At 67.8% G+C, this 111,247-nt stretch carries 102 protein-coding genes and 1 tRNA gene (1 of these 103 cut by a window edge); 48 read left to right on the top strand and 55 right to left on the bottom strand.

Annotated features, from left to right (window positions below):
* From OM513_RS09490 to OM513_RS09480, 3 genes are all read left to right on the top strand, one after another.
* Positions 1-194 (top strand): UDP binding domain-containing protein (locus OM513_RS09490; RefSeq protein ID WP_264943936.1); only part of this gene is annotated, 194 nt, incomplete at its 5' end.
* Positions 195-571: 377 nt separating this feature from the next.
* Positions 572-1,717 (top strand): SET domain-containing protein, encoded by a 1,146-nt coding sequence (locus tag OM513_RS09485; RefSeq protein WP_264943935.1) that lies wholly within the window; start codon positions 572-574, stop codon positions 1,715-1,717.
* 35 nt (positions 1,718-1,752) lie between these two features.
* Positions 1,753-2,697: a Gfo/Idh/MocA family oxidoreductase gene (locus OM513_RS09480; RefSeq protein WP_264943934.1), complete on the top strand. Its 945-nt coding sequence runs from the start codon at positions 1,753-1,755 to the stop codon at positions 2,695-2,697.
* Here the strand turns inward: OM513_RS09480 and OM513_RS09475 are convergent, their stop codons facing one another.
* Together OM513_RS09475 and OM513_RS09470 are read right to left on the bottom strand one after the other, a co-directional pair.
* A complete protein-coding gene (locus OM513_RS09475; RefSeq protein WP_264943933.1) occupies positions 2,698-4,566 on the bottom strand; it encodes a CHASE4 domain-containing protein in 1,869 nt (622 codons plus the stop codon).
* Positions 4,566-6,482: a putative bifunctional diguanylate cyclase/phosphodiesterase gene (locus tag OM513_RS09470; protein WP_264943932.1), complete on the bottom strand. Its 1,917-nt coding sequence runs from the start codon at positions 6,480-6,482 to the stop codon at positions 4,566-4,568. Before OM513_RS09470 ends, OM513_RS09475 begins: the two co-directional genes overlap by 1 nt.
* 315 nt (positions 6,483-6,797) lie before the next feature.
* Here OM513_RS09470 and OM513_RS09465 point away from each other — a divergent pair, with 315 nt between their 5' ends.
* Genes OM513_RS09465 through OM513_RS09455 form a run of 3 tightly spaced genes read left to right on the top strand, consistent with a single transcriptional unit; the run spans position 6,798 to position 10,298 of the window.
* The gene (locus tag OM513_RS09465; protein WP_264943931.1) at positions 6,798-7,718 is read left to right on the top strand and encodes an alpha/beta hydrolase family protein; all 921 of its coding nucleotides are present in this window, start codon (positions 6,798-6,800) and stop codon (positions 7,716-7,718) included.
* 55 nt (positions 7,719-7,773) lie between these two features.
* On the top strand, positions 7,774-9,948 hold the full coding sequence (locus OM513_RS09460) for a PAS domain-containing sensor histidine kinase (RefSeq protein ID WP_264943930.1): 2,175 nt from the start codon (positions 7,774-7,776) through the stop codon (positions 9,946-9,948).
* Positions 9,945-10,298: a response regulator gene (locus OM513_RS09455; RefSeq protein ID WP_264943929.1), complete on the top strand. Its 354-nt coding sequence runs from the start codon at positions 9,945-9,947 to the stop codon at positions 10,296-10,298. Before OM513_RS09460 ends, OM513_RS09455 begins: the two co-directional genes overlap by 4 nt.
* Positions 10,299-10,314: 16 nt before the next feature.
* On the opposite strand, the gene hemN is transcribed toward OM513_RS09455, so the two are convergent.
* The 5 genes from hemN to glmU form a co-directional block, all read right to left on the bottom strand.
* Positions 10,315-11,637 carry an oxygen-independent coproporphyrinogen III oxidase gene (gene hemN, locus OM513_RS09450; protein ID WP_264943928.1) on the bottom strand — a complete coding sequence of 441 codons (1,323 nt, stop codon included), beginning with the start codon at positions 11,635-11,637 and terminating at the stop codon, positions 10,315-10,317.
* Between the two features lie 205 nt (positions 11,638-11,842).
* A complete protein-coding gene (gene glmS, locus OM513_RS09445) occupies positions 11,843-13,666 on the bottom strand; it encodes a glutamine--fructose-6-phosphate transaminase (isomerizing) (RefSeq protein ID WP_264943927.1) in 1,824 nt (607 codons plus the stop codon).
* A gap of 9 nt (positions 13,667-13,675) precedes the next feature.
* The gene (locus tag OM513_RS09440) at positions 13,676-14,044 is read right to left on the bottom strand and encodes a type II toxin-antitoxin system VapC family toxin (protein WP_264943926.1); all 369 of its coding nucleotides are present in this window, start codon (positions 14,042-14,044) and stop codon (positions 13,676-13,678) included.
* Positions 14,041-14,235 (bottom strand): ribbon-helix-helix domain-containing protein, encoded by a 195-nt coding sequence (locus tag OM513_RS09435; protein ID WP_264943925.1) that lies wholly within the window; start codon positions 14,233-14,235, stop codon positions 14,041-14,043. The genes OM513_RS09440 and OM513_RS09435 overlap by 4 nt, the downstream gene beginning before the upstream one ends.
* Positions 14,236-14,331: 96 nt before the next feature.
* Positions 14,332-15,684, bottom strand: a complete 1,353-nt coding sequence (glmU, locus tag OM513_RS09430) for a bifunctional UDP-N-acetylglucosamine diphosphorylase/glucosamine-1-phosphate N-acetyltransferase GlmU (protein ID WP_264943924.1) — start codon at positions 15,682-15,684, stop codon at positions 14,332-14,334.
* A 74-nt stretch (positions 15,685-15,758) separates the two neighbouring features.
* On the opposite strand from glmU, the gene OM513_RS09425 reads away from it, so the two are divergent.
* The gene (locus OM513_RS09425) at positions 15,759-16,439 is read left to right on the top strand and encodes an HAD hydrolase-like protein (RefSeq protein ID WP_264943923.1); all 681 of its coding nucleotides are present in this window, start codon (positions 15,759-15,761) and stop codon (positions 16,437-16,439) included.
* 13 nt (positions 16,440-16,452) lie between these two features.
* Here OM513_RS09425 and OM513_RS09420 read toward each other — a convergent pair whose 3' ends face one another.
* The 5 genes from OM513_RS09420 to OM513_RS09400 all read right to left on the bottom strand — a co-directional run bounded on the left by OM513_RS09420 (position 16,453) and on the right by OM513_RS09400 (position 19,507).
* Complete coding sequence (locus OM513_RS09420; protein WP_264943922.1) at positions 16,453-16,854, bottom strand: hypothetical protein; 402 nt, start codon at positions 16,852-16,854, stop codon at positions 16,453-16,455.
* 63 nt (positions 16,855-16,917) lie between these two features.
* Positions 16,918-17,925 (bottom strand): nucleotidyltransferase domain-containing protein, encoded by a 1,008-nt coding sequence (locus OM513_RS09415; RefSeq protein WP_264943921.1) that lies wholly within the window; start codon positions 17,923-17,925, stop codon positions 16,918-16,920.
* Positions 17,922-18,782, bottom strand: coding sequence for an HprK-related kinase A (locus OM513_RS09410; protein ID WP_264943920.1), 861 nt, complete (start codon positions 18,780-18,782; stop codon positions 17,922-17,924). Before OM513_RS09410 ends, OM513_RS09415 begins: the two co-directional genes overlap by 4 nt.
* Entirely contained in the window at positions 18,779-19,048 is a 270-nt protein-coding gene (locus OM513_RS09405) for an HPr-rel-A system PqqD family peptide chaperone (RefSeq protein ID WP_264943919.1), read from the bottom strand. Before OM513_RS09405 ends, OM513_RS09410 begins: the two co-directional genes overlap by 4 nt.
* Before the next feature lie 54 nt (positions 19,049-19,102).
* Positions 19,103-19,507, bottom strand: a complete 405-nt coding sequence (locus tag OM513_RS09400; RefSeq protein ID WP_264943918.1) for a hypothetical protein — start codon at positions 19,505-19,507, stop codon at positions 19,103-19,105.
* A 61-nt stretch (positions 19,508-19,568) separates the two neighbouring features.
* Here OM513_RS09400 and OM513_RS09395 point away from each other — a divergent pair, with 61 nt between their 5' ends.
* From OM513_RS09395 to OM513_RS09355, 9 genes are all read left to right on the top strand, one after another.
* Positions 19,569-20,783: an ATP-binding protein gene (locus OM513_RS09395; protein WP_264943917.1), complete on the top strand. Its 1,215-nt coding sequence runs from the start codon at positions 19,569-19,571 to the stop codon at positions 20,781-20,783.
* A gap of 99 nt (positions 20,784-20,882) precedes the next feature.
* Positions 20,883-21,899, top strand: a complete 1,017-nt coding sequence (locus OM513_RS09390) for a substrate-binding domain-containing protein (protein WP_264943916.1) — start codon at positions 20,883-20,885, stop codon at positions 21,897-21,899.
* An 11-nt stretch (positions 21,900-21,910) separates the two neighbouring features.
* A complete protein-coding gene (gene pstC / locus OM513_RS09385; protein WP_264943915.1) occupies positions 21,911-23,287 on the top strand; it encodes a phosphate ABC transporter permease subunit PstC in 1,377 nt (458 codons plus the stop codon).
* Positions 23,280-24,575, top strand: coding sequence for a phosphate ABC transporter permease PstA (gene pstA, locus OM513_RS09380; RefSeq protein WP_264943914.1), 1,296 nt, complete (start codon positions 23,280-23,282; stop codon positions 24,573-24,575). Before pstC ends, pstA begins: the two co-directional genes overlap by 8 nt.
* Positions 24,575-25,366 (top strand): phosphate ABC transporter ATP-binding protein PstB, encoded by a 792-nt coding sequence (gene pstB, locus OM513_RS09375; protein ID WP_264943913.1) that lies wholly within the window; start codon positions 24,575-24,577, stop codon positions 25,364-25,366. Before pstA ends, pstB begins: the two co-directional genes overlap by 1 nt.
* Entirely contained in the window at positions 25,366-26,061 is a 696-nt protein-coding gene (gene phoU / locus OM513_RS09370) for a phosphate signaling complex protein PhoU (protein WP_264943912.1), read from the top strand. Before pstB ends, phoU begins: the two co-directional genes overlap by 1 nt.
* A 13-nt stretch (positions 26,062-26,074) precedes the next feature.
* Positions 26,075-26,767 carry a phosphate regulon transcriptional regulator PhoB gene (gene phoB, locus OM513_RS09365; protein ID WP_264943911.1) on the top strand — a complete coding sequence of 231 codons (693 nt, stop codon included), beginning with the start codon at positions 26,075-26,077 and terminating at the stop codon, positions 26,765-26,767.
* 101 nt (positions 26,768-26,868) lie between these two features.
* The gene (locus OM513_RS09360; RefSeq protein ID WP_264943910.1) at positions 26,869-27,882 is read left to right on the top strand and encodes a LacI family DNA-binding transcriptional regulator; all 1,014 of its coding nucleotides are present in this window, start codon (positions 26,869-26,871) and stop codon (positions 27,880-27,882) included.
* A gap of 111 nt (positions 27,883-27,993) precedes the next feature.
* A complete protein-coding gene (locus tag OM513_RS09355) occupies positions 27,994-28,164 on the top strand; it encodes a hypothetical protein (RefSeq protein WP_264943909.1) in 171 nt (56 codons plus the stop codon).
* A 34-nt stretch (positions 28,165-28,198) separates the two neighbouring features.
* Here the strand turns inward: OM513_RS09355 and OM513_RS09350 are convergent, their stop codons facing one another.
* Positions 28,199-29,512 carry an MFS transporter gene (locus OM513_RS09350; RefSeq protein WP_264943908.1) on the bottom strand — a complete coding sequence of 438 codons (1,314 nt, stop codon included), beginning with the start codon at positions 29,510-29,512 and terminating at the stop codon, positions 28,199-28,201.
* A 162-nt stretch (positions 29,513-29,674) separates the two neighbouring features.
* Here OM513_RS09350 and pgsA point away from each other — a divergent pair, with 162 nt between their 5' ends.
* Genes pgsA through OM513_RS09325 form a run of 5 tightly spaced genes read left to right on the top strand, consistent with a single transcriptional unit; the run spans position 29,675 to position 31,564 of the window.
* Positions 29,675-30,229 (top strand): CDP-diacylglycerol--glycerol-3-phosphate 3-phosphatidyltransferase, encoded by a 555-nt coding sequence (gene pgsA / locus OM513_RS09345; RefSeq protein WP_264943907.1) that lies wholly within the window; start codon positions 29,675-29,677, stop codon positions 30,227-30,229.
* A gap of 13 nt (positions 30,230-30,242) precedes the next feature.
* On the top strand, positions 30,243-30,494 hold the full coding sequence (gene moaD, locus OM513_RS09340) for a molybdopterin converting factor subunit 1 (RefSeq protein ID WP_264943906.1): 252 nt from the start codon (positions 30,243-30,245) through the stop codon (positions 30,492-30,494).
* A complete protein-coding gene (locus OM513_RS09335) occupies positions 30,491-30,928 on the top strand; it encodes a molybdenum cofactor biosynthesis protein MoaE (protein WP_264943905.1) in 438 nt (145 codons plus the stop codon). Before moaD ends, OM513_RS09335 begins: the two co-directional genes overlap by 4 nt.
* A 52-nt stretch (positions 30,929-30,980) precedes the next feature.
* Positions 30,981-31,241 carry a ribbon-helix-helix domain-containing protein gene (locus OM513_RS09330; RefSeq protein ID WP_264943904.1) on the top strand — a complete coding sequence of 87 codons (261 nt, stop codon included), beginning with the start codon at positions 30,981-30,983 and terminating at the stop codon, positions 31,239-31,241.
* Positions 31,238-31,564: a type II toxin-antitoxin system RelE/ParE family toxin gene (locus OM513_RS09325; protein ID WP_264943903.1), complete on the top strand. Its 327-nt coding sequence runs from the start codon at positions 31,238-31,240 to the stop codon at positions 31,562-31,564. The genes OM513_RS09330 and OM513_RS09325 overlap by 4 nt, the downstream gene beginning before the upstream one ends.
* Here the strand turns inward: OM513_RS09325 and OM513_RS09320 are convergent.
* From OM513_RS09320 to ahpC, 3 genes are all read right to left on the bottom strand, one after another.
* Positions 31,561-32,463 (bottom strand): hydrogen peroxide-inducible genes activator, encoded by a 903-nt coding sequence (locus OM513_RS09320; RefSeq protein ID WP_264943902.1) that lies wholly within the window; start codon positions 32,461-32,463, stop codon positions 31,561-31,563. The genes OM513_RS09325 and OM513_RS09320 overlap by 4 nt on opposite strands.
* A 102-nt stretch (positions 32,464-32,565) precedes the next feature.
* Positions 32,566-34,146 carry an alkyl hydroperoxide reductase subunit F gene (ahpF, locus tag OM513_RS09315; RefSeq protein WP_264943901.1) on the bottom strand — a complete coding sequence of 527 codons (1,581 nt, stop codon included), beginning with the start codon at positions 34,144-34,146 and terminating at the stop codon, positions 32,566-32,568.
* 123 nt (positions 34,147-34,269) lie between these two features.
* Complete coding sequence (gene ahpC / locus OM513_RS09310; protein ID WP_264943900.1) at positions 34,270-34,833, bottom strand: alkyl hydroperoxide reductase subunit C; 564 nt, start codon at positions 34,831-34,833, stop codon at positions 34,270-34,272.
* A gap of 267 nt (positions 34,834-35,100) precedes the next feature.
* On the opposite strand from ahpC, the gene epsC reads away from it, so the two are divergent.
* Positions 35,101-35,817, top strand: a complete 717-nt coding sequence (gene epsC, locus OM513_RS09305; protein WP_264943899.1) for a serine O-acetyltransferase EpsC — start codon at positions 35,101-35,103, stop codon at positions 35,815-35,817.
* 52 nt (positions 35,818-35,869) lie between these two features.
* Positions 35,870-36,208 (top strand): DUF2794 domain-containing protein, encoded by a 339-nt coding sequence (locus OM513_RS09300; protein WP_264943898.1) that lies wholly within the window; start codon positions 35,870-35,872, stop codon positions 36,206-36,208.
* Positions 36,209-36,299: 91 nt separating this feature from the next.
* Here OM513_RS09300 and OM513_RS09295 read toward each other — a convergent pair whose 3' ends face one another.
* The 23 genes from OM513_RS09295 to OM513_RS09185 all read right to left on the bottom strand — a co-directional run bounded on the left by OM513_RS09295 (position 36,300) and on the right by OM513_RS09185 (position 67,805).
* Positions 36,300-37,424, bottom strand: a complete 1,125-nt coding sequence (locus OM513_RS09295) for a hypothetical protein (protein ID WP_264943897.1) — start codon at positions 37,422-37,424, stop codon at positions 36,300-36,302.
* Between the two features lie 85 nt (positions 37,425-37,509).
* Positions 37,510-38,400 carry an SDR family NAD(P)-dependent oxidoreductase gene (locus OM513_RS09290; RefSeq protein ID WP_264943896.1) on the bottom strand — a complete coding sequence of 297 codons (891 nt, stop codon included), beginning with the start codon at positions 38,398-38,400 and terminating at the stop codon, positions 37,510-37,512.
* Between the two features lie 60 nt (positions 38,401-38,460).
* Positions 38,461-38,754: a hypothetical protein gene (locus OM513_RS09285; RefSeq protein ID WP_264943895.1), complete on the bottom strand. Its 294-nt coding sequence runs from the start codon at positions 38,752-38,754 to the stop codon at positions 38,461-38,463.
* A gap of 88 nt (positions 38,755-38,842) precedes the next feature.
* On the bottom strand, positions 38,843-39,490 hold the full coding sequence (locus OM513_RS09280; protein WP_264943894.1) for a 3-oxoacid CoA-transferase subunit B: 648 nt from the start codon (positions 39,488-39,490) through the stop codon (positions 38,843-38,845).
* Positions 39,490-40,206 carry a CoA transferase subunit A gene (locus OM513_RS09275; RefSeq protein ID WP_264943893.1) on the bottom strand — a complete coding sequence of 239 codons (717 nt, stop codon included), beginning with the start codon at positions 40,204-40,206 and terminating at the stop codon, positions 39,490-39,492. The genes OM513_RS09280 and OM513_RS09275 overlap by 1 nt, the downstream gene beginning before the upstream one ends.
* 2 nt (positions 40,207-40,208) lie before the next feature.
* A complete protein-coding gene (locus OM513_RS09270) occupies positions 40,209-41,672 on the bottom strand; it encodes an amidohydrolase (protein ID WP_264943892.1) in 1,464 nt (487 codons plus the stop codon).
* A complete protein-coding gene (locus OM513_RS09265; protein ID WP_264943891.1) occupies positions 41,662-42,906 on the bottom strand; it encodes a dicarboxylate/amino acid:cation symporter in 1,245 nt (414 codons plus the stop codon). The genes OM513_RS09270 and OM513_RS09265 overlap by 11 nt, the downstream gene beginning before the upstream one ends.
* Complete coding sequence (locus tag OM513_RS09260) at positions 42,903-44,942, bottom strand: S9 family peptidase (RefSeq protein ID WP_264943890.1); 2,040 nt, start codon at positions 44,940-44,942, stop codon at positions 42,903-42,905. The genes OM513_RS09265 and OM513_RS09260 overlap by 4 nt, the downstream gene beginning before the upstream one ends.
* Positions 44,942-45,931, bottom strand: a complete 990-nt coding sequence (locus OM513_RS09255; RefSeq protein WP_264943889.1) for an ABC transporter ATP-binding protein — start codon at positions 45,929-45,931, stop codon at positions 44,942-44,944. Before OM513_RS09255 ends, OM513_RS09260 begins: the two co-directional genes overlap by 1 nt.
* Positions 45,928-46,878: an ABC transporter ATP-binding protein gene (locus tag OM513_RS09250; protein WP_264943888.1), complete on the bottom strand. Its 951-nt coding sequence runs from the start codon at positions 46,876-46,878 to the stop codon at positions 45,928-45,930. Before OM513_RS09250 ends, OM513_RS09255 begins: the two co-directional genes overlap by 4 nt.
* The gene (locus OM513_RS09245; RefSeq protein WP_264943887.1) at positions 46,878-47,723 is read right to left on the bottom strand and encodes an ABC transporter permease; all 846 of its coding nucleotides are present in this window, start codon (positions 47,721-47,723) and stop codon (positions 46,878-46,880) included. Before OM513_RS09245 ends, OM513_RS09250 begins: the two co-directional genes overlap by 1 nt.
* Positions 47,720-48,661 carry an ABC transporter permease gene (locus OM513_RS09240; protein WP_264943886.1) on the bottom strand — a complete coding sequence of 314 codons (942 nt, stop codon included), beginning with the start codon at positions 48,659-48,661 and terminating at the stop codon, positions 47,720-47,722. Before OM513_RS09240 ends, OM513_RS09245 begins: the two co-directional genes overlap by 4 nt.
* Complete coding sequence (locus tag OM513_RS09235) at positions 48,661-50,160, bottom strand: M81 family metallopeptidase (RefSeq protein ID WP_264943885.1); 1,500 nt, start codon at positions 50,158-50,160, stop codon at positions 48,661-48,663. The genes OM513_RS09240 and OM513_RS09235 overlap by 1 nt, the downstream gene beginning before the upstream one ends.
* Positions 50,153-51,748 (bottom strand): ABC transporter substrate-binding protein, encoded by a 1,596-nt coding sequence (locus tag OM513_RS09230; protein WP_264943884.1) that lies wholly within the window; start codon positions 51,746-51,748, stop codon positions 50,153-50,155. Before OM513_RS09230 ends, OM513_RS09235 begins: the two co-directional genes overlap by 8 nt.
* A complete protein-coding gene (locus OM513_RS09225) occupies positions 51,742-53,100 on the bottom strand; it encodes an aspartate aminotransferase family protein (protein WP_264943883.1) in 1,359 nt (452 codons plus the stop codon). Before OM513_RS09225 ends, OM513_RS09230 begins: the two co-directional genes overlap by 7 nt.
* Positions 53,100-54,038, bottom strand: coding sequence for a MurR/RpiR family transcriptional regulator (locus tag OM513_RS09220; protein ID WP_264943882.1), 939 nt, complete (start codon positions 54,036-54,038; stop codon positions 53,100-53,102). The genes OM513_RS09225 and OM513_RS09220 overlap by 1 nt, the downstream gene beginning before the upstream one ends.
* Before the next feature lie 196 nt (positions 54,039-54,234).
* Entirely contained in the window at positions 54,235-57,246 is a 3,012-nt protein-coding gene (locus OM513_RS09215; RefSeq protein WP_264943881.1) for a TonB-dependent receptor plug domain-containing protein, read from the bottom strand.
* 292 nt (positions 57,247-57,538) lie between these two features.
* Positions 57,539-59,068, bottom strand: a complete 1,530-nt coding sequence (locus tag OM513_RS09210) for a LamG domain-containing protein (RefSeq protein WP_264943880.1) — start codon at positions 59,066-59,068, stop codon at positions 57,539-57,541.
* 62 nt (positions 59,069-59,130) lie between these two features.
* Positions 59,131-61,347: a CehA/McbA family metallohydrolase domain-containing protein gene (locus tag OM513_RS09205; RefSeq protein WP_264943879.1), complete on the bottom strand. Its 2,217-nt coding sequence runs from the start codon at positions 61,345-61,347 to the stop codon at positions 59,131-59,133.
* On the bottom strand, positions 61,347-62,639 hold the full coding sequence (locus tag OM513_RS09200; protein ID WP_264943878.1) for a dicarboxylate/amino acid:cation symporter: 1,293 nt from the start codon (positions 62,637-62,639) through the stop codon (positions 61,347-61,349). The genes OM513_RS09205 and OM513_RS09200 overlap by 1 nt, the downstream gene beginning before the upstream one ends.
* 129 nt (positions 62,640-62,768) lie before the next feature.
* Positions 62,769-65,474: a TonB-dependent receptor domain-containing protein gene (locus OM513_RS09195; protein WP_264943877.1), complete on the bottom strand. Its 2,706-nt coding sequence runs from the start codon at positions 65,472-65,474 to the stop codon at positions 62,769-62,771.
* Positions 65,475-65,641: 167 nt separating this feature from the next.
* Positions 65,642-66,661 carry an MBL fold metallo-hydrolase gene (locus tag OM513_RS09190; RefSeq protein WP_264943876.1) on the bottom strand — a complete coding sequence of 340 codons (1,020 nt, stop codon included), beginning with the start codon at positions 66,659-66,661 and terminating at the stop codon, positions 65,642-65,644.
* Between the two features lie 31 nt (positions 66,662-66,692).
* On the bottom strand, positions 66,693-67,805 hold the full coding sequence (locus OM513_RS09185; protein ID WP_264943875.1) for a tartrate dehydrogenase: 1,113 nt from the start codon (positions 67,803-67,805) through the stop codon (positions 66,693-66,695).
* 161 nt (positions 67,806-67,966) lie between these two features.
* Between OM513_RS09185 and OM513_RS09180 the strand changes: the two genes are divergently transcribed.
* Complete coding sequence (locus OM513_RS09180) at positions 67,967-68,890, top strand: LysR substrate-binding domain-containing protein (protein WP_264943874.1); 924 nt, start codon at positions 67,967-67,969, stop codon at positions 68,888-68,890.
* 115 nt (positions 68,891-69,005) lie between these two features.
* On the opposite strand, the gene OM513_RS09175 is transcribed toward OM513_RS09180, so the two are convergent.
* The 3 genes from OM513_RS09175 to OM513_RS09165 are packed head-to-tail and all read right to left on the bottom strand — an operon-like array spanning position 69,006 to position 72,577.
* Positions 69,006-70,463, bottom strand: a complete 1,458-nt coding sequence (locus OM513_RS09175; RefSeq protein ID WP_264943873.1) for a sulfatase family protein — start codon at positions 70,461-70,463, stop codon at positions 69,006-69,008.
* A gap of 27 nt (positions 70,464-70,490) precedes the next feature.
* Positions 70,491-70,706 (bottom strand): 4Fe-4S dicluster domain-containing protein, encoded by a 216-nt coding sequence (locus OM513_RS09170; RefSeq protein WP_264943872.1) that lies wholly within the window; start codon positions 70,704-70,706, stop codon positions 70,491-70,493.
* Positions 70,706-72,577, bottom strand: a complete 1,872-nt coding sequence (locus OM513_RS09165; protein WP_264943871.1) for an FAD-dependent oxidoreductase — start codon at positions 72,575-72,577, stop codon at positions 70,706-70,708. Before OM513_RS09165 ends, OM513_RS09170 begins: the two co-directional genes overlap by 1 nt.
* A 103-nt stretch (positions 72,578-72,680) precedes the next feature.
* On the opposite strand from OM513_RS09165, the gene OM513_RS09160 reads away from it, so the two are divergent.
* Positions 72,681-73,319: a TetR/AcrR family transcriptional regulator gene (locus OM513_RS09160; RefSeq protein WP_264943870.1), complete on the top strand. Its 639-nt coding sequence runs from the start codon at positions 72,681-72,683 to the stop codon at positions 73,317-73,319.
* Here the strand turns inward: OM513_RS09160 and OM513_RS09155 are convergent.
* The 3 genes from OM513_RS09155 to OM513_RS09145 all read right to left on the bottom strand — a co-directional run bounded on the left by OM513_RS09155 (position 73,316) and on the right by OM513_RS09145 (position 78,055).
* Positions 73,316-74,701, bottom strand: coding sequence for a ferredoxin reductase family protein (locus OM513_RS09155; protein WP_264943869.1), 1,386 nt, complete (start codon positions 74,699-74,701; stop codon positions 73,316-73,318). The genes OM513_RS09160 and OM513_RS09155 overlap by 4 nt on opposite strands.
* Before the next feature lie 66 nt (positions 74,702-74,767).
* A complete protein-coding gene (locus OM513_RS09150; RefSeq protein WP_264943868.1) occupies positions 74,768-77,038 on the bottom strand; it encodes a TonB-dependent receptor in 2,271 nt (756 codons plus the stop codon).
* A 282-nt stretch (positions 77,039-77,320) separates the two neighbouring features.
* Positions 77,321-78,055, bottom strand: coding sequence for an IclR family transcriptional regulator (locus OM513_RS09145; protein WP_264943867.1), 735 nt, complete (start codon positions 78,053-78,055; stop codon positions 77,321-77,323).
* Positions 78,056-78,243: 188 nt separating this feature from the next.
* Between OM513_RS09145 and OM513_RS09140 the strand changes: the two genes are divergently transcribed.
* The 8 genes from OM513_RS09140 (at position 78,244) to OM513_RS09105 (ending at position 85,917) form a co-directional block, all read left to right on the top strand.
* Entirely contained in the window at positions 78,244-79,113 is an 870-nt protein-coding gene (locus tag OM513_RS09140; protein WP_264943866.1) for a cyclase family protein, read from the top strand.
* Between the two features lie 24 nt (positions 79,114-79,137).
* Positions 79,138-79,488, top strand: a complete 351-nt coding sequence (locus OM513_RS09135) for a cupin domain-containing protein (protein WP_264943865.1) — start codon at positions 79,138-79,140, stop codon at positions 79,486-79,488.
* Positions 79,485-80,285: an SDR family NAD(P)-dependent oxidoreductase gene (locus OM513_RS09130; protein WP_264943864.1), complete on the top strand. Its 801-nt coding sequence runs from the start codon at positions 79,485-79,487 to the stop codon at positions 80,283-80,285. Before OM513_RS09135 ends, OM513_RS09130 begins: the two co-directional genes overlap by 4 nt.
* 5 nt (positions 80,286-80,290) lie before the next feature.
* Positions 80,291-81,205 carry a 3-hydroxyacyl-CoA dehydrogenase family protein gene (locus tag OM513_RS09125; RefSeq protein ID WP_264943863.1) on the top strand — a complete coding sequence of 305 codons (915 nt, stop codon included), beginning with the start codon at positions 80,291-80,293 and terminating at the stop codon, positions 81,203-81,205.
* Positions 81,202-82,404 (top strand): MFS transporter, encoded by a 1,203-nt coding sequence (locus OM513_RS09120; RefSeq protein ID WP_264943862.1) that lies wholly within the window; start codon positions 81,202-81,204, stop codon positions 82,402-82,404. Before OM513_RS09125 ends, OM513_RS09120 begins: the two co-directional genes overlap by 4 nt.
* The gene (locus OM513_RS09115; RefSeq protein WP_264943861.1) at positions 82,401-83,327 is read left to right on the top strand and encodes a BKACE family enzyme; all 927 of its coding nucleotides are present in this window, start codon (positions 82,401-82,403) and stop codon (positions 83,325-83,327) included. Before OM513_RS09120 ends, OM513_RS09115 begins: the two co-directional genes overlap by 4 nt.
* A gap of 64 nt (positions 83,328-83,391) precedes the next feature.
* A complete protein-coding gene (locus tag OM513_RS09110) occupies positions 83,392-84,300 on the top strand; it encodes an MBL fold metallo-hydrolase (RefSeq protein ID WP_264943860.1) in 909 nt (302 codons plus the stop codon).
* Positions 84,301-84,567: 267 nt separating this feature from the next.
* The gene (locus OM513_RS09105; protein ID WP_264943859.1) at positions 84,568-85,917 is read left to right on the top strand and encodes a UbiD family decarboxylase; all 1,350 of its coding nucleotides are present in this window, start codon (positions 84,568-84,570) and stop codon (positions 85,915-85,917) included.
* Positions 85,918-85,948: 31 nt separating this feature from the next.
* Here OM513_RS09105 and OM513_RS09100 read toward each other — a convergent pair whose 3' ends face one another.
* The 3 genes from OM513_RS09100 to OM513_RS09090 are packed head-to-tail and all read right to left on the bottom strand — an operon-like array spanning position 85,949 to position 90,071.
* Positions 85,949-86,371 carry a Rid family hydrolase gene (locus OM513_RS09100; RefSeq protein ID WP_264943858.1) on the bottom strand — a complete coding sequence of 141 codons (423 nt, stop codon included), beginning with the start codon at positions 86,369-86,371 and terminating at the stop codon, positions 85,949-85,951.
* Positions 86,372-86,380: 9 nt separating this feature from the next.
* A complete protein-coding gene (locus tag OM513_RS09095) occupies positions 86,381-87,805 on the bottom strand; it encodes a sulfatase family protein (protein WP_264943857.1) in 1,425 nt (474 codons plus the stop codon).
* A gap of 10 nt (positions 87,806-87,815) precedes the next feature.
* Positions 87,816-90,071, bottom strand: a complete 2,256-nt coding sequence (locus OM513_RS09090; RefSeq protein WP_264943856.1) for a TonB-dependent receptor — start codon at positions 90,069-90,071, stop codon at positions 87,816-87,818.
* Between the two features lie 416 nt (positions 90,072-90,487).
* On the opposite strand from OM513_RS09090, the gene OM513_RS09085 reads away from it, so the two are divergent.
* On the top strand, positions 90,488-91,858 hold the full coding sequence (locus OM513_RS09085) for a sodium-dependent transporter (RefSeq protein WP_264943855.1): 1,371 nt from the start codon (positions 90,488-90,490) through the stop codon (positions 91,856-91,858).
* On the top strand, positions 91,855-92,352 hold the full coding sequence (locus OM513_RS09080) for a pyridoxamine 5'-phosphate oxidase family protein (protein WP_264943854.1): 498 nt from the start codon (positions 91,855-91,857) through the stop codon (positions 92,350-92,352). The genes OM513_RS09085 and OM513_RS09080 overlap by 4 nt, the downstream gene beginning before the upstream one ends.
* Here the strand turns inward: OM513_RS09080 and OM513_RS09075 are convergent.
* The 3 genes from OM513_RS09075 to OM513_RS09065 are packed head-to-tail and all read right to left on the bottom strand — an operon-like array spanning position 92,349 to position 95,689.
* Positions 92,349-93,668 (bottom strand): protoporphyrinogen/coproporphyrinogen oxidase, encoded by a 1,320-nt coding sequence (locus OM513_RS09075; protein ID WP_264943853.1) that lies wholly within the window; start codon positions 93,666-93,668, stop codon positions 92,349-92,351. The genes OM513_RS09080 and OM513_RS09075 overlap by 4 nt on opposite strands.
* The gene (locus OM513_RS09070; protein WP_264943852.1) at positions 93,658-95,094 is read right to left on the bottom strand and encodes an aldehyde dehydrogenase family protein; all 1,437 of its coding nucleotides are present in this window, start codon (positions 95,092-95,094) and stop codon (positions 93,658-93,660) included. The genes OM513_RS09075 and OM513_RS09070 overlap by 11 nt, the downstream gene beginning before the upstream one ends.
* Positions 95,045-95,689, bottom strand: a complete 645-nt coding sequence (locus OM513_RS09065; RefSeq protein ID WP_264943851.1) for a UbiX family flavin prenyltransferase — start codon at positions 95,687-95,689, stop codon at positions 95,045-95,047. Before OM513_RS09065 ends, OM513_RS09070 begins: the two co-directional genes overlap by 50 nt.
* 279 nt (positions 95,690-95,968) lie before the next feature.
* Between OM513_RS09065 and OM513_RS09060 the strand changes: the two genes are divergently transcribed.
* The 8 genes from OM513_RS09060 to OM513_RS09025 all read left to right on the top strand — a co-directional run bounded on the left by OM513_RS09060 (position 95,969) and on the right by OM513_RS09025 (position 103,901).
* The gene (locus OM513_RS09060) at positions 95,969-97,057 is read left to right on the top strand and encodes a helix-turn-helix transcriptional regulator (protein WP_264943850.1); all 1,089 of its coding nucleotides are present in this window, start codon (positions 95,969-95,971) and stop codon (positions 97,055-97,057) included.
* 206 nt (positions 97,058-97,263) lie between these two features.
* A complete protein-coding gene (locus OM513_RS09055; RefSeq protein WP_264943849.1) occupies positions 97,264-98,184 on the top strand; it encodes a tryptophan 2,3-dioxygenase in 921 nt (306 codons plus the stop codon).
* A complete protein-coding gene (kynB, locus tag OM513_RS09050) occupies positions 98,181-98,810 on the top strand; it encodes an arylformamidase (protein WP_264943848.1) in 630 nt (209 codons plus the stop codon). The genes OM513_RS09055 and kynB overlap by 4 nt, the downstream gene beginning before the upstream one ends.
* On the top strand, positions 98,807-100,042 hold the full coding sequence (kynU, locus tag OM513_RS09045) for a kynureninase (protein ID WP_264943847.1): 1,236 nt from the start codon (positions 98,807-98,809) through the stop codon (positions 100,040-100,042). Before kynB ends, kynU begins: the two co-directional genes overlap by 4 nt.
* A gap of 2 nt (positions 100,043-100,044) precedes the next feature.
* Positions 100,045-101,076, top strand: a complete 1,032-nt coding sequence (locus OM513_RS09040) for a carbon-nitrogen hydrolase family protein (protein WP_264943846.1) — start codon at positions 100,045-100,047, stop codon at positions 101,074-101,076.
* A gap of 9 nt (positions 101,077-101,085) precedes the next feature.
* The gene (locus OM513_RS09035) at positions 101,086-102,210 is read left to right on the top strand and encodes a cupin domain-containing protein (protein ID WP_264943845.1); all 1,125 of its coding nucleotides are present in this window, start codon (positions 101,086-101,088) and stop codon (positions 102,208-102,210) included.
* A gap of 15 nt (positions 102,211-102,225) precedes the next feature.
* Positions 102,226-103,152 carry a fumarylacetoacetate hydrolase family protein gene (locus OM513_RS09030; RefSeq protein ID WP_264943844.1) on the top strand — a complete coding sequence of 309 codons (927 nt, stop codon included), beginning with the start codon at positions 102,226-102,228 and terminating at the stop codon, positions 103,150-103,152.
* Positions 103,149-103,901 (top strand): maleate cis-trans isomerase family protein, encoded by a 753-nt coding sequence (locus OM513_RS09025; protein ID WP_319951609.1) that lies wholly within the window; start codon positions 103,149-103,151, stop codon positions 103,899-103,901. The genes OM513_RS09030 and OM513_RS09025 overlap by 4 nt, the downstream gene beginning before the upstream one ends.
* A 575-nt stretch (positions 103,902-104,476) precedes the next feature.
* Here the strand turns inward: OM513_RS09025 and OM513_RS09020 are convergent.
* Positions 104,477-104,552: transfer RNA gene (locus tag OM513_RS09020), tRNA-Ala, on the bottom strand.
* A gap of 109 nt (positions 104,553-104,661) precedes the next feature.
* Positions 104,662-104,988: a TIGR02300 family protein gene (locus OM513_RS09015; protein ID WP_264943843.1), complete on the bottom strand. Its 327-nt coding sequence runs from the start codon at positions 104,986-104,988 to the stop codon at positions 104,662-104,664.
* 102 nt (positions 104,989-105,090) lie between these two features.
* Between OM513_RS09015 and aroA the strand changes: the two genes are divergently transcribed.
* From aroA to OM513_RS09000, 3 genes are read left to right on the top strand one after another with little or no spacing between them, the layout of a single operon-like run.
* Positions 105,091-106,437 carry a 3-phosphoshikimate 1-carboxyvinyltransferase gene (gene aroA / locus OM513_RS09010; protein ID WP_264943842.1) on the top strand — a complete coding sequence of 449 codons (1,347 nt, stop codon included), beginning with the start codon at positions 105,091-105,093 and terminating at the stop codon, positions 106,435-106,437.
* Complete coding sequence (cmk, locus tag OM513_RS09005; RefSeq protein ID WP_264943841.1) at positions 106,434-107,072, top strand: (d)CMP kinase; 639 nt, start codon at positions 106,434-106,436, stop codon at positions 107,070-107,072. The genes aroA and cmk overlap by 4 nt, the downstream gene beginning before the upstream one ends.
* Positions 107,073-107,080: 8 nt before the next feature.
* Positions 107,081-107,734, top strand: coding sequence for a peptidylprolyl isomerase (locus OM513_RS09000; RefSeq protein WP_264943840.1), 654 nt, complete (start codon positions 107,081-107,083; stop codon positions 107,732-107,734).
* A gap of 46 nt (positions 107,735-107,780) precedes the next feature.
* Here OM513_RS09000 and OM513_RS08995 read toward each other — a convergent pair whose 3' ends face one another.
* Together OM513_RS08995 and OM513_RS08990 are read right to left on the bottom strand one after the other, a co-directional pair.
* On the bottom strand, positions 107,781-107,990 hold the full coding sequence (locus OM513_RS08995) for a helix-turn-helix domain-containing protein (RefSeq protein ID WP_264943839.1): 210 nt from the start codon (positions 107,988-107,990) through the stop codon (positions 107,781-107,783).
* Between the two features lie 8 nt (positions 107,991-107,998).
* The gene (locus OM513_RS08990) at positions 107,999-108,493 is read right to left on the bottom strand and encodes a DUF2975 domain-containing protein (RefSeq protein ID WP_264943838.1); all 495 of its coding nucleotides are present in this window, start codon (positions 108,491-108,493) and stop codon (positions 107,999-108,001) included.
* Between the two features lie 86 nt (positions 108,494-108,579).
* Here OM513_RS08990 and OM513_RS08985 point away from each other — a divergent pair, with 86 nt between their 5' ends.
* Positions 108,580-109,890, top strand: a complete 1,311-nt coding sequence (locus OM513_RS08985; RefSeq protein ID WP_264943837.1) for a pepsin/retropepsin-like aspartic protease family protein — start codon at positions 108,580-108,582, stop codon at positions 109,888-109,890.
* A 102-nt stretch (positions 109,891-109,992) separates the two neighbouring features.
* On the top strand, positions 109,993-111,247 hold the 5' portion of the coding sequence (locus OM513_RS08980; RefSeq protein WP_264943836.1) for an HAD family hydrolase. The gene runs 1,127 nt beyond the window's last position; only the first 1,255 of its 2,382 coding nucleotides appear in the window; its start codon is at positions 109,993-109,995; the stop codon falls past the right edge of the window.

Here is a 111,247-nt window from a genome sequence, read left to right as displayed (position 1 = left end):
GCGCCTATGACGCCGCCGACGGCGCCGACGCGCTCGTCATCGTCACCGAATGGGATGCGTTCCGCGCGCTCGACCTCTCCCGCCTCAAGGAGCTCCTCAACGCTCCCCTCCTGGTCGACCTCAGGAACATCTATCCCCCGGCCGACGCAAAACGCGCAGGCCTCAACCTCGTCTCCATCGGCAAACCAAACTGAACGACGCGCGCCGCGGCCCGATTCGAATCGGGCCGCGGCGTGCCTCTTGCCCGCTGTCGCTTCGCGTCCCGCCGCCCTGCACGGGCGCGGATCGCGGGCCTTTGCCGCGCCGGCATTTCGCATCGGCCGCCGCCTCGCCCGCACGGGCCTGCAGGCCCGCGCCGCGTGACCGAAGCCACAAGCCCTAGGTACCCGCGAGACCGGCGCATACCATTAGCGCGAAACCATCGCCTAACCGGCTTGACTCTTAACCAGTTCCGAGTCCGCAAAACGAGCCATAAATCCCTCAGATTCCCCGCGACTCGTGGATTCACCGCGAGTCGCGAGTAGACGGATTCGCCCGGACATGGTAAACAACACTGTTCGGGAGTGGGACTTTGACCTTCGACCTGTGGTTCCTTCTGGCAGTCGGATTCAGCTTTTCCGGCTATGCCGTCTATCTCGCCGGGCTGCGCCGCCAGCTCGTGCGGCCGAACCGCGCGTCGTGGCTGATCTGGAGCGCCGCGACCGGGCTGGAGGCGCTCACCTATGCCGCGGTCAATCCCGGCGCGCCCCAGGGATGGGTGTTCGCGGTTTCCGCCGTCGCCTGCATCGCCGTCACCATCGGTATCTGGCGCCGCTCGTCCTGGGCGCCACCCAGCCATGCCGAGACGCTGTGCATCGGCGCGTGCATGGCCGCGCTGGTGGTGTGGCTGGCCTTCCGCGATGCATTCTGGGCGCACATGCTGGTGGTCGCCGCGGTGCCGGTCAGCTTCTGGCCGACCTGGGCGAGCGCCTGGCGCGATCGCAACAACGAACGTTCGCCGGCCTGGGGCCTGTGGACCTTCGGCGATCTGGCGACGCTGCTGATCACGGTGCGCGGCGTGCGGCCGGAGTTTTCCGAGCTCGCCTATGTCGTCGTCGAATTCCTGTGCCACGCCAGCGTGTGGTTCATCATCGGGCTCGCCACGATCAACCCGATCCGCTCGTTCGGCGTGCGGCGCGGACGGCTGTTCGTGCTCGATCGCTACAAGCCATCGGGCAATCTGTTCCGCGTCGGCGAGAACCATCTGGGCAAAGCCGTGTTCGCCGCCGCCCATTTCGACGAGGGCGACGTGCTGATCGAATTCACCGGCCGCCGCTTCCGCGCCGATCAGGTGCCCAGCCTGATGCGCGGCGAGAGCGATCGTTTCGTCCAGGTGACCCCCGATCACTACATGGGGCCGTCCGGCCGGATCGACGATCTGGTGAACCATAGCTGCGCGCCCAACGCGGGCCTGCGCTTCACCGACGACGGGGTCCATCTGGTAGCGGTGCGCGCGATCGTTCCGGGCGAGGAAGTGACCTGGGACTATTCGACCACGCTGAAGGAATCGAACTGGCACATGATCTGCCAGTGCCGCGCGACCGATTGCCGGCGGGTGATCGGCAATTTCGATTCGCTCGACGCCGACCGTCAGGAGTTCTTCCGCGCGCGCAACCTAGTGGCCCCCTATCTGCGCCGCAAGGACGACCTGGCCCATCCGCGCCGCCGCGCGGGATAGTTGCGCAAAGCGGGCCGCCGCCGTAGCGAGCGCGCATGAAGAATTTCGCGCTCATCGGTGCCGCCGGTTATATCGCCCCGCGCCACATGAAGGCGGTCCGGGAGACCGGCAACCGCGTCACCGTCGCCTATGACGTGAACGACAGCGTCGGCATCATCGACAGCTTCTTCCCCGATGCGGAATTCTTCACTGAGTTCGAGCGGTTCGACCGGCACGTCTACAATGTCGCACGCCACGATCCGGCGCGATCGCTGGATTATGTCGCGGTCTGCTCGCCAAACTATCTCCACGACGCGCACTGCCGCTTCGCGATGCGCAGCGGCGCCGATGCGATCTGCGAAAAGCCGATCGTGCTCAACCCGCGCAACCTGGACGGGCTGCTGGAGATGGAGCAGGCGACCGGCCGGCGCGTCCACACCATCCTGCAACTGCGCCTGCACCCGGAAATCATCGCGCTACGCGAGGCGGTGCGCGCCGGCGCGGCCGGGGCCAAGCATGAGGTGGAGCTGACCTACATCACCTCGCGCGGCAAATGGTACATGCAGTCGTGGAAGGCGGACACCGCCAAGTCCGGCGGCATCGCCACCAACATCGGCGTCCATTTCTTCGACATGCTCCACTATATCTTCGGCGCCCTGCAGGAGAACCGCGTCCACCTGCACGCGCCGGAGCGCGCGGCCGGATATCTGGAGTTCGAACATGCGCGGGTGCGCTGGTTCCTCTCGATCGATTCGGGCGACCTGCCGGCGGAAGCAGCGGCGCGCGCGCAGCGGACGTGGCGATCGATCACCGTCGACGGCAAGGAGATCGAATTCTCCGGCGGCTTCGAAAACCTCCACACGCGATCCTATGAGGAGATCCTCGCAGGCCGCGGCTTCGGGCTGGACGAGAACCGCACCGCGATCGAGGCCGTATCGCAGATCCGCGAGGCCGCGATCAGCAGCGATGCCAGCCTGCGCCACCCGCTGGCGGCGCGCTGATCAGGCGGCAAGCTCCTCCGCGGCAGCGGGCGCGGCCTTGAGCGTCAGCACGGCGCGCGCGCCGGTGCCCTTGCCCTCGCTCAGCAACTGCAGCGAGCCTTCCATCGCCACCATCGAGTTGGCGCACCAATGGAGCCCCAGCCCGCCCGACTTGTGCTCGCGCGTCGAAAAGCCGCGCTGGAACAGCGTGGGCGCGCTTTCCGGATCGAATCCTTCGCCATCGTCGCGGATCACCAGCTCGACGCGGTCCCCCAGCTCATGGACCGAAACGGTGATCGTGCCGGTGCCGCGCCCCGCCGCGGCGATCGCCTCGGCGGCGTTGGAGAAGAGGTTGCCGATCACCTGGCTCAGGATGATGCGGTTGGCCAGCGCCCAATGCGGCCGCGACGGGAAGCTGACGCCGATCGAGCATTCGCCCGAATAGCGGGCGATCGTGGCGTTGCGCGCGACCAGTTCGGAGATATCGCAGCTTTCGAGCTGCGGCCGCTCGTGCGCGGCCTCCTGCTGCTTGCCGATGATCTCCAGAACATTGTGCAGCGCCTCGCGGCCGATCTCCATCTGGCGGCGGCGCTCCTCGCGCTCCTCCCCGATCGCCTGGGTGGCTGCGGCGGCGAAGGCGACCAGCTTCTGGCGCCGCACCAAGGGCACATCGTCGCGCAGCAGTTCGCCGAACGCGCGGTCGAGCATCGCCTGATCGAGCACCGGCGGCGTGGCCAGCCCCTGGCTCAGCACCGTGCTGATCGGATTGAGCGCGTTGCGGACATTGTGCATCACCGCCACCGCGCTCTCGCTGCGGCCCAGCGTGAAGCTCTGCACCTCAAGCTGCTCGCGCAGGTCCTTTAGCTGGCGGAGCATCGAGTTGAAGCTGGTCACCAGGCTGCCGATCTCGTCGCGGCGCGGCTCCTCGGTCAACAGGCCCAGCCCGCCCGACTGGCGCACCACGCCCATATGCTTCTCCACCCGGTGCAGCGGGCGGATCACCATGCGGGAGATCACCAGCCGCAGCACCCACAGCACCAGGGCCAGCAGCACCACCGATCCCACCACCGCCAGGCCCAGCATCCGCGTGCCCAGCAGCGAAAGATCGCGCGCGACGCTATAGTCCGCGGTCGCCACCGGCCGGTTGTCCGGCCCGCGGATCGGCACGGCGATGTCGATCGTGCGATCGTGCCGCGTCACGGTGACGTCGGCGAGCGGGTTCGACAGATCGATGCGCGACTTGAGCTGGAGGAGCGTGCTGAGCTGCTCCGATCCGATCGTGCGCGCCATCACCACATAGCCGCGCGGATCGCCCGTGCCGTCGCTGCGGCGCACCTGCGCCACGCCCACGGCGGCAAGCTGATCGCCCAGGCGGAGATAGAAGGAAGCCGAGCTCTCGCCCTTCTTCAGCGTGCGCGCCAGATCGATCCCGCCGATCGCCTGGGTCAGCCTCTCGCGCAGCGGAGCGATATCGGCCTGGGTATCCAGATCGATCCAGCGCGCGATCACGATCTTCCGGTCGTTCCCGACATAGGCCATGCCGTTCACGCCCAGGTTCACCATCGCCAGCGTGGAGAAGCTGTCCTCCTCGAACGCCTTGGTCTGGTGCGCCATATATTCGTAGCTGTCGTTCCAGTCGCCATAGTCGCGCACCGTCTGCTCGACCTTGGTGGCGAACTCGCCCAGCACGGCGTGGGTGCGATCGACATGCCCCGTCACCGCGCCCTGCTCCAACTGGTTGAAGCTGGGCGTGATGACGAGGAACAGGAAGCCGGTGAGCGCGATCGCGCCCATCAGCCCCACCCCGGTAAGGATCAGCACCAGCTTCGCCCCCAGCGTGCGGGGGGAGAGCCGGCGTCCGCGCCGTGGCGCGGCGGCTTCGTCCGGCATCAGCCGTAGGTCCCGTTGCGCGGCTCGAACTCGCCTTCCTCCTCGACGTCCGCCTCATCGTCGATCATGTAGCGCGCCTTGGCCAGGAACAGCGCGTCCTCCTCCGGCATCGGCCGGGCGAGGTAATAGCCCTGCAGGTGGCTGCATCCCGCGACGCGCAGCGCCTGGAGCTGGGTCTCGGTCTCGACGCCCTCGGCAACCACCTCCAGCCCCAGCGCGCGGCCGAGGTGGATGATCGAATGCACGATGGCGGCGCTCTCGCGCTCCTTGCCCATGCCGTCCACGAAGCTGCGGTCGATCTTCAGGCTGTCGAGCGCGAACTTGCGGATATTGTAGAGCGAGGAATAGCCGGTGCCGAAATCGTCCAGCGCGATGCGGAAGCCCATCTGGCGCAGGCGATAGAGCGTATCGGCCGCGCGCTCGGCGTCGTCGAAGATCGCGGTCTCGGTAATTTCGATCTGGAAGCGCTGGGGCGATACGCCGCGATGCTGCACCCGTTCGACGATGTGGCCGACGAAATTGCTGCGGCGGAACTGGCGCGGGCTGAAGTTGACCGAGACATATTGCCCCGGCCAGGTCTGGAGCACGCGCACCGCCTCGTCGATCACCCAGTCGCCCAGCTCGTGGATCAGGTTCGATTCCTCGGCGATCGGGATGAACATGCCGGGCGAGATCATGCCATATTCGGGGCTGTGCCAGCGCAGCAGCGCCTCGAACCCGGTCACCTCCAGCTTCTCGCGCGCGACGATCGGCTGGAACACCAGCTTGAGCTCGCCGTTCCTGATCGCCTGGCTCAGCCCGCTTTCGATCAGGCGGCGGAAGCGGATCGATTCGTCCATGCTCTCGTCGAACACGCGGACGATGCCGCGGCCGGCGCGCTTGGCCTCGTTCAACGCCAGATCGGATCGGCGCATCACGTCCACCGGATCGCCCTCGGCCCCCGCCTCGACCACCACGACGCCCACGGAGGCGCCGCACTGGACCGAATGGCCGAACACCTTGAAGCTGGTCGAACAGGCGCGGATCAGCCGCTCGCAACGCATCACCGCCTCGTCCTCGCCGCTGACCTTCATCAGCATCGCGAACTCGTCGCCGCCCAGGCGCGCCATGAAGCCGCCGTCGGACATCTCCGCGTGCAGGATCTCGCAGACCATGCGGATCAGTTCGTCTCCGGCCAGGTGGCCGAAGGTGTCGTTGACCGTCTTGAACCGGTCGAGGTCCATCATCACCATCGCGAACGTCTCGCGATCACGGACATGCTCGGCCAGCGCGCGGGTGAAGGCCAGCCGGTTGGGCGCGTCGGTCAGCGAATCATGGTTGGCCATGTGGACGGCCTTGGATTCGTTGGCGGCCAGCTCCAGCTTCTGCTCTTCGAGCAGGTCGATCTTCTCGGCCAGCGCGACGCGGGCGGCGCGCAGCTCGTGATCCGCCTTCCAGCGGCCGGTCAGCGCGCGCGCGGTCTGCATCACCTCTTCGGCCTGGAACGGCTTGGCGATGTAGAAGATCTTGTCGGCGGGGCCGGCTGCGCGGCTGATCTCGATCGGCGAGAAGTCAGAATAGCCGGTGACGATCACGATGTTGATATCGGGATCCATCGCGCGGATGCGCCGCGCGGTCTCCTTGCCGTCGATGCCCGGCGGCATGCGCACGTCGATGAAGGCAACCGCGAAGCGATCCCCGCTGTCCAGCGATGCGCGCACCTCTTCCACGGCGTCGAGGCCCTGGCTGGCGTGCGTGCATGCGAAATCGGCATCGCCTTCCGCCGGCGGCGCGGCGGCATCGCCGTCTTCATCGCCGAAAAGCTCCGCAGCCATTGCCGAGAGCGCGGCGCCCTGCCCGCCCTTTCGCGAGGCCCCGAAGACCTGGCGATAGGAATCGTGCATCGCCGGTTCATCGTCAACGATCAGTATCCGCACCGTACGCTACCCCCCTTAGAGTATTTCCACGGAGTATCGGGATGCCGTTAAATGCGGGTAAAGGCTGTCGCGCGGTTCGGTTCTTCCCTCCGGGCTGCGTGTAGCGCGTAACCCTGGTTTGCGTTTACATGGCGCCTTTCTCCCCCTCTGAGGCGCCGCGCTGGGAGCAAGCCGAAGCCGCACCGGATCCCCGCGGCTTCGGCTTGAAGCGCCCGGCATCCTCCTTCGGATACAATCTGTTACACTTGATCGCTGGCCCGCACGGTCCCGCGGGCGCATAGCTGCGCGAGCCCAGAAACGAGCCGGAGTGTCGTGATGCTGCTCGCCCTTGCGCTCGCCGCCGTGCCGGTGGCCGTCCCTGCCATCACCGCTGAAGCGCCCGGCCCCGTTTGCGACGCGAAGTGGCACGACGCCGCGCGCGACCGCGATATGCCGGTGCGCATCCGCATGCCCGCGGGCACCGGCAAGGCCCCGGTGATCCTGTTCAGCCACGGGCTGGGCGGATCGGTGGAGGCCGGGCGCGTGTGGGCGGAGGTATGGGCGCAGGCCGGCTTCGTGGTGATCCACCTCCAACACCCCGGCAGCGATCGTGAGGCGGTGCGCAGCCAGGGCCTGCGCGGATCGATGGCCCCGGCGCAGTTGGTCGCCCGCGCAGGCGACGTCCGCTTCGCGATCGACCAGGTCGCGCGCCATGGGAAGACGGGCGACTGCGACCTCGCCCGTGCCGACGAGCGTCATGTGGGCGTCGCCGGCCACAGCTTCGGCGCGCACACCGCCCAGGCGGCGGCGGGGCAGAGCTTCCTGCGCACCGCCGACCTGGCCGACGGCCGTGTGCGCGCCGCGATCGCGTTCAGCCCGGCGCCGCCGATGAACGGCCGCCGCAGCGATGCCGACGCCTTTTCCAGCATCGCCATCCCCTTCCTGTCGGTCACCGGCAGCGAGGATGCGGTGCCCCAGCTTACCCCGGTGAAGCCCGAGGACCGGCAGCGCCCGTTCCGCGCGATGGCGCCGGGGGGCAAGTATCTGCTGTGGCTGGACGGCGCGAACCATGGCGCGTTCGGCGGGCAGGATCGCGGTTCGCACGGCAGCGCGCCGGACGCGCACGTCCGCCCCATCGTGATCCGCGCGACGACCGCCTTCTGGCGCTGGACGCTGATGGAGGACCCGGCCGCGCGCGCCGAGCTGGAGGGCACCAGCGCCATGCTCGGCCCCCGCGACAAGCTTGAAAAACGTTAAGCATCAATAATTTCGCCGTTGCTTCCTGGTTCGCAACGGCTAGGTTCGGCACCCAATGCCGTCCCGCTCCCCAGAAGACGGCCGCAGCGGCGGCGTCCCCGCCACCGCGCCATGGCCGCCGGGGCCGGACGAATTCCGCGCCATCGCTGACAGCGCTCCCGTGGCGGTTTGGGTCACGCAGCTCGACCGGCGGCGCAGCTTCGTCAACCGCGCCTATGTCGAGTTCCTGGGCGTAAGCTATCAGGAGGCGCTGGATTTCGACTGGCGCGAGATCATCCATCCCGGCGATGTGGCGCGCATCGTCGCCGAATCGATCGCGGGCGAGACGAGCCTGCGCGGTTTCGAGCTGATCGGCCGCTACCGGCGCAAGGACGGCGCGTGGCGCTGGCTGCATTCCACGTCGCAGCCGCGCTGGGACACCGCCGGCAACCACATCGGCTTCATCGGCGTGGCGCACGACATCACCGAAGCCAAGGAGGCCGAGCTGGCGCTGCGCGAGCGCGAGGCACAGCTTTCCGCCTTCATCAACCAATCCACCGCAGGCTTCGGCCAGGTCGATCTCGAAGGCCGCTTCACGCTGGTCAACGACCGTTTCTGCGCGATCGCGGGATGGAGCCGCGCGGAGCTGCTCGGCCGGACGATGCAATCGATCACCCACCCCGACGATCTGGTTCGCAACGTGCCGCTGTTCGAACGCGCGGTGCGCGACGGCACGCCCTACACCCATGAGAAACGCTACATCCGCAAGGACGGCGGCATCGTGTGGGTGAACAACTCCGTATCGGTGATGCGGCGCCCGGACGGGGAGCCGTTCGGCGTGCTGGCGGTGACGCTGGACATCACCAATCGCCGGATATCCGAACAGGCGCTGCGCCAGAGCGAGGAGACGCTGCGCCTGGCCATCGAGGGCGCCGGCATGGCGACCTGGGAGCTGGACCTGGCGACGATGGAGGGCGCGTGGTCGCCCAACCGCTTCGACCTGCTCGGCATGCCGCGCGAGCCGGGACTGCGCGGCACGGTGGAGCAGTGGTTCGCCCGCATCCGCCCCGAAGACCGCGAGCGCGTGCGGATCACCACCCAGCGCTGTTTCGAGGCGGGCGAGCCCTATGCCATCGAATATCGCATCCGCCGCGCCGACACCGGGGAGGAACGCTGGCTGCAAAGCCACGGCGTCCGCATCGATTACGGCGACGACCGGCCGAGCCGCTTCGTCGGCGTCTCGTTCGACGTAACCGAGCGCAAGCGGGCCGAGGAGGAGCTGCGCGCGAGCGAGGCGCGGTTCCGGACCATCTTCGAACAGACCAACGACTTCCTGGTCACCACCACGCTGGACCAGCGGCTGACCTCGGTGAATCCCGCGGTGCTCGCGGCGCTCGGCTATACCGAGGATGAGGTGATCGGCCATTCGATCGCCGAGTTCATGGAGCCAGACCATTTCGTGCGATCGCGCGCCGCGCTGGAGCAAAAGCTGCGCGAGGGCGGATCGACCCGCCTGACCGTGACGGTGCATGCGAAGGACGGCAGCGAGCTGATCTGGGAGACCAATTCGCACCTCGTCTACGACGAATCAGGGAACCCAATCGGGCTCCACGCGATTGGACGCGACATGACCGAGGCGAAACGCGCCGAGAGCCACCTGAGGCTGCTGATCGACGAGCTGAACCATCGCGTGAAGAACACGCTCGCGATCGTGCAGGGCATCGCCCAGCAGACCTTCAAGGGCGGCAGCGATCCGGTGGCGGCACGCCGGGCGTTCGAGGGGCGGCTCGCCGCGCTCTCCGAAGCGCACAACCTGCTCACCCGCGAGCTGTGGGCGCCCGTACCGATGTCGCGGATCATCGGCGATGCGGTGGCGCCCCATGGCGGCGGCGCGGGCCGTTTCGTGATCGAGGGGCCGGACCTGATCCTGGCTCCCAAGACCGCGATCAGCCTGGCGCTCGCGATCCATGAGCTGGCGACCAACGCGGTCAAGCATGGCGCGCTGTCGCAGCCGCAGGGCCATGTCGCGATCCGCTGGGAACGCATCGACGCCCGGGGCGGGCCGCGCCTGCACCTGACCTGGAGCGAGCATGGCGGCCCGCCCGTCGCGCCGCCGTCGCGCCGCGGCTTCGGCACGCGGATGATCGAGCGCGGCCTTTCCGCCGAACTGGGCGGCAGCGTGAAGATCGATTTCGTGCCCGAAGGGCTGGTGTGTACCGTGGACGCGCCGCTGCCCGAGGTTCCCGAATGAGCGCGCGCCGCCGCATCCTGGTGGTCGAGGACGAGCCGGTGGTGGCGATGTGCCTGGAGGATCTGCTCGAATCGCTCGGCTATGAGCCCGTGGGGCCGGCCAGCCGGCTGGCCGAGGGGCTGGAGCTGGCGCGCACCGAGGCGCTGGACGCCGCGATCCTGGACATCAACCTGGGCGGCGAGCGCAGCACCGCGGTGGCGGAGACGCTGGCCGCGCGCGGCGTGCCCTTCGCCTTCGCCAGCGGCTATGGATCGCCGCCCGAGGGCATGGGCGACCGCAGCCGCCTGATCGGCAAGCCCTATCGCGAGGCCGAGGTGGCGGCGATGCTGGAGCGGATGCTGGCGGGCTAATCCGGGTTCGGCCCGCCTACACCGCCCGGCTGTGACGCGCCTGGCCACGCCCCAGATATTCGTCGAACGCCGCCGCCACCACGCGAACCAGCGGCCGCGCATCATCGGGAATCGCGACCACATTGCCCTCGCGCCGCACCAGCCCGTCGGATTCCAGCTCCGCCAGTTCCTCGGGCGGCTTCAGCCCGTCCATGTCGGCGCGATAGTCGCACATCAGCCGCTCGATGATCGCCGCGCGGGTCAGGTCCTCGCCCTGGAAGCGGCAGCCGCGCACCACCGCGGAACCCTGCTCGGCCACGCGCGCCTGATAGTCGGGCACGCGCGGCGCATTCTGGAGGTAGCCCTGCGGCAGCCGCCCGATCGAGGAGGCGCCGAAGCCGATCAGCGTGGCGCAGGCATCGGTGGTATAGCCCTGGAAATTGCGGTGCATCCGCCCCTCGGCAAAGGCGCGCGCCAGCGCATCCTCCGGCCGGGCGAAGTGATCGAGCCCGATGCGCACATAGCCCGCGTCCGCCAGCACCTCGGCGATCGCCTCGGCCTGCTCGAAGCGCTCGCGCGCGCCGGGCAGCGCGGCCTCGTCGATCCGGCGCTGGTGCTGCTTGAAGCCGGGGACATGGGCATAGCCGAACACCGACAGGCGATCCGGCCCCAGCGCCGCCGCCGCCAGCGCGGTCTCGCGGCACGAACCGGTGGTCTGGTGCGGCAGGCCATAGATCAGGTCGAAGCTCAGCCCGTTGATGCCGGCCGCGCGCAGCCGCGTGACGGCCTCATGCGTCTGGCCCAGGCTCTGCACGCGGTTGATCGCGCGCTGCACGGCGGGATCGAAGCTCTGCACGCCCAGGCTGGCGCGGTTCACCCCGCCTTCGGCCAGCGCGGCCACCATCGCCTCGTCCAGCGTGCGCGGGTCGATCTCGATCGCCACCTCGGCGTCGCCGGTCAGGCGGAAGCGATCGCGCAGCAGGCGCATCAGCGCCACGAAGCGGTCCGGCGGGATCAGGCTGGGCGTGCCGCCGCCGAAATGGACATGCGCCGCCGGCAGCCCGGCCGGCGCGGCATCGGCGACCCAGGCGATCTCACGCTCCAGGCTGTCGAGGTAGCGCAGCACCGGTTCCTCGCGCGTGGTGACGCTGGTGTTGCAGCCGCAATACCAGCACATCGCCCGGCAGAAGGGCAGATGGAGGTATAGCGACACCGGATCGTCCGCGGGCAGCGCCGCCAGCCAGGCGCGATGCGTCGCCGCATCTATTTCCGCGGTGAAATGCGGTGCGGTGGGATAGCTGGTGTAGCGCGGAAGCTGGCGATCGGCGTAGCGCGCGAGAATCTCGGCCTTCAAACTCATGTCCCCCGGGTCGGTCGGCCGAACCTAGGAAAGACACGGCCCCGCCGCGCCTAGGAAACTTCCGTATCGCCAGCGGCTGATTCAGCGGTCTGACACGAGCGCCGCACCGGCCCGCTCCTTCGCCCGGCCACCCATAAGATACTGAGGTTGGGTGGCCGGGTGGGGGAGCGGGCCGGCTCGGCTTTACGCGAAGCCGAAGACGCCCCTATTCCACCGTCACCGATTTCGCGAGGTTGCGCGGCTGGTCCACGTCCGTGCCCTTCGCCACCGCGACATGATAGGCCAGAAGCTGCACCGGCACCGCATAGACCAGCGGCGCGATCAACGGATGGACCTTGGGCATCTCGATCGTCGCCAGACAGCCTTCGCCCGCCTGGGCGATTCCCTCCGCGTCGCTGATCAGCACAACCTTGCCGCCGCGCGCCTGGACCTCCTGCATGTTCGAAACGGTCTTCTCGAACAGCGGACCGGAAGGGGCGATGACGATCACCGGTACGTTCTCGTCGATCAGCGCGATGGGGCCGTGCTTCATCTCGCCCGCGGCATAGCCCTCGGCATGGATATAGCTGATCTCCTTGAGCTTCAGCGCGCCCTCCAGCGCCAGCGGGTAATCGGTGCCGCGGCCCAGGTAGAGCACGTCGCGCGCGCCCGCGATCACATGCGCCATCGCCTCGATCGCCGGATCATTGGCCAGCGCGGCGTTGAGCGCGGCGGGCGTCTCCTCCAGGTGGCGGACGATGTCGCGCTCCTCCTCGGGGCTCAGCCTCCCCTTGGCCCGCGCCAGATTGGCGGCCAGCGCGGCAAGCACCGCAAGCTGGCAGGCGAAGGCCTTGGTCGATGCAACGCCGATCTCCGGCCCGGCGTGGGTGGGCAGCAGCAGATCGGATTCGCGCGCCATGGTGGACGAGGGCACGTTGACCACCACCGCGATCTTCTGCCCCTCGCCGCGTGCGTGGCGCAGCGCCGCCAGCGTGTCCGCCGTCTCGCCCGACTGGCTGATGAACAGCGCCAGCCCGCCATCCTCCATCACCGGCGCGCGATACCGGAACTCCGACGCGAAATCCAAATCCACCGGCACGCGCGCGAACTGCTCGAACCAGTATTTGGCGACCATGCCGGCGTAATAGCTGGTGCCGCACGCGACGATGGTTACGCGCCGGATCGCGCCCAGATCGAACTCGGGGATCGGCAGCGATACGCGCGCGTCGATGCGGCTGAGGTAGGAACGCAGCGTCTGCGCCACCACCACCGGCTGCTCATAGATCTCCTTCTGCATGAAGTGGCGGTGGTTGCCCTTGTCGATGAGCTGGCCCGAGACGCCCGAATCGACGATCGGCCGCGTGACCGGATTGTTCTCGCGGTCATAGACCTGCGCGCCTTCGCGGGTGAGGACCACCCAGTCGCCTTCCTCAAGGTACGAGATGCGGCGGGTGAGCGGCGCCAGCGCCAGCGCGTCGGAGCCGAGATAGGTCTCGCCCTCGCCATAGCCCACCACCAGCGGCGAGCCGAGCCGCGCGCCGATCAGCAGCTCCGGATGGCGGCGGAAGACGATGGCCAGCGCAAAGGCGCCGTGCAGCGCCGGCAGCACCTCGCGCACCGCGGTCACCGGATCGACGCCGGCCTCCACCTTCTCGCTCACCAGATGGGCCACCACCTCGGTGTCGGTCTGGCTGTCGAAATGGCGGCCCTTGGCCAGCAGCGCGTCGCGCAGCGGCTTGAAATTCTCGATGATGCCGTTGTGGACCAGCGCCACCTCGCCGGTGGCGTGCGGATGCGCGTTGGAGGTGGTGGGGGCGCCGTGCGTCGCCCAGCGCGTGTGCGCGATGCCCACCGTGCCGGGCAGCGGCTCGTCGCGCAGCTCGCGGCCCAGGTTGGCGAGCTTGCCCTCCGCCCGGCGCCGCTCGATCGCGCCGTCATGGATCGTCGCGATCCCGGCGGAATCATAGCCGCGATATTCGAGCCGCTTCAGCGCGTCGAACAGCCGCTCCGAAACCTCTTCCCCGCCGATGATCCCCACGATCCCGCACATATGCTTCCCCTAGAGCGTGTAAGGCACGCGAATGCCCGGCAGTGTTGCCGGAAAATCCTTGGTATTCCGTGTCACCAGGATGCGCCCGTGTACCTGCGCCGAAGCCAGGATCACCGCATCCGCGACCGGGAGCCCGCGGCGCTCCGACCGCAGCACCGCGGCGCGGCGCGCAATCTCCTCGCTCAGCTCCACGATCGAGAAATAGTCCAGGAACGCCTTGGCGCGGTTGCCGTCTTCGGGCAGCGCGCGGGTCATGACTTCGATCCAGCTCAGCCGGCTCACGTAGCGGCGCGGAAAGCGTTCCAGCTCGCGTTGCGCCGGAACGACCCCGGCCAGCAGGTCGAGCAGTATCCCGGTGTCGAACGCCGCCTCGCTCATATGGCGGGCTCGTCGGGGCCGGAACGATCCTTCCATATCCCGAAATAGCGCTCGATCCCGTCGCCGCCGGTCTGCGCGCGATAGGCCGCCACCGCCTCGCGCACGAGCGCCGCACGCGACTTGCCTGTCTCGGCGGCCTTGCGGTCCAGCCAGCCCAGGTCTTCGTCAGGAATATCGACGAGAAAGCGCATTGATATCTCTATATCATATCATGATATCAGCGCAAGCTCGCCCGGATGGGAGTTCCCGTCAACGATGCCGCGCGCGAGCAGCGGGACGGCCGCCGCTCACTTCGCCGCTTTCCGCGCCTTCATCCGCTCGCGGAAGCGCATGGCCCAGCCGGGCTTCACCTCCTGCGTGCCGCGGGCGAGTGCCAGGGCGTTGGCCTCCACATCGCGGGTCACCACCGATCCCGCCGCCACGATCGCGCCGTCGCCGATCTTCACCGGGGCCACCAGCGCGCTGTTCGATCCGATGAAGGCGCCATGGCCGATCTCGGTCTTGTACTTGCCGAATCCGTCATAGTTGCAGGTGATCGTGCCCGCGCCCACGTTCGCGCCCGATCCCACCGTGGCGTCGCCCAGATAGGTCAGGTGATTCGCCTTGGCCCCGGGGCCGAGCACGGCCTTCTTGATCTCGACGAAATTGCCCACCTTCGCGCCCTGTTCCAGCACCGTGCCGGGCCGCAGCCGCGCATAGGGGCCGACGCTGGCGCCAGGCATCACCGTCGCGCCCTCCAGATGGCAGAAGGCGTGGATCGTCACCCGGTCCGCGATCGTCACCCCGGGGCCGAACACGACATTGGGTTCGATCGTCACGTCGCGGCCGACGCGGGTATCGAACGCGAACCACACGGTTTCGGGCGCGATCAGCGACGCGCCGTCGGCCATCGCCGCCGTCCGCCGCGCGCGCTGCCACGCCAGTTCGGCATCGGCCAGCTCGGCGCGGCTGTTGATCCCCATCACCTCGGCCTCGGGCGCCTCGATCACCACCGATCGCAGCCCGTCGCGCGTGGCGAGCGTGACGATATCGGGCAGATAATATTCGCCCGCGGCATTGTCGTTGCCCACGCGCTCCAGCAGCGGCCACAGGTCGCGCGCGCGCACCGCGGTGACGCCCGAGTTGCACAGCCGCTCGGCGCGCTGGACGGGCGTTGCGTCCTTATATTCCACCATCACCAGGATGCGGCCGTCGCTGTCGGCCATGATCCGGCCATAGGCGGCGGGGTCCGCGGGGCGGAAGCCCAGCACGGCGATGGCGGGATGATCCACGTCGTCCAGCCGGGCCGCCAGCCGCCGCACCGTTTCGGCGGAGAGGAACGGCGCGTCGCCGAAGCAGATCACCACCACCCCGTCGAAGCCCACGAGCGCCGCCCTGGCCTGCAACGCGGCGTGCGCCGTGCCGAGCTGTTCCTCCTGCACGGCGATCTTCACGCCATGCGGCGCCACGGCAGCCTCGACCTGCTCGCGCAGCGAACCGACCACCACCACGCGCTCGGTGGCGCCGGCGTCGTCCAGGCTGTCGATCAGGTGCAGCAGCATGGCCCGCCCGGCGATCGGGTGGAGAACCTTGTGCAGGTCGGATTTCATCCGAGTGCCCTTGCCGGCTGCAAGGATAACCGCGGCGATGGGTGCGCTCATCTGCCCTCCATGGCGGAGCCCCTGCCATGATTATGTTGCCAATTCCATAGCGCCGCTGGCAGTGGCGGCGCGTGATGCGGAAATTCCCCTTCGACATCGTCGGTTTCGACCTGGACGGCACGTTGTTCGACACCAGCGGCGACCTGACCGACGCGGTGAACCATGCGCTGGCGCTCGACGGGCGCCCGCCGCTCGCAGTGGCGCAGGTGCTGCCGATGATCGGCCGAGGCGCACGCCACATGCTGGAACAGGGGCTGGCGGCCTCGGGCCATTGCGACGAAGCGCTGGTGCGGCGGCTGTTCCCGGAACTGCTCGCCTTCTACGAAGCGAACATCGCGCGCCACACCCGCCCCTTCCCCGGCCTGCTCGACGCGATGGCACAGCTCGACGCGGCGGGCGCGCAGATCGCGATCGTCACCAACAAGTTCGAATATCTGGCGGTGCGCCTGGTCGCGGAGCTGGGGATGACCGATCGCTTTGCCACGGTGATCGGCGGCGACACCATGGGCCGGGGCAATGCCAAGCCCAGCCCGCTGCCGATCCGCGAGATGATCGCGCGCTGCGGCGGCGGCCGCGCGGCCTTCGTCGGCGATTCGGAATTCGATACCGGCGCCGCGCGCAACGCGGGTATCCCCAGCATCGCGGTGTCGTTCGGCTTTCTCACCGGCCCGGTGGAGGAACTGGGGGCCGATGCGGTGATCGGCCATTATGACGAGCTTGTCCCGGTGCTGGAGGCGCTGGGCGCGCAGGGCTGAACCCGGGCGGCGCCTATTGCGCAGGCGCGCCCGCGGCCTCCACCTCATACTCCAGCAACGCCACCTTGCTGCCATCGACCTTGAAGGCGAATTTCTCCATCGCCTTGCCCTTCTCGAAGGTGGAATCGAACACCAGGTGCAGCACGCGCCCGCCGTCGCGCAGGCGCCATCCCGAAGGCGGTGCCGAACGGAAGCTGCCCAGGCCTTCGCGCCATTGCGACATCTGCTTCACCAGATCGGCTTCCGGCGTGCCCAGCCGGAATTCCGGCGCCGCCTCGCGATAGATTTCCGCGAACTGCCGCGCCTCATATTGCTTGCGGAACCGCTCGACCGCCTGATCCGCGGCGGGCAGGGCCGGACCGGCCGAACATCCCGCAACCATCAGCATCGCCGCAACCGCCCCGATCCTACGCATCGCCACCCCATTGCTCTTTACGCGGCGGAAACTGGCACGGCGCCCCGCCGATGTCGATGGCGCTTATCCCGGAACATGGCCCTTTCGCCATTTGGTCCACAGGTGGCGCGCCAGCATCGCGGGCGGCATGCGGATCGCGTGGCTGCGGATATAGAAGCCCATGCGCGTCAGCCGCCGCGTCGCCCGCCCCCATCCGTCGCGGGCCAGCATCCGGCGCAGGTAGAGCGCGTCGGCGCCCGCGGTCCGCCGCCACGCCTGCGGCACCGCGCTGCCGAACAGCGCGTGCGACAGCCGCCCCGCGCGCGCCACCGCGGCCGACAGCCCGTGATGCGCGGCGCGCGCCTCCAGCCCCTGCGTCCCGCTCTCGCCGATCAGGCAATGGATGTCCCACAGGTTGCGCAGCCCCCCCGCCAGATCGCCGTCGGCGAACAGGTGCGCGGCGGCGTGGCAGATCATGTCCGGCGGCGAAAGCACGCGCAGCCCGTCCGCCAGCACCACGCTGTCCGCGATCAGCGCCTCCGCGTCGGGCGTGATCCGCGCGGTGAGCGGCAGGATGGTGTGGTGGACGTCGATCATCCGGTCGCGCTCGCGGTGGATCAGCGGCGGCAGCTCGTGCATCCAGCGGCGGTAATAGAGGTCGTCATAGGGATCGGGCTTCACCCATTCCCACCCCGCCGCGATCAGCGCCGCTTCCGCCTCGCCGATCCGGCCGCGCGGAACCAGTATGTCGAGGTCGCCGATCGACCGCCCCATCCCCGCGGAAAGCCCGGCAGCGGCGAAGGCGGTGCCCTTCAGCAGCACCACCGGCATTTCCAGCGGCGCCAGCGCGCGCCGGGCCATCTCCGCCTCCCACAGCGCCGCCGTCTGCCCCTGCGCCGCGGAAGCGCGCGCATCGGCCAGGATGCACGCCGCCGCGCCGGGCACCGCCAGCCCCTCCAGCCGGTGCGCCAGCGTGCCGGCAAGCTGCTCGGCGCGGGCCATCGCGATCAGCGCGGTCCAGCCCGCCGCGTCGAGGCGCAGCGCCGTCTCCGGCGCGCGCAGCGCATCGGCCAGGATGCGCGCACCGCTCACAGCGAGGCCCACAGCCGCTCGACCTCGGCGATCGCGCTGTCCGTATCGGGGTAATCGAGCGCGCGGGCCGGCACCTGCGTCACCAGCCGGGTCAGCGCGTCGAACCCGCGCTCGGCCAGCGCGACATAGTTGGTCGATGCCTGGGTCAGCCACAGGAAGGTTTCGCTGGGCAGCACCTCGCGCGTCTCGGTGGCGAAGCCGTAGCGCGGGAACAGGATCAGCGCGGGCACTGCGGGCGCATCCATCGCCGCCAGCGAACCTGCGTCGGGAACCAGATGGCGGATCGTGCCCTTCGGCGTGCCCTCCAGCCGCGGACCGAAGCGCGCGCCGGGCAGCGCCGCCTCCATCACCGGGATCGCCTCGTTCTTCAGGCTGATCAGCCGGGGAAAGGCGTGGACCAGCCCCGTTTCCGGATCGACCAGCGCGAACTCGTCGCCCATCAGCCGCCATCCGCGCGCCATCAGCAGCGCCGCCAGCGTCGATTTCCCCGCGCCCGATATGCCGGTCATCAGCAGCGCCCGCCCGTCGCGCTCCACGGCGGAGGCATGGAGCAGCAGGTAGCGCCGCTGCCCCAGCGCCATCTGCAGGTTCATCCCCATCTCGGCCGCGATCAGCCCAAGCGCGAGCGGCAGCGGCGCCGCATCGGGCAGCACATAATCGCCGCCGATGTGGACCGAGGGGCGCAGCCAGCGCCGCCACGGCCGCGCGGCGAACAGGCGCACGGTGAAGTCGGGGATGCCGTCCAGGGGTTGCGGATAGCCGGCGTAGAGATCGTCGATCGCGGCGACCGGCCCGGGCCAGTCGCTGCCCAGGCGAAAGCCCACCGGGCCGATGCGAAGCGCGGTGGCGTGCCTCACAGCCGCTCCACCAGCCCCGCCGCCGCCAGCTCGTCCAGCCGCGCCGCCAGCGCCTCCGCCTCGCCGTCCGCCAGTTCGAAACGCTCGGCCAGCCGCGCGAGCAGCACAGGAACGGCCAGCGCCTCGCCCGCCAGCGCCTCCAGAATCTCGGGCACCGGGCTGTCGACGATATGCGTGATGCCCGACGCGCGGTGATAGATCAGCGTCAGCGCGTCGAGCGGAACGATGCGAAGCGTCGCTGGCGCGGCGGCACGATAGCGGTTCATGCCCGCGGCCACTGCCCGCGAACCCTTGGCGGTTCCTTGTCCGATGGCACGGCCTCAGCCGCGCGGCATCTGCAGCGAGGCGAAGCAGGTAAAGCCGCTGGTGCCCGACTGAAGCCTGCGGATATAGTTGGTATAGGCGCGGCTGCGCTCGTAATCGGTGCCGGGCAGCGTGCCGCCCGCCAGCGCGCGCTTGACCTCCTCCGCCTTGAACGCGCGGCCCGGCGGCGGGAAGGCTCCCTGCGTCCCCGGCGGCACGAGCTGCCCATCGGGCGCGACATAGAATCCCGCGCGGCCGGGATCGGGAACCGGGATCTCGCAATTGGTGACCGATGCGCCGGTCTGCGCCAGCGCCGGGCGGATGGTGACGATCGCCGAGGCCGAAGCGGCGCCCAGCATCAGCGCGCGCCGCCGCGTCGATTTGGGGGGCGAACCCTCCATGGCCTGGTCCTCGTCGCTCATGGCCCTATTTCCTGCGCCCGCGCGGCTTTCGCAATCGTAAATCACTGCCTACAGAGGCCGCATGCATTTCCATTCCGGATTGCGCGCGCTGCTGGCACTGGCGGTGGTGGCGCTTGCCGCGCTGGCCGCGTTCCTGCTGAGCGGCGACGTGCAGGTCAGCCTGATCGTGCTGGTCTGCGGCATCGCGGCCGTGCTGATCTCCGCCGGCGCGGGCGAGGGGCCGCCATCCCCCGCCCCTGCGCCGGATCGCGGGCCCCCTGCCCCAGAAACGCGGCTGGCGGACGTGATCGAGGCGATCGCGGAGCCCGTGCTGGTGATCCGCGACACCCGCGTCGAGGCGGCGAACCGCTCCGCCCAGGCGCTGCTCGGCCAGCATATCCTGGGCGAGGACGTGCGCATGGCGATCCGCCACCCCGCCGCGGCGGAGCGCCTGCTGAACCCCGACAACGCCATCCCGGGGGCACCGGTCCATCTCGTCGGGCTCGGCACGCGCGACCAGCGCTGGGAAATGCGCGTGCGCACCGTGGGCGGGCGCCGCATCGTCCACCTGCTCGATCGCACCGGCAGCTACACCAGCGAGCGCATCCGCGTGGACTTCGTCGCCAACGCCAGCCACGAACTGCGCACGCCGCTGGCGGTGCTGCTGGGCTATGTCGAGACGCTGGCGGACGAGGCGGGCGACGATCCCGCGACGCGCAAGCGCTTCCTGAAGATCATGTTCGACGAGGCCAAGCGCATGCAGCGGCTGATCGAGGACCTGATCTCGCTCAGCCGGATCGAGGCGGACAAATATCGCGCACCCGATCAGTCGGTCGATCTCGCCGCGCTCGCCCGCGACGTATGCGGCGAGCTTTCGGCGGGCGGCGGCGAGCGCGCGCAGGACCTGCGGCTGGAGCTTTCGGAAATCCCGCCGGTACGCGGGGATCGCGCCCAGCTTTCGCAGCTCCTCCACAATATCGTCGGCAACGCCATGAAATACGGGCGCGAAGGCACGCCCGTAACGGTGACGCTGGCGCCGGAAAGCGACGCGATGGTGCGGCTGACCGTGTCCGACGAGGGCGAAGGCATCCCGCCCGAGCATATCCCGCGGCTGACCGAGCGTTTCTACCGCGTCGATTCGGGCCGCAGCCGCGCGATGGGCGGCACCGGGCTGGGCCTTGCGATCGTCAAGCACATCGTGGAGCGGCATCGCGGCCGCCTCGATATCTCCAGTACCGTGGGCAAGGGAACCACGATGCGCGTCCTGCTGCCGGTCCACACTGTCATAAAGGCGTAACCCTGCTGAAAGATGGGGGCTTGGCGAGGGGTCCGATTCCCCTTCGCTTCACGCCGCTTCCTTCAAGCGCACAGGAGAGCCACGATTTTCGGCAGGCTGATGCTTATTGCTGTCCCGGCGCTGGCGCTGGCGGCATGCAACAGCAATTCCACGCGCGAGATCCGCGCCGTGGGCTCCTCCACCGTGTTCCCCTTCACCGCGCTGGTGGCCGAGGCGTTCGTCAACCAGGGCGGGACGAGCCGTCCGCCCGTGGTGGAATCGATCGGCACGGGCGCGGGCATCGCGCGCTTCTGCGGCGGCGCGGGATGGGAATATCCCGACATCGCCAACGCATCGCGCCGGATGAAGAAATCCGAATATGCGCTGTGCGAGAAGAACGGCGTCGGCGAGATCATCGAGGTGCAGATCGGCGTCGACGGCGTGGCGCTGGCCGAATCGAACAACGGCCCGAAGCTGCAGCTCAGCAAGAAGGACGTCTATCTCGCGCTCGCCGCCAGCCCGGGCGGCAAGCCCAACGCCGCGCGCACCTGGCAGGACGTGAACCCCGCGCTGCCCGCGATCCCGATCCAGGTGATGGGCCCGCCCTCCACCAGCGGCACGCGCGACGCGCTGGTCGAGCTGATCATGGAGCCCGGCTGCGCCGAGGCGAACCCGGAAGCCAAGGAGCTGAAGAAGTCCAAGGACACCGGCCCCTATGACAAGCTCTGCAAGCGCATCCGCGACGACGGCGCCTATATCGATAAGGGCGAGAACGACAATCTGATCGTCCAGGGCCTGGCGCAGAACCCCAATGCCGTGGGCGTGTTCGGCTACAGCTATCTGGAAGAGAACGCCGCCCGTCTCCACGGCGTGCCGATCGAGGGCGTCACGCCCAGCTATGAGGCGATCGCATCGCGCACCTATCCCGGGGCGCGGCCGCTGTTCCTCTATGTCAAGAAGCGCCACCTGCGCGCGGTGCCGGGGCTCAGCGACTTCCTGAAGCTCTACGCGACCATGTGGGATCCGCAGGGCAAGCTGGTGAAGCGCGGGCTGATCGCGGCGCCCGAGGACGTGCGCGCCCATTCGCGCGACATCGTCGCCGGGGGCATTGCGCTCGACCCGGCACAGTTGCACTGATCGGAGCCACGGTGAGTCCCTTCGCCCTTCTGTTCCTGATCGCCGGCCTGGGCCTGATCGCCTGGCTGACGGCGCGCGCCCGCGCGATGCGCTTCGATCGCGGCGGCGCCAAGCGGCTGCATTCGCTGCCGTCGCAGCACGGCTGGTACGTCGCGATGTGGACCGTCCTGCCGGCGCTGCTGTTCCTCGCGGTCTGGGGATCGGTGAGCCCCGGGCTGGTGCGCGAGGCGGTGATGCAGCATCCCGCCGCCAAGCAGCTCCCCGCCTTCGACTTCGAGCGCGAGGCGTTGCTGGGCGAGGCGAGCCGGATCGCGCATACCCCCGGCGCAAAGGCGTTCGACCCGCTGGCGGAGCAACTCGCCGAGCCCACCCGCGCGGCGGAGAAGCGCTACGGCTGGACGGGCACCGCCGCCGCGATCCTGCTGGCCTTCGCGGGCGGCGCCTTCGCCTTCACGCGCATCCGCGCCGGCTTCCGCGCGCGTTCGCGGGTGGAGCGCGCGGTGATGCTGATCCTGCTCGTCGCATCGCTGATCGCGATCCTGACGACGCTGGGAATCTTCCTGTCGCTGCTGTGGGAATCGCTGCGTTTCTTCGGCCAGGTCTCGGTCTTCGACTTCCTGTTCGGCACGCACTGGAGCCCGCAGGTGATCGACCCGGCCGATCCGGGCGCCTCGCTGGGCGCGGTGCCGCTGTTCTGGGGCACCTTCTTCATCGGCGCGGTGATCGCGATGATCGTGGCGATCCCGTTCGGGCTGATGAGCGCGATCTACCTCACCCAATATGCCGCGCCGCGCGTGCGCCGCTGGATGAAGCCGATCCTGGAGATCCTGGCGGGCGTGCCGACCGTGGTCTACGGCTATTTCGCCGCGCTGACGGTGGCGCCCGCGGTGCGCGATCTCGCCGTGTCGCTGGGCATGACCTATGCCTCGTCCGAAAGCGCGCTGGCGGCGGGACTGGTGATGGGCGTGATGATCATCCCCTTCGTCTCCTCGATGGCCGACGATTCGATCGCGGCGGTGCCCGCGGCGATGCGCGACGGCAGCCTGGCGATGGGCGCGACCACCAGCGAGACGATCCGCCGCGTGCTGCTGCCCGCGGCGCTGCCGGGCGTGGTCGCGGGCGTGCTGCTGGCCGTCAGCCGTGCGATCGGCGAGACGATGATCGTGGTGATGGCCGCATCCGGCGCCGCCACGATCACGCTCAACCCGTTCGAAAGCGCGACCACCGTAACCAAGCAGATCGTGGACCTGCTGACCGGCGAGGCCGAGTTCGACAGCCCCAAGACGCTGGCCGCCTTCGCGCTGGGCCTGACGCTGTTCGTCGTCACGCTGCTGCTCAACATCGTCGCGCTCGCCGTGGTGAAGCGCTACCGGGAGGCCTATGAATAAGCGGCTCGCCTCGTCCGATCGCGCGCCGACCGACTGGAAGGCGGAGGCGATGCAGAAGCGCATCCGCCGCCGCTACGCCGCGGAACGGCGCTTCAAGCTGATGGGCCTTGCCGCGGTGGTGCTCTCCGCCGCGTTCCTGGCGTTCCTGCTCGCCACCATGGCGGCCAACGGCGCGCGCGGCTTCATGCGGACCGAGGTGGCGCTGGAATTCGATTTCCCGGCGCTGGCGCTGCCCGTCGATCGTGCCCAGCTATCCACCCCCGGCGCCGATCTGGCGCTGGCGGGCGCGGAGCTGGAGAATGTGGTGAAGGGGGCGGCCAGCGCGGCTTATCCCGGCCCCGTCCCGCTGATCTCCGACAACGGCTGGCTCACGGTTCGCGACGCGATCAAGGCCGATCCGGGCATCCTGGGCCGCAAGGAGCGCATCTGGATTCCCGCTTCGCCCGAGATTCAGCTCGCACTGCGCGGCGAAGGCGATCCAGCCGTGGTCACCGGCGCATCGAAGCTGGAGGGGCTGGGCGCGATCCGTACCGGCTTCAACCGCGATTTCCTGACCGCCAGCAACTCCACCGATCCGATGGTGGCGGGCATCTGGGGCGCGCTGAAGGGATCGCTGCTGACGATGGCGATCACCTTCCTGATCGCCTTTCCGGTGGGCGTGCTCTCCGCCATCTATCTTGAGGAATATGCCACGCGGAACCGCTGGACCGACCTGATCGAGGTTTCGATCAACAATCTGGCGGCGGTGCCCTCGATCATCTTCGGCCTGCTGGGCCTGGCGGTGTTCCTGGGCACCTGGGAGATGTTCGGGCATCAGTTCGGCCCGCTGCTGCCGCGATCGGCGGCGGTGGTGGGCGGCCTCACGCTCGCGCTGATGATCATGCCCGTGATCGTTATCGCCAGCCGCAACGCGATCAAGGCGGTGCCGCCCTCGATCCGCGACGCGGCGCTGGGCATCGGCGCCAGCCGGGTGCAGGTGGTGTTCCACCACGTCCTGCCGCTGGCGATGCCGGGCATCCTGACCGGCACGATCATCGGCATGGCGCGCGCGCTGGGCGAAACGGCGCCGCTGCTGCTGATCGGCATGCGCGCCTTCGTGGTGCAGCCGCCGCAGGGCTTCACCGATCCGGCCACCGTGCTGCCGGTTCAGATCTTCCTCTGGTCCGACGAGGTGAGCCGCGTGTTCGTCGAGAAGACCAGCGCCGCGATTATCGTGCTGCTGGTGTTCCTGCTCGCCATGAACGGACTGGCCATCTATCTTCGCAACAGGTTCGAGACCCGCTGGTGATGACCGAGACCGCCCCTGCCCCGGCCAACGACACCGGGCACAAGATGTCGGCGAAGAACGTCAACGTCTTCTACGGAAGCACGCAGGCGATCCGCGACGTATCGATCGATATCGACATGGATCATGTCACCGCCTTCATCGGCCCGTCGGGCTGCGGCAAATCGACTTTCCTGCGCACGCTCAACCGGATGAACGACACGGTCGCCTCCGCGCGGGTGGAGGGCGACATCCGGCTGGACGGCGAGGATATCTATTCGCCGTCGATGGACGTGGTGCAGCTCCGCGCCCGCGTGGGCATGGTGTTCCAGAAGCCCAATCCCTTCCCCAAGTCGATCTACGAGAATGTCGCCTATGGCCCGCGCATCCACGGGCTGGCGGCGTCCAAGGCCGATATGGACGGCATCGTCGAACGCTCGCTGAAACGCGCCGGCCTGTGGGAAGAGGTGAAGGACCGGCTGAGCGACAGCGGCACCGCGCTTTCGGGCGGCCAGCAGCAGCGGCTGTGCATCGCCCGCGCGATCGCCGTCGATCCCGAGGTGATCCTGATGGACGAGCCCTGCTCCGCGCTCGATCCGATCGCCACCGCCAAGATCGAGGAGCTGATCCACGAACTGCGCGGCCGCTATGCCATCGTGATCGTCACCCACAACATGCAGCAGGCGGCCCGCGTCAGCCAGCGCACCGCCTTTTTCCATCTCGGCACGCTTGTGGAATATGGCGTTACCGACGACATCTTCACCAATCCGCGCCAGGAGCGGACGAAGGACTACATCACCGGAAGGTACGGATGATGGCCACGGGACACGAACATACCGTCAAGGCTTTCGATCAGGACATCAGCCATCTGCGCGCGTTGATCAGCCAGATGGGCGGCCTGGCCGAACAGGCCATCGCCGACGCGATGACCGCGCTTCAGCGCAACGATCACGAGCTCGCCAAGCAGGTCCGCAAGAAGGACAAGGCGATCGACACGATCGAGGCGGAGGCGGAGCGGCTCGCCGTGCGCGTCATCGCGCTGCGCGCGCCGATGGCCGACGATCTGCGCGAGGTGGTGGCGGCGCTGAAGATCGCCGCGGTGGTCGAGCGGATCGGCGACTATGCCAAGAACATCGCCAAGCGCGTGCCCGCGATCCACGCCGACGGCGACCGGATCGAGGTGGTCTCCGTGCTGCCGTCGATGGCGCAGATCGCCAGCGACATGGTGCATGACGTGCTCGACGCCTTTTCCGCGCGCGATGCCGAAAAGGCCGCCGCGGTCCATGATCGCGACAGCGCGCTGGACGATTTCTACGACAGCATCTTCCGCACGCTCGTGACCTTCATGGTCGAAAATCCGCGCACGGTCAGCCAGGTCGCGCACCTGCTGTTCGTCGCCAAGAACCTGGAGAGGATCGGCGACCACGCCACCAACGTGGCCGAGATGGTCTATTTCGCCGCAACCGGAAAACACCTCTCGGATCGCGAATCCGGCGAGGGCTCCAACTAAGGAAGTAACGCAAATGGCACGCGCCCGCATGCTCCTGGTCGAGGACGACGCCGCGCTGGCGGAACTGGTCACCTGGCACTTCAAGCGCGAGGATTTCGACGTCAAGCAGACCCCCGATGGCGAGGAGGCGCTGCTGCTCGCCAAGGAACAGACGCCCGATATCGTGCTGCTCGACTGGATGGTGGAGGGCATTTCGGGGATCGAGGTGTGCCGCCGCCTGCGCCGCATGCCCGAAACCGCCAACGTGCCGATCATCATGCTGACGGCGCGCGGCGAAGAGGAAGACCGCGTCCGCGGGCTGGAGACCGGGGCGGACGATTACGTCACCAAGCCCTTCTCCCCGCGCGAGCTGGTGGCGCGCGTGGGCGCCGTGCTGCGCCGCGTGCGCCCCGCGCTGGCCGGCGAGGCGCTGACCTATGCCGATATCGAGATGGACACGGTGGGCCACAAGGTCCGCCGCGGCGGCGAGATCGTGCCGCTTGGCCCCACCGAGTTCCGCCTGCTCAAGCATTTCCTGGAGCATCCGGGCTGGGTGTTCTCGCGTGAGCGGCTGCTCGACGCGGTATGGGGTCACGACAGCGACATCGAGAGCCGCACCGTGGACGTTCACATCCGCCGCCTGCGCAAGGCGATCAACGCGGGCGACCGGCCGGACATCATCCGCACCGTCCGCTCCGCCGGCTACGCGCTCGACGCCGGCAACTAGAGCCGGCCCGCCGCTGGAATAACAATGCTTGCGCGCGGGGGCCGCGGGCTTCTATGCGCATGTCCAGGGCCTGGCCGTCGCCCGGCGCCGCTGGGGGAGCCATGTCGAGCCGTCCGACGATCAAGGAAGTCTCGAAGATCGCTGGGGTGTCGTTCAAGACCGTCAGCCGCGTCCTGAACAATGAAAAGCACGTCAGCGAAGCGACGCGCCGCCGCGTCGAAGAGGCGGTGGCCGCGCTGAACTTCCGCCCCAGCCACGCGGCGCGCACGCTGGCGGGGCGCAAGTCGTTCCAGGTGGCGCTGCTCTATGACAATCCCAGCCCCTATTACATCTATCACGTCCAGATCGGCGCGACGCAGCGCTGCACCGAACTGGGCTATCGCCTGCTCCAGCAGCCCTGCGACATCCAGTCGCCCGATCTGGTCGATTCGGTCACCGCGCTGATCGACGAGGCGCATCTGGACGGGCTGATCATCTCGCCCCCGGTGTCCGACGTGACGCCGCTGCTCGACGAGCTGGACCGGCGCGGCGTCGCCTATGTGCGGATCGCTCCGGGCCTGCGCCGCGGCGCGGGGCTCCACGCCTCGATGGACGACATCGCCGCCGGGCGCGAGCTGACCGAGCATCTGATCGGGCTGGGCCACCGCGCGATCGCCTTCATCCAGGGGCCGGCCAGCCATATCTCGTCGAGCGACCGCCTGGCCGGCTATCGCGCCGCGCTGGAGGCGCATGGCATCGGCTTCCAGGCCGATCTGGTCGTGCAGGGTGACTACAGCTTCGGATCGGGACGTGCGGCCGCGCGGACCCTGCTGGCGCGCGCGCATCGCCCGACCGCGATCTTCGCGGGCAATGACGATATGGCGGCGGGCGCGCTGGCCGTGGCGCACGAACTGGGCATCGCGGTGCCGGGCGAGCTTTCGATCGCGGGCTTCGACGATTCGGATCTCGCCAGCGCCGTCTGGCCCCCGCTCACCACCATCCGCCAGCCGGTGCGCGAGCTGGCCTATGCCGCGGCCGACCTGATGCTCAACACCGAGGTGGACGAGCGCCAGGTGACGCTGGGCCACGCGCTGGTGGTGCGGTCCTCCACCGGCCCGGCGCCCGCCGGACGCTGAACTTCCGCGATTTCAAGATTAACGGCGTGTCGCGATCGTCCCGGCGGCGGACATTGCTTAACCATCAGTTTCGCTGGCGGAATTCGTAAACGCCGCGTTAACTTCGCTCGCATGAGCACGCAGCATCTCCGCCTCGCCGGGCCGGCCCGTGGCCACCCCTTCCGCCACAGCATCGCGCACTTCCAGAAGCTCGACCGCAAACGCCGCGACGATGGCGACATGAAGCTCTTCATGCTGAGCTTCGCCGCCTTCTTCGTCTGCTTCACGACCTTCCTGCTCTAACCGACTGTCCGGCGGCTGCTACGCCGGCAGACGATCAGTGCCCGCCAGCGTGTGGCACGTGGCCCTCCTCGTCGTCGTGCGGCACGTCTCCGGCGCGATAGAGCTGGAAGCCGCACCAGGCGGACAACAGGCAAAGGCCGAACACCACCCACAGCGCCTCCGCCACGCCGACGCCCAGCGTGGTCACGCCCAGGATGCCCACCGATCCCACCACCATGAAGGCCGAGTTGACGATGTTGTTCGCCGCAACCGTCCGCGAGGTCTGCGACTTGTCCACCGTCGTCGTCAGAAAGGCGTAGAGCGGCACCACGAACATGCCGCCGGTGATCGCGATCATCCCCAGATCGAACAGGATGCGCCACGCGCCAGGCGTGCCCAGGAAGTCCATCGTCTTGAGCAGCGGCCCCGCCTGGTCCGCGCCCCAGAAGGCGGCGGCGAAATAGAAATCCACCACGAACAGCGACATCACCAGCACCGAAGCCGGCGAGTAGCGCGCCGAGATGCGCCCCTTCAACAGCCGGTTGATCACGATCGATCCGATCGCGATGCCGACCGAGAAGATCGCCAGGAACACGCTGGCCACATCCTTCTGCGCGTGGAACACGTTCTTCACCAGCGGCGGGAACAGCACGCCCAGGATCGCCGCGATCGTCCAGAACACGCTGATCGACATGATCGCCAGGAACAACCGGCGGATATGCAGCGTGCCGTAGATCAGCCGGTAGGACGCGCGGAAGATGTTGTAATCCAGGTCCAGCTTGGCGGCCGGCGGCGCCGAGGGGATGTTGAGCGACGCCACCCAGCCGGTGGCCGCCACAACCAGCACCGCGATGGCCGCGGCGTTGGGGCTGATCAGCCCGCCCGCGATCGTGCCGCACAGGATCGCGACATAGGTGCCCGCCTCCACCAGGCCCGTTCCCGCCAGCACCTCGCGCGGCTGCAGGTGCTGCGGCAGCACGGCATATTTGATCGGGCCGAAGAAGGTGGAATGGATGCCCATGCCCACCAGCGCAGCGAGCATCATCTCGATGCTCTTGAAGAATATCCCCGCCGCGCCGACCAGCATGATGCAGATTTCGGCGAACTTGATGATCCGCATGATCCGCGCCTTGTCATAGCTGTCGGCAAGCTGGCCGGCGAGCGCGGAGAGCAGGAAGAAGGGCAAGATGAAGATGCCGGTGGCGACAGCGCTGAACTGCGTCTCCGCCTCCACGCTGTTGTAGATCTCATAGGTCGCGAAGAAGACCATCGCGTTCTTGAAGAGATTGTCGTTGAAGGCCCCCAGGAACTGCGTGATGAAGAGGGGCAGGAAGCGGCGCTCCCTGAGCAGGCCGAGCGAACCTTTCATGCAAATCCCTGAATATGGCTAACGGACGCACGGGCATAGCCGAGGCAGGCGACGCGCGGCAATGGCCGAGTATATGCCCCTCCGGAGCCGCCGGCCCAGCCGCACGGCCCAGCCGCGATGATGGTTTCGGGGCACGAAGCGCGGTGCTACATGCGGCGCACGATGCTGACTTTGCCGAACATCCTGACGCTTTCCCGCATCCTTGCCGTGCCCCTGCTCGCCGCGCTGCTCTGGTGGCCGCAGTGGCAGGCAGGCTATGCGGTGGCCTTCGCGCTCTACTGCCTGATGGGCATCACCGATTATTTCGACGGCTACCTCGCCCGCGCGCAAGGCACCGTGTCGAAGCTGGGCGTGTTCCTGGATCCGATCGCGGACAAGGTGATGGTCGCCGCGGTGATCCTGATGCTCGCTGGCAAGGGAGTGATCGAGGGACCGCACCTGGTCGCGGCGCTGGTGATCCTGCTGCGCGAGATCATGGTATCGGGCCTGCGCGAGTTCCTGGCGCAGCTCCAGGTTTCGGTACCGGTCTCGCAGCTCGCCAAGTGGAAGACGACGCTGCAACTCGGCGCGCTGGGGCTGCTGATCCTGGCGGGCGCGCTGCCGCGCTGGGAATGGGTGGAGACCACCGGGCTGGCCGCGCTGTGGGGCGCCGCCGCGCTGACGCTGATCACCGGCTGGGATTATCTGCGCGTCGGCCTGAAGCATATGGATACGTGAGCGGGGGCGGCTGATGGACCTGCTCTACTTTGCCTGGGTGCGCGAATCGGTGGGCACCGGACACGAGCAGGTCGATCCGCCCGCGCATGTGGCGACCGTGGCGGACCTGATCGCCTGGCTGGCCGGACGCAGCCCGGGCCATGCCGAAGCGCTGGGCGAGCCCGCCCGGCTGCGCGCCGCGATCGACCAGCGCTTCGTCCCGCTCGATACCCCGCTGGGCGCCGCGCGCGAGGTGGCGATCTTTCCGCCGGTGACGGGCGGATGATCCGCGTCTCCGTCCAGCCCGCGCCGATCGACCTGGCGACGGAGATCGCGGGCGTGGAGGCGCATGGCGCGGGCGGCATCGCCACCTTCACCGGATCGGTGCGCGGCGACGACGGCGTCACCCGGCTGACGCTGGAACATTATCCCGGCATGACCGAAGCCGCGCTGTGCGGCATCGCCGAGGATGCCTTCGCGCGCTGGGGGCTGCTGGCGGTCACGATCGTCCACCGGGTGGGGCCGATGGTGCCGGGAGACCGGATCGTCTTCGTCGGCACCGCCGCCACCCACCGCGCCGCCGCGCTGGAAAGCTGCGCCTTCCTGATCGACCGGCTCAAGACCGACGCCCCCTTCTGGAAGAAGGAGGAACGCGGCACCGATATCCGCTGGGTGGCAGCACGCGAAAGCGACACCGCGGCGGCCGGGCGCTGGGGTTAGGTCGCGTTGCCCAGTCTCAATATTCCACTATATTGTGGCAACGAGGTGTTACATGAGCACGACGTTGAATGTCAGGATCACCGGTCCGCTGGAAGATTTCGTCATTGAGAACATCGGCGAGAATGGTCCGTATGAAAACGCGAGCGAATATGTCCGGGACCTGATCCGCCGCGACAAGGAAAGGGTCGAGCACCAGGCATTCGAAGCGCTGAAGGCGGAGTTGCAGCGGGCCTTTGCGGCGCCGGTCGAACGGTACAGGCCGCTGGATCGTGAGGAATTCCTGGAACGCGCGCGGCAACGCTGGGCCAGGTGAGCGGCTATCTGCTTCTCGATGCCGCGGAATATCAGCTCGAAGCCATCGTCGATTACACCCGGAAGCGCTGGGGCGAAGCGCAGGCCGAGCGATATCTCGACGGGCTCATTGCGCGGTTCGGACAGATCGCCGCCCGAAGCCTCCCGTGGCGCGCGATTCCCGCCGAGTTCGAGGTCGACGGCTATTTCACCCGCTACGAACGGCACCTCATCTACTGGCGCGTGCTACCGGAGGGGACGATAGGCATCGCTGCGATACTTCACGAGCGAATGCACCGTGCGACGCGCCTGGCCGAGGCGTTCGCAGGCCCGGGCGAGCCCTAACCCGCTTCGGCCAGCACCTCGGCGAGCAGGCGGAAGTCGCGTTCGCGTGGGGAGGCCTTGCGCCAGACAAGCGCGATCTTGCGCGAGGCATGTTCCGATTCCAGCGGACGCGCGGCGACATGGGTGTGTTCCAGGATGCCCGCATCCAGCGCCATTTCCGGCAGCATGGTGACGCCCAGGCCGTTATCCACCATCTGCACCATGGTGTAGAGCGAGGTGCCCAGCATCGTTGCCTCCGCGCGCAGCTCCGGCCGGTTGCAGGCGGCGAGCGCGTGGTCCTTCAGGCAATGCCCGTCCTCCAGCAGCAGCAGCCGCGCCTCGTCGATGTCGTCCGGGTGGATCGCCAGCGCGGCGGCGTCCATCTCCCCTTCCGGAAAGGCGACGAACAGCCGGTCGTCGAACAGCGGCGCCGCCTCCACCTCGCCGCACGAATAGGGCAAGGCGAGCAGCACGCAATCGACGCGGCCGTTGTTCAGGCTCTCGCAGGCGTGCCCGCTCGTCTCTTCGCGCAGGAACAGCTTCAGGTCGGGATACTGCTCGCGCAGCCGCGGCAGGATGCGCGGCAACAGGAAGGGAGCGATGGTGGGGATCACGCTCATCCGCATCTCGCCCGACAGCGGCCGTCCGGCGGCGCGGGCCAGATCGGCCAGTTCGTCCGCCTCGCGCAGCACGCGCCGCGCCTTGGCGACGATCGTCTCGCCCAGCGGGGTGAAGCGGACCACGCGGCGCGTGCGCTCCACCAGCACCACGCCGATCAGCGTCTCCAGCTCGCGGATACCCGCCGACAGTGTGGACTGGGTGACGAAACATGCCTCCGCCGCGCGACCGAAATGGCCCGCGTCATGGAGCGCGACGAGATATTGGAGCTGCTTCAGCGTCGGCAGGTAGATGGCGGCCATTGATCGTCCCGGGCGATGAATATGCCCGATATAAGCGACGCGAGCGATCAGGCCAATGGTGCGCCGGTCAGGGAGAACCGGCGCACCTCCCGGGAAGGGATGTCAGGCCGCCTCGACCAGTTCCTCGGCCGGCAGGCGGATGAGGTAATCGAAGGCGGAGAGCGCCGCCGTGGAGCCCGCGCCCATCGCGATCACGATCTGCTTATAGGGCACGGTGGTGGCATCGCCCGCCGCGAAGATGCCGGGCTGGCTGGTCTCGCCGCGCGCGTCGATCACGATCTCGCCGCGCGGGGTGAGCGCCACCGCATCCTTCATCCATTCGGTGTTCGGCACCAGCCCGATCTGGACGAAGATACCCTCCAGCTCGATATCATGCTCGGCACCCGAGACGCGGTCCTTGTAGGTCAGGCCGGTCACCTTGGTACCGTCGCCGTTGACGCGGGTCGTCATCGACGAGGTGAGGATCTTGACGTTCGGCAGGCTCGCCAGCTTGCGCTGTAGCACCGCATCGGCGCGAAGCTGGCTGTCGAACTCGATCAGCGTGACGTGCGCGACGATGCCGGCCAGGTCGATCGCGGCCTCCACGCCCGAATTGCCGCCGCCGATCACCGCCACACGCTTGCCCTTGAACAGCGGGCCGTCGCAGTGCGGGCAATAGGCCACGCCCTTGTTGCGATACTCGTCCTCGCCCGGCACGTTCATCTGCCGCCAGCGCGCGCCGGTGGTGAGGATGATCGTCCGCGCCTTCAGGCTCGCGCCATTGGCCAGCACCAGCTCGTGCAGCCCGCCCTCGCGGCTGGCCGGGACCAGCTTCTCGGCGCGCTGCAGGTTCATGATGTCGACGCCGTTCTCCTTGACGTGCTGCTCCAGATGGGCGGCCAGCTTCGGCCCCTCGGTGTAGGGGACGGAGATGAAGTTCTCGATGCCCATGGTGTCGAGCACCTGGCCGCCGAAGCGCTCCGCCGCCACGCCGACGCGGATGCCCTTGCGCGCGGCATAGATCGCCGCCGCCGCGCCCGCCGGACCGCCGCCGACGACCAGCACGTCGAACGGGTCCTTCTGCGCCAGCTTCTCCGCCGCGCGCTTCTCCGCGCCGCTGTCTAGCCGGGCGACGATCTGCTCCAGCTCCATCCGGCCCGATGCGAACTGTTCGCCGTTCAGGAACACGGTGGGCACCGCCATCACCTTGCGGCCGTCCACTTCCTCCTGGAACAGCGCGCCGTCGATCGCGGTGTGCTTGATGCGCGGGTTGAGTACCGCCATCAGGTTCAGCGCCTGGACCACGTCCGGGCAGTTCTGGCAGCTCAGCGAGAAATAGGTCTCGAATTCATAGTCGCCGTCCAGGTTCTTCACCTGTTCGATCAGCTCCTGCGCCGCCTTGGACGGGTGGCCGCCGACCTGGAGCAGCGCCAGCACCAGGCTGGTGAACTCGTGCCCCATCGGAATTCCGGCGAAGCGCACGCCGATGTCGGTGCCGGCGCGGCGGATCATGAAGCTGGGGCGGCGCTTGTCGTCATCGGCGCGGATGACGGCGATCTTGTCCGAAAGCGCCGCGATCTCGCCGAGGAGTTCGCCAAGCTCACGCGACTTGGCGTCGTCGCCCAGGCTGGCGACGAGCTCGATGGGCTCGCGGATGTTCGCGAGATAGCCCTTGAGCTGCTGGGTCAGATTTGCGTCGAGCATCGGTACCTCCTGAAAAACGATGCGGCCCGAAGCCGGAGCGCGGGAAACGCCATGCGCGCGGCATGGGCTTCCCGGCGTTCGGCTCCGGGCCGCTTGGGCACCCCTTGAAGGGAGAGGGGGTGCTTAGATCTTGCCGACCAGGTCGAGCGACGGGGCCAGGGTCTTCTCACCCTCTTCCCACTTCGCCGGGCAGACTTCGCCGGGGTGGCTCTGCCAATATTGCGCTGCCTTGATCTTGCGCAGCAGCTCCGAAGCGTTGCGGCCCACGCCCTCCGGGGTGATCTCGACGAGCTGGATCACGCCTTCCGGATCGAGCACGAAGGTTCCGCGATCGGCCAGGCCTACGCCCGGACGCAACACGCCGAACTGGTTCGACAGATCGTGGTTCTGGTCGCCCAGCATGTAATAGTTGATCTTGCCGATCGCCGGCGACGTGTCGTGCCACGCCTTGTGGCAGAAATGGGTGTCGGTCGAGACCGAATAGACCTCCACGCCCATGCCCTGCAGCGTCGGGTAGATGTCGGCCAGGTCCTCAAGCTCGGTCGGGCAGACGAAGGTGAAGTCGGCCGGATAGAAGAAGAAAACGGCCCATTTGCCCTTCACATCGGCGTCGGTGACGTCGACGAACTTGCCTTCCTTGAACGCGGTGGCCTTGAACGGCTGGAGCGTGCTTCCGATAAGCGCCATGAGCGGTGTTTCCTCCGATTGGGTTTGCGTCTTGCGAGCCGGCATATAGGGGGCCGCGGGCGAGTCGTGAAATTGGAACCCTCGCTGTCTTCAATCGATCCAATCAATCAATCGAACAGATTTGATCGAAATCAACTTTGGAAACGGAGGTTCGCGGCACGGTGCATAACCGTGGCTTATCAAAGCCTTCCAAAAACGAGATGGTTCCGGCGCTGGAAATTTAGCAGGCCAGCGCCTAGATAGCGGCACGAATAAGGGGAACCGGCCATGTTCCAGCGCCTCGGCGCCTATCTCGCTTCGATCAAGGCGCGCGACCCCGCGCCGCGATCGCGCATGGAGATTCTGCTCTATCCGGGCGTCTGGGCGCTTGGCTATCACCGGATCGCGCACGCGCTCTACCGCAACCGGCTGTTCTTCCTCGCGCGCGTGGTGAACCACTGGTCGCGCTGGCTGACCGCGATCGATATCCATCCGGGCGCGAAGATCGGCCGCAACTTCTTCATCGACCACGGCTTCGTGGTGATCGGCGAGACCGCCGAGATCGGCGACGACGTCACCATCTATCAGTGCGTCACCCTGGGCGGCACCAGCCCGGACAACGGCGTTGCCGGCAAGCGCCACCCGACGCTGCTCGACGGCGCGATCATCGGATCGGGCGCGCAGGTGCTCGGCCCGATCATCGTGGGCGAGCGCGCGCGCGTCGGCGCCAATGCGGTGGTGACGCGCGACGTGCCCGAAGGCGCGGTGATGGTGGGCATCCCCGCCAAGCCGATGCTGATGGAAGCGGAGAACGTCCAGCAGGGCTTCGTCCCCTATGGCACGCCGTGCAGCCAGATGTTCGATCCCGCGACGCAGAAGCTGGAGCTGATGCGCTGCGAGCTGGAGACGATGCGCAAGCGCCTCGACGCGCTGATGGCCGAGCGCGACGCGCTGCGGGCCGAACAGCCCGGCCTGTTTCCGATGGAGCAGCGCGATTCGGCGTGATCGCAGGGCAGCGGCGCCGGACCGCCACCGCATCGCAAGGGACCGCGCCTGAATGGGGACGGTGACACCGATCCCCATCGCCCGTTCGGCCCAGGTGGGGTTCGATCGCGCGGAGCTGACCCGGATTCTCGATCTCTACGGCAGGATGGTCGCCGCCGGGCATTGGCGCGACTATGCGGTGCGCTTCGACAATGAGACGGCGGTATTCGCCGCCTTCCGCCGCGCGGCGGAGCGGCCCGAGTACCGGATCGAGAAGCGCCCTTCGTTGCGCAACCGCCAGGGCATGTGGGCGCTGGTGGGCGAAGCCGGCGCGGTGCTGAAGCGCGGGCACGAACTGGCCGGAGTGCTGGCCCCGCTCGAACGGCGGCTGCTGAAGCTGGTGGAGGATTAGAAAACCCCTCCCGCCCCGGGGGCGGAAGGGGTTCTCGACAAGGCGGGCGCGCTGCCTCCCTGACCGCGCGCGCCGCCCCGTTTGACCGGGTTCAGGCCAGCGCGGGCTGCTGCGTCGGCGGCAGGTGATCGCCCAGTCCGCCCAGCACGCCCACCACGCCGCGCCGCATCGGCTGCCAGAAAGCGGAGAGCGTGAGCAGCGCGGAGCCGATCACCAGCGCGGTGAGCGCCGCCGCCAGCTCGACCGCGCCGGTCTTCTCAAACAGCGCATACATGGCGCCCAGCACATAGATCAGCGACGAGACCAGCAGCGCGCGCCGGTCCACCGCCAGCGCCACCGCGGCGAAGCCGATGTAGAGCGCCAGCACCACCAGCGCCATCATCACGCTGATATCCCCGTCGAACACGCCGAGCAGGTTGAACACCGGATGCGCGATCAGCGGCGCGGCGGCGAGATGCAGCCAGAAGGCGACGTCCGACCGGCGGCTGCGGCGCTCCAGGTCGCTCATGTCCCAGCGCATCGCGAAGCCGAACACCAGCACGCCTGCGGCGAGCAGCATCCAGTTTAGCGCCGAATCCGATCCCGGAACGAAGGCCACGATCGCGCCTATCACCACCGAAACCAGCGCCACCGCGCCCACCGCGACCGTGATCGGCACCATGAAGCGGCGCCAATGGATCCAGGTCGCCGCCGCGGTCAGCACGCCGACCGCGATCACCGAAGCGCCCGCCAGCCGCTTCAGCCCCAGTTCGTCGTTGAAGGCGATGCCGAGCTGTTCGGCCAGCCACGGCGCGTTGGCACCGAATACGGCGGCCAGCCCGGTGAATATGCCGCCCGCGAAGCCGAGCAGCAGCAGGATGCTGGGCAGCGCCATCCGCCGCTTGGCGGTGAAATATTCGGCGAGAAGCCAGCTCGTGATCGCCACCGCGAAGCTGCCGCAGGCCGCGGCGGTGCCCACGCTGCGCGGCCCTTCGTCATGCTCCAGCCCGGTGACCGTGGCGCCGATGTAGAAGCCGATCCAGCCCACCGCGACCAGGATCAGTGCCGCCGCGATCGCGACGAAGATGTCGTTGAAGCCGGTGAGCAGCCGGAAATGTTCCTCGTCCACCGCCGGGGCAGACCGGCTGGCGGCGATATGGTTGCGGAACGCTTCGGCGGCCTCGGGGGTCAGCACCCCCGCCTCCACCGCGCCCGCGAGATCGCTTTCGCTATACATGGGGCAATCCTCCTTCGTTACGGAGGCGTCTACCACAGGTGTATTAGTGATACAATACGGCGGGGCGCAACGGCGCCCGCCGCGCCTAGCCCTGCAGCTTGCCCATGATCAGCATACTCTGCTCGGCGCCCGACTGGGGCACGATCTCGCCCGCGCGGTCGACGATCCCGCTCCATTGCGCGGCGACGCTTTCGGGGGTCAGCTCGGCCAGCTTCACGCCGGGCGTGAGCGTGACGAAGGCGGCCTGGGCCACGCCGCCGCCCGCGCCGACGATGGCGTTGTTCGGCGCATCCTCGCTGACCAGATAGAGCGCCACCGGGGCGACGCTTTCGGGCGCGAACAGCTTGAACGCGGCTTCGGGCAGGATGTCCTCGGTCATGCGCGTGCCCGCGATCGGCGCCAGCGCGTTGACTCGGATGCCGTATTTGGCGCCCTCCAGGTGCAGCGTCTTGGCGAGGCCCACCAGGCCCAGCTTGGCCGCGCCGTAATTGGCCTGGCCGAAATTTCCGTACAGGCCGGAGGTGGAGCTGGTCATCAGGATGCGGCCATAGGCCTGCTCGCGCATCGTATCCCACACCGCCTTGCTGGCGTTGGCCGATCCGATCAGATGCACGTTCACCACGAATTCGAAATCGGCCGGCTCCATCTTGACGAAGCTCTTGTCGCGCAGCACGCCGGCGTTGTTGATCAGGATGTCGACGCGGCCCCAGCGCTCCTTGGTGCGGGCCACCATCTCTTCCATCTGGGCATATTCGGTGACGCTGCCGCCGTTGGACATCGCCTCGCCGCCCGCGGCCTCAATCTCGGCCACCACCTGGAGCGCGGCGTCCGAATGGCCGGTGCCGTCGCGCGCGCCGCCCAGATCGTTGACCACCACCTTGGCCCCGCGCGCGGCCAGCGCGAGCGCATAGGCGCGGCCCAGCCCGCCGCCGGCGCCGGTGACGATGGCGACGCGATCCTTGAAGCTGATGGTCATGGCAGGCGCACTCCTGAGATTGGCTGCGCCTGCCCTACCGCGCTTTACGCGCCCGTCAACTCAGCCGCCGCGCTGGCGGCAATTGTCGTACTGGCCGCGCTTGCAAACCGGATATTCGGGCAGCGGCGGCGGGGGCGGAAAGGCCTGGTCCGGCGTCAGCGGATTGGGGACGAACACGATCCGCGCACCGGGCACGGGCGGCGCGCTGAACAGCGGCGCACTGGGCTGATAGCCGCCCTTCGGATCGTCGGCGGCCGGGGCTTCTTCGCCCTGCGCGGGCGCGGGGACCGGCGCGGTCTGGGCGGCGGCGGGCGCGGCGACGACGATCGCGGCGGCGAGGAACAGCAGCTTCATCGGGATTCTCCTGGCATTGCTACGGGCACCCGGAATGCCCGCCCCGCCAACGCACGGCCGATCCCGCGGGTTGCAGCGGCGCCGCCCCCTACGCCGCTACGGCGACGCGCAACGGCGCGGCGGTGCGCGCGCAGACGACCTCCGGCATCACCCCGGGCGCGCATTCGATCAGCGTCAGCGCGCCTTCGCCCTTGTCGCACCGGATCACGCCCAGATCGGTGACGATCAGGTCCACCACCCCGGCGCCGGTCAGCGGCAGCGTGCATTCGGGCAGGATCTTGGGCGATCCGTCGCGCGTGACATGATCCATCACAACGATCACGCGCCGCACGCCCGCCACCAGGTCCATCGCGCCGCCCATGCCCTTCACCATCTTGCCCGGCACGGTCCAGTTGGCCAGATCGCCGCGCGCCGAAACCTGCATCGCGCCCAGGATCGCCGCGTCGATATGCCCGCCGCGGATCATCGCGAAGCTTTCCGCCGAGGAGAAGAAGCTGGAGGTGGGGAGCTGGGTGATCGTCTCCTTCCCCGCGTTGATCAGGTCCGGGTCCAGCTCGTCCTCATAGGGATAGGGACCCATGCCGAGCATGCCGTTCTCCGACTGGAGCGTCACGCGCACGCCCGCCGGGATATGATTGGCCACCAGCGTGGGGATGCCGATGCCCAGGTTGACGTAATAGCCGTCGCGCAGCTCCTGCGCCGCGCGCGCCGCCATCTGATCGCGGGTCCAGGCCATCAGGCGGCCTCCACCGGGCGCTGGCGGACGGTGCGCTTCTCCACCCGGCGGGCATAGCCGCTGCCCAGCACGATGCGATCGACATAGATGCCGGGCGTGTGGACCTGATCGGGGTCGATCGCGCCCGCGGGCACCAGCTCCTCCACCTCCACGACGGTCACCTCCGCGGCGGTGGCCATCACCGGGTTGAAGTTGCGCGCGGTCTTGCGGAACAACAGGTTGCCCTCCGGGTCCGCCTTCCACGCCTTCACGATCGCCAGGTCGGCGCGCAGCCAGCGCTCCATCACATAATCGCGCCCGTCGAAATTCTGCACCGGCTTGCCCTCGGCCACCACCGTGCCCACGCCAGTGGCGGTGAAGAAGGCCGGGATGCCCGCCCCGCCCGCGCGGATGCGCTCCGCCAGCGTGCCCTGGGGGTTCAGCTCCAGCTCCAGCCTGCCCTCCAGATAGAGTTGCTCGAACAGCTTGTTCTCGCCGACATAGGAGCTGATCATCTTGGCGATCTGGCCGTTGTTCAGCAGCGTCCACAGCCCGAAACCGTCTGCGCCGCAATTGTTCGAGATCACCGTCAGCCCGCGCACGCCGCTGGCGTGGATCGCGGGGATCAGCATCTCCGGATTGCCGACCAGCCCGAAGCCGCCGGACATGATCGTCATGCCGTCGAACAACAGCCCGTCGAGCGCGGCGGCGGCGGAGGGATAGACCTTGCCCGCCATCGTCACTCCCCCGCCTTGCGGCGATAGTCGAGCGGCGGGCTGCGGTCGCCCACCAGCGGCTGATAGGCGAAGCCGGGGCCGCGCCGCCGGTCGAACTCAGCGCGCGCCGCCTTCACCTTGGCCGGATCGCGCATCAGATCGGCTGCGGTCAGCACCAGCGTCTTGGCGGCGACCACCGCCCCCTTCTCCCCGAACGGCGATCCCGCCGAGGCCACCGCCTGCCAGCTATGCGCAGACGTGCCTGCCGGATAGGTGGCGACGCGGATGCCCACGGTCGGCACCACCCAGCTCACATCGCCGACGTCGGTCGATCCCGCGCCGCGCTCGCCCAGCGAATAGGGCTGCACCCCCTGCCCCTCCTCGATCGGGCGGGGTTCGGCCAGGCTCTTGCTCAGCTTGTCGGCAAAGGCACGGTCGGTATCGTCCCAGCGCGGCGGCCCCGCCTCGCGCAGGTTGGCGTCGGCCAGCCGGCCCAGCACGTCGTTGGGCAGCAGGCCGAACACGCCGTTGATCAGCTCGAACTCGACACTGGTCTCGGTCGCCATGGCGGCGCCGTCCGCCGCCTTGCGCACCCGCCCCAGCACCTGGCGGACGATCGCCGGGTCCCAGTCGCGGACGTAATAATAGCTCTCGGCGAAATCGGGCACGACATTGGGCGCGCTGCCGCCGGAGGTGATGATGTTGTGGATGCGCACCGTCTCCGGCACATGCTCGCGCATCGCGTTGACGGCGACGTCCATCACCTCCACCCCGTCGAGCGCCGAACGGCCCAGGTCCGGGTGACTGGCGGCATGAGCGGAGACGCCATGGAAGCGGAACTTGCCGCTGACATTCGCCATCGCCAGGCTCTGCGCGGCGCTGCTGCTGTCGCCCGGATGCCAGTGGAGCACCGCATCGACATCGTCGAACAGCCCGGCGCGCGCCATATAGACCTTGGCGCCGCCGCCCTCCTCGGCCGGGGTGCCATAGACGCGGATCTCGCCCTCCACGCCGTTCGCGTCCATCCAGCCCTTGAGCGCGATCGCCGCGCCCACCGAAGCGGCGCCGAACAGATTGTGCCCGCAGCCATGGCCCGCCGCCTGCCCCGCGATCGGGCTGCGCTCCGGCACCGCCTTCTGCGCCAGGCCGGGGAGCGCGTCGAACTCCGCCAGGATGCCGATCACCGATCCGCCCTTGCCGCGGCGATAGGAGGCGACGAAGGCCGTGGGCATCCCCGCCACGCCAGCCGTGACGCTGAAGCCAGCCTTGCGCAGCTCCTGCTGGAGCAGCGCGGTGCTCTTCGTCTCCTGATAGCCCTGTTCGGCAAAGCCCCAGATCGCGCGCGACATGCCGGCGATCTGCGCCGCGCGGCCGTCCACCGCGGCCAGGAGCTGGGCGTGATCCGAAAGCTGGGCACGGGCGGGCATCGCCGTGCCCGCCAGCACCAGGGCGGCGGCGGCGAGCAGCGGCAGGCTTCTACGCTTCATTGCTGGACTCCTTGGAACCGGCCACGGCCTCGTTCCGCGCGACGGCGGTGGCCACGGCAAGATTGGCGGTAACGTTGGGAACGGTGCGGATCATGTCGAGCAACCGGTCGAACGGCAGGATGAAGGCCACCACCGCCGCCGTCTGCGCCTCGCCGATACCGATCAGCGAGAGCACGCCCGAAAGCATGAACAGCGATGCCGACGGCACCCCCGCCGCGCCTAGCGACAGCAGCACCGATCCCAGCACCAGCACCAGATAGTCGATCGCCGAAAGCTCGACGCCGAACGCCTGGGCGGAGAACATGCAGAGCAACCCGACATAGACGCCCGTGCCGTCGCGCGCGATGCTGGCGCCGAGCGGGATCACGGCGCTGACCAGCGGCCCGGACAGCCCGAGCCGCTCCTGCGCCACCCGCAGGCTGACCGGCAGCGTCGCCGCGCTGGAGGTGGTGGAGAAGGCGACCAGCACCGCCTCCAGGATGTCGCGGAAGAAGCGCCCCGCGCCCATCCGCCCCAGCAGGCGCACCACCAGCCCCTGCACCACCAGGATCTGGAACAGCACCCCCGCCGCCAGCCCGATCGCGAGCAGCGACAGATTGGCGAACACCGCAAGCCCGTGGTTGCCGATCGCGTTGGCGACCAGCGCCAGCGCCCCGAGCGGCGCCAGCTCCATGAACAGCCGCACCGCGCGCAGGATCGCCTGCCCCGCCGCATCCGCCATCGCCGCCACAGGGCGGGCCGCCTCGCCCGCCAGCAGAACGCCGGTGCCCAGCGCCATAGCGAAGACGATCACCGGCAGCGTCTCGCCGCCGGCCAGCGCCTGGAAGACGTTGACCGGGACGATCGCCAGCATCTGCTCGCCGATGCCGCGCGCGGCCTTGGCGGGCTCCGCTGCGGCGGCGATCGCCATCCCCGCGCCGGGCCGGAGCAGCGTGCCCAGCGCCAGCCCGACGCAGATCGCCAGCGTCGTCATGCCCACCAGCAACAGGACGGTTCGCGCGCCCACCCGGCCCAGCCGCGCGGGATCGCCCATCGCCGCCACCCCGCCGACGATCATCGCCAGCACAAGCGGCAACACCATCATGCGGATCAGCCGGATCCACAGGTCGCCGATCCAGGCGATGGCCCTGGCCTGCTCACCCAGCAGCAGCCCCAGCGCCACGCCCAGGACGAGCGCGCCCAGGATGCGCTGCCACAGCGGGATCGCGAACCACCCGCGCAACGCGCCGCTCATGGCTTGGTCCAGCGATCGAGCCAGGCGTCCACCACCTCATACCAGCGGATCGAAGCCTCGGCGCCGCTGATGATGTGGTTCTCGTTGGGCATATAGAGCAGCTCGCTGGGGATGCCGCGCTGCTGCGCGATGGCGAAGGCCGCCAGCCCCTGATCGAACGGCACGCGATAATCGCGCCCGCCATGGGTGATCAGCAGCGGCTTCTTCCACTTGTCCACGTGGCGCATCGCGTTGAATTCCTCGATGCCTTCGGGGTTGTCCCAGGGCGTGCCGCCCATCTGGCGATCGGCGTGCCACAGGATGTCGCTGCTGTACGAGCGCGAGTCGAGCGTCCCGGCATGCGCGATCAGGCATTTCCACGGATCGTTCCACACGCCCGCGATCCAGAAGATCATATAGCCGCCGAACGAGCTGCCCATCGCGCAGCCGCGATCGCCGTCCAGGAACGGGTTCTGCGCCAGCGCGGCCGCCCAGCCCTTCTGCAAATCCTCCAGCGCGCGGTCGCCGCGATGGCGCAGCACATCATGCGCGAATTTCTGGCCGAAACCGGTCGATCCGTGGAAGTTGACCATCACGGTCGCATAGCCGTGCGCCGCCCACACCTGGGGATTGCGGCCATAGAGCCATTCGTTCTGATAGACGCCGTGCGGCCCGCCGTGGATCAGGAACAGCACCGGATATTTCTTGTCCGGCTCGCGGTTCAGCGGTTCGGTGACGAAGGCCTGCACGGGATCGCCGTTCCACCCGGCGAAGGTGATCGAGCGGGTGGGCGCCATCGGCACGCCGGCAAGCTGGTCCGCCGCCACCCGGGTAACCTGGGTCAGCTTGCCCCCGGCGGTGCTGGCGGCGAAGAGCTGGGGCGGCATGTCGAACCGGCTGATGGTGAGCAGCAGCCCGCGCTTGGAGACCTCCAGCCCCGATACGCCGCCCGCCACCGGCAGCCGCCGCGCCTTGCCCGACAGTGGATAGGCATGAATCTGCTGGGTGCCGCCATCGTCGCTGAGCGAAAGCAGGCTCTTGCCGTCGTAGGACCAGGCGATGCTGTTGGGCCAGCCGTCGAAGCCCGTGCCCAGCTCGCGCACCTCTCCGCTCGCCAGCGTGCGCACGCGCACCGCCGCGCTGTCGCCGTCCGATCCGGCGCCGGCCTTGTCGAGATAGGCGAGCAGATTGCCGTCGGGCGAGAAGACGGGGTTGAAGTGCGATCCGGGCAGGTCCGCGCCGATCTCGCGCGGGGCCGCGGTGGCGTTCAGCGAAACCTCGAACAGCCGGTGGATCGCGGTGACGTTCGCCGAAATGCCCGATCGCCGCGCGGCGAACACCAGGGTCGCGCCATCGGGCGAGATGGCGAAGGACCGCGCCGTGCCGGAGGGACGCGCGGGCACGTCGCTCTCGAACCCGGGCATCAGCGCCACCGGGGCCTTGCCGCCTGCAAGATCGAGCTTGAACAGGCTGTTGTAGCGCCCGTCGCCATAGGCGTCGAAGAAACGGACGTTGAGCTTCGTGTACAGCGTCGTCGCCTGCGGCTTGGCGGCGCGCTCCACGGTGCAGGCCAGCGTGGGGCAATCGGGGTAGACGCGCAGCGAAGCGACCGCGAAGCCGCCATCGGGCGCGATCTGGAAATAGCCGATGTCGATGGGGCTGGCGGTGAGCTTCACCGGCGCCGATCCGTCCGTGCCCGCGCGCCAGATCTGGTTGATCCCCGCCGCGTCCGGCCCGCGGAAATAGAGGCTGCGGCCGTCCGCCGACCAGACCGGCATGTCCTGCCGCGCCGGGCCGCCCGCGATCGCGACATGCGGCGCGTCGGGCTTCGCCAGGTCGGCGATCAGGATGTGCGTCGCGGTCTTCGCCAGATCGGCGGAAATGGTGCGCACCACATAGGCCGCGCGCGTGCCGTCGGGCGAAACGGCGGCGTCGGTCAGCCGGTCCATCCGCGTCAGCAGATCGGGGGTCATCACCTTGGGCGGCTGCGCCATGGCCGGGGCCGCCAGGGCAAGCAGCGCCGACAGGAACAGCGAAATCGGGCGAAGGACGGGCATCAGGGCACCTCCAGGGCGGGAACATCTTGGCGCGCGGGCGCCGGTTCGGGAAAATGGCAGGCGGCGGCACGGCCGCCATCGAGCGGAACGAGTTGCGGCTCCTCCACTGCGCAGCGATCCTGCGCGCGGGGGCAGCGGGTGCGGAAGCGGCAGCCGCTGGGCGGCGCGGCGGGATCCGGCGGCTCGCCCGTCAACAGCACGGCCGGGTCGAGCGGCGCATCGATGCGCGGGGCGGCGGCCAGCAGCCCGCGCGTATAGGGGTGGCGCGGCGCACCCAGCACCGCCTCCGCCGTGCCGATCTCGGCGATGCGGCCCAGGTACATCACCGCCACCCGGTCCGCGATACGCTCGACGATCGCCAGATCATGGCTGATGAAGAGCATCGCCAGCCCCAGCTCCGCGCGCAGATCGGCAAGCAGGTTGACGATCTGGGCCTTCACCGAAACGTCGAGCGCGGAAACGGCCTCGTCGCAGACGATCAGCTCGGGCTGCACCGCCAGCGCGCGGGCGATGCCGATGCGCTGGCGCTGGCCGCCGGAGAATTCATGCGGCCGCCGCTCCGCCGCCGATCGCGGCATCCGCACCATGTCGAGCAGCTCCAGCACGCGCGGCATCGCATCGCCGGTGCCGCGCGCCAGCCCCAGGCTGACCAGCGGCTCGGCCAGGATATCGGCCACGCGCATGCGCGGGTCCAGGCTGCCATAGGGGTCCTGGAACACCATCTGGATGCGCTTGCGATAGGGGCGGAAGGCGCCCGCTCCCAGCCGGTCCACCCGCTCGCCGCCAAAGCGGATGCTGCCGCCGTCGGGCGATTCCAGCCGCAGCAGGCACCGGCCGATAGTGGATTTGCCGCAGCCTGATTCGCCGACCAGCGCCAGCACCTCGCCCGGCGCGATCGCGAAGGACACACCCGCCACCGCCTGGAGCACGCGGCCCCGGCGCAGGCGATAGCGCTTCTCCAGCCCCTCGACCTCCAGCAGCGCGCTCATGCCGCCGCCTCCGTGCGGAAGTGGCAGGCGATGCCTGTCGCGGGCGGCGGCGTGGCGCAGACCTCCGCCGCCATCGGGCAGCGCGGGGCGAAGTTGCACCCCGGCCCGCGCTCGGCGAGCGAAGGCGCGGCGCCCGGGATTTCCGCCAGCCGCGCCTCGCGCCCGCCCCCCAGCCGCGGGATCGCCGCGATCAGCCCGGCCGAATAGGGATGGCCTGGCCGATCGAACAGCGCGGCGGCGGCGGCCTCCTCCACCTTGCGCCCGGCGTACATCACGGCCACCCGCCCCGCCATCTGCCGCACCAGCGCCAGATCGTGACTGATCAGCAGGATCGCGATGCCGGTGTCGCGCTGGAGCGATTGCAGCAGCGCCACGATCTGCGCCTGCACCGTCACGTCCAGCGCGGTGGTGGGCTCATCCGCGATGATCAGGCGCGGGCGGCCCGCCAGCGCGATCGCGATCATCACCCGCTGGCGCATGCCCCCCGAAAGCTGGTGGGGGAACTCGTCCAGCCGGCTTTCCGGCGCGGTGATCCCCACCGACGCAAGCAGCTCCGCCGCCCGCCCGCGCGCGGCGGCGCGGCTGGCGCGCTCGACACGGGGCAGCGCCTCGATAAGCTGGCGGCCGATGGTCAGCACCGGGTTCAGGCTGGTCATCGGCTCCTGGAACACCATGGCGATGCCCGATCCGCGCCGCCGCCGCAGCTCGGCCGGGGGCATGGCGATCAGGTCCTCGCCCTCGAACAGCGCCTGCCCGCTCACGCGCGCGGTGGCGGGCAGCAGCCCCATCACCGCCATCGACGCGACCGATTTGCCGCTGCCCGATTCGCCGACCAGCGCCAGCGTCTCGCCCGGCGCCACCGCCAGATCGAGCCCCTCGACTGCCGCCAGCGGGCCGCTCCGCGACGCGAATTCCACGCGCAGGCCGCGCACGTCGAGCAGCGCCATCAGCCCGCCCCCCCGCCGCGCGGATCGAGCCGGTCGCGAAGACCATCGCCGAGCAGGTTGACGCCCAGCACGGTCAGGCACAGCAGGATCGCGGGGAAGACCAGGATGTGCGGCTTCACCTGCCACAGGCTGCGGCCCTCGGCCATGATGTTGCCCCAGGTGGGCGTGGTCGGCGGGATGCCCGCGCCGACGAACGAGAGCACCGCCTCCAGCATGATCGCCGACGCGCCGATGAAGGTCGCCTGGACGAACATGGCGGCGGCGATGTTGGGCAGGATGTGGCGGATCAGGATCGCGGGGGTGCGCGCGCCGCTGGTGATCGCGGCCTGGACATAGAGCTGGCCGCGCACCGTCTGCACGCTCGCCCGCGCCAGCCGCACGACGCGCGGCAGCTCGGCCAGCGCGATCGCCAGGATCACGTTGAACACCGATCCGCGCATCACCGCCACCATCGCCACCGCCAGCAGCACCGGCGGGATCGACATCAGCCCGTCCACCATCCGCATCAGCACGCCGTCCAGCGGGCGGACATAGCCGGCGATCACGCCCACCAGCGTTCCCGCCAGCGTCGCCGCCGCCGCCACGCCCAGCCCCACCATCAGCGAAACCCGCGCGCCGTAGAGCACCCGCGCGAACAGGTCGCGCCCCAGCAGGTCGGTGCCGAAGGGACGCGCCAGGCTGGGCGGCAGCGCGCGTTCGTGCGGCAGGATCAGCGCCGGATCGCGCCCGCCCGCGATCAGCGGCGCCAGCAGCGCGACGAGCAGGATCAGCAGCAGGATCGCGATCCCCGCCTCAAGCTGGGTCGGACGGCGCAGCGCAACGCGCGGCAGGGCCGGGCCGCTCATTGCCGCACCCGCGGATCGATCGCGGCGCAGAGCAGGTCCACGCCCAGGTTCACCGCCACGAAGATGAAGGCCAGGAACAGCGTCACGCCCTGGATCACCGGATAGTCGCGGCGCAGCACCGCATCGACGGTCAGCCGCCCCAGGCCCGGGATGCCGAACACCGTCTCGGTCACCACCGCGCCGCCCAGCAGCACGGCCGCGCCCATGCCCATCACCGTCAGGATCGGCGCGGCGGCGTTGCTCAGGCCGTGGACGATCACCACCCGCGCCTCGCCCAGCCCCTTGGCGCGCGCGGTGCGGACATGATCCTGCGCCAGCACGTCCAGCATCGTCGCGCGGGTGATGCGCGCGATCAGCGCGGCATAGGCCCCGGCGAGCGATGCCGCGGGAAGCAGGATGGTGCGCAGGAAGCCGCCGAAATCCGCGAACGGCGAGACGAAGCCCTGCACCGCGAACCAGCCGAGGCGATAGGCGAAGATGTAGGACAGCAGATAGCCCGTGACGAACACCGGCACCGAAAAGCCCAGCACGCCGCCCACCATCACCGCGCGATCCGCAGCGCCGCCGGGGCGATAGGCCGCCAGCGCGCCCATCGGAACGCCGATGCCGGAGGCGATCAGCAGCGCGACGATCATCAGGCTGAAGGTCGCCAGCACGCGCTGGCCGATCAGCGTCGCGACAGGGATGCCGGTGAAGACGGAGGTGCCCAGATCGCCGTGCAGGATGCGCCACAGCCATTCGACGAAGCGCGTCAGGAAAGGCCGGTCGAGGCCCAGCGCGGCGCGCAGCTTCTCGATATCCGCGGGCGATGCCGCGTCGCCCGCCATCAGCGCCGCCGGATCGCCGGGCGCCAGATAGAGCAGCGCGAAGACGAACAGCGCGACGCAAAAGGCCACCGGAACCGATGCCGCCACGCGGCGGAGCGCATAGCCGAGCATCAGGCGCCTCCCCCGCCGCCCAGCGGATAGAGGTGCCCCGGCGCGCGTTCGAACGGGAAGGCGGCGATATCCAGCGCCGCCGGCCCCGGCGCGTCGCAGGCCAGGATGGCGCCGAAACGCCCGGCATAGGCGGCGCGGAAATGGTTCTTCGCCTTGATGCCCACCAGCGGGAAATCCGCCTGGCCGATCCCCAGCGCGGTCAGCAGCCCCGGATCGTGCGGCGACGCGGCGCGGGTGGCGAGCACGACATGGATTCCGCCGCCCGCGCCATCCAGCCGGATCAGCGCCAGCCGCCCGAAATCGATGCCGGGGCCGCAGATCAGCGGCGGGCGCGCGGCGAATGCGCCGGGCGCGAGCGCCACCACGGTGGCGGCAAAGGGCACCGCCGCGCCGAAGCGATCGCTCAGCCGCGCGCCCAGCGTGCCTTCCAGCCGCCCGCCCGCGCCCGCCGCCTCGGCCCAGCCGACCAGTTCCGGATCGCAGAAATAGATCATCAGGCTGGGAACCGGGGGCGCGGCATCGATCAGCGCGCGGAGCAGCCCCGGCGTATCAGCGATGCCGCCCGACAGCGGATTATCCCCGGCGTCCACCACCGCCACCGGCCCTTCGCCGCGCGCGATCACCGCCAGCGCCCGCGCCACCGCCTCGGCGGGGCCGGGCAGCGGCTCGAAAAAGGCGTCGCGCCGCGCGTCGATGGCGTCGCGCAGATGCCCGGCGGCGCGGACCGCGGCGTCGCGGTCGCGATCGGCGAACACCATCGCCGCCGCGCCCGCCGCCGCCGTATCGGCATAGGAGAAACCGCCGAAGGGCACCGCCTCCAGCACCGGCCCCGTCACCAGCGACGCGGCGATCGCCTCGATCTCTGCCATCGGCCCGGCGTCGGTGCGCATGTTGATCGAAGGCAGGATCGCGCCCGCCTTGGCGATGGCGCCAACCGGCCGGATCGCGCCCACCAGCGTCCGGTCCAGCGCGTCGAGCACACGCAGCGCGGTGTCGCGCTGGTCCACATGCGGATGCGTCTTGTAGGCGCTGGCGAAATCCACCAGCCACGCGATCGAGGGATCGAGATTGGCATGGAGATCGAAGGAGACCCCCAGCGGCACCTCCGGCCCGATCGCCTCGCGGACGCGCGCGATCAGCTCCAGGTCGGCCAGGTCGCGGCCCTCGACCATCATCGCGCCGTGCAGCGCCAGATAGACCGCATCGAAGCGCCCGCCAGCCAGTCCCTCGACGATCTCCGCGCGGATCGCATCGAACACTCCGGGGGCCAGCGGCCCGCCGGGCGTCGCCTGGGCCACGCGCAGGAACTCCGCGTCCCAGTCGGGCCGCGCGGCCAGGAAGGCCAGCACGCCGCCCATCTCGCTCTCGGTCCCGGCGAAGCGCAGCCGCGCCTCCGGCCCCGCGCACCAGACGGCGGCTTGGAAATCCGCCAGCGTGGTGGGCACCGGCGAGAAGCTGTTGCCCTCGTGAGAGAGCATGGCGACGGCGAGCCTAGGCATTGCCCGCGCGCTCCACGTTCCAGAACAGCGGCAGGCCATGGAGCAGCCCGCTCAGCGAGCGGCTGCAGGCAGTGGGCATGTGAAACTGGCCGAGCGGGATATAGGGCACGTCCTCCAGCGCCTGGAGCTGGATCTGTTCGGCGATGCGCTTCTGCGCCGCCGGATCGGCCTCGCGCATCCACTGCGCGCGCAGCGCCTCCAGCCGCGGCGCGGTGGGCCAGCCGAACCACGCCTTCTCGCCGTTGCCGCGCAGCGACATATGACCGGCGGGATTGAGCAGATCGAGCCCGGTCCAATGGGTGAAGAACACATTCCACCCGCCCTCCGACGGGCGCACCCGCCGCGCGCGCCGCTGGATCACGGCGTTCCAGTCCATCACCTGGTAATCGACGTTGAAGCCGCAGCGGCGCAGCAGGTCCGCCCCCACCTCGGCCAGCGCGCGCAGGATCGGCGGGTCGGTGGTGCCCATCACCACCACCGGCCCGCCGTCATAGCCCGCCGCGCGGATCTCGGCGCGGGCGCGGTCGAAATCCGGCTCGCCCTGCCACAGATCCAGCCCCGCCGATGTGGCGAGCGGCGTATCGGGCGGAAACACGCCCACTCCCGAACGCCGCGCCTCGCGTGCGAAGCCCGCGGCAGCCATGAAACCGTCCTGCCGAACCACGCGCAGCACGGCGCGGCGGATCGCCGGATTGTCGAACGGCGGCCACAGATGGTTGGGCCGCAGGATCGCCACCGCGCCCGTCGGATCGATCTCCGGCAGCGCCAGCGCGGGATCGCCGGCGATCAGCGGCAGCAGATCGATCGAAGGCACCTCCAGCCAGTCGATCTCGCGGTTGCGCAGCGCGATCGATGCAGTGGCGGGATCGGGGATCACCGTCCATTCGACGCGATCGAACCGCGCATGCTTGGGGCCGGAGGTCCATTCCGCCCGCCCCGCCGCGCGCGGCACATAGCCGTCGAACCGGGCATAGGCGGCGCGCGCGCCCACGATCCGCTCGCCGTCCAGGAAGCGATAGGGGCCGCTGCCGACCATCTCGGACACCTGAACGAAGGGGCTGGTCCGCGCGTGCCGCTCGGGCATGATGAAGGGCACGTTGACGCCCAGCTTGCCCAGCGCATCGGGCAGCAGCGGGAACGGCTCCTTCAGCCGGAACACCAGATCGCGGTCGCCCTGCGCCGTCACCGCGTCCGCCGCGGCGAACAGCGCCTGGCCCATGGCGTCGCGATGGCTCCAGCGTTCCAGGCTGGCCACGCAATCGCGCGCGCGCACCGGCTCGCCGTCGTGGAAGCGCAGGCCGGGCCGCAGCCGCATCGTCCAGCGCAGCCCATCGGCGTCGCGTTCGAAGCCCTCGATCATCTGCGGCTGCGGGCGGAAGGCGGCGTCTATGCCGAACAGCGTATCATAGACCATATAGCCGTGGGTCCGGGTGACGCTGGCGGTGGTCCAGATGGGGTCGAGCGAGGCGAGATCGGCCTGGGGCACGAAGCGCAGCACGCGCCCGTCCAGCCGGGGGGCACAGCCCGGCAGGGCCATCGCGCCTGCCAGCGCCGCGGCCCCGCCGATCATGCCCCGCCGGGTCAGCATGGCGCGGGAAGCTGCACCACCTCGCGGCAGACGCTGTCCACCGCCTCGCCCAGCCGCTCCACGATCCGCGCGATATCGTCCGCCTGGGCGATATAGGGCGGGGCAAGCAGCACGTGATCGCCGTTCACCCCGTCGATCGTGCCCGCGCCGGGATAACAGGCCAGGCCCAGTTCCATCGCGCGCGCCTTGATCCGGTCGGCCACCTTGGCGGCGGGGGCGAACGGCACGCCGCCCGGCCCGTCGATCCCCAGCTCCACCGCCACCAGCAGCCCGCGCCCGCGGATGTCGGCAACGCGCGGGTGCCCGCCGAAGCGATCGCTCAGCGTCCGCATCAGCAGCGATCCCATCGCCCCGACATTGTCGAGCAGGCGATCCTCGGCGATCACCCGCTGCACGGCCAGCGCGGCGGCGCAGGCGAGCGGATGGCCCATATAGGTGAAGCCGTGCATCAGCGATCCGGAGCCGTTGGCGATCGCCTGGGCCACGCGCGCGCCGGCCAGCACCGCGCCGATCGGCTGATATCCGCCGCCCAGCCCCTTGGCGACGATCTGCACGTCGGGCGTCACCGCCTCTTGCTCCCAGGCGTGGGTGGTGCCGGTGCGGCCCATGCCGCACATCACCTCGTCCAGGACGAGCAGCGCGCCGTGGCGATCGCACACGCGGCGGATCGCGGCGAAATAGCCGGCCGGCGCCGCCAGCGCGCCCGCGGTGGCGCCCACCACCGTCTCCGCGCAAAAGGCGGCGACGCGGCCAGGGCCGACGCGCTCGAACTCGGCCTCCAGCTCCGCGGCCAGCCGCGCGACCATCGCCGCATCGTCCTCGCCGGCCAGCCGGCCATGCACCGGATCGGCGGGCGAGACGTGCGAGAAATTGCGCGGCAGCATCGGCGCATAGGCGGCGCGACGCGCGACATTGCCGGAAAGCGCCAGCGCCCCCAGGCTGTTGCCGTGATAGCTCTGCCGCCGCGCGATGAAGTGGACGCGATCGGGCTGGCCGGTCTCCAGATGATATTGCCGCACCAGCTTCAGCGCGGTCTCCATCGCCTCAGATCCGCCCGCGACGAAGCAGGCGGTGGCCAGGTTGCCGGGGGCATGGCCCACCAGCAGATCGGCCAGCTCCTCGGCGGGTTCGGAGGTGAAGAAGCTGTTATGGGCATAGGCCAGCTTGCCCGCCTGGCGGCAGATCGCATCGACGACGCGTGGATGGCCGTGCCCCAGGCACGATACCGCCGCGCCGCCGGAAGCGTCGATCACCTCGCGGCCGTCGCTGTCGGTGATGATGAGCCCGCTGGCCGATACGGCGCGCGGGATCGGCGGGCCTGAGAGCCGCCGGTGAAGGACATGACTGGTCACTAGCCGAGATCCGGATCGAGATAGGCGGTATGCGCGGCGATGCGCGCTTCGGCGGCGCGCAGCCGCTCGCGCCCTTCGGCGCCCGCACGGATATAGAGCGTGCCCGCCAGCGCCTGGATCAGCGCCGTGCAGGCCGAGAGCGAGGGGAAATAGCCGGGCGAATCCGCGTTGAAGAGCAGCGCCACCTCCGCCCCCTGCGCCAGCGGCGAATCCGCGCTGTCCACCACCGCGATCAGCGACGCGCCCGCGGAGATCGCCGCCTGCGCCGTCAGGAAGCCGTCGCGCGAATAGGGCGCGAAGCCGAACAGCACCACCGCGTCGCCCGCCTGGAGCCCGCCCAGTTCAAGGTCCAGCATCCCGCCCGCCGATCCGATGATCGAAACCTCGTTGCGGAACAGCCGGTAGAGATAGTGGAAATGGACCGCGGGCGCGTAGCAGGAACGGTAACCGCTCACGAACACCCGCCCCGCCCGCTCGATCACCGACGCGGCGGCATCCAGCGCGCGGCCGTCCAGCTCGGCGATGTTGTGGATATCGGTGGAGAGCATCCGCCCCGCCAGCGTCCCCTCGCCCGAAGGCAGCAGCGGGCGCGAGGAGAAGGGAGCCTCGCGCGCCGCGGCCAGATCAATCCGCGCATCGGCGATCAGCTCGGCACGCAGCGCTTCCCAGCCGGAATAGCCCAGCGAGCGGGCAAGCCGCGTATAGGTGGTCGGCTGCTCGTCGGTCTGGCGGGCGAGCGCCCGCATCGGCATGCTCGCGGCGTCGAACGGATGCGCGGCCACATAGCGCGCCGCGGCGGCGAGCTTGGGCGGCAGGTTCACCGCGGCCTCGTTCAATCGGTTCACGATGGTTCTCGCACTGGTGCCGGCGGCGGCGTCCGCGCCGGACAGGTTCGATTCCGGGGAAGGCTGCAGGGCCTCTTCCGTGCGTGCGGTCATGCGGAACCTCCCCCCCGGGGCGGCAGACGAACCGGGAACCACGTCACGGGCATCCGCTCGCCTGTGTCGAACAGCAACGCAACATTTGTTGCCGAAGGGGAAATACATGACAACATTTGTTTTTGACCCCGCCGGGCCGGGGAGAAAGCGGCGGATCGCGCCGCCCTCCCCCCGCCCGCGGGCCGTATCGCCCGCGTCAGAACTTCAGCCGGGCGCTGACGGTGTAGGAACGCCCGATCGCGTCATAGAGCATCGGCATGGTGTTGCCGTTGTTATGCGCGGTTCCGGCGACGCTCGAACCAAGCTGCGGCGGCTGCTTGTCGAACAGATTCTCCACCAGCAGGGTGATGCCGAACTGCTCGCTCACGTCGAAGTCCAGGTTGACGTCGAAATAGTCGTAAGCGCCGACGTGGCGGAACTGCGGAAGCACGCCGTTATAGGTGGCGGCGGTGCTGCCGGCCTGCGGCGTGGTGAGCGGAACCGTGCCGGCCGCCGGGGCGATCGGCTCGAAGTCCACCGCGCTCAGGTGGCTCCACATCAGCGACAGCGCGAACGGCCCCTTGGCATAGGTGCTGCGCAGGTTCCACCGCCACGTCGGCCGCGCCAGCGTGCAGCCCGTTGAGTAACGGCCCGAACATTCGCGGGTGATCGTGTTCGGCGTCGCCTGGGTCCAGTAATAGTCGAGCCAGGTGCCGTTGAAGGCGAACGACAGGTTCCCCGGATCGCCGCCGAACACATCGGCCAGATCGAAATTGTAGCGCAGCCCCAGGTCCACGCCCGCGGTGCCCATGCGGCCCAGGTTCGAGCTGGAGATCGCCACGCCCGCCGCGCCGCCGTCGGTCAGCAGCGTGCCGGTGACCGGGTTGCGTTCGATCAGCGCGCAGAAGGCGTTGGGCGTCTGCGCCGGATTGAGCGCGGTCGAGTAACAACCGTTCAGCACGTCGTCCTGCGTCACCGACGAGATCAGGTCGCTGATGCGGATGCGGAACCAGTCGACCGTCGCCGAGAAGCCCGGCAGGAACCGCGGGGTGAACACGCCGCCCACCGTCCAGGTGCGGGCGCGCTCCACGTCCAGGTTCGGGTTGCCCTGGGTGCTGAGCGTGATCTGGCCCGAGGTGGCCGGAATGCTGCCATAGGAACCGGCGGGAGCGCCGGTCGCATAGCAGAGGCTGGAGGGCGCGGAGGGCGAAGCGCCCGCGCACGGATCCACCGTCAGGCTGCCCAGCGCGCGCACAGGCGACTGGTACAGCTCCTGGATGTTCGGCGAACGCACCGCCACCTGATACATCGCGCGCAGCTTGAAGCCGTCCACCGGCTCCAGCGCCCCGCCGACCTTCCAGGTCACGCTGCTGCCCGTCGTCGAATAGTCGGACAGGCGGATGCCGGCCTCCAGCGTCGCGGACTTGATGAAGCTGTCCTCCACCAGCGGCGCGATCAGCTCGCCGAACACTTCCTTCACGTCATACTGGCCGAAATCCGGCGGCGTGCGCGCGCCGGTGCCCAGCACCTCGCCCTGGATCTGCGCCGGCATGTCGGGCGTCGCCTTGGCGGTGTTGTCGCGATATTCGGCGCCGATCGCGAACGCGATCGGGTTCGACGCGAAGGGGCTGGCGGCGCCGAACAGGTCGCCCGAGATCGATCCCGTCACCACCGTCAGCGTGGTGAGGCGGCGCACCAGCGAATCCAGGCCGACGAAGCCCAGCATCTCCGGCGTGATCGTGCCCAGCCCGCCGAAGATGTTGAGCGGCACGCAGCCGTTCGACGTATCCTGGCAGACCGGCGTGCCCGAGGCGTTGCGATAGGCGAGCAGCGCCTGGGCGACGCGGCTGTTGGAGCCCCAGTTCTCGCGGAGCTGGTTCTGGCTGGTCTCGCCATATTGCGCCGAAAGATCGAACTTCAGCGTGCTGGTGATGTCGCCGCGGACGCCGCCCTGCACCTGGAACATGGTCGATTCATTGGTGTTGTAGCGATAGCCATATTCGGAGAAACGCCGCGACGGCATGATCGTGACCGTGCGGTATCCGGCGCTGCTCGGGCCGCCCGTGGCCGACGCCGCCGCGGCGCAGTTCGCCACGCTGATCCCGGCCGCCGCGCAGAGCTGGCTGCGCGCCGCATCGGTGAGATAGGGGTTGTTGAGCGGCAGCGCATAGGTGTTGCTGAAGGTGCCGGTCGAATTCAGCGCGAGCTGGGTCGTGTTCCGCGAGAACATCGCGCTCGCATAGAATTCGATGTTGTCCGTCACTTCATAACGCGCGGAGGCATAAGCGTTGATGCTCTCCAGCGGCGTCTGCATATAGTTGCCTTCGTTCGTCGTCGCGACGTCGGCGGCGGTTGCGGCGCGGAACATGCCGATGCTGGGATCGTAGATCGCGCCCGAACCGTTGGTCGGCAGGCCGTTGGGGTTCGACGCGCTCTTCAGCAGCGAACGGAACAGCGAGGGCACCGTCAGCGTGGAGGCGCTGGGCAGGCCGGTGGTGGAGCTGATCGGCACGGCCGAGACATCGCGCGAGGTCGCCAGGACCGCGTCGCGCTTGCTGTACGAAATGCCCAGTACCGCATTGCCGCGGCCGTCGTCCAGGTTCGCACCCATCAGCACGTCGGCGCGCCAGCGGGCGCCGTCGCCTTCCTCGGCGATGCCGTAGTTGGCGTTGAGCGCCAGGCCGGAGAAATCGCGCTTGGTGATGAAGTTCACCACGCCCGCCACCGCGTCCGCGCCATAGACCGACGATGCGCCGCCGGTGACCACGTCCACGCGCTCCAGCAGCGCCACCGGCACCACGTTCAGATTGACGATGCCGTCCAGGCCGAACGGGGTGACGCGACGGCCGTCCAGGATCACCAGCGTGCGGTTCGCGCCCAGGCCGCGCAGGTCGACCGTGGCCGATCCGTTGCCGCCGTTGTTGACCTGCGATCCCAGCGACGGACGCGCCGACGGCAGGTCGCGCAGCAGCTCCTCCGTCGAGTTCGGCTGGCGGAACGCGATCTCCTCCGCGCCGATGACGTTGACGGGGCTGGATGTCTCCAGGTCGGCGCGCACGATGCGCGAACCGGTGACGACGATGCCTTCGCCCTCATCTTCTGCGGGATCGGTTGCGGCGGGCTCGTCCGCCTGGGCGGCGAGCGGCTGCGCCATCGCGGGCGCGGCGAACAGCGAGCCCCCAAGCAGCAGCGAAGAGATCAACAGTCGCGATCGATAGAGCGGTTTCATTGCAGTCCCCCGGATGGCCAGCGACACCATCGATCCGGGCCGCACGCGAGCGCCCCCGGCAACACCCCCAGGCGCCGCCGGGCTCCCTCGCAACAGGAGTTTCCCGATTCGATGGCACATTTGTTTCATCAAACCAGAATGAATGCAACATTTGTTTTATTCCGGCGCTCTTCCGGGGAATCCCGCCCACCGTCTCCCCGCGACGGAGAGGGAAGCCGATCGCTAAGTCGCTGTCCAGGGAGCGGCTTACGCTGACGTGTTAGCGCTCCCTGGAGGAACCGGCTGCCCCGGTTCAGGGCGCCAACAGCGATTGCGCGGCGGTCGAAAGCTCGCCGACTTCGGTTGCGGTCAATGCGCGCGAGCAGACCATTGCAAACGCCATGGTGCCCACCAGCGGATTGCCCGCGCTGGCGCTCGCCGCGCCCAGATAGCTGTTCGGCACAGAGGCGTGCGCCGCCGAGCTGTGCGAATCCTTCAGCGTTCCGTCCAGATAGAGCTTCATCGTCGTGCCGTCGAAGGTCAGCGTCAGCAGGTAGAAGCTGGTCGTATTCATCGATCCGCGCGCGAATTTGACCGTGGACGCCGCCGTGCCGTGGCCGGCGCGGATATCGTCGTTGCTGTGGCTGTACTGGAACCGCGTATCGTTGGCGTCGGTCGGAGCGTCCGCGCGCTGGAGGAAGGCCATTGCCGCGTCGAACGAAGCGAAGCGCTGATAGACCGAGATGGTATATTGCGCGGGCAGTGCCATCGGCACCTGATGCACCTGCCGCGTGGCGCCGGAAGCACGGGTCCACGCCAGCTCGTCGAGCGCCGGATTTGCGCCGCTCTTCACATCGACCAGATAGAGCGGCGGATTGGTGTCGTCATAGCGGATCAGGTGGTTTCCGTTGCCGCTGATGTCCTGCGGGCTGCCGGTACGGAAATCCCACAAGGCGGTGATGGTCGACGGGGAGAAGAAGGACAGGCCGCTGAACGGGGCGTGACAGGCGGCATTGGCCTGGGCACGCACCAGCGCCTGATAGCGCAGATGGCCCAATGTGATGTCGCCCGTGCGGGTCGCATGCTGGTCGGTCGCGCTCTTCTGCGGGACCGGCAGGCCGGTGCTGTAGCCATAGCGCGGATTGATCGGATCAAAGCTGCCCACATAATCGCTGCGCTTCGCCGATCCGAGCAGGTTTGCCTGGTAGAGCCGGTCATTCTGGTCCGTTCGCGCGTCCAGCTCCTCCTTGTTCATGCCGCCGCCGATGGCGATCGGCGTGGAGGCGGTGGCGCCGTCGAGATTCGCACGCAGATAGGCGACGAATTCGTCGATCGCTTCGCGATGGATGTCCCAGCCGGGCGCCTGGACGTGCTCGGCGCGGCCATAATCGGGATTGGCGACATGGAACAGCACGCCGGCGACCACCACGGTATGGCCAAGCCCGATCAGGTGCGTGCGCGCGGCGTTGAAGCGCGCGATCGAGTCGCTGAGCAGATTGCCGGCCGCCGCGTTGGCGGCGCTCCAGGTCAGCGACGCGGTGGACGTGAAGAACGCGGTCCCGCCATGCCCGTTGGGCACGAAGACGAGGCGATCCACCGTCGGATTCGCGGTGAGATAATCGCTGGCGAAGCGAATATCGGGGCTGAACGCGCTGGTGGCCGGATCCTGATGGTCCAGCATCGCCGGGCCGGTCGGCCAGGATGTGCTGGTGGACTGCAGCAGCGTGCCCGCCTGCGTCCATTGCCAAACCTTTTCGCGGAATGCGTCGGTGCTTCTGGCGGTGGCGCGGCCTTCGTCGTGGCTGTTGCCGATCGTCAGGATCATATGGACCAGTTCGGGCATAAGACATCACTCTCCAGGATTGGCTGCCCTCCGGTCTCCCGCCGGATCGTGCAGCGGGATTTTCAGCGCGCAGGAACAACCCGCACCGGCTGCGTGACGGCACCGTTGCCGGCATTGTCCCAGGCGGCGAAGCGGACCCATTTCGCGCGGCGGGCGTCAAAGGGGACGGCGAAGCGCGTGCTGCTGTTTGCGGGCAGATCTGTCGCGGAGACCGTCTTCCGGCCCACCGTCTTGCCGTCGCCCCAGACGACTTCCACGAAATCGAGCGGGAAGGTCCAGTGGACCTCCGCCACGACCGTACCGCCCGCGACCTGCCATTGCGGAACCAGCACCTCGCCGGTCGTCCAGAAGCTGTCGCCGCGCCGGAGCGCGTCCAGGATCGGCCTGTCGTCGCCAATCGGCGGCAGCGCGGCGAGCTTCAGATAGCTGACGGGCTGGCTGGCGTAGATATCGTCCCCGGGCTGCATGTGCCGCACCTCGGAGATGGCGAGGATCCGCTTGAGGGGGCCGGCACTGTCCGCGAACCAGTTGCTCATGTCGTCGAGCAGCGGCCAGCAACGATATTCGCACAGCCGCGTCTCGGACCCGTCGAGTCCCATCCCCCAGCGTATTCCGACGCTGTCGAAGACCGGATCGGCGAAATAGTCCCTGTCGCGGATCGCATCGGGAAAGCCGGTCGATCCCTTGGTGCGCGGATGCGGCATCGACAGCATCACGCCTTCGGCGCGGATCATCGCCATCAGAGCCTCAAGGCTGTCGATATGGTGGACCTTGCCGCCGTCCGGGGCGGTATCCCGCGGCCCGCCCTGATCCCAGTAGACGGGGTTGCCGAACAGCAGATCGGTGTGCCCGCCCAACGGCGAGTTGAACAGCTCCTGGCTCGCCAGGATGCGGAAGCCGGGGTCCGAATGCCGCCGCGCGCCTTCGATCGACGCCTGCCGAATCGCCAGGGAATCGGCGGCCGGCTTGTCCCAGGTGATCGAATCGACCTGGCTGACGATGTTGAGCCCCAGCCCCTTGAGCGCGACCAGATCGGGAAGGCGGCGATCGAGGCTTCCCGCGGCGATCAGCCGTTCGCCGAGATCCATGTGATAATGGTGGCCCATCACCTGATAGCCCGGCAACGGCCGGTAGGTGTCGCCGTTGGTAAAGGCCAGCGCCCCCGCAACGCCGCGCTGCGCGTCACCCAGCCGCGGATAGAGATACACCGGCATGCGCTGCTCGGTGCCCGGCCGCGCGCTGTAGAGCGCCCAGTTCGACGGGTCTTCCTCGGGCGTTTCGCTCTCGTTCTGGCGGACGCCCATGGCGAAGCTGCCGCCCGCATCCCGCCGGAACCAGCCATAGGCCATGTTCACCGCCACTTCGCGCGCCCAGAAGAAGCGGTGCGGCTCCGGGAAAAGCGAAAGCGAAGCGCCGCCGGTTTCGGCGGTCACGATCCGGTTGGCGCCGGCGATCGGGACCGGATCGCTATGGTCGGGGCCGGCGAGCAGTTCCTGCTGCCACAATCCTGAGGTGTCGCGCCAGCGCACGCGCGCGCCCTCGCGCACCATGCCGCGCAGCCCGGCACCGAACTTGTAGGCAACCCATTCCCGCCGGGTGCTGGCCACGAGTTCCTGGCGGATCAGATTGGTGCCGCGAAAGACGGTATATTGGAGCGCGCCGGTAAATGCGCCGAGCGTTACGCCCGGAAGCGTGACGAGGATTCGCCCGCCGTCGCTGCGCACGGTGCAGCCGGAGATCGCATAGGCGGCGGTCGCCCGCTCTATCTCGGACGGCGCGCGGGGCAGGCCGGGCTGACCGGCGGCGGGAATGCCCTCCAGCGGCGGGGGATTCTTCGCGAACCGGCCGGTGGCGGTGGGCGGCCCGAGATAGAGCGGCGCGTCCCAGAAGGGGTCCCAGCGGTAGCGGTCCACCGTGTCCTTGTTCAGCGGAACGCCCAGGCCGCGCAACGGCTGAAGCTGCTGGTTGCTGATGCGCCGCAGACCCGTGTCGACCGAGAAATCGGGGATCGCCCCGCGCAGCACCGTCACCCAATCGCCGCCGCCGCGGATCGAAAGATCGCGCACGATGGGCGTACCGGCATCCACGCCGATGCGAAGGCGCAGCAGTTCGCCCGCATCCCCGTCCCATTGCAGCAGGAGATCGCCGCCGGACTCTCCAGCGGTTAGGCCCGGCTTCGCGCCATAGCCCTTGAAATCGCATGCCAGGGGCGCCGCACAAGCGGGTGCCGCCGCCAACGCGAGAAAGGGCAAGGCGGCGTGGCGCAACAATATGGTCATCAGATCACCTCGTGATCGCGGTCTTCTTCCGCCTGGGCCGGGCCGCGGGCCAGCTCGGCCCGCAACTGGGCCGTATCGAGCTCATTCTCCCAGCGGGCGACGACCAGCGTGGCGACGCCGTTGCCGATCAGGTTCACGAGCGCGCGGCCGGTGCTCATGAACCGGTCGATGCCGACGAGCAGCGCTAGTGACTGGATCGGAATGTCGGGCACCACCGCCAGCGTCGCGGCGAGGCCGATGAAGCCCGCGCCGGTGACGCCGCTGGCCCCCTTCGACGTCAGCATGGCGACGCCGAGCAATGTCGCGATCTGCATGTAGGAAAGCTCGATGCCGGTCGCCTGCGCCAGGAACAGCGCCGCCAGCGTCATGTAGATCGACGTGCCATCCGGATTGAAGCTGTAGCCGGTCGGGACGACAAGGCCGACGATCGACTTGTTCGTCCCCAGCCGCTCCAGCTTCTCCATTAGCTGCGGCAGCACCGCCTCCGACGAAGCGGCGCCGAGCACGATCAGCAGCTCTTCGCGGATATAGGCGAGGAAGCGGAGCAGCGAGAATCCGGCGCTGCGCGCGATCAGCCCGAGCACGCATCCGACGAACAGGACGCAGGTCCCGTAGAAGGCGAGCACCACCGTGCCGAGCGGCAACAAGCTGGTGAGCCCGTATTTTCCGATCGTGAACGCCATCGCCCCGAATGCGCCGACCGGCGCCGCATGCACCACGATATGGATGATCGAGAAGAAGACGTGGCTCGCGTGATCGAGCACGCGCGCCGTCTGCGCGCCGAACTCGCCCAGCCGGGAACAGGCGAAGCCGGTGAGGATCGCGACAAAGAGCACCTGCAGCACGTCCCCGCTCGCGAAGGCGCCGAAAAAGGTCTCGGGAATGATGTGCATCAGATGATCGACGAAGCCGGTGCGCTCCGCCGCGCCCTTGGCATAGCCCGCGGCGATCGAGGGATCGAGCGCGGCCGGATCGATGCCGAAACCCCGGCCCGGCTGCACGATCAGCGCCACCGCGATGCCGATCAACAGCGCGAGAAGCGACACCACCTCGAAATAGAGCAGAGCCTTGCCGCCGACACGTCCGAACTTCTTGATGTCGCCCATCTGGGCGATGCCCACCGCGACGGTGCAGAAGATCACGGGCGCGATGATCAGCTTGATCAGGCGGATGAACGCATCGCCGAGCGGCTTCAGTGCTTCGCCGAACTGGGGCCAAAGCGCGCCCACCAGCGTTCCCAGCGCGATGCCGACCAGCACCTGCATATAAAGCGGCTTCAGGCCGCGAAGCATCCGAAGCCCCAGCGCAGGCGCGGATACCACGCCGGGCGGAGCGAATCCGCCCCCCGATTCCACCATCTGATTCACTCCGATTGCGTTGCGGGCGTGGCGGGCCGGCCGCCGGCCGGCCCTGGGCAGGCCCTAGAGACTGAAGCGGACACCAGCGACAAAGCGCCGGCCGATCAGGTCGTAATTGCCGCCGTCGAACTCGAAGCCATAAGGCGGCGCCTTGTCGAACAGGTTCTTCACATTGAGGAAAAGCCGCATCTCGGTGTCGCCGAGATCGATCGTCTGCTCCACGGTCGCGTTGAAATAGACCTGCGCCTTGATGTCGTTCAGGTCGGGCTTGCTCGATTCCTCGTTGCTGAAGACCGCGGAACCCAGATAGCGCGCCGACAGGAATACCGAGGTCTGGTCGGTACGGTAGTTGAGGGTGAAATTGCCCGACCAGCGCGGCTGAATCGCGCCGAGCTGATCCACCACTGTGGTGCTGACGTCGGACTGGGTCTTGTACTTCAGCAGGCGCGTGGCAAGCCCGCGGAAGATCAGTTGCTTGCTGCCGCCCAGGGGCAGGGCGTAACGGGCCTCGAAGTCGATCCCGGAGGTCCGCAGCGTGCCGATATTGAGCTTTGGCAGGTCGATCGACACCAGAGCGCCGGCGTTGTCGCGGGCGACGAGGGCGCAATAGACCGCATCGCCGGCGAAGCAGAAATCAAGCGTGTTCTGCGCCGACACCGCACCTACCGCGTCGCGGATATTGATCCGGTAGTAGTCGATCGATGCCTGAAAGCCCCGGAGGAACATGGGTTCCACCACCAGGCCCGCCGCGGTGGTATCCGCGATTTCCGGCGTCAGATTGGGGTTCCCCACGGGGTAGCCGATCGTGCGTTGCTGCACGCCGGTAGTGGGATCGACGACGGTCGGCGCGGTACGAAGGCCGCCGGCGAAGAGTTCGGTGATGTTCGGCGCGCGAATGTCGCGCGAGCGCGTGCCGCGGAAGCGGAGTCCCTCCAGCGGCTCATAGTTCAGCCCGACCTTCCAGGTGGTTACGGTTCCGCTGTAGCTATAGTCGGTGACGCGGCCGGCGGCGTTGAGTTCGAGCGTGCGTGCGAAGGACGCATCCTTCGCCAGCGGCACGACGATCTCGCCATAGGCCTCCTTCACATCGGCGGAGCCCGCGAAGCTTTGCGGATTACCGTTGGCGAAGCCCTTCACGGCCGAAATATCGTCGGCCTTCTGCCGTACATTCTCGTCGCGATATTCGATGCCCACCGCGATCGAAACCGGGCCTGCCCAGGTGGATACGGGTTCGGCGGACAGGTTCAGCGCCGCCGAGAACTGCTTCGACACCAGCCGTGCCCATGCGGTTCCGACAATATATTCCTTGGCCGCGGACGTGACCTGATCGCCGCCGAACACGTTGATCGGAACGCAGCCGTTGCCGGGATTGGTCAGCGTCGAACGGCAGACGATCTGGCCGTTGGCGGGATTCACCACGGCGTCCAGCGCCATATTGAACTTGTCGTTGATCGTGTCGTGTTCGAGCGCGAAATTGTCCACCGACGCGCCGTAGGCGGCATAGCCGTCGAGCTTCCAACTGCCGCCCAGTTCGCTCTCGAAACCCAGCGAGCCGCGCCAGACGCTGTTGTCGCGGATCACATGCACCGGGTAGAGGAAATCGAACCCGCTACCGAGCGAGAAGCTGCTCACATTCTTGGAAACCATCAACTGCCGCACGGAAGCCGGCAGATAGGCGTTGTCGCGATAGATGGTGCGCAAGCCATAGGTCGCCGTGTAGGGCGGCACGGAGTTATAATTGGTGTCGCTGTGCGCGTAGAGCAGATCGGCCTGGATCGTCGTGCCGGACGACACTTCATAGGCCAGGCGGCCATAGCCGTTGTAGCGCTCCTGCGGCGCGTCGAGATACTGGAACGCCTGCTTGTACGGCAGATTCTGCCGCGAATCGCAGAACTGCAACGCGCTGCTGCTCAGTGAGCTGCACGGGGTGTAGGTCGAGGTAGCGCCACCCGGCAGGAATTGGATATTGGCAAGCGCTCCGCCGACGATCAGGCCGCCCTTGGTCGACCGGCCTTCATAGGCATATTTGCGCAGCAGCAGCGCGGGCTGGCCGTTCCCCGGCACATAGGCCGGATTGGGGATCACATCGACCGCGTCCTGCGCGCGCGAATTGGGCGGAACGCCGTCGCTGCGGAAATATTCGCCGCCCAGCACGACGGAGAACCCTTCGGCGAGCTGCCCGCCCCAGGCGAAGCCGGCCTTCTGGAACCCGCCGTCACCTTCGTCGGTGACACCCGCCTGGACCACGCCCTTCAGTCCGCGATAGCCATTGTCCACCGCGAAATTGACTACGCCGGCCACCGCGTCCGAACCATAGGCCGCCGACGCGCCGCCGGTTACCACGTCGACACGCCGGATCAGAATTTCCGGAAGCAGCGCGATGTCCACGGTGCCGATGCCGGTCGTGGGAACGAAACGTTGGCCGTTGAACAGTACCAGCGTCCGGTTCGCCCCCAGGGCGCGCATGTTCGCGAAGCTCTGGCCGCCCGTGCCGGTGGAACCGACGCCCTGCGACGACGGATTCGCATTGCCGTAGAATTGCGGCAGATCGTCGAGCAGCTCGATCGTCCGGATCGGTGCGCGCAGCTCGATCTCGGCCTGGCCGACGATCGTGGTGGGCGTGGGCGCATCATATCCGGCGCGTTCCACGCGGCTTCCGGTGACGATGATCTCGCCCTCTTCGGCCGGCGCCGCTTCGGCACGCGGGGCGTCCGCATCCTGGGCCTGCGCAAGCGCGGGCATCGCGCATCCGGCCAGAGCCGCGGTCATCAACTTCGCGGCGAACCGCTTCGAACATTCAGTGGCAATCATGCCGTCCTCCCCTTCGTTGCGCGTCGCCGGAGCGCGCGCTTCTGCGTCGGGCTCAGTTATGAAGAAGTCTAATTTCATAGACAATCGTGGCGATTGTGAACTCATTATACGCGATTTCGAGATAATTAATGGGGGTCGGCCTCGCCGGTTTCCGCGGCACGCGGCTCCTTGCCGGCGGCGTTCGCCCAGGCGGTCTTCGTGGCGCGCGCGCATTGCTCGGCAACCCGCAGGGCGTCCCTTACGCCTCGGGTTCCGACGACGAACGGGTTGGGCGCATCCGGGCGATCCCGTATCGCCCCCGCCTTGACGATCGAGCGGTCATATTCGGGATGGTTCGACAGTAGCACGTCGATGCTCCGGCGCCGAACGTGCCGTTGCGCGTCAAGCGCGGACTGCAGATAGGCGTCGAGCTGGCTAGGCCGGGCAGGCCCGAAGTTGAACGAGCTGCCGCCCCACAAAATCGCGCGGTGCCGCCTGCCGTGGTCCAGCACGTCGAAGATGGGGGATATGGTGCCCATCGTATGCCCCGGGGTCAGGTAGATCTCCACCTCCGTCCCGCCCAGCGTGATGCGGTCTCCCTGCCGCACGGCCAGGTCACGTTCGGGAGGCAGGCCGCGGCCCTCCTTGGGCGGGCTGCCGCGCTGCGCGTCGGTCAGATCCCAGTCGGCGGCGCTCATCACGATGCGCGCGCCATAGCGCGACTTGAGCCAGGCCGCTCCGCCATAGTGATCGCCATGCCCGTGCGACACGATGACATAGCGGATATCGGCCGGATCAAGGCCAAGCCGCTTGAGCCCGGCGGCGATGACATGCTCCGCCTCCCAGTCATTGTCCATCGCGTCGAGCAGGATGATCCCGCCGGGCGTGGTGATCGCCCAGGCGTTGGTCCAGCGCGATCCGACGAAATAGAGATTGTCGAATATCTTCGCGGGCGGCGGCAGGGGCGCCGCGATAAGATCGGCCTGCGCGGGCGGAGCCGCGATCCGCGGCGATTGCGTCATCGCGCAAAGGTTGATGAAGCCGTTTTCCTCTCCGTCCCACAGCTTCAACGCCCTGCCGATATGGTCCTCAGTCGCGGGCGCGGCGCCGGTGACGGATAGCCAGGCGACGCCGGCAGCGACCAATCTCTTATAGTTTCCGAACATATCCGTCTTCTCTCCCGCGCCGTTGCCGCGTTCAGGCGGCCGGCTTCTCGCTTCCATATTCGGCGGCCGGTCCCGCATCCGCCGGGCCGGCCATCGCCTCGGCGATCGCCTTCCCTACGGCCTGGGTCGATTCGCGTCCGCCCATATCGGGTGTTCGCGGTCCCTCGATCATCACGCATTCGATCGCGTCCATCACCGCGCGGGCGGCCTCTGCTTCGCCAAGCTGTTCGAGCATCATCGCGCCCGACCAGATCTGCCCGATCGGATTGGCGATGTTGCGCCCGAAGATATCCGGGGCCGATCCATGCACCGGCTCGAACATCGAGGGATATTCTCCAGCGGGATTGAGATTGGCCGATGGCGCGACGCCGATGGTGCCGGTGCAGGCGGCCCCGAGATCCGAGAGAATGTCGCCCATCAGATTGGACGCGACGACGACATCGAAACGCCCCGGATCGCGAACGAAATGCGCGGCCAGAATGTCGATGTGATAGCGGCTGGTCTCCACGCCGGGGAAGCGCCCCGCGATCAGCTCCGCGCGCGCGTCCCAATAGGGCATGGCGACGAAGATGCCGTTGGACTTGGTCGCCCAGCACAGCTTGCCGTCGCGCTTTTCCGCAAGCCGGAACCCATAGTCGAGGAGGCGGTCCACCCCGCGCCGGGTGAACACCGAATGCTGGACAACCGTTTCCTGTGCCGTGCCCTCGGCCAGGATCGATCCCTGATCCGAATACTCCCCCTCGGTATTCTCGCGCACTATCACGAAGTCGATCGAGCCCGGCGCGACATTCGCCAGCGGCGTGTTCATTCCAGGCATCAGGCGGATCGGGCGCAGGTTCACATATTGCTCGAACCGGCGGCGGATCGGCAGCAGCAATCCCCATAGCGAGATGTGATCCGGCACCCCCGGAAAACCTACGGCGCCGAGGAAGATGGCGTCGTGATTCCGGATGGCGTCGAGGCCGTCCGCCGGCATCATCTCACCATGGACCGAATAATATTCGCAGCTCCAGGGAAGCTGGTCCCATTCAAAGCTGAAGCCGAAAAGCGCACCCGCCCGGTCGAGGACCCGAATGCCTTCGGGCACCACTTCCTTGCCGATGCCGTCGCCCGGAATCGTCGCGATCCTGTAACACCGCCCCATTCACCTGCCCCTCTCTGTTCTGCGGCAGGCCGCCGGGGAATTCCGCGGACCGGATGCTTTTCGATAAGCACCACAAACCAATGCCGTACGTGCAGACGAAATTGTATTGCCTGCCGTTCGCGTTACAATGGTTCGTCATGTGAAGGATCGGATCACAAAACGTGTACAATCTACCGAAGAACGAAGACCTGCTCGTATTCGGGGTCGTGGCGCGGCGATCGAGCTTCAAGCGCGCCGCCGACGAACTCGGCGTCTCGGCGGCCTATGTCTCCAAGCGGATCGCGATCCTGGAGGAGAATCTGTCGGTCAAACTGTTCCATCGCACCACGCGCAGCGTGGCGCTGACCGACGCGGGAGAGCGCGTCTATGCGTTGTCCAGAAGCGTTCTCGACAGCGTCGAGCAGCTCGTCGCCGAAAGCGCGCCCGGGCGCGAAGCCGTGCGCGGCCGGCTGCGAATCTGCAGCAGCTTCGGCTTTGGGCGCAATCACGTGGCCCCGGTCATTTCCGAGATGATCCGCGAGCATCCGGAGCTTCAGGTCCGCTTCGAGGTTCTGGACCGGCTGATCGATCCCGGCGCCGAGGGATTTGATCTGGACATCCGCATCGGCAACGAAATCGCGCCGCATCTGATCGCCAAGCGGATCAACAGCAACGTCCGCGTCCTATGCGCCGCGCCCTCCTATCTCGCGCGACATGGCACGCCGCGAAGGCTGGGCGACCTGCCGGGACACAATTGCATCGTCATCAAGGAGCGCGATCACCCGTTCGGGCTCTGGAATCTGACCGCTCCGAATGGACAGGAAGAGACGGTGAAGGTTGCCGGATCGCTTTCCACGAACAATGGCGAGGTCGCCGCGGCCTGGGCGGTCGACGGACACGGCATACTGCTGCGTTCGATCTGGGACGTTCACAGCCTGATCGCCGAAGGCAAGCTTACGCATATCCTCCACGGCTTCACCCAGCCCGCCCATGTTTGGGCGGTCTATCCAGCGGAGCTGCGCAACACGCTGAAGATCCAGGTGGTCGCGGATTTCTTCCGCAATCGGCTGCAGGAGCGCGCCCAGAGCATCAAACTCGCGATCTAGCGCGACGCGCGCGCATAAGCTGATCGACCGCGCGGACCGGGGCGGCCGCCGGATAGATGCTCGTAGTGCTCTTGGCCTCCGGGAACGCATCGCACACGCTCCCCATTCCAACCCGCTACGCATCGGGGACCGGCAGGGTAACGCTCTGGCGGATGCCGAAATGATCGGGCAATTCGTCACCGCGGAAGCCATCCGTATAGGCATCCGGATCGATCGGCAGCATCGTCGCGTCCCAGTCGCGAAAGGCCGCGGCAAGACGGGCGAAATCCTCCGGGCGGCGTTCCTTCAGATTGGCGCGCTCGAGCGGATCGGCGACGACGTCGAACAGGAATTCGTTGCCGAGGATGCGCAGGTATTTCAGGTCGCCGCTGCGGCACGCGCGCTGGGCCATGTTGTGATAGCGCCAGAACAGCGTGCGCGGTTCTGGCTTGCGCGCGCCGGTGAGCCAGGGGAGCAGGTCGATCCCGTCGGGCTGCGGCGCGTCGATGCTCCCGGCGCCCGCGGCTGCGAGCAGCGTCGGCAGCCAGTCCATCGATATCGCCACCTGGTCGCAAATGCCCGGGCGCACCGCCGCGGGCCAGCGCAGGATCGCGGGAATGCGAAGCCCGCCTTCGAGCAGTTCGGTCTTCTTGCCGGTGAACGGCCAGGTGTCGGAGAAGCGCTCGCCGCCATTGTCGCTGGTGAACACAACGATCGTATCTTCCGCCGCGCCGATCTCGTCGAGCGTCGCGATCAGCCGGCCGACCTCGTCGTCCATCGCGGTGACCATGCGCGCATAGGTTTCGAGCGATCCCGCGTCGAACGACGGCAGCGGGTCTTCCCCCTTCGGCTTGGCGCGCAGCCGTGCCGATTCCGCGGCATCCTCTGGCCCCTCCCAGGGCCAATGCGGTGCATTGAAATGCAGGCTGATGAAGAATGGCTTGCCGCGCGCGTGCTCGGTACGGATCACCTGATCGGCGCGCTGGCCGAGCAGGGTGGTGAGATAGCCCGGCGCGGTGATTTCGCGGTCATCGTCCCACAGATCGGGTTTGCCGGTGGGACCCAAATGATCGAAATAGTCGAGCGCGCCGCCGCGAAAGCCCCAGAAATGATCATAGCCGCTCTTGAGCGGCCCAAAATCGGGCAGCGCCCCCAGGTGCCACTTGCCGACCAGCGCGGTCGAATAGCCGTGCGCGCGCAGCAGCGAAGCCATGGTGGGGACGGAAGGATCGAGCCCCAGCTTGCCGCCGCGCAGCGGCTCCTCCAGCCCCACGGGCAGCCGGTACTGGTACCGCCCGGTAGCCAGCGCCACGCGCGTCGCCGAGCAGACCGAGGAATTGGCATAGGCCTGGGTCAGCCGCATGCCCCCGGCCGCCAGCCGGTCGATCGCCGGCGTGCTATATTCGCGGCGGCCGTAGCAGCTCACATCGGCGTAGCCGAGATCGTCAGCGAGGATGAACAGGATGTTCGGCGGCCGCGCGCCCGGCCTGCCCCCCGCCCCCGGCTTGCGCTGCGCCAGCGCGCCCGGCGCCATCGAAAGCGCCAGCCCCGCGGCGCCGGCATTGAGCAAGGTCCTCCGGTTCAATCCGCTCATACGCAACATCCTCGAAAGAACGGGGCCTCAGCCCCAGGAGACGATCGGCGGCACATGCTGATCGGGCGTCAGCTCGATCGCGTCGACCGGGCAGCTCAGCCGGCAAAGGTGACAGATCTGGCAATCCTCGGGATAGGCGATGAACGCCTTGCCGGTTGCGTTGTCGAGCCGCAACACGTCGGGCGGACAGGCCTTCACGCAATTGCCGCAACCGATGCATCCACGGATCTGACTAACTGGCATCAGGCTATTCCTCGCGATTGGAGCTGGGCGTCCTCGCCGGGCCAGACGCGCGGATAGCGCTGGCGATAGGCCATGGCGGCCGGCGGGCGCCATGCGTCGGGCAGCGGGCGTTTTTCGAGCACCATCCCGTCCTCCCCCTTGCGCATCACCACCAGACAGAACCAGTTGGCATCGTCGCGGAACGGATAGTCCTCGCGGAAATGCGTGCCGCGGCTCTCGGTACGGAACAGCCCGGCGCGCAGCTTCATCTCGGCGTTGAGCAGCATGTTCTGCGCCTCGATCGCGACGCGCAACTGGTGGCCATCCCCCGCCACCATGTGCGGCACGACGCGGCTGCGCAGATATTCGATCGACGCGAGCGCGCCGTCGAGCCTGCGGGGATCCTTGATGTAAAGGATGTGCAGCGGCGTCATCGTGTTGCGCAGCACCTGGGTCACCCAGGCCGGGCTGAACCCTTCCTTGCGCGTCCGCGGCGCGAACAGCGCCTCAATCTTTCGGTCGAGCGCGGCGCGATCGATGCGCGCGGCGGGCGCCTTGCGCACATATTCGACCGCGCTACGCGCCGCGCGCCGCCCCTGGATCGCCGATCCAAACGAAGCGAAGCCGCGCCCCGGATAGAGCGGCCCGCACAGCATCGACCCCAGCGCGTCGCCCGCGGCATAGAGCCCCGGCACGCCCGCCGCGCCGCAGCTATAGTCCGAGCAATAGACGCCTTCGCCCTTGTGTACCCCCATGCCCGCGGTCGCGCCGCCGACGCGAAAACCCTGTTCGGGTACCGATCCGTCCTCGGGCGGGCCGCCGAAATCCAGTGTCAGGTCGGATCGCGCGAGGAAGCCCTTGCCGACATAGTTGCGATTGGCGATCTCGTGCGGAGAAGGCTTGCGCGGCACGCCCGGCTCGGGCGGCGGCTCGCCGCCGGGGCCGCCGCCGGGTACACGCATCAGCCGCCCATGCGACACGTTGATCGCGTTGCCGAGCGTCAGCCCGCCCATCAGCGGCTCGGGCGGGCCGACCATCACATAGGCGCCCTTCACCGTCTGCGCCCAGCGCCAGCCGTCATAGGAGGCAGCGGGATTCTTCGAGAAGGTAGGATGCGTGTCGTGGAATTCCTTGCCGGTGATCCATGCGCCGGCCTCATAGGCGAGCGCGTCGCCGTCGAAGGTCTGGCCCCAGTTGGGAAAGCCGGGACTCTTATACGCCCCGGCACCCGCGCAGGAGATCACCGCGCGCGCCGCGAAACGTACCGGCGCGCACGGTTCCTGGCTGTCGTCATAGGTAAAGCCGAGCGCACCGTTGACGCGACCCGCGCCGTCCTGGAGCAGCGAGGTGACCATCACCCGCTCGACCAGCGTCACGCCCGCGTCCTCGAGCAGCCGGCGGAACACCGTCGAGCGCTCGAACGGCCGCACCGCATGACAGCCCCAGCGCTCCAGGATGTCGAAAATCTCCATCGATTCGTCGAGGAAGATGTCCATCCATTTGCGGTCGAACAGCCATTCGGTGTTGATCGCGAGATTGTCGATCCATTCCTTGCGGTCGTAGATCGAGGGGTCGAACGGCCGGCTGTCCGAGGCCCAAGGGGAGAGCCCCGACCAGCCGACCGTCCCCTTGTCCACCAGCGTGACGGTCATGCCATGACGCACGGCCTCCAACGCGGCGAACACGCCGGCAAAGCCGCTGCCGATCACCAATATGTCCGACGAGTGCCAGCCCCCGGGCTTTGGCACATGCGTCGACGGGCTCTGGTTGGTGACGATCAGCGGCGCCGCCAGCGCCAGCGCGGAAAGCCCCGCGAGACGCCCCAGATCGCGGCGGCTATATCCGCTCGAAGGCGCTTCGCCTTTGGGAGTCTCGCCGCGTTCCTCTTCCATTTTCCGGTTGTCCGCTTTCACCCGTTGCGCTGAACTATTGCTTGACTCGCCAGCTTGCTGTCGTTGTACGAGGCCCCATGAAAAATTCAAGTGAACATTTGAAATGAATGTTTTAAAAAAGCGGCGCGGCACGCGCGAGCGGCTGCTCGACGCCGCCTGCGACATATTTGTCGAGAAAGGCTTTGACGACGCGACCGTGGCGGAGATCTGCGCGCGCGCCGAGGCGAACGTCGCCGCGCTCAACTATCATTTCGGCAACAAGGCCGCGGCCTATCGCGCCGCCTATCTGCGCGCGTTCGAAGAGAGCGCCGTGCAATTCCCCTTCGAGGCCGATGCCGCACCAGCGCCTGAAGACCGGCTCGCCGCGCATGTCCGCTCGATCCTGAAGCGCATGAACCATGACGGCGGGGCATCACGTTTCGACAAGATGCGCAACTGGGAGGATATCCGCCCGACCGGCATCGTCGACGATGTTGACGAGGAGGTGCTGGCGGCCGCGCGTGCCCACATGCTCGATTGCCTCACCGCGATCATTGGCGCGGAGGTGACACGAGAACAGTTGCTGCTGTGCGAGGCGAGCGTGCTCGGGATGGCGCGCATGGTGCTTCCGTTCAACCGGCGCCACATCGCGTTGTTGGCCAATCGCCGCATCGACGATGCCATGATCGATACGCTCACCGGCCATATCGTGGCGGTAGCGCTCGGCGGACTGCGCCACGCGATCGCGCTCGGCCAGCGCTAGAAACCGAATTCCTCGTACACGATCACCCGCTTCGGCACGCCCAGCCGGATCAGGTGCGCCACGACATGCTCGACCATCACCGGCGGGCCGCAGACGAAGATCAGGCAGCCGGCAATCTCCTCATGCGGCGGCAGATGCGCCTTCAGGAAATCGGGGTCCATCCGCCCATGGTGGTGCGCGCCGACGGCGGCATCCGTCTGTTCGAGCGCAATCACCTGCCGGAAATCGGGCAGCCGCGCCTCCAGCGCGCGCAGTTCATCCTGCGCCACAAGCTGCGACGCGGTGCGGTTGCCATAGAGCAGCCGGATCGGCAGGCGCGCCTGATCGGGCGCAAGATCGCGCAACAGGCCCAGCATCGGCGCGATCCCTGCGCCGCCCGCGATCAGCAGCACGCCCCGCGCCGACCGCCCGGCCAGCGAGAAATCGCCATAGGGTCCGTCGACGCGGATCCGGCTGCCCGGCTTCAGCCGTGAAAGCTGGCGCGTGAAATCGCCGAGCTCGCGGATCACGAAGCGCAGCACCGGCAGCTCCGATGGAGCCGACGCGATCGAGAAGGGATGTTCGTCGCGCAACAGCGCGCTTCGCGTTGCGCCGATCCAGGCGAACTGCCCCGCCTCGAATGCGAAGGGCAGCCTGAGGTCGTTTTCCAGCACCAGCTCCCAGTCGCTCGCGCTCGCCTTGCGCACCTCCACCAGCCGGAAGGTCCGGGCGTCCATCGCGCGCGCGCGGCCGGTGAGCCCCCAGAGCGCGGCGAGCACCGCGGCGGTGCCGCCCGCGATCCAGATCCAGTTGAACAGCGGCTGGAGCTGGCCGTGCCGCCCCACGTCGATCGCATGGAGCACGCCCAGCACCGCGACCACGCCGAAACCGATCGTGTGGCTGTAGCGCCACGCCTCGAACGACAGCCCCGCCTTGGCCTTCGCGATCGAAACCAGCGTCCAGACGATCAGGATCATCCAGGCATAGACGCCGGTGGCGACGCTGGTCTGGGTGAAGCTGAGCCACAGGTCGGACCAGACCAGCTCCGGCGCAAACCACAGCCGCGGCAGCACGATCAGGAACGGGTGGAGGAAGAAGAAGATCGCGATCCATTCGCCTATGCGGCGGTGGAGCGACATCGCGTGATCGATCCCCATCAGCCGGTAGAGCCAGCGCCCGCGCGACGAGAGCGCGAACTGCGACAGCATCATCGCCATGAAGACGATGTTGAGCACACTGACGATCGACGCGAAGACGTGATTCCACTGATAGGCGATCGACAGCGATAGGATCGCTGGAATCAGAATCGCCACGCAATAGAGGATCAGCGAGGTGCGCGCGCCGATCCTGCCGCGGCGGCTTGGCCAGGCTTGTGCCGGAAGTTCACGCTCGCTGCTGCCCATCGCCATCCAATCCCGTTTCGCGCGGCGGCGGCCGCCGGAGAACATCGCTCCCCGGCGGCCCCTCCGTCAGAACCGCGTACCGACGGTGACGCCATAGGTGCGCGGCGCACCCAGATTCACCGTCCGGCAATTGCAGTTGAAGGGCGGGTTGATGAGTTGGCCGGTCAGATATTCGGTCTTGGTCAGGTTCCTGCCCCACAGATCGATATACCAGGCATCTAGATTGTAGCGCAGCCGCCCGTTGAACAGGCTGTATGCGTCCTGCCGGTCGAGCGGCAGGTTCGCGCGATCGAAATAGGTCGCCGAACGATAAGACCAGTCGATGCGCGCGATGAGCGCGTCCTCCCCGAAATGCATGGTATATTCCGCGCCCGCGGCGGCGGTCCATTTGGGCGCATAGTTCAGCCGGTTGCCCGAAAAGTCGGTGGGCGGCGTCGGGATCGAATAGGAATCGTAGGTCGCGTTGAGATAGCCGACCGACCCGTCGATCGCGAAATCGTCGGTGGGCTGCAGTTTCAGCTCTCCTTCGATTCCCCAGATCGTCGATTGCGCCGCATTGTCCGTCAGCGGGCCGTCCCCGGTAAGGCGGAACACCTGCAGATCTTTGTACTTATAGTGGAATCCCGTGAGGTTCAGCGTCACGCGGCGGTCAAGGAAACGGTTCTTCGATCCCACCTCGATCGCATCGACGAACTCGGGCTTGTACGGCACCTGGCCCACCACTGGGTCCACGACGCCGCCGTTGAAATCGAAGCCGCCGCTCTTGTAGCCGCGCGAATAGCTCGCGAAGAGATTGTGGTCGCGCGCGAACTCATAGGCCAGGCTGAAGCGATAGGTGAACTCGGCGAAGGACGCCTCGCCATGCGACGGCGGCTCATAGCCGATCAGGCCTGGCGTCGTCGCGCGGATGCCGGTGGTAATATCGATCTGGCCGCCGCCGGTGCGGTCCTGGACCTTGTTGTCCCAGGTGTGGCGCAGGCCCGCGGTAGCGACCAGGCCGGGAGTGAGTTCGTAGGAAAGCTGGCCGAACAGCGCATAGCTTTCGGTCTTGTGATTGACGACGCGATCCTGCTGGACGCCGCCGCCGCCCCGCACCGCGCCCGCCGGCAACACGATCGTCGTGGGGATCAGCCCCGCCGGAACGATCGTCTGGAAGCGCTCGGTAAGTTCCTCACGATAGAAATAGGCGCCGAACAGCCACTGGAAGGGCGATTGGGTCTGCGACAGCAGGTTGAATTCCTGGCTGAACTGCGACGCATCGTTTTTGCGGTAGCGCGTCTCGATCGGCAGCTCCGAATTGTCCGAATCGACCAGGATCTCGTTGGTGTTGGTCTGATAGGAACTGGTCGAACGGAGCAGGATCGTATCGGACAGGTCGATATCGGCTTCCAGATCCGCGCCCTTGATCAACAGGTCGACGAATTCAGGCGCGTCCTTGCGTACTTCGTAGAAGCCCGTGGGGCGCGGCAGCACCGCCGCTCCGGTCCGCGTCCGGGCGAGGTTGAAAACGTCCGCCCCCACCCGCTGGCCACCCGTGCCGATACCGACGTTGCCCTGGGTAGGATAACCGTTCGCCGAGACGATATCGGTGCCCAGATAGCGGGAGCCGGGACCGGCGCCGCCAAATTTCTGGAAATAGCCGCGCAGCAGGATGTCCGCCCCCGCCGAAGGTTGCCACCGGAGCTGGAACCGCCCCCCAAAGGTTTCCTTGTCGTTGTTGTCGCGACCCGAGGGGTAGAGATTCTTCAGATAGCCGTCATGAGCCTCCCCGAACACCGCGATGCGGGACGACAGTGTGTCACTCAGCGGCACATTGACCACGCCGCGCACGCGCAGCTCGTTATAGTTGCCATAGGTGAAGTCGGCCGATCCTTCGACGCGATCGGCCGTAGGCTTCTTGGTGATGATGTTGATCGAACCGCCGGTGGCGTTGCGGCCGTAAAGGGTGCCCTGCGGACCGCGCAGCACCTCGACCCGCTCGATGTCGAAGATATCGGTGGCGGCCGCCGAATTGCGGCCCACATAGACGCCGTCGATGTGCAGCGCGACGCCCGGGTCGCCGCCGCCGACCAGCGTCTCCGTACCCACGCCGCGCAGCGTGACGCGCACTACATTCTGCCCGGCCGACTGAACGGAGAAATTCAGGTTGGGCGTCGACTCCTGCACGCCGGCCAGGTTTGTATAGCCCTTTCGCTCCATCTCCTCCGACGAGAAGGCGGTGATCGAGAGCGGAACTTTCTGAAGGCTTTCGGAGCGCTTGGTGGCGGTGACGACGATGTCGTCGGAACCATAGCCCTCTTCGTCCTGCTGCTGCGGCGGCGCACTATCCTGCGCCATCGCCGGAGAAACCATCAGCGCCGAAGCGCAGATACCGATCAAGCACGCCGCACGTGAACGACCCACACGCATATGCGATTTCCTCCCCTGACATGGTCTTTTCGACCGTATTATGGGTTATGTGTATCGCATAATAGTACTTCGTCAAGCTTCAAATCTGCATTTAAAACGGGACACCCACCCCGGACGCGCGCAAAAGGCGGCCGATTCCGCTCCCGGAACCGCTATCGCGCGCGATTGTATCGCATCGTGGTATGGCTGACGGATTGCAGCCAGCTACTGTCAGGGAGCGGGATCGGTGCTGCGCATCGCCGCGACGATCTCTCGCCGCGCGGCGAGAACGCCGTTGCGCAGATCCAGTGTATCGGCGAATCGCACCGACGGAATCGGCACCGATATGGCGTAGGATCGCCCGGCCGGATCCGAGAACCATGTGCCGATCGCGCACACCCCCAGTGTGTGCTCTTCCAGGTCGAAGGCGAGCCGGCGGTCGCGAATCCCCTCGATCTCGCGCTCCAGCGCGTCGATCGAGGTGATCGTATTCTCCGTATCGGCGGGCAGGCGGCCCGGCAGCAGCGCGCGCCACTGGCCGCCCTCCACGCTGGCGAGCAACGCCTTGCCGTTGGCGGTGCTATGCAGCGGAAACATCTGGCCGGGCTTCGAAACCGCAGAAAGCCTTTGACTTCCAGTCACTTGATCCACGAATAGCGCCGACGCGCCCTGCAGCACAGACAGGTCGACCGTCTCTCCCAGCTTCGCGGAGAGCTTCTGCATGATGGGCCGCACCAGCTCGATCACATCCAGCTTCGCATTGGCGCCGAGAAGAACGAGGAGCGGCCCCAGCCGCACGCGCGCGTGCCGCGAAGTCGGCGTCAGCAGTTGCTCGTCGGATAGCGCCTTTACGATGCGCTGCACCGTCGAGCGCGCCAGCCCCAGCCGCGCGGCGAGTTCGGCCAGGCTGAGTCCGTCGCGCGCCGTATTCAGTTCGCGCAGGATATTCGCGGCGCGCGCGATCACCTGAATCCCGTTGCGATCGGCGGCGTCGCCCTCGCCCCCCTTGCCTCGTGCCACCCGCTCAAACCCCCTTTGTTCGGCGCAACCCTATCGCGATTTGGCGCCCTTGCCAAAAAAACCTTGACAGAATCTCAGACTTAAATCCACTATGCGGTACATAAAGACTGCAATGCAGTACAAAGGAGAGTGGAATGCCGGGATGGGAGGAAGGGGATTGGCGCGACGATTCGCTGAGCCAGTTCACGCAGTCGAACCTCAGCAACGCGATGGGGCTGGAATTCTATGACCTCAGTCACCCATGGGGGCTCGGACAGCCCTGCTGGCCCTATTTCGAGGATGTCAAGATCGAGCGGCTGCACGGCATGTCCAAATCGGGCGTGCTCACGCAGCGCATCACCACGGTGATGCATTCGGGCACGCATATCGATGCGCCCGCGCACGTCGTCGAAGGAACGCCCTTCATGGACGAAGTGCCCCTGCCCTATTTCTTCGGCACCGGCGTCGTGGTTTCGATCCCCAAGAAGAAGTGGGAGGTGATCACCGCCGATGATCTGGAAAACGCCCGCCCGCAAATCCGCGAAGGCGACATCGTTATCGTCAACACCGGCTGGCATAAATATTACGGCGATAACATGCATTATTACGGATACTCGCCGGGCTTCTACAAGGACGCCGGCGAATGGTTCGTAAAGCGCAAGGTCAAGATGTGCGGCTCCGATACCCAGGCGCTCGACCATCCGCTTGGCACGGCGATCGGTCCGCATGGTCCGGGCGCGCCCAACGGCCTGATCCCGCACATCAACGAGGAATATCGCCAGCTCACCGGCCGCAAGGTGATCGAGGACTTCCCCGAATGGGAGCCCTGCCACAAGGCGATCCTTTCCGCCGGCATCTGCGGGTTTGAGAATGTCGGCGGCGACATCGACAAGGTGACCGGAAAGCGCGTCACCTTCGCCGCCTTCCCCTGGCGCTGGAAGAAGGGCGATGGCTGCATCGTCCGCCTCGTCGCGATCGTCGACCCCAGCGGAAGCTTCCGCATCGAAACGGGCCGGTCCGAATAGCGGCTTCCCGCCAGGAGTGGTTCCATGGAAATCATGCGTTTCAACGATGCGAGGCGCTATGACGCGCCCGGGCATTACGACATGCGCGGGCTGCGACTTCAGGGCTTCGACGCCAGCACCGCCGGCTTCGCCTGGACGGGCCTGTCGCACTTCCTTCCCGGCGGGGGCGCCGAGATGGATGCGAGCCCGCTGGAGAAAATCTATGTCGTCATCGAAGGCGCGGTGACGATCGAGCTGGGCGACGGCACCTGCCATATACTGCGGCCGTTCGACAGTTGCTTCATCGGCGCCGGCGAAGCGCGTGCGATCCGCAACGAAGGCAACGCCGTCGCGTCGATGCTGGTGGTGATGCCCTACCCGGAGGCCCGGACATGACGCTGCCCGCTATCGATCCCTCGCGGATGTTCGATATCGCCGGCAAGTCGGCGATCGTGGTCGGTGCGACCGGCGCCTTCGGCAAGCTCGTGTGCGCCACACTCGGCCGGGCCGGCGCACGGCTAACCGTCACCGGCGGCAACGGCGCTGCTCTGGACGAGCTCGCCGGGGAACTGGCGGCGGCCGGCATCGCCGCGGTGCCGGTCAACCGCCGCCCCGACAGCGAGGAGGATTGCGAGGCTATCGTCGCCGCCGCGGTCGCCGCGCACGGCGGCATCGATATCCTCGTCGTCGCCTCCGGCATGAACGACGTCGCGCCGATCACCGACATGTCGCCCGATCGCTTCCGCAAGGTGATGCTCGCCAATGTCGATGGCGCCTGGCTGATCGCGCGCGCGGCAGGCCGGCAGATGATCGCCCAGGGCGGCGGGGGCAAGGTGGTGTTCACCTCGTCGGCGCGCGGCAAGCTGGGGCATCCCGCGGGCTATACCGCCTATTGCGCGTCCAAGTCCGCCGTCGACGGGATGACCAGGGCGCTCGGCTGCGAATGGGGCAGGCACGGCATCACGGTCAACGCGATCGCTCCCACCGTCTTCCGCTCGCCGCTCACCGCCTGGATGTTCGCCGATGACGACAAGGCCAAGGCGGTGCGCGAGGGCTTTCTGGCGCGCGTGCCCGTCGGCCGGCTGGGCGAGCCCGAGGATCTGGCAGGGCCGCTGCTCTTCCTCTGCTCGCGCGCGTCCGATTTCCACACCGGGCACATCCTCTACGCCGATGGCGGCTATACGGCGGGGTAAGGCACATGGCGGAACCGCGCATCGCAGTGATCGGCGGCGGACTGATGGGCGTGGGGATCGCACAGGTCTTCGCCTCCGCGGGTCATGAGGTCGCGGTCCACGAACCCTTTGACCAGGTCCGCGCCACCGTCGCGGAACGCCTGCGCGCCGATCTGGAACTCGCCGGCGGCGATCCCGCTGCCGCGGCGCGCGTAACGGTAACCGCAGATATCGCCGAAGCCGTCGCGTCGGCCGCTTTCGTCACCGAGGCGGCGCCCGAGCGGATCGAGATCAAGCGCGCGATCTTCGCCGGCCTGATCGCCCACGCGCCGCGCAACGCGATCCTGGCGAGCAATTCCTCGGTGATGCCGATCGGCAGTATCGCGGCGGGACTCGACACCGCCGATCGCATCGTCGGCACGCATTGGTGGAACCCCGCGCCGCTGATACCTCTGGTCGAAGTGATCCAGGGTTCGCACACGTCCGACGAGACGGTGACCATAACGATGGCGCTGCTCGAAAGTATCGGCAAGGCGCCGGCGCATGTCCGAAAGGACGTGCCGGGCTTCGTCGCCAACCGGCTGCAGCACGCGCTGTGGCGCGAGGCGATCGCGATGGTCGCGGACGGCGTCTGCGATGCGCGCACGCTGGATCATTGCGTCAAGAACAGCTTCGGCATGCGCCTTCCGGTGCTCGGCCCGCTCGAGAATGCGGACCTGGTCGGGCTGGATCTGACGCTCGACATCCACCGCACGATCATCCCCGAGCTCGATCGCTCGGCTGGCCCCCACCCCCATCTCGCCGCGCTGGTCGCGGCCGGGCGGCTGGGGTTCAAATCGGGCGAGGGATTCCGGCCGTGGACGGACGCGGAAAAGGCGGAGCTACGCGCCGATCTCGCCGCCCATCTGGTCAAGGCGCAGCGGGAGAGGGCGGCCAAATGAGCAGGAATCCGGTAACGGGGAAGGAATTGCGCGCGGTGGGGATCCTCTCGCTGGGCTTCGGCCTGGTGGGGATCGACAGGTTCCTGATCTCCACCATGTATCCCACGATCGCGCGCGACCTGAACCTCGATTATGGCGATATCGGCACGATCACCGGTGCGCTGGCGCTCGCCTGGGGCATCGCCGCGCTGCTGATGGGCAATCTTTCGGACCGGATCGGCCAGCGCCGGGTGCTCGTCGGATCGCTGATCGTCTTCTCGCTGCTGATCGGCGGCAGCGGCCTGGCCGCCGGGCTGGGCGGGCTGGTGCTGGTGCGCGTGGTGATGGGCTTCGCCGACGGCGCCTTCACACCTGCGAGTATCGCCGCCACCGTCAACGCCTCCCCGCCCGAGCGTCATGGCCGCAATGTGGGGCTGCAGCAGACGATGCTGGTGCTGTTCGGGCTCGGCCTGTCGCCGCTGCTCGTCGGCTTTCTGCTGCGCGAGGGAGTCGACTGGCGCTACATCTTCCTGATCTTCACGATCCCCGGGCTGCTGATCGCCTGGGCGACCTGGCGTATTATTCCGGACGCGCCAAAGCGCGCCGCCGAGACCAGCAGCTTCCAGGACTGGAAGACCGTGTTCGGCCATCGCAACATCCGGCTGCTGATGGCGGGCATGTTCTGCTGGCTCACCTGCCTAATCACCACCAGCGCCTTCCTGCCCAATTATTTCGTCGACCATCTGAAGCTCGATGATCTCGGCATGGGCGTGGTGATGTCCGCGATCGGCTTCGGCGCGATGGCAGGCACGATCCTGCTCTCCGCGCTGTCGGACCGGATCGGACGCAAGCCGGTGATGATCCTAAGCTCGATCGGCGCGCTCGCCGGGCTGATCGCGCTCAACGCGGCGGGGCCGAACATGTGGCTGCTCTTTGCGATCCTGTTCCTCATCCATTTCTGCAACAACGCGCTGATCACGCTCACCGTCGGCCCGATCGCGACCGAAACCGTGCCGGTAACGCTGATGACCACGGCGTCCGGGATGGTGATCGCAGCGGGCGAGCTGCTCGGCGGCGGGCTCGCGCCGATCCTGGCGGGGCAGACCGCCCAGGCGTTCGGCATCGATCACATTTTATGGTTCCCGATCGCGGCGATGGCCGTCGGCGTGCTGATCAGCCTCGCGCTGCGCGAAACCCACCCGGAGAAGCTGCGTCCATGAAGAACAAGGTCGTCATCACCTGCGCCATCACCGGCGGGATCCATACCCCGACGCTGTCCGACGCGCTGCCCTATACGCCGGAGGATATAGCGCATCAGGCGATCGCCGCGGCCGAGGCCGGCGCCGCGATCCTCCATCTCCACGCACGCGATCCGGAAACGGGCGCGCCCACAGGCAGCCCCGAAGTCTACCGCCGCTTCCTGCCGGTCATCAAACAGGGCTGCGACGCGGTGGTGAACATCACCACCGGCGGCAGCCCGGACATGACCCCCGAGGACCGGCTCGCCGCCGCGCTGACGTTCAGCCCGGAGATGTGCTCGCTCAACATGGGGTCGATGAACTTCTCCTTCCACGGCATGGGCGCGAAGGTCGGCGAGTGGAAATTCCCTTGGGAGAAGCAGTATATCGCCGACAGCGAGAAGTTCATCTTCCGCAACACCTTCGCCGATATCGCGCGCAATTACGAGCTGCTCGCGGACCACGGCACGCGGTTTGAGCATGAATGCTACGATATCGGCCATCTCTACAATCTCGCCCACTTCGCCGATCGCGGCATCGCCAAACCGCCCTTCTTCATCCAGAGCGTGTTCGGCATTCTGGGAGGAATCGGCGCGGACGCGGACAATATCCTGTTCATGCGCCGCACCGCCGACCGGCTGTTCGGCAGCGATTATGTCTGGTCTGCGCTCGGCGCCGGGCGCCACCAGATGCCGGTGGTGACGCAGGCGGCGATGCTGGGCGGCAATGTCCGCGTCGGGCTGGAGGACAGCCTGTTCATCGGCCGAGGCAAGCTCGCATCGTCCAACGCCGAGCAGGTGACGAAGATCGTCCGCATCCTCGCCGAGCTGGGGCTCGAACCCGCCAGCCCGGCGGAGGCGCGGGCGCTGCTCGCGCTCAAGGGCGGCGACCGCGTGAAATTCTAACTCAGGAGGAACGCCGCAGATGGGATACCGGATCGCACCCAGAACCATGCTTGCCGCCGCCGCCATGCTGTTGGCGGGTTGCGCTACCGTCGCGGCACAGTCTCAGCCTGCCCCGGCCGCGCTCCAGACCGCCGAACAGCCGGAGCTGATCGCGACCATCCTGGGATCTGGATCGCCCGAATACCGGACCGAACGCGCGAATGCGTCGGTATTGATCCGCTATGGCGACACGCGCATCCTGGTCGACATGGGCAACGGCGCCCAGGCGCGGCTGCACCAGGCACAGGTGCCGGAGGAGACGCTGGATGGGCTGTTTTTCACCCACCAGCATCTCGATCACAACGAGGAATTCGTACCGATCTTCATCCACGCGCTGCTGGGCGGGCGCAAGTTCATGGTCGCCGGGCCGACGCCGATGGAGGCGATCCTCGCCTCGACGCTCGCCAATTACGATGCGGATATCCGCTATCGTCTCGGCCGCATCGGCAAGACGATGGAGGATGCCGAAAAGGATTACACGCTCACCGAATTGAAGGGTGGCGAGGACTTCACGATCGGCGGAATCCGGGTGCGCACGATCCGTGTGAACCACAGCATCTACACCGTCGCGCTGCGTTTCGACGCGGGCGGGCGCTCGATCGTGATCTCAGGCGACCTGGTCTATTCGGAGTCGTTGCCGGTGCTCGCGCGCGACGCGGACTATCTGATCATCGATTCGGGCGGCGTCATCAAGAAGGACGGCCGCACCGGCCCACCCGGCGCCCCCGGAGGGCTGCGCAACGCCCGCGCCCATGTCACGCTCGACGAGACCGGCCGCATGGCGAAGGAGGCGAATGTGAAGGCCCTTGTCCTCACCCATTTCGTCCCCGGCGAGAACGACGAAGCGGCGACCACCGCGGTGCTGCGCCGCTACTTCGCGGGGCCGGTCCTGTTCGCGCACGACCTGATGGAGATACCGGCGCGGGAGCCGTAAGCCGCGCCCGCCCCAAACGCATCGCCGAGCCCGTCGCGCGCGGCGGGCTCCACTCCTATTGCCGGACATCCTCCGACCGCGAGCCTGACGAAGGGCCACCCGCGGCGGCTCCTGCTGCCCGCGCGCGCGGGTTTGTTCGAGCCGGATGCGTTCCTTACCCGATCGGAATTATCGGCGCCCGATCCGGGGCACATGGCTGGCTATAGCACCCCCGGTCGAACATTGAGGGAAACCACCACGATTTCAAATTCCTGCCGGAGATTCCCGATGCGACCCCAGAATATCAGCTCCACCCTGGCCCGGATCCTCGGCGGCGCGGAGCCAGGCGAGCGGGTCGATCGGGTCGCACGGCAAGTCGATCCGACGCACGAAATCGCCGCGGTGATCAAGGCGGCGCAACTGGCCGGCAGCCACCCCATCCTGTTCGAACAAGTCGCCGGATCGGACATCCCCGTCATCTCCAACATCTACAGCGATCATGACCGGCTGCGCCGCTTCATCGGTGCCGCCGGCAACGAGGGATTCTGCCAGAAATGGCTCGATATCGTGGCCACCGCAGACGATCGCGATTGCACCGTTTCCGGCAAGCGGCCCGACGCCGGGTGGCAGAGCTGCCGCCTCTCCGATCTGCCGCGCATCACCTATCACGAACGCGATGGCGGCCCCTATCTCACCACCGCTATTTTCCTCGCTAAGGAGCCGGACACAAGCGTGCCCAATCTCTCCTTCCACCGTTCGATGATGGTGGGCGACGACGAGCTTCGCGTGCGCCTGGGCTCGAGCCACGACCTTGCGCGATACCAGCGCAAGGCCGAGGAGCGCGGCGAGGCGCTGGAGGCCGCGCTGCTGATCGGGGTGAAGCCGTCGCTGTTCATGGCCGCCTGCGCATCGCTGCCCTATGACCGCAGCGAGCTGGCTATCGCGGCGCGGATCGACGGCGCGCCCGTCGAAATGCGGCGCTGCGTGTCGATCGATCTGGAGGTGCCGGTCGATGCGGAGATCGTCGTCGAGGGCCGTTTCCTCCCGAACATCCGGCGGCCCGAGGGGCCGTTCGGCGAATTCCTGGGCAATTATGTCGAGGTGGGCGACAATCATGTGTTCGAGGTGACGCATGTCAGCCGCCGCCCAGACGCCGTGTTCCATGCGCTGCTGTGCGGCTCGGACGAGGATCTGCGGCCGCTGGAGGCGACCACGGCGGCGCGCGTCTATGGCCATCTGCGCAACGTGATGAGCGGCGTGCTCGACGTGAGCTGCCACCCAACGACGATGATGACGATCATCCGCCTGCGCACCGAATATGAAGGCCATGGCAAGCACGCGCTGCTCGCCGCGCTGGGATCGAACCTCGACTACAACAAGGTAGTGATCGCGGTGGACGAGGATGTGGACATCCACGACATGGACGATGTGATGTGGGCCTATCTGACCCGCGGCCGCGCCGACACGCGCGCGATGGTGCTGTCCGACGTGCCCGGCTTCTACCGTGATCCGCAGAAGGATCATTGGGGCAGGCTGGCGATCGACGCGACCATGCCCTGGGGACGCCAGGCCGAATTCCAGCGCAAGCAGATCCCCGGACTGGCCGGTCTCAAGCTGTCGGACTATCTCGACGCCTGAGGGCGTCGGGATCGATTTGGCAGAAGCGGCCTCAGGCGGCCGGCTTGCGTGCGGTTACTTCGATCTCGCAGAAGCCCGCGGGATTGGCGAGGCTGGCGGCCCCGATCACCGACCATGCGTGATACGGCGGCGCGACATAGCGCAGCCGCACCTCGGCCATCACCGGCAGCTCGCGGGCGATGTCGATGTGGAACGACGTCATCTTCACCACGTTCGCCCAGGAGCAGCCCGCCATCGCCAACACCTCGCCAAGCTGACGGAACGTGCGTTCGAAGCCCGGCTTCAGGTCACCGCCCTCGTCTTCGCCGCGAGCCGCCACCACGCCGGTAAGGAAGACCCAGCCATCGACTTCATAAGCCGAGGGAACGCCCGCCCTTTCATAGGCGATCTGCATATTGGGGTGGACATGGTCGCGGCCGCCCGGCCGGGCCGCACGTTCGTCGGTCGTAAGCATATCGGGTCCTCAGTCGTCGCCGGGCGGCACGCCGAAGTGGTCGGCCATATCGCGCCCGCTGAAATGATGTGAATAGGAAGCAGGATCGAGCGGCAGCATCGTCGCCTCCCACGCTTGATACTGCGCCACCAGCCCGGCGAATATCTCCGGCCGCCTGTCCTTGAGATTGGCGCGCTCAAGCGGATCCGCGATCACATCGAACAGGAACTGGTTCTCGCCGATCTTCAGATATTTCCACGATCCCGAACGGCACGCCTGCTGGCGCATGTGCAGATAGCGCCAGAACAGCGTGCGGGGCACCGGAGCGCCGCTCAGGACCGCGGGCAGGATGTCGATGCCGTCACTGGGACAATCCGGCGCAATCGCTGCGCCTGCGCTGGCCAGCAGGGTCGGCATCCAGTCCATCGAAATCATCACCTGATCGCTGGTCGTGGCGCGCGGAATGCGGCGCGGCCAGCGCAGGATCGCCGGAATGCGGATGCCCCCCTCCAGCAGTTCGGTCTTCTTGCCGGTGAATGGCCAGGTGTCCGAGAAGCGCTCGCCGCCGTTGTCGCTCGTGAAGACGACGATGGTGTCCTCGGCGATCCCGGCGCGGTCGAGCGCGGCCATCACCCGTCCGACCTGGTGATCCATCCGCTCGACCATCCGGGCATAGGTGGCGAGCGAGCCGCCGTCGAAGCTGAACGCCGCGTCCGGCCCCGCTTTGGCGGCCAGGCGTTCGGCCTCGGCGCGGTCTTCCGGTCCTTCCCAGGGCCAGTGCGGGGCGCTGAAATGCAGGCTGATCAGGAACGGCTTGCCGGCATGGGCAAGTTCCCCCACCGCCTTCACCGCGCGATCGCCGAGCAGATCGGTCATATAACCGGCCATCTCGACCTTGTGGTCACCGTCCCACAGATCGCCGCGGCCGTTCGATTCGTGCGTGAAATAGTCCAGCGCGCCGCCGCGAAAGCCGAAGAAATGGTCGTAGCCGCTTTCCCGGGGGCCATATTTGGGCAAGCGGCCCAGATGCCATTTGCCGATCAGCATCGTCGTATAGCCTGCCAGCCGGAGCTGCGACGGCAGCGTCGGGTGTTCGGGCGGGAGCCCGATGTCGCGCTCCGCCAGCGGCTCTTCCAGGCCGAGCGGCAGGCGATACTGGTACCGGCCGGTGATCAGCGCCAGGCGCGTCGCCGAACAGACCGAGGAATTGGCGTAACCCTGGGTGAAGCGGACGCCCTGCACCGCCAGCCGGTCGATATTCGGCGTTTCATAGTCGCGGCGGCCATAGCAACTGAGGTCCGCATAGCCGAGATCGTCCGCCATGATGAAGACGATGTTCGGCTTGCGGGGGGAACGGGGCGCGGCAATCGAGCGTGAGGCTGCCGCCGCGCCCAGTGCCGCCGCCCCACCCTTCAGGATGTGACGGCGATCGTGCTTCCGCATGAGATCGCCCAAGCGACTTCTCCTAGAAACTGGCCCGGGCGCGCAGCCCGATCGTGCGCGGCCGGACGGTGTAGACCTTGACCGCGTCGACCGTCGCGTTGACGCCGAAATATGCCGGCTTGTTCGTGATGTTCTCGGCAAAGACCCCCAGATCCCAGGGACCCACGATATAGCCGGCAGCGGCACCGATCAGACCATAGGACGGCAGCCGGGGATTGAACACATTGCTGTCGTTGAAGCTGTAGGACGAGCTGCCACGTACCGATACGTCTCCCTGGATATAGCCGGTGCCGGAAGCGAGGCCGGTCTCGTAGCGGGCCTGCGCCGAACCGATCCACCGCGGGATGCGGGGTAGCCGATCGCCCGCCGAGCCGAAAGTTCCGGCGGCGCGCACCGCGGCGGGCAGATCGCGGGTCAGCACCGCATCGGTGTAGGTCAGCCCGGTGCCGAGGCTGAAGCCGCCATAGGAATAGCGCGCCGACAGTTCGATGCCGCGGATGCGCGATTGTGCCGCGTTGACGACATAGGTGAAACGTCCGCTCGGATCGGTGGCGCTCACCTGCTGGCCGGACCAGTCCATCTGATAGGCAGCCACATCGACGAACAGGCGGCGGTCGAGCAGGTAGAATTTGCTGCCGATCTCATAGCTCCACAGATCGTCGGGGCCGTAGCTGTCGGCGATCGTCACGCCGGCGTCGCGAGCCAGCAGCGCGGAATTGTTGACCCCGCCGATGCGGAAGCCCGACGCCGCACGGGCATAGATGCTCACGTCGCTCGACGGCGTGTAGAGCAGCGAGAAGGCATAGCTCGGGCTGTTTTCGCGGCTGCTGCCGCGCGAGATCGCACCCGGCGGATCGATGACGTTCACGAGCGAGGTCACGCCCGCCTGAAGCTGCTGATCGGTCTGGGTGAGCTTGGCGGTGTAATAGCGCAGGCCCGCCGATGCCTTCAGCTTGTCCGTGATCTCATAGTCGGCCTGACCGTAGAAGGCGAACTGGCTGACCGTCTGTTCCGCCGTGCGCGCGAACAGCACGGCGTTGCGGTTGCCGATGCCCGTGCATTCGGAGATCGTGTAGCATTCGGCCAGGCCGCTGCTCGCCGGCACCTTGATGATCGTGCTCTGATAGCCGGTCACGTCATATTCGTAATAGGCGCCGGCCACGAGTTGCAGCGGGCCGGAAAAGTCCGAGGCGAAGCGCGCTTCGGCGGTATAGTTGTGGAAATCGCCATCGTTGGAGAACAGGCTCGCCCCGATCGAAAGCGGACAGGTGAAGCCGTTGGGCGGCGTCGCGCCGCCCGAGCAGTAGCGCCCGTTCGCGCGGCCGGCGACCTGGGCTGCGGACGGCGTGGTATCGGCCGTCGCCAGCACGCTCTGGCGGCCATAGCTGCCGATCAGGCTGACCGTGCCGATGCCGGTGTCGAGCGTCCCGGTGAGCGTAGCGAGCAGATATTTCGACTCATAGGGCTCCTGCGTCTGCGCGTTCGAGCGATAGGCGCCCTGGCTAGCGACGAACGACTGCGTGCCGTCCACCTGGACCTGCTGATAGCTGACCTCGCCGAGCAGGTTGAAGCCATCGGTGACGTCGACCGACACTGCGGAGCGCCCGCCCCATACCACCGAATCATTGGCGTTCCCGATCTGCGTGGTCCGTGCGAAACCGGTCTGCTGATCGATATATCCGCCACCGAACTCGCCCCAGCCGACGACCCGGAAGGCGACCTTGTCCGTCACGGGCACGTTCAGATAGCCGTCGGTCGTGTACAGCGCTTTGCCGCCCCGGATGAAGCCGGCGGTGACGGTGCCACCGCCCGCAATCGCATCCGTCGAGGGCTTGTTGGTGATCACCCGGATCGTGCCCGAGAGCGAACCCGATCCGAACAGGGTGCCCTGCGGACCCTTCAGCACCTCGACGCGCTCGATGTCGTGCAACCGCAGGCCCGGCTTGCCGTCGCCGTTGCGCTGGACGATGCCGTTGCCGACCAGAGGCGCCTCGTTCTGATAGATCCCGGTGGTCGACCCCACATCCGAGAGCACGCCGCGGATGATGTACTGATTGCCGTCGGCGCCCTGGTTATTCACCGCGAGCGCCGGCTGGACCCGCGTCAGATCCTGGAGCGACGACACGTTGGAGCGAGCCAGATTCTCTCCCGATTCAACGGCGATGCTCAGCGGCGTGTTCTTCACCGATTCCGAACGGCGTGTCGCCGTGACGACGATCTCGCCTTCCGCAGGCCCGGCCTCCGGCTGCTGCCCGGCATCTTGCGCCGCCGCCGGCATGGCGGAGATCGCGATGCTTATTCCTGCCGTTGCGAGTAAAATATTATACAACTTCATCTGCGATCCCCAATTTTACAGCTTTGTGCGCCAATTGATCTTGAATAATAGGCGGCCCTGCCGGAAAACAGCGCGGCAGAACGAAGAATATGACCGGAAGGTGACAGCAAGTTCAGACGTTCGCCACGCCGAAATCGCCCGCCGGGCCAAATCATTAAATCATCCGTCCGATCTCGATGGGGCGTTGCAGGTGGCGTCGCGCCAGACTTGTTCAAAATGGCGGGATTTTGTGGATATCGGACCGATCGCCCGCTCCGCGCCCTCCTCCGCTTGCACACGCCGGACCCGCCGCCGATGGTTCGGGCGGCGCAGCGCCGGGAGCCGCGCCATAGATCCAGGCGGGGAGCGCGATGACGGCAATGGCGGCAACGAATGGCGGGCAGGCCCGGCAGCACTGGTCTTCGCGTTTTGCCTTTCTCTATTCGACGATCGCCGCCTCGGTCGGGCTCGGCAGCCTGTGGCGCTTTCCCTATGTCGCCGGCGCCAATGGCGGCGGCGCGTTCGTGCTGGTCTACATCGCCTTCCTGCTCATCCTGGGCACGTCGGTGGCGATCGCCGAGATGATGATCGGCAAGCGCGGACAGGGCAGCACGGTGGCCAGCGTCGATGCGCTGGTCGCGCAGAACGGCAGTTGGCGCGCCTGGCGCGTGATCGGCTGGCTGAGCCTGTTCATCCCCTTTCTCGGGCTCAGCTACTACAGCGTCGTCGCGGGCTGGAGCATCGACTATGCCCGGATCGCGATCTGGCAGGGGTTCGGGACGACCGATGCCGCGGAATCGCTGGCGGCGTTCAACGCGCAGACCGCCGCGCCGCTGCATCAGGCGATCATGCAGATCGGCTTCATCTTCGGTATCGCCTTCGTCGTCGCGCAGGGGCTACACGCCGGAATCGAGACGATCTCGCGCATCAAGATGATCGCGCTGAGCGGCGTGCTGCTGGTGCTGATCGTCTACAATGCCGTGTTCATCGGTCTGGGCGACACCATCGTCTATCTGTTCAAACCCGATTTCGCGCGGCTCACTTTCGATTCGGTGATTGCCGCGCTCGGCCAGGCGATCTTCTCGCTCGGGATCGGCATCGGCGTGCTGATGACGTTCGGATCGTTCCTGCCCGCACAGGCGTCGCTGCCGCAGTCGGCCTTCGGGCTCACGCTCGGCATCCTGATCGCGACGCTGATCTCGGCGGTGGCGATCTTCCCGATCGTTCTCCACTATGGCTCGGATCCGCAAGGCGGCGCCAATCTCGTCTTTGTGGCGATGCCGCTCGCGTTCAGCCAGATGCCCGGCGGCCGGCTGCTGGCCATCCTGTTCTTCTTGCTCCTCGCGCTGAGCGCGCTCACCTGCGCGGTGGCCATGCTCCAGCCGGTGGTGTCGTGGCTGGAGGAGCGGCTGTCGCTCGGGCGGAAGAAATTGTGCGCGCTGGCGGCCGTAGTGCTGTCCATCGTCGGCCTGCCCTCGCTGCTGTCGTTCAGCCTGCTCGCCGATTTCCATCCGCTGTCCTGGATCCGGGTGTTCCGCGAGGCCACGGTGTTCAACATCCTCGATTTCGGCGTCGCGAACATCCTGCTGCCGCTCAACGCGCTGCTGATCGCGCTGTTCGTGGCATGGGCGATGCGCAACGGCGATCTGCGCAGCGAGTTCAAGGACGAGCCGGCGCTCTACCTACCGTGGCGGCTGATCGTGGGAATCGCGACGCCGCTGGCGATCGTCGGGCTGATGGCGACGCTGTGACGCCCGCGCTGCCCCCGGACGTGGCGGCGCTGCTCGACGAAGCCATAGTGGTGACCGTCGCGACCGGGGATGCGGCCGGGCCCTGGGCGGCACCCGTCTTCTTCGCGGTCGCGGATGCCACGCTGCTGTTCGTGTCGAGCGCACGCAGCCGCCATTGCAGCGAAGCAGCGCTCGCGGGCGCCGTGGCGTTCGCGGTGCATCCGGCCGCCGCGAGCTGGGACGCGCTGCGCGGCGTGCAGGGGAGCGGACAGATCGAGCCGGTGGCGGCCGGCGAGCAGGAGGCCGCCCGCGCCGCCTATCTCGATCGCTTCGCCGCGATCCGCCGCATCGTCGAAGCGCCCGCCGGTCCGCAGCAGGGCCGGGTCCGGGAAGCCTTTCTCCGCAATGCGTTCTTCCTCCTCCGGCCCGATCGCCTGCGGCTCATCGACAATCGGCAGGGGTTCGCCACGCGGCGCGAATATCTGCGGTCAGAGACCGGCTGGATCGCCGGCTAGCTCCAATGGCCGATGATGTCGGCCGCGGTACGCCCGCCGCTGGCGCAGGCCCCGCCGACCAGCGCGGTCGCGAGATAGTCTCCCGCCAGATAGACGCGCCGCGGCCGCGCCGACTGCCAGTCGCGATAGGTCTTCATGCGCGCGGCATAGCCCGGATAGGGCAAGGGCAGCATCGCGGGGATGCGCTGATCGACCCAGCGCTCCACCGTGCGGCCATCCAATATGCCATCGAGATGGGGCGCGATGTGGCCGGATAGGGGAAGGTCCCGCTCCGCCTCGCCCGAAAGCTCCGGAGCAAGCTCGCAGAACAGGCGCGGCGGATCTTCCGGGCTGCCGCTGCCGGGAACCGATTCGACGATCGCGAGGCGCGACGGGTGGTCCGCGCCCAAGAACAATTGGCGCGCCGGCAAGGGCCGGTCCAGCACGGCGTGCGCGATCGCCATGCCATTGTAGCGGACCGACGCGAGGAAATTGCGCATCGGCTGGGCGGGCGTGTCGATAAGCCGGCCGGCGAGACTTCCCTCGGTGGCGCACAGCACGATATCAGCTTCGATCCGGAACGGCCCGTCCAGCCCATTCCCTTCCACCGATGCGTGCCCCTTGCCCGCCGCGATCCTTGCCGCCCGCATGCCGTAGCGGACGTCCAGCCCCGATGCGAGCGCGGTCGCTAGCGTCCCAAGGCCGTCGCGAAAGGTGAAGACATGCGCGCCGATGCCATGCGCCGCGGTGAGCAGGAAGAAGGCGGGCGCGACGCGATCCGTGTCCCACCCGCGCGCGCCGCGAAACGCTGGCGCGACCAGCCGCCGCTCGAACGCCGAAAGCCCCCGTTTGTGCAGAAATCGCTGCAGGTCGATCCCGTCCTGGCCGGGCAGCGAAGCGAGATCGTCCGGATTGCCCCGCAAGCGCGCGTTCGCGAGTTCGGGCAGCAGCCGGGCCAGCCCCAGCTTCTCGCGCAGAGGCAGCTCGGCGCTGCGAAGCACCGCCGTCGATACGCCCATCGGCAGCGGATAGACACGTCCGCGATCCTCGCATTCGATCGTCGCGCCGCCCAGCCGCACGATGTGATCGCCAAGCCCGAGATCGGCGATCAGCCGCATCAGATCGGCGTGGAAACTGTAGAGCAGCCGCGCCCCGGCACGCAGCCGCAGCCCCTCGACCATGATCTCGCGGCATCGCCCGCCCGGCGACTCGCTCGCCTCCAGCACCGTGACCGCAAAGCCTTTCGCGCCGAGCCGGTACGCAGCAGTGAGCCCAGCGATCCCCGCCCCCACCACGACGATCCGCGGCGCGTTCGCCGCTGCCGGCTCAGCCCCCATGCTCGGACAGCGCGGAGAGGTCCTTCACCGCGCCCCCGTTCCGGATCAGCGCCTTCTTGCGCATATAGCGGAATGTCGCAGTCGTGCCGTAGCGCGACCCGCCGAGACCCGAACAGGCGAATGCGTTCTTCTCGGCCGAAAAGGTGATCGCGCGCGTAAGTTCGGTGTCGTTGATGCTGATCCCGCCGGCATTGATCCGGCGCGCCAGCGCGGTTCCCTCCTCCAGAGTAGCTGCGAACACCGCGCCGCTCAGCCCGAAGATCGTATCGTTCGCGAGCGCCACAGCCTCGTCTTCCGAGGCGAAGCGCATGACGGGAATGACCGGGCCGAAGGTTTCGTCCGTCATCAGCCGCATGCCGTGATTGATGCCGTCGATCACTGTCGCGCGCAGCCAGCGCCCGCCGTCATGCTCCTCGATCCGGCCGCCGGTGAGGATGCACGCGCCCTTCTGCACCGCGTCCTCGATCTGCTCGCGGACGATCTCCGCCTGGCGCTGGTGGATGAACGGGCCGATCTCGCCACGGCCGATATCGGGATGGTTGATGTCCAGCGCCGCTGCCTTTTCCGCGAGCAGGCCGACAAAGGCATCGTGGATGTCGTCATGCACATAGACGCGCTCGATCGAATAGCAGACCTGCCCGCTGTTATAGACCGCGCTGCGCACGATAGCGGTCGCCGCGCGCTCCAGATCGGCGCCGGGCAGCACGATCGCGGGATCCTTGCCGCCCAGTTCGAGGAAGGCGGGGATGAGCCGGCGCGCGGCGCTCTCCGCCACCTTCCGGCCGTTCGCCACGGATCCGGTGAAGATGATCAGATCGACATTCTCGATCAGCGCCTGGCCGGTCTGCGCATCGCCAAGGACGAGCGTGATGATGCCATCGAGTTCCGGTACCGCCGCGATCGCCTCAGCCAGCGGCGTGACGAAACGCGGTGTGACCTCGCTCGGCTTGATGATCACCGCATTGCCCGCGAGCAGCGCCGGAATCGCGTCGATGAAGGAAAGGATCACCGGGAAGTTCCACGGGCTGATCACGCCGGTTACGCCATAGGGCACGAGCTGCGGCTCGAAATCGACGCCGCCGCCGCTCTTGGGGGCGTCAATCTCGGCCGCGTTCTGATTGAACAGCACGCGCGCGCGCTCGGCATGGCCCTCCACCATGTGGCAGATCACGTCGACCTCCTCATAGGAGATGCGCCGCCGGCCCGTGTCGAGCGTCAGCGCCTCGGCGATCGCCACGCGCCGCAAGCGGATTTGCTCCACCCAGCGCATCAGCAGCGCGATGCGGCCCTCTATCGTCAGCGCCGACCAGCCGGGCTGCGCCTCGCGCGCCGCCGCCGCGGCCGCCGCGATCTGCTCACGCGAGGCCGCCTCGAAGCTAAAGTCCGCAATCCCCGTGCGTGGATTGATTGCGCTCAGATTGGTCATGGGTCTTGGCTCCGATGAGGTCAGAAGTGCCGGGCTCGTCCCGCCAGCGATGGGCGAGGCTGTTCTCGATACCGAACAGGTCCAGCACGCGCCCGACGCTGTGGTCGACAATATCGTCTAGGCCGCGTGGCATCGCATAGAATGCCGGAACCGGCGGCGCGATGATCGCACCGATTTCGGAAAGCGTGGTGAGCATCCGAAGATGCCCGGTATGCAGCGGCGTTTCCCGCACCATCAGCACCACGCGGCGCCGGTCCTTCAGGTTGACGTCGGCGGCGCGGGTGAGCAGCCCCGCGGTCACGCCCGTCGCGATCTCGGCCGCGCTGCGAATCGAGCAGGGCGCCACGATCATCCCCGCAGTCACGAAGGAACCGCTCGCGATCGCCGCGCCGATGTCTTCCGGGGGGTAGAGCCGGGTGCTGAGCGCGCGGACATCCTCGATCGTGGCGCCGGTCTCTTCCAGGATCGTGCGGCGGCCGGCCCGCGACACGACGACATGCCGCTCCCAGCCGAGATCGCCGAGCGCGGCCAGCAGGCGCAGGCCATAGATGGCGCCCGATGCACCGCTGATGCCGACAACTATCCGACGACTCACCGAAAGGGTCCGTTCCTACATTGCATGGATCGAGGATGCAGCCGCTTGGCAGGATCCATCGCCGGGAACGACTACATCATCAAAGGCCCGCCGCCATGCCGGCCGCGGCCAACCGTACCGAAATCAATGAGAATCCGACGCAAATCCCAAAGAAGCGGCCGGGCATGACTCGCTTCTCCGCGCCTTTTCGATTTATGCTGCCCTATGGCTGGCCGCGCGCGGCCAACCCGGTATTGGAACGATAGCGACGGGTTCTCGGCTATGCAGCCTGCGCGGAACATGGAGGGCGACCATCCGCCCGGCGAAGCGGAAGCGGCCCCGGCAGGACTATATCGCACGATCGTAAGCGGGCGCGGGTCCGGCATTCGCGACATGTTTGCTGCGCTGCCGGCATTCGGCGAAGCGGGCCACGCATCAGTGGTCGAGGCGGACGACGGCCTGAACGCGCGGCTTCCCAATCCCAATGGCTCCGGGGAATGGGACCTCTACCGCTTCGGAACGTCCGTCTATGTCGCGATAACCCATTGCCGCTTCGCGACCCCATGCGCGGAGACCGTGCCCGCCGAGGGCATGGTGGAGTTCCATATCTCGCTTTCCGGTGAATCCGGGCTTCGCCGGGAAAGCGACGATCAATTGCCCGTGGGCGGCGGCAAGCTGCTGGCCTGTCACCAGAGCAGGGGCGGCTCCTATCAGGCCTATTGCGAGCCGGGGGATCGCACCAGCATCAGCATCTTCGTCGTGCCGGGCCACCTCGCGGAGCGCTACGGCGCCGACATGCCGGCCCGGCTCGCGATGCCCGACGGGGCGGAGGGCGGCATCACTATGCTCTTGCGGCCACTCCAGCTCAGCGCCGTCACGATCGCCGGAAAGCTCATCCACAACGGCTTCCCGGGCGTCCGCAGAATTGCCTATGCCGAGGGTCTGGTGTCCGCATTGCTGTGCCATTGCGCCGAGGCGATCGAGCAGCAACCGGCCGACGACGATGCCGACATGCTGACGGCAAAGGAAATCGGCTTGCTCGAACGCGCGCGCGAGCTGGTTCTGTCCGACAGCCGCTGGACGATCTCCTCGCTCGCCAAGCATCTGGGCACCAATACGACCAAGCTGAAGACCGGCTTCAAGCTGCTGTACGGCAGCACCTTGTTCGAAACCGCGCACCGCAGGCGCATGCAGCAAGCGATCGAACTGCTCGTGCTTGAGAAACAGTCGGTCGGCGAAGTCGCGTGGCTCGCGGGCTACCGCTATCAGGCGAGCTTCACCTCGGCCTTCCGGCGCTATTTCGGCATTACGCCCAGCAGTGCCCGCAAACTGTCGCACGTGCCCGAACCGAACCCCGGCGCCGAGCCCGAGCAAGGCGACTTTGCCTGACCGCAACCGCGGTGGCGCGGCTTTAGACCAGCCCCTTTTCCGGCCCCGATTCCTGCCGCGCCGCATGGCGGCGGTGAGCATCCGGCGGATATAGGACCAATCGCACTAAATCGATTTCGCGTAGCGACAATCGTCCCCTTGCCGCCTCCGATCGGCGAAACCTATTCGCATGCTCGAATCAAATTATGTTCGATCGGGAGCGTATCTTGACCATCCGGAAATTCACCGAAGACGGCGTCGAAAGCTTCGAGGCCGAGATCGATGGCGAGAAGATCCAATGGGACGCCGGCCTTTCCTATGCCCGTCATCTACAGACCGAACGGCTGCTCTCGGCACAGGTGCCGGTGTCCGACAAGCCCGACGAGATGCTGTTCATCATCATGCACCAGACCATGGAGCTCTGGCTGAAGCTGGTGCTGCACGAAGCCCGGCTGGCCGCGGCCGCGATCAAGGCGGACGACCTCGATCATGCGCTCAAGACGCTCGACCGGATCGCGACGATCCAGCGGCACATGATCCACAGTTGGGAGGTGCTGGCCACGCTGACGCCGCACGATTTCCTCACCTTCCGGGGCTTTCTGCGCAAGGCGTCGGGTTTTCAGTCGCATCAGTATCGCGAGCTCGAATATCTGCTCGGCAACAAGCGCGAGGATCTGCTGCTCGTCCATACGGACGACAGGGCGGCGCACGCGCGCCTTACCGCCGTCCTGAACGCGCCTTCGCTCTATGACGAACTGCTGCGCCTGCTGGCGCGCCGCGGCTTCGCCATCCCCGCTTCGCATCTCGATCGCGACTGGCGCCGCCCGTACGAGCCTTCGGATGCGGTGGAGGACGCATGGCTCACCGTCTATTCCGCGGTCGAGACGCATTGGGATCTCTACGCGCTGGCCGAGAAGATCACCGCAATCGAATATTATTTCCAGGAATGGCGCTTCAAGCACATGAAGACGGTCGCGCGCGTGATCGGCCAGAAGATGGGAACAGGCGGTTCCTCGGGCGTCGCCTATCTCGTCAAGGCGCTCAATCTCAGCTTCTTTCCCGAACTCTGGTCGATGCGCACCCGCATGGTAGCCCCGCGTGAGGGGCCGAGCTATGCCACCCCGGCGGACGGGGGCGTTGCAGGATGAAGGTCTGGGATATCTCTCAGACGCTGCGGCCGGGTATGCCGTTATGGCCGGGCGAGCCGCCGCTGGCGATCCGCCGCCTTGCGGAGATCGGCCCGCAATGCCCAGTGAACGTGGGTGCGCTCGATGCGCCGCTCCACGCCGGCACGCATGCGGACGCACCCTTTCATTACGATAGCGGCGGGGCGACGAGCGCCGAATGCGCCCTTCACCCCTATCTGGGTCCGTGCCTGGTGATCGACGCGCGCCACGCGCGCGGCCGGATAGAACTGCAAGACGTCGAATGGGCGGCAATCGCGGGAGTCGAGCGGGTGCTGTTCCGCACCTATGGCCAATTTCCCGCAGATCGCTGGGACTCGGATTTCACGGCGATCGCGCCGGAAGTGATCGCGGGACTGCGCCAGGCGGGCGTCCGGCTGGTGGGCACCGACGCCCCCTCGCTCGATCCGGAAACCTCGCAGACGATGGACGCGCATCGCGAGATCCTCGCCGGCGACATGCGGATCCTGGAAGGGCTCGTTCTCGATGACGTGGCGGCCGGCCGGTACGAGCTGATCGCCCTGCCGATCCGGATCCTCGAAGCGGACGCCAGCCCGGTCCGCGCCATTTTGCGGGAGCTGCCCCGATGACCTTCGATCCTGCCGGGATCGCCGCGCTCGACGCGCGCGATCCGCTGCGCGGCTTCCGCGACGAATTCCAGCTTCGCGAGGGCCTGATCTACCTCGACGGAAACTCGCTCGGCGCGCGGCCCAGGGCCACCGCCGCCCGGATCGCCGCCGCCGTCACCGAGGAATGGGGCGAAGGACTGATCAAGTCCTGGCTGGACGCCGGATGGTCGACCGCGCCCCTGCGCATCGGCGACAAGATCGCATCGCTGATCGGCGCGCGGCCCGGCGAAGTGATCGCCGCGGATTCGACCTCCGTGAACATCTTCAAGGCGTTGGCCGCCGCCATCTCGCTTCGGCCGGACCGGACGGTGATCCTTTCCGAAAGCACCAACTTCCCAACCGACGTCTATATGATGCAGGGCATCGAAGCGTTCAGCGGCGGCCGGATCAAGGCGGTCCGGGCCGATCCGGAGGCCGTGCTCGACCGTCTCGACGCAGATGTCGCGGTGCTGCTGCTCACCCAGGTCCACTATAAGTCGGGCCTGGTCCGCGACATGGCGGAGGTCACCCGCCGCGCGCAGCAGGCCGGCGCGCTGGTGGTATGGGACCTCAGCCACAGCGCAGGCGCAATGGAGGTCGATCTCAACGGCGCCCGGGCGGATTTCGCGGTCGGCTGCGGATATAAATATCTCAACGGCGGTCCCGGCGCGCCCGCCTTCCTGTTCGTCGCCGAACGGAATCAGGCGGCAATGCCGGTGCTTTCCGGCTGGTTCGGCCATGCCAGCCCCTTCGCCTTCGAGGAGGATTACCGGCCGGCCGGGGGCATTTCGCGCTTCCAGTGCGGAACGCCGCCCGTGCTCGGCTTGGCCGCGCTCGAATGCGGAATCGATCTGCTGCTGCGCGCCGACATACGCGAGATGCGCGAGAAGTCGCTTCGCCTGAGCCAGCTCTTCATCGAGCGGATGGAGCTTCGCTGCGCCGAGTTTGGCTTCGAGCCGGTGTTCCCGGCCGATCCGAAGCTTCGCGGCAGCCAGGTCGCCTACGCCCATCCCCACGGATACGAGATCGTCCAGGCGCTCAAGGAACGCGACGTGATCGGCGATTTTCGCGCGCCCGATATTCTCCGCTTCGGCCTAGCCCCGCTCTATCTGCGCCACGCCGACATCGTCGATGCGGTCGAGCGGTTGCACGAAGTCTGCCTTAGCCGCGCCTGGGACAAGCCCGAATATCGCCTGCGCGCGGCGGTCACCTGACGATGGCCACGCCCGACGAGGAATCGAACATGCTTGACCTTCCAAGATCGAAAGTCGCCGCAGTCCAGGCCGCGCCGGTTTTTCTCGATACTGCCGCAACGGTGGACAAGGCCTGCTCGCTCATCGCTGAGGCGGCGCGCAACGGCGCGCGACTGGTGGCCTTTCCCGAAGTATTCGTCGCCGGCTATCCCTATTGGAGCTGGCTGATGACGCCGATCGAGGGCGGCGCGTGGTTCGAACGGCTCTATCGCTCGGCGATCACCGTTCCGGGTCCCGAGACGGAGCGGCTGTGCGACGCGGCCCGCGAGCATGGCTGCGTCGTGGTGATCGGCGTCAACGAACGCGATCCGCGCGCGCTTGGGACCCTCTACAACACCAACATCGTCATCGGCGCCGACGGCGCGATCCTGGGCCGCCATCGCAAGCTGGTGCCGACCTGGGCCGAAAAGCTGAGCTGGGCGGGCGGCGACGGATCGAGCCTAAGGGTTTACGACACGCCGGTCGGGCCGCTCGGGACGCTGGCCTGCGGGGAGAATACCAACACGCTCGCCCGCTTCGCGCTGCTGTCCCAGGGCGAACTCGTCCATGTCGCGAATTACATCGCGCTTCCGGTGGCGCCTGCCTCCTACAACATGGCCGAGGCGATCCGCATCCGCGCCACCGCGCATTCGTTCGAAGGCAAGCTGTTCACGATCGTCGCCTGTTCGACCGTGAGCGAGGAGATCGTCGCCGCGATGAGCGCCGAGCGTCCCGGCAACCGCGCGCTGCTTGCGCGCCCGCAGAGCGCCTTTTCCGGCGTCATCGATCCGCACGGCAATCTGGTGGGCGAACCACTGATCGACGACGAAGGGATCGTCTACGCGGAGATCGACCTGAACCAGTGCATCCAGCCCAAGCAGATGCACGACATCATCGGCGCCTATAACCGCTTCGACATCTTCGACCTGCGGGTCGACCGGCGCCCGCGCGCTGCGACCAGCTTCCAGGACGGACCCGGCGCGCAGCGGCCCCTTCCCGTCAACGCCGAAAACTAGAGAGCCGACATGACAGCCAGCTACGACCAATATCGCGAAGACAGGCTCGGCCGCGCCAACGTTGCCGACACGCCCGAGCGGATCGCCTATTACGAGCGGCTCGCAACGCTCGGCACGGGCGCCCTGTGGACCGTCGCCAATCGGATCGAGCCATGGGAACCGGCCTCCGGCTCGGTGCCGATGCTGTGGCGCTACCGCGATCTGCGCGAAGACGTGCTGCGCGCGCTGGATCTGGTGACTCCCGAGCAGGCGGGCCGGCGCGTGGTCTATCTCGAAAACAAGGGGCGCAGCGATGTCGTCGCCGCCGTCGGCTGGCTCTATTCGGGCCTGCAGGTGATGGCACCCGGCGAATGCGCGTCCAGCCACCGCCACAGCGCATCGGCGCTGCGCTTCATCATGGAGGGCAGCGGCGCCTTCACCAATGTCGACGGCCACCGCATGACGCTGGGCGCGAACGATTTCGTGCTGACTCCCAACGGAACCTGGCACGAGCATGGCGTGGCGGAGGACGGTACGATCTGCATCTGGCAGGACGGGCTGGACATTCCGCTGATGAATGCGCTCGACGCCAATTTCTACGAGGTCCATCCCGATCTCAACCAAGCGGTTTCCCACCCGGTAAACGATTCGACGGCGATCTGGGCCGGGGCGGGGCTGCGGCCGGCCGGGGTCGCCTGGTCCAAGCCCTATTCGCCGCTGCTCAAATATGAATGGGCGCCGACCTATGACGCATTGCTTCGCTATGCGTCGGTGACCGCCGGTTCGCTCTATGACGGCGTGCTGATGGAATATGTAAATCCGCACACCGGAGGTCCGGTGATGCAGACGATCGGCGCCTCCATGCAGCTCCTGCGGCCGGGAGAGCGGACCAGGGCCCATCGGCACACGGGAAGCTTCGTCTACCAGTGCGCCAAGGGCGCGGGATATTCGATCGTCAACGGCCAACGCTTCGACTGGCAGGAACGCGACATCTTCGTCGTTCCGTCGTGGATGTACCACGAACACGCCAATGGCTCCGATCGCGAGGATGCGTGCCTGTTCAGTTTCAACGACCTGCCGGTGATGCGCGCGCTCGGCCTCTATCGCGAGGAAGCGCTGGCCGAAAACGGCGGTCACCAACCCATTTTGTCCTAACAGCGGGAATCGAACATGCGTCTTGTAACCTACCGGGCGAATATCGAGGCGGAGGCGCGCCTGGGCGCGATCGTGGACGGCCTTGTGGTGGATATCGCGAGGCTCGGCGCGGCAAAGGGCGTGGCGATGCCTGCGACGATGCTCGCGTTCATCGATCTGGGGCCGCAGGCGATCACCATCGCCGATCGGCTGATCCGCGAATGTGGCGGGCTGTTTCCGCTCGGTGCGGCCGTGCCTGCGGGCAATGTCCGGCTGCTGGCGCCGATCCCGCGCCCGCGCAAGAACCTGTTCGGCATCGGCCTCAACTATACCGAGCATGTGGCGGAATCCGCCAAGTCGCTCGATACCTCGCCCGATCTGCCGCGCCAGCCGGTGATCTTCTCCAAGCCGCCCACGACGGTGATCGGCCCCGGCGACGCCATTCCGCTCGACGAGACGATCACCCGGCAGCTCGACTGGGAAGTCGAGCTCGGCGCGGTGATCGGCAGCACGGCGAAGCGCGTCTCGCGCGCCGAAGCGCTGAGCCATGTGTTCGGCTACACCGTGATCGTCGACATCAGCGCGCGCGATTGCCGCCGCGCGGGGCAATGGATCTATTCGAAGGGACAGGACGGCTTCGCGCCGATGGGCCCCTGCATCGTCACTGCGGACGAGATCCCGGATCCGCAGACGCTGGACCTGAGCCTGACCGTCAACGGCGTCGAGAAACAGCGCAGCAACACCGCCTATATGCTGTTCAAGGTCGACGAGCTGATCGCCGACATCAGCAGGGGCATCACGCTGGAGCCCGGCGACATCATCGCCACGGGCACGCCGGCGGGAGTCGGCGCGGGCATGGACCCGCCGGAATGGCTCCGCCCGGGCGACGTGATCGCCGCCAGCGTCGAACGCATCGGAACGCTGCGCCACCCGGTGGTCGCCGCCGCGGAGATCGCCGCGTGAGCCGCCCTTTCCGCATCGGGCAGATCGTGCCGAGCTCGAATGTCACCATGGAAACCGAGATTCCCGCGATGCTGCGCGCGCGCGAGGCGATCGCGGCCGAGCGCTTCACCTTCCATTCCGCGCGCATGCGGATGAAGCGCGTGACGAAGGAGGAACTGGCGGCGATGGACGCCGACTCGGATCGCTGCGCGCTCGAGCTTTCCGACGCCGCGGTCGACGTGCTGGGCTATGCCTGCCTCGTCGCGATCATGAGCATGGGTCCGGGCTATCACCGCACGTCGCAGGCCCGGCTGCACGGCCGCACGGTCGAGAATGGCCGGCCCGCGCCCGTCGTGACGAGCGCCGGAGCGCTGGTCGACGGCCTCGCGGCGCTCGGGGCCAGGCGCATCGCGGTCGTCGCGCCCTATATGCGGCCGCTCACCGAACTCGTGGTCTCCTATATCGAGGGCGAAGGCATCGCAGTGCACGACTGGCTGGCGCTGGAGATTCCCGACAATCTGGAGGTCGCGGCTCAGGATCCCGCCAATCTGCTGCGCCATTATCGCAAGCTCGACCTTACCGGCATCGATGCGCTGGTGCTTTCAGCCTGCGTCCAGATGCCCTCGCTCCCTTCAATCCAGAAGGTCGAGGATGAGATTGGTCTGCCCGTGGTCTCTGCGGCGATCTGCACCACCTATCAGATGCTCAAGCAGCTTGAGCTCGAAACCCGCGTGCCGGATGCGGGCGCTCTCCTTTCGGGGAGGTATTGACGGACGGCCATCGAAGGGCGTCCTGACCTTCGCGATCGCTGGCGGCTGATTGCTCGGCACGGCCGCCGGCGTAGCTGTCCTTCCTCCTACCCGAGGCGATCACCGGCGCTGGAGCGGCTGCATCGATCGGCGGCGCCCCCTGCACCGTCAACAGGCATGCAAAGTCTCGCGCCGAAATCCCGCGCGGGCACCGATCGCGCGTCTGTATGAAGTTGCGGGCGGCGGGATGAGCATGGCGTAAGCAGCACGAGGCCAATCGACGGCTGCGCCAGGCCCGCCTGGCGAAAGCCCGCAAGCGCAGGGACGGACGCCGCAGCGCAGATTGACACAGACCCATCAGCACCGGTTCGGGGGGCAACGCTTCCAACCAGCGATTGATGGTTGCCTTCGTAGTCCTAGCAATTCGAACCCGATGTTCCGCTGACGGCCCGGCATCTGCTCCACCGAACGCGATTCCCTCCCGAGGGATCGGGCACCCTCGCATCCCAAGATCGCCTGCTAAAGTCAGGGCGAATGAGGGACGGATTTGGAACTCCCCCTAAGGGGAATGATATTCAACGCATTTTTCGGTTGATTGGTGGAGCCGAGGGGGATCGAACCCCTGACCTTCGCAATGCCATTGCGACGCTCTCCCAGCTGAGCTACGGCCCCAAAACCTTGGGTTTTCCCCGGGAAGGCGACGGCCCTTAGAGCGCCGTCGCGGCATTTGCAAGCGGGGTTCGGGCCCCGCGGGCGGGAAAAATTCCCGCCCCCAGGAAACTCAGACCTCGTCCTCGTCCCCGCCGGTCTCGACGCCCAGATCGTCGTCGCCGCCCAGATCGACGTCGTCGTCGGGCGAAGCCTCGCCATCGTCGGCGACGATGTCCAGATCCTCGTCACCCAGATCCGAATCCGCGGTTTCCGGATCGGGCGCGGCGCCGGTCTTCGCCGCCTCGAACGGCAGCGGCTGCTTGGATTTCAGGATCGGCTCCGGCTCCCAGGCGAAGCCGCAGTTGATGCACGTCACCGGCTCGTCATTGCCGAGATCGTAGAAACGGGTTCCGCATTTCGGGCAACCACGCTTCGTGCCCCATTCCGGCTTCACCATGTGCCGCCTCTTGCCTTTCGATTCTGCATGATTTCGGGATCAGGTCCCGCAAAGTGGGGGGCGCCTTGCCATAGCGCAAGGCGGCTGTCAAAGCCGCCGCGCATGCACGCCCAGACCGCCCCCCGCCCCCTCGCCTTTTCCGCCGGCGGACCGCTGCGCGGCACCGTGACCGTTCCCGGCGACAAGTCGATCAGCCATCGCGCGCTGATGTTCTCCGGCCTGGCGGTGGGCGAGAGCCGGATCGAAGGGCTGCTGGAGGGCGAGGACGTGCTTGCCACCGCAGCCGCGATGCGCGCGATGGGATGCGATATCGAACGCACCGGCCCGGGAAGCTGGCGCGTCCATGGCGTGGGCGTGGGCGGGCTGCTCCAGCCCCAGGCGGCGCTGGAGATGGGCAATTCGGGCACGTCCACGCGGCTGCTGATGGGCCTGATCGCCAGCCACCCGATCACCGCGGCGTTCACCGGCGACGCATCGCTTTCCAAGCGCCCGATGGGCCGGGTGATCGAGCCGCTGAGCCGGATGGGCGCCGATTTCACCGCCAGCCCCGGCGGGCGGCTGCCGCTGATGGAGCGCGGACTGTGCCCCGCGGTGCCGATCGAATACCGGCTGCCGGTGGCGTCGGCGCAGGTGAAGTCGGCGGTGCTGCTGGCCGGGCTCAACACGCCGGGCACCACGCGCGTGATCGAGCCGGTGCCGACGCGCGACCATAGCGAGCGGATGCTGCGCGGCTTCGGCGCGGCGCTGAGCGTGGAGGAAACGGCGGAGGGCCGCGTCATCGCGATCACCGGCGAGGCGGAGTTGCAGCCCCAGCAGATCGTGGTGCCGGGCGATCCCAGCTCGGCGGGCTTCTGGATGGTCGCGGCGTCGATCGTTCCGGGTTCCGCGATCACCATCGCCAACGTCTGCATGAACCCGACGCGCACCGGGCTGATCACCGCGCTGCGCATGATGGGCGCCGACATCGCGGAGGCGAACGCGCGCACCGTGGGCGGCGAACCGGTGGCGGACCTGGTGGTGCGCCACGCGCCGCTCCGCGCGATCGAGGTGCCGCCGGATCTCGCGCCGAGCATGATCGACGAATATCCGATCCTGTTCGTCGCCGCCGCGATGGCGCAGGGGCGCACCATGGCGCGCGGCGCGGAGGAGCTGCGCGTCAAGGAATCGGACCGGATCGACGCGATGGCCGCGGTGCTCGACGTGCTGGGCGTCGCTTACCAGCCGTTCGAGGACGGGCTGGCGATCGAGGGGCGCGGCGGCGATCGCTTCGCGGGCGGCGGCACCGTGACCACCCATCTGGACCATCGCATCGCGATGAGCGCGGCCATCGCCGGGCTGGCCGCGAACGCTCCGGTCACCGTGGACGACGTGTCGCCCGTCGCAACAAGTTACCCCGATTTCCTCGCCACTCTTGACGCCTTGCGCGAAGGAAGGGACGAAGGCGCATGATCATCGCCGTCGACGGACCGGCCGCTTCGGGCAAGGGCACCATCGCCCGGGCGCTGGCGCGTCATTACCGCCTGCCCCATCTCGACACCGGGCTGCTCTACCGGGCGGTGGCGGCGACGGTGATCCGCGAGGAATTCGATCCTTCGAGCGAGACCGACGCGGTCTCCGCCTGCAGCTTCGACGACTATATCCTGGAAGACGTCTGGCTGAAGAGCGAGGAGGTGGGCAAGGTCGCGTCGATGGTTTCGGTGCATCCGCTGGTCCGCGCCGCGCTGCTGCTGCGCCAGCGCAAGTTCGCGCACCAGCCGGGCGGCGCCGTGCTGGATGGGCGCGACATCGGCACGGTGATCGCCCCCGACGCGGACGTTAAGCTGTTCGTGAAGGCCACGCCGATGATCCGCGCCCAGCGCCGCCACATGGAGCTGCGCAAGCAGGGCATCCTGACCAGCCTGGACAAGGTGCTGACCGACATCCGCGCGCGCGACGAGCGCGATGCGCGCCGTTCGCATTCGCCGATGGTCCCCGCGCCGGACGCATTGCTGCTCGACACCAGCTTCCTGTCGATCGAGGCCGCCGTGCAAAAGGCGATCGGGCTGGTCGACGGCCGGATGGCGCAAAAGGCCGAGACGGCCTGAGCCCGCCCGTGCGCCGCCGTTCGATCCTGTTCTCGCTGGCGGCGCTGCTGGCCCTGGGCGCCGCCCCGCCGGCCGGGCAGCAGACGCAGCCGATCCCCGGCATGGTCCGCGTGCGGCTGGTGACGTCGGAGGGCAATATCGTGCTGGCGCTGGACACCAGGCGCGCGCCGAAGACCACGGCCAACTTCCTCGCCTATGTCGACGACGGGCGGCTGAACGACACGCTCTTCTATCGCGCGGCCAAGCGCACCGGGGCGCCCAGGTTCGGCTTCATCCAGGGCGGGATCGGCACCGATTACCGCCGGATGCTGCCCCCGGTGAAGCTGGAGCCGACCAGCCAGACCGGCATCCGCCATACCGATGGCGTGATCTCCATGGCCCGCAGCGCCAATCCGGACAGCGGGACGGGCAATTTCTCGCTGCTGATCGGCCCCAATCCCGCGTTGGACGCCAAGCCGGGCAACCCGGGCTATGCCGCGTTCGGCCGGATCATCGCCGGGATGGACGTGGCGAAGCGCATCCTGGCCAAGCCGGTCGGCGGCGGCCGCGGCGCGATGAAGGGGCAGATGATCCTGGCCCCGGTGAAGATCCTGCGCGCCGAACGGCTGGACGGTCGCCCCCAGCCCACGCGCGGGCCGAAGCCCTGGCTGATCGGCCGCTAGGGTCCGGCCCGGCAGCGCGCTGAGGCGTCCGGCCGCGCGCTCTTCCTCAACCGTCGCGTTCGAAGGTCAGGATGTCGCCGGGCTGGCAGTCGAGGAAATCGCAGATCTTCTCCAGCGTCTCGAAGCGGATGCCGCGGACCTTGCCGGACTTGAGCAACGACAGGTTGCTTTCGGTGATGCCGACATGCGCCGCCAGGTCCTTCGACCGGACCTTGCGCAACGCGAGCATCACATCGAGGCGGACGGTGATCGCCATGGCCGGCCTCAGACGATCGAGCGGCTGTCTTCTTCGAGGCGCGCGGCCTCGTCGAACAGCCGTGCAACGAAGAACAGCACTCCGCCCAGCAGCAGCGTGACCAGATCGCGGTCGTCGATCCCGATCACCACCGTGCCGCGCCCGCCCGCCGCCACCAGCCCCGCCTGGACCAGCACCGGCAGCACCACGCCCGCCACCGCCGCGAGCAGCAGCAACAGCGCGAAGCGGCGGAAATGGCGCGTGGCGGCCGGTGCGAACACCTGACCCCGCATCACCAGCGCCAGCATCCGCGCGAGCGACACCAGCCCGGCGGCAAGCAGCAGGCTGACCGCCAGCGCCACCGCCCCGCCCCAGGCGCAGGGCAGGTGGCCGGCATGCACCTCCACCATAGCAGCCGGCGCCAGCATGGCGGCCAGCGCCAGCAGCGGCAGCAGCACCGCGATCGCGAGCGCGGCGGCGCGCAGCCCCCGCGCAAGCCGCACTAATGGCATGCTATTTGCCATTTTACAAAAATCTCTTTCTGTTTTACGAAAAGATATTCGCGTGATTCGGAGATTAATTGATGTTCATCTCTTCGACAAGAACCGGCATGTCCCGTCCCCGCCGCCTGGCCGTCGCGCTGGCGCTGGCCATGCTGACCGCGGCCCCGCTGGCGATCACGATCTCCCCCGGCGCGGCGCAGACCGCCTCCCCGGCCGATGCCGCCGCGCTGCTCGATTCGACCGGGGCGGGCGACATCGCCCCGCTGGAGGCCGCGCTGCCTGGGATGAGGGACCGCGCCGGCGCCGCGCTGCTGCGCGCGCGCATCGCCGCCACCCGGCTGCGCCATGCCGAGGCGGAGAAGGCGCTGGCCGCCTATTTCGCGACGCGCGACAAGGATGCCGCGCGCAACGCCGCCGCCTGGGCGATCAAGGCCGATCTGGCGTTCGGCGAGGGCGATTATGCCGGCGCCGCGGCGGCCTATCGCGCGGCGCTGCCGCTGATGGAGGGCAGTGCCAATCCGGCCGATGTGCTGACCACGAAGCAGGCGCTGGGCATGGCGACGCTGCTGGCGCCCGAGCCGCGCCAGGCCGTGGCGGGCGGGACGCCGGGCCGCATCCAGGCCGCGCGCGACAAGGCCGGGCTGGTACGCGGGCCGGTGAGCATCGACGGCACCGCGATCGACGCGGTGTTCGATACCGGCGCGAACCTGTCGGTCGTTTCCGCCGCCACGGCGAAGCGGCTGGGCATGCGCATCCTGGACGGCACCGCCAGCGTGGGCAGCACCAGCCAGGCGGAGGTGCCCACCCGCATCGCGATCGCGGCGCGGATGACGATCGCGGGCGTCGAGCTGCGCAATGTGGCCTTCCTGGTGATCGACGACAGCGCGCTCACTTTCCCGCTGCCCGGCGGCTACACGATCGAGGCGATCGTCGGCTATCCGGTGTTCCGCGCGCTGGGCCGCGTCCAGTTCGGCCGCGACGGCAGCTTTCTGGCGGGCGGCAAGGGCGGACGATCGGCCGATAATCTGCGCGCGACCGGCAACGACCTTTATGTCGTGTCGGGCATCAACGGGGCCGGTGCGACGCTGCACCTGGATACCGGCGCCACCACTACCGCGCTTTCCTCGCGCTTCGCCGCGCTGCATCCCGATCTGGTCGCCGGGCTGACCCGCGGCAAGCGGCGCATCGCCGGAGCGGGCGGCATGCGCGAGCAGGAGGTGGGGCTGTGGCAGCCCGCCAGCGTCACCATCGGCGGGCGCACGCGCGCGCTGCCGGTAATCCAGGTGGTGCTGGGCGGCGAGGCGAGCACGCGCGAGCCGCGGCTGGGCACGCTGGGCCAGGACGTGCTGGGCGGATTCGAATATTATGCGATCGACTTCCGCACGATGAGCTTCGAGCTCGGCTCCCCGGTGGGCTGAGCCGCACGGGCGGCGGGCCGCGGCATTCCCGGCCTGCCGCTTTAACCGATTGCTAACCACGCATGGTCACAAACCCTTGCCAAATAGGTCTGGGGAATGACGATGCCGACTTCCGTGCGCGCCCATGAGCTGGAGACGCTGCTCGATCACGCGCCGCCGGGGATCGAGATACTGTCGCTCGACTGTTTCGATACGCTGATCTGGCGCAACACCCATGCGCCGACCGACGTGTTCGCCGATCTGGCGCTGCCGGGCGGCGGCATCGAGCCGCGCATGTGGGGCGAATCCGAGGCGCGCAAGCGTGCGTGGAGCAAGCGCGGGCTGAAGGAGATCCGGATCGAGGATGTCTATCGCCACATGCTGCCCGGCGCCGACGAGGCCGCGGTATCCGCCGCCGTCGAGCGCGAGCTGGCGATCGAGGCGCGGCACGCCTTCGCCTTCGCCCCCGCGGTCGCGCTGATCCGCGAGGCGAAGCGGCGCGGGCTGACCGTGATCATCGTCAGCGACATGTATCTCTCCGAACCCCAGCTTCGCGCGCATATCGCCGCCGCGGCGGGCGAGGAGCTGGTGGCGCTGATCGACCGCGTCTTCGTCTCCGCGCAATATGGCGAGGGCAAACGCGACGGGCTGTTCGATCATGTGCTGAAGGAGATGGGCGCCGATCCCGCGCGCATCCTGCACGTGGGCGACAACCGCCGCGCCGATTTCCAGGCCCCGCGCGAGCTGGGCATCCACGCCGTCCACCTGATCCAGTTCGACGACGAGGCCGCCGCGCGGCTGCGCATGGAGGCGGCGACCGCGCTGATACTGGACCCCCAGGCGGGCATCTCGCGCCCCGTACACCAGGCGCATCGCACCCGCGTCGCGCTACGCGCCAGCAGCGACCCCGCCTATGCGCTGGGCCATGACGTGATGGGGCCGGCGCTCCACAGCTTCTCATACTGGCTGAAGGCGGAGCTGGATGCGCTGTCCCAGGCGGCGGGCCGCCCGGTGCGCCCGCTGTTCGTGATGCGCGACGGCTACCTGCCCTATCGCGTGTTCGACGCGCTGTTCCCGGAAGCCGGCGCCGCCACGGTGGAAATCAGCCGTTTCGTCGCGCTGCGCGCCAGCATCTCGGACGAGGAAGCGCTCGACAAATATCTGGAGGAATGGATCGAGCGTATTCCGATCCGCTCGATCGGCCGCCAGCTCATGCTTTTCGAGAACGAATATGCCAAGTTCCTGAAGGGCGATGCCGAGGCGCAGCGCAAGGCGTTCGTGAAGTTCCTCCACACGCCCGACATGCAGCGCAAGATCTTCACGCGCCGTGCCGGGTTCCTCAAGAAGTTCATCGCGCACCTGGCCCGCGCCGGCGTGT

Source organism: Sphingomonas canadensis (assembly GCF_026013525.1).
In the GTDB taxonomy this organism is placed as follows: Bacteria; Pseudomonadota; Alphaproteobacteria; order Sphingomonadales; family Sphingomonadaceae; genus Sphingomonas; species Sphingomonas canadensis.
The sequence above is the reverse complement of the archived record's forward strand: the minus strand, read 5'-3'. Positions and strand labels throughout refer to the sequence as shown.

Coding starts and splice junctions, on each gene's coding strand:
- OM513_RS09480 (WP_264943934.1), top strand. CDS start 1,753: ATGAAGAATTTCGCGCTCATCGGTGCCGCCGGTTATATCGCCCCGCGC.
- OM513_RS09475 (WP_264943933.1), bottom strand. CDS start 4,566: ATGCCGGACGAAGCCGCCGCGCCACGGCGCGGACGCCGGCTCTCCCCC.
- OM513_RS09465 (WP_264943931.1), top strand. CDS start 6,798: ATGCTGCTCGCCCTTGCGCTCGCCGCCGTGCCGGTGGCCGTCCCTGCC.
- OM513_RS09460 (WP_264943930.1), top strand. CDS start 7,774: ATGCCGTCCCGCTCCCCAGAAGACGGCCGCAGCGGCGGCGTCCCCGCC.
- OM513_RS09455 (WP_264943929.1), top strand. CDS start 9,945: ATGAGCGCGCGCCGCCGCATCCTGGTGGTCGAGGACGAGCCGGTGGTG.
- hemN (WP_264943928.1), bottom strand. CDS start 11,637: ATGAGTTTGAAGGCCGAGATTCTCGCGCGCTACGCCGATCGCCAGCTT.
- glmS (WP_264943927.1), bottom strand. CDS start 13,666: ATGTGCGGGATCGTGGGGATCATCGGCGGGGAAGAGGTTTCGGAGCGG.
- OM513_RS09440 (WP_264943926.1), bottom strand. CDS start 14,044: ATGAGCGAGGCGGCGTTCGACACCGGGATACTGCTCGACCTGCTGGCC.
- OM513_RS09435 (WP_264943925.1), bottom strand. CDS start 14,235: ATGCGCTTTCTCGTCGATATTCCTGACGAAGACCTGGGCTGGCTGGAC.
- glmU (WP_264943924.1), bottom strand. CDS start 15,684: ATGAGCGCACCCATCGCCGCGGTTATCCTTGCAGCCGGCAAGGGCACT.
- OM513_RS09425 (WP_264943923.1), top strand. CDS start 15,759: ATGCGGAAATTCCCCTTCGACATCGTCGGTTTCGACCTGGACGGCACG.
- OM513_RS09420 (WP_264943922.1), bottom strand. CDS start 16,854: ATGCGTAGGATCGGGGCGGTTGCGGCGATGCTGATGGTTGCGGGATGT.
- OM513_RS09405 (WP_264943919.1), bottom strand. CDS start 19,048: ATGAACCGCTATCGTGCCGCCGCGCCAGCGACGCTTCGCATCGTTCCG.
- OM513_RS09400 (WP_264943918.1), bottom strand. CDS start 19,507: ATGAGCGACGAGGACCAGGCCATGGAGGGTTCGCCCCCCAAATCGACG.
- OM513_RS09395 (WP_264943917.1), top strand. CDS start 19,569: ATGCATTTCCATTCCGGATTGCGCGCGCTGCTGGCACTGGCGGTGGTG.
- OM513_RS09390 (WP_264943916.1), top strand. CDS start 20,883: ATGCTTATTGCTGTCCCGGCGCTGGCGCTGGCGGCATGCAACAGCAAT.
- pstA (WP_264943914.1), top strand. CDS start 23,280: ATGAATAAGCGGCTCGCCTCGTCCGATCGCGCGCCGACCGACTGGAAG.
- pstB (WP_264943913.1), top strand. CDS start 24,575: ATGACCGAGACCGCCCCTGCCCCGGCCAACGACACCGGGCACAAGATG.
- phoU (WP_264943912.1), top strand. CDS start 25,366: ATGGCCACGGGACACGAACATACCGTCAAGGCTTTCGATCAGGACATC.
- phoB (WP_264943911.1), top strand. CDS start 26,075: ATGGCACGCGCCCGCATGCTCCTGGTCGAGGACGACGCCGCGCTGGCG.
- OM513_RS09360 (WP_264943910.1), top strand. CDS start 26,869: ATGTCGAGCCGTCCGACGATCAAGGAAGTCTCGAAGATCGCTGGGGTG.
- OM513_RS09355 (WP_264943909.1), top strand. CDS start 27,994: ATGAGCACGCAGCATCTCCGCCTCGCCGGGCCGGCCCGTGGCCACCCC.
- OM513_RS09350 (WP_264943908.1), bottom strand. CDS start 29,512: ATGAAAGGTTCGCTCGGCCTGCTCAGGGAGCGCCGCTTCCTGCCCCTC.
- pgsA (WP_264943907.1), top strand. CDS start 29,675: ATGCTGACTTTGCCGAACATCCTGACGCTTTCCCGCATCCTTGCCGTG.
- moaD (WP_264943906.1), top strand. CDS start 30,243: ATGGACCTGCTCTACTTTGCCTGGGTGCGCGAATCGGTGGGCACCGGA.
- OM513_RS09335 (WP_264943905.1), top strand. CDS start 30,491: ATGATCCGCGTCTCCGTCCAGCCCGCGCCGATCGACCTGGCGACGGAG.
- OM513_RS09330 (WP_264943904.1), top strand. CDS start 30,981: ATGAGCACGACGTTGAATGTCAGGATCACCGGTCCGCTGGAAGATTTC.
- OM513_RS09320 (WP_264943902.1), bottom strand. CDS start 32,463: ATGGCCGCCATCTACCTGCCGACGCTGAAGCAGCTCCAATATCTCGTC.
- ahpF (WP_264943901.1), bottom strand. CDS start 34,146: ATGCTCGACGCAAATCTGACCCAGCAGCTCAAGGGCTATCTCGCGAAC.
- ahpC (WP_264943900.1), bottom strand. CDS start 34,833: ATGGCGCTTATCGGAAGCACGCTCCAGCCGTTCAAGGCCACCGCGTTC.
- epsC (WP_264943899.1), top strand. CDS start 35,101: ATGTTCCAGCGCCTCGGCGCCTATCTCGCTTCGATCAAGGCGCGCGAC.
- OM513_RS09300 (WP_264943898.1), top strand. CDS start 35,870: ATGGGGACGGTGACACCGATCCCCATCGCCCGTTCGGCCCAGGTGGGG.
- OM513_RS09295 (WP_264943897.1), bottom strand. CDS start 37,424: ATGTATAGCGAAAGCGATCTCGCGGGCGCGGTGGAGGCGGGGGTGCTG.
- OM513_RS09290 (WP_264943896.1), bottom strand. CDS start 38,400: ATGACCATCAGCTTCAAGGATCGCGTCGCCATCGTCACCGGCGCCGGC.
- OM513_RS09285 (WP_264943895.1), bottom strand. CDS start 38,754: ATGAAGCTGCTGTTCCTCGCCGCCGCGATCGTCGTCGCCGCGCCCGCC.
- OM513_RS09280 (WP_264943894.1), bottom strand. CDS start 39,490: ATGGCCTGGACCCGCGATCAGATGGCGGCGCGCGCGGCGCAGGAGCTG.
- OM513_RS09275 (WP_264943893.1), bottom strand. CDS start 40,206: ATGGCGGGCAAGGTCTATCCCTCCGCCGCCGCCGCGCTCGACGGGCTG.
- OM513_RS09270 (WP_264943892.1), bottom strand. CDS start 41,672: ATGAAGCGTAGAAGCCTGCCGCTGCTCGCCGCCGCCGCCCTGGTGCTG.
- OM513_RS09265 (WP_264943891.1), bottom strand. CDS start 42,906: ATGAGCGGCGCGTTGCGCGGGTGGTTCGCGATCCCGCTGTGGCAGCGC.
- OM513_RS09260 (WP_264943890.1), bottom strand. CDS start 44,942: ATGCCCGTCCTTCGCCCGATTTCGCTGTTCCTGTCGGCGCTGCTTGCC.
- OM513_RS09255 (WP_264943889.1), bottom strand. CDS start 45,931: ATGAGCGCGCTGCTGGAGGTCGAGGGGCTGGAGAAGCGCTATCGCCTG.
- OM513_RS09250 (WP_264943888.1), bottom strand. CDS start 46,878: ATGGCGCTGCTCGACGTGCGCGGCCTGCGCGTGGAATTCGCGTCGCGG.
- OM513_RS09245 (WP_264943887.1), bottom strand. CDS start 47,723: ATGAGCGGCCCGGCCCTGCCGCGCGTTGCGCTGCGCCGTCCGACCCAG.
- OM513_RS09240 (WP_264943886.1), bottom strand. CDS start 48,661: ATGCTCGGCTATGCGCTCCGCCGCGTGGCGGCATCGGTTCCGGTGGCC.
- OM513_RS09235 (WP_264943885.1), bottom strand. CDS start 50,160: ATGCCTAGGCTCGCCGTCGCCATGCTCTCTCACGAGGGCAACAGCTTC.
- OM513_RS09230 (WP_264943884.1), bottom strand. CDS start 51,748: ATGCTGACCCGGCGGGGCATGATCGGCGGGGCCGCGGCGCTGGCAGGC.
- OM513_RS09220 (WP_264943882.1), bottom strand. CDS start 54,038: ATGACCGCACGCACGGAAGAGGCCCTGCAGCCTTCCCCGGAATCGAAC.
- OM513_RS09215 (WP_264943881.1), bottom strand. CDS start 57,246: ATGAAACCGCTCTATCGATCGCGACTGTTGATCTCTTCGCTGCTGCTT.
- OM513_RS09210 (WP_264943880.1), bottom strand. CDS start 59,068: ATGCCCGAACTGGTCCATATGATCCTGACGATCGGCAACAGCCACGAC.
- OM513_RS09205 (WP_264943879.1), bottom strand. CDS start 61,347: ATGACCATATTGTTGCGCCACGCCGCCTTGCCCTTTCTCGCGTTGGCG.
- OM513_RS09200 (WP_264943878.1), bottom strand. CDS start 62,639: ATGCTTCGCGGCCTGAAGCCGCTTTATATGCAGGTGCTGGTCGGCATC.
- OM513_RS09195 (WP_264943877.1), bottom strand. CDS start 65,474: ATGACCGCGGCTCTGGCCGGATGCGCGATGCCCGCGCTTGCGCAGGCC.
- OM513_RS09190 (WP_264943876.1), bottom strand. CDS start 66,661: ATGTTCGGAAACTATAAGAGATTGGTCGCTGCCGGCGTCGCCTGGCTA.
- OM513_RS09185 (WP_264943875.1), bottom strand. CDS start 67,805: ATGGGGCGGTGTTACAGGATCGCGACGATTCCGGGCGACGGCATCGGC.
- OM513_RS09175 (WP_264943873.1), bottom strand. CDS start 70,463: ATGAGCGGATTGAACCGGAGGACCTTGCTCAATGCCGGCGCCGCGGGG.
- OM513_RS09170 (WP_264943872.1), bottom strand. CDS start 70,706: ATGCCAGTTAGTCAGATCCGTGGATGCATCGGTTGCGGCAATTGCGTG.
- OM513_RS09165 (WP_264943871.1), bottom strand. CDS start 72,577: ATGGAAGAGGAACGCGGCGAGACTCCCAAAGGCGAAGCGCCTTCGAGC.
- OM513_RS09160 (WP_264943870.1), top strand. CDS start 72,681: ATGAATGTTTTAAAAAAGCGGCGCGGCACGCGCGAGCGGCTGCTCGAC.
- OM513_RS09155 (WP_264943869.1), bottom strand. CDS start 74,701: ATGGGCAGCAGCGAGCGTGAACTTCCGGCACAAGCCTGGCCAAGCCGC.
- OM513_RS09150 (WP_264943868.1), bottom strand. CDS start 77,038: ATGGCGCAGGATAGTGCGCCGCCGCAGCAGCAGGACGAAGAGGGCTAT.
- OM513_RS09140 (WP_264943866.1), top strand. CDS start 78,244: ATGCCGGGATGGGAGGAAGGGGATTGGCGCGACGATTCGCTGAGCCAG.
- OM513_RS09135 (WP_264943865.1), top strand. CDS start 79,138: ATGGAAATCATGCGTTTCAACGATGCGAGGCGCTATGACGCGCCCGGG.
- OM513_RS09130 (WP_264943864.1), top strand. CDS start 79,485: ATGACGCTGCCCGCTATCGATCCCTCGCGGATGTTCGATATCGCCGGC.
- OM513_RS09125 (WP_264943863.1), top strand. CDS start 80,291: ATGGCGGAACCGCGCATCGCAGTGATCGGCGGCGGACTGATGGGCGTG.
- OM513_RS09120 (WP_264943862.1), top strand. CDS start 81,202: ATGAGCAGGAATCCGGTAACGGGGAAGGAATTGCGCGCGGTGGGGATC.
- OM513_RS09115 (WP_264943861.1), top strand. CDS start 82,401: ATGAAGAACAAGGTCGTCATCACCTGCGCCATCACCGGCGGGATCCAT.
- OM513_RS09110 (WP_264943860.1), top strand. CDS start 83,392: ATGCTGTTGGCGGGTTGCGCTACCGTCGCGGCACAGTCTCAGCCTGCC.
- OM513_RS09105 (WP_264943859.1), top strand. CDS start 84,568: ATGCGACCCCAGAATATCAGCTCCACCCTGGCCCGGATCCTCGGCGGC.
- OM513_RS09100 (WP_264943858.1), bottom strand. CDS start 86,371: ATGCTTACGACCGACGAACGTGCGGCCCGGCCGGGCGGCCGCGACCAT.
- OM513_RS09090 (WP_264943856.1), bottom strand. CDS start 90,071: ATGCCGGCGGCGGCGCAAGATGCCGGGCAGCAGCCGGAGGCCGGGCCT.
- OM513_RS09085 (WP_264943855.1), top strand. CDS start 90,488: ATGGCGGCAACGAATGGCGGGCAGGCCCGGCAGCACTGGTCTTCGCGT.
- OM513_RS09075 (WP_264943853.1), bottom strand. CDS start 93,668: ATGGGGGCTGAGCCGGCAGCGGCGAACGCGCCGCGGATCGTCGTGGTG.
- OM513_RS09070 (WP_264943852.1), bottom strand. CDS start 95,094: ATGACCAATCTGAGCGCAATCAATCCACGCACGGGGATTGCGGACTTT.
- OM513_RS09060 (WP_264943850.1), top strand. CDS start 95,969: ATGGAGGGCGACCATCCGCCCGGCGAAGCGGAAGCGGCCCCGGCAGGA.
- kynB (WP_264943848.1), top strand. CDS start 98,181: ATGAAGGTCTGGGATATCTCTCAGACGCTGCGGCCGGGTATGCCGTTA.
- kynU (WP_264943847.1), top strand. CDS start 98,807: ATGACCTTCGATCCTGCCGGGATCGCCGCGCTCGACGCGCGCGATCCG.
- OM513_RS09040 (WP_264943846.1), top strand. CDS start 100,045: ATGGCCACGCCCGACGAGGAATCGAACATGCTTGACCTTCCAAGATCG.
- OM513_RS09035 (WP_264943845.1), top strand. CDS start 101,086: ATGACAGCCAGCTACGACCAATATCGCGAAGACAGGCTCGGCCGCGCC.
- OM513_RS09030 (WP_264943844.1), top strand. CDS start 102,226: ATGCGTCTTGTAACCTACCGGGCGAATATCGAGGCGGAGGCGCGCCTG.
- OM513_RS09015 (WP_264943843.1), bottom strand. CDS start 104,988: ATGGTGAAGCCGGAATGGGGCACGAAGCGTGGTTGCCCGAAATGCGGA.
- aroA (WP_264943842.1), top strand. CDS start 105,091: ATGCACGCCCAGACCGCCCCCCGCCCCCTCGCCTTTTCCGCCGGCGGA.
- cmk (WP_264943841.1), top strand. CDS start 106,434: ATGATCATCGCCGTCGACGGACCGGCCGCTTCGGGCAAGGGCACCATC.
- OM513_RS08995 (WP_264943839.1), bottom strand. CDS start 107,990: ATGGCGATCACCGTCCGCCTCGATGTGATGCTCGCGTTGCGCAAGGTC.
- OM513_RS08990 (WP_264943838.1), bottom strand. CDS start 108,493: ATGGCAAATAGCATGCCATTAGTGCGGCTTGCGCGGGGGCTGCGCGCC.
- OM513_RS08985 (WP_264943837.1), top strand. CDS start 108,580: ATGTCCCGTCCCCGCCGCCTGGCCGTCGCGCTGGCGCTGGCCATGCTG.